Genomic DNA, 112367 nt, shown 5'->3' on the forward strand with positions numbered 1-112367 from the left:
CTCAAGCCAAGCGCGTTCTGGCCCGGCCTCAAGCCCGGCGGCGTCGTTGAGATGCGCGACGGCATCGGGCACGGCGTCCGGGCGCAGGATCAGGCGCCCAGATGGCAGCTGCGAAGGGTCCAGCTGATCGATCCAGCGCTGGAAACCAGGCGCGCGCCGCCGCCGCCAAATGACCGCCGCACAGCCCGGTTTGCGGATCGTGGCAAGCCCCTCGGCGCTGTCGGTGATGCCAACGCCGATGGCGGCCCCGTGCAAGACCTGTTGCTGGGATCCCTGCGGATTTCGTTCCTTTACGAGATCGTCATTCGTTTGATCAGTCGTCACAGTCGGCCACCTCAAGCGGTTGGACAAAGTCTGGAAACAGAAGCGATTGATGGCATCCCGTGCCCGCCGCCGCGCCTTGTCCCAAGGCCAACGTCACGCTGTGGGCAATCCCACCACAGTCGCCCGCCGCAAAGACGCCAGTGACCGAGGTTTGACCCATCGCACCGACCTCGACAAAGGGGCCAAGGGGGCCGTCGCCAAGATGGCAGCCGAGTTGTGCAGCGGGAGTGTCGTCCAGGCTGACGCGCGGCGCTGTAAAGATCGCGGCGAAGGTGGCCGTGCTACCATCCTCGAACGTCACCGTGACGCTATCGCCCGCGTCCTGAAGGGTCTGGATGACCCGTGCGTCCACACCGATCCCCGGCAGGTCTTCCGGCACAATCCCCGCGCCCGTGCCTGTCAAAAGCGTCACCTCATCGCTCCAATCCGCGCGAAGCATCTGGGCCTGATGGCCGGACATCGGGTGTACGGCGAGAACGGCCAAGGGGCGGTGGCGCACCTCGTATCCATGGCAATAGGGGCAGTGGATCAGGCTTTTGCCCCAGGCCTCGGCCGCGCCGGGGATCTCTGGCAGCATGTCCTTCACCCCGTGGGCGAGGATAACTCGGTGGGCGTCAAGCGTTGCGCCAGAGGCAAGGCGCAAGGTGAATCCCGCGCCTGTCTTTTCGGCCGCGGTCACCGTATCGATTTGGACCGAAACGGTGGGATACGCCGTTGCGTCGCCGCGGAAGCGAGAGAGGATATCAGAGGGCAAAGCGCCGTCCCACCCCGGCACGCCATGGGCCGCCGGTGACATCCGGTTGCGCGGGGCACCGGCGTCAACCACAACCACCGAGCGACTGGCCCGGCCAAGCTGGAGGGCGGCAGTCAGGCCTGCGAAGCTGCCACCGATAATGGCCACATCAATCATCGTCGTCTCCTTTTCGCGCTTTCAGGTGGCGTGCGTCGGCTGTTCGAGTCGCGGGGCTTCACATCAGCGCCAAGCCTCATCATAAAATGTAATCACATAACAATTGTCGCTCGGAACGCGCCGTCCCACACCGCCAACAAATGTCAGTCTCCTCGCACGACAACCCAGCCACCCAGGCCCGGTAGGCCGCGCATCTAGGGTGGATCGCCCGGCACGAATGGCACGGGCGATCCGGTCGCTGTGTTACAGGCAATCAGCCAGTGTCGTCGCCATGTTGCGCAGAAGTTGCGGGTAAAGATCCGGTCCCGGCTCTAGTTCCGCGCCAAGCGGGTCGATCACACCAGTATTAGCTTCGGTGCCATCAAGGACCACCTCAACGATGCCGGGGTTGAACTGGGGCTCGGCCAGAACGCAATCCACACCCTCCTCCTGAATACGCCCCTGGATCTCGGCGATCCGTGCCGGGCTTGGGTCCGTGGCATCGCTGAGCGAGATCGCGCCCGAGGCGGGGAAATCGAAGTCCGTCTCAAAATACTGATAGGCGTCGTGGAACACGATGAAACTGCCGCCGCGCACCGGGTCGAGGGTTGCGTTGATCTCGGCAGACAGCGCCGCCATTTCCTCGCGCGCCGCGGCTGCGTTGGCGAAGTAGGTGCCCGCGTTTTCGGGATCAGCCGAGGAAAGCTCCGCCGCGATCAGATTAAGCCAGGTGCTGGCGTTCTCGATCGACAGCCAGGCATGGGGATCATGCGCGCCGTGGCCGTGGTCATCATGGGCATGTTCGTCGTGATCGTGTTCGTCGTGCCCGTGCTCATCATGGTCGTGCTCGTCATGCCCATGCTCATCGGCTTCCGCATGCTCTTCATGCTCATGCTCTTCGTGATCATGGTCATGGTCTTCGTGCCCATGCTCTTCGTCCTCGGAGTGTTCCTCATGGTCATGCTCTTCATGATCATGATCCTCACCCTCGGCATGTTCCTCGTGGTCATGCTCTTCCTCATCCCCATGCCCGTGGTCATCATGGTCATCATGGTCGCCATGGTCATGGTCGTGGGCCTCAAACAGCGCCCCTTCCCGGAAATCCAGCAGCAGCGTCCCGTCTGCCTCAAGAAGCGTGGTCACGTCGGCATCTTCGGCCAGCGTTTCAACGGCGTCTTCCATCCAGGGTGTCAGCCCCTCGCCCATCCAGAACACCAGATCCGCGTCTTGCAGGGCGGCGGCCTCCGACGGGCGCAGGCTGTATTCGTGGGGCGACGCGCCGGGCTGGATGACCAGGTTCGGCGTTCCGACCCCGTCCATGACACGGGCGACCAGCGAATGGACCGGCGTGATGTCGACGGCCACGCTCGGCACGTCGGCGATCGCGGTGCCGCCCATCAAACTCGCCATGGCGGACAGGGAAAGAAGCTTTCTGGACATTGGATCCTCCGTGTGATCTTATAACATTAAGAGCGGCATAAACGATATGGAATAACATGACAAGTGACCCGAAGACCCAAGAGGCGGAAAACGCCGCCGCACTCGGGTTCGAGCATCACGACCATGGCGTGTGCGTCGCCGACGCCCTGGCGTCAGCGGAAGAGCGGTGCAAGGAAGAAGGCCTGCGGCTCACCCCGGTGCGGCGCAAGGTGTTGGAGCTGCTGTTGCAGGAACACCGGGCCCTGGGCGCCTACGCGATCCTTGACCTCTTGCGCGCGGCAGGCTTCGGGTCACAGCCACCGGTTGCCTACCGGGCGCTAGATTTCCTTGTCCAGAACGGCTTCGTCCACAAGATCGAGCGGCTGAACGCCTTCGTGGCCTGCGCCCATCCCGGCCGCACCCATGCCCCGGCCTTCCTGATCTGTCGTCTCTGCGACGCGGTGGCCGAGGCACAATCGGCACCGTCCAAAGGCGCGCTCGGGGCTGCGGCCCGCGCCGCAGGGTTCCAGATCGAGCGGACCGTGGTGGAGGCCGAAGGGGTATGCCCCACCTGTGCCGACAAGGACCGCGCATGAGCCTGATTGCCGTCGACAACCTCAGCGTGAGCTATGGCGCGAACACCGTGCTGCGCGATGTCTCGCTTTGCGTGGAGCCCAATGAAATCGTCACCATCGTGGGCCCCAACGGCTCGGGCAAGACGAGCCTTCTCAAGGCCATCATCGGCGCGACAGCCCCCGCCAAGGGCCACGTCAGCTTGAAGCCCGGTCTGCGCATCGGATACGTGCCGCAGCGGCTGCACATTGATGCAACCCTTCCGATCACCGTCGAGCGTTTCCTGCGCCTCTCCGGCAAGGTCAGCCGCCACGATTGCGCCGTGGCGCTGGAGACCGCCGGCGTGCCGGATCTTATGAAACGGCAGATGTCGCAGCTTTCCGGCGGGCAGTTCCAGCGGGTGCTTTTGGCGGGCGCGCTGGTCAATCGGCCCGAGGTTCTGTTGCTGGACGAGGCCACGCAAGGCCTCGATCAACCGGGCTCGGCGGCCTTCTACCGCCAGATCGAGGACGTGCGGCGCGACACCGGATGCGCGGTTCTGATGATCAGCCACGAGTTGCATGTGGTGATGAGCGCGTCGGACCGCGTCGTTTGCCTGAACGGCCATGTATGCTGCGCCGGAACGCCTGCTGTCGTGGCCTCAGCACCGGAATATCGTGCGCTCTTCGGCACGGGCACCGGGGGCGCCTTGGCGCTTTACCGCCATGACCACGACCATGATCACGATCATAACCATGACGGGCACGATCATTCCCACAGCCACGAGGCCGCTGAGTAATGTTCGATGACTTCATGACGCGTGCCACCCTTGCGGGTGTTGGCGTGGCGATTGCCGCCGCCCCCTTGGGTTGTTTCGTCGTCTGGCGGCGGATGGCTTATTTCGGCGACGCCACGGCCCATGCGGCGATCCTGGGCGTGGCGCTGGCGCTGGCCTTTCAGACATCGATTTTTCTGGGCACCGTTGCGGTCGCGTTGATGATGGCCCTGACCGTCACGGCGCTGGCGGGGCGAGGCTACGCGATGGATACGCTCTTGGGCGTTCTGGCCCATTCCGCCCTCGCCTTCGGGCTCGTCGCTGTCTCCTTCCTGTCGGGCATCCGCATCGATCTGATGGCCTACCTCTTTGGCGATATCCTCGCTGTTTCCCATTGTGACTATGCTGATTTTGCCGCGCTTGGCTGGCAGGCGTTGGACCGCTGCGATTTGGGCGTCATCTGGGGCGGTGCGGCGCTGGTAGTGGCCCTGATCGCCTGGCGCTGGTCGCCGCTTTTGACGGCTACCCTGAACGAAGAGCTGGCCTACGCCAGCGGCATCGACCCGAGGCGCGAGCAATTGATGCTGACCCTCGCCCTCGCGATCACCGTGGCTGTCGCGATCAAGGTCGTGGGCGTGCTGTTGATCGCCGCAATGCTGATTATCCCGGCGGCCGCCGCGCGCAGCCTGGCCCGCACGCCCGAGGCGATGGCGCTGATCGCCGCCGCCATCGGCGCGGTCTCTGCTGTAGCAGGCCTGCGGGCCGCCTATATCTTCGACACGCCCGCCGGCCCCTCCATCGTTTGCGTGGCGGCGGTGCTGTTTGCCGGGCTGAGCCTTTTGGGCTGGCGCAGCCGGGGCGGTGCCTGAACGCCATTCGCTCCGCCGCAAGGAACGGGCAGCGCGCCGGGCAGTTGATCTCAACCAGAATATCGGCCAGCGTTAAAGGCGAACGAGCGCCTCACATTCGGTCAACCACTTGTGACCAACACGTTTGTGATTGGCTTGTTAGGGTGGCGTCAGGACATATGACGCGCAGTTGCAGCACGCTCGCGGCAACGGTCCAAAGACCCAGCCAACCAACTCAAGGGAGACCCGAACAAATGAACACTGCCACCAAATCCTTCGCCGTCCTCGGCGCCGCCACCGCCGCCGTCACCGCCTATGCCGTGGAGCCCGTTCAGGCGCAGGCACAGGAAAAGTGCTACGGCGTCAGCCTGGCCGCCGAGAATGACTGCGCCGCCGGACCCGGCACGACCTGCGCCGGCACGTCGACCGTCGACTACCAGGGCAACGCCTGGACCTTCGTGGCCGTTGGCACCTGCGCCGACATCGAGCTTCCCGCCATGGCAGACGGCACGCCGCGCACCGGCATGACGCTTGACGCCGTTGAGGCGGCGGGCTTTGAGGGTCTGAACCGTGACCTGCCCGAAGGCACCGACACCTCGGTCCTGATGCCCGTCTAAGGGTTCCTTCCTACGCGGCGCGCCCGGCCCTGACACGAACCGGGCGCACCGCACACAGATACTCGTGGATGCCAAGATGCGCGACCTGCCCGCCACATTGACCGAGCTTCCCCAAAGCGTCGGCATTGGATACAAGGCCAGGCACTTCAGCGGCCTGATGGACGCCCCAGGTCCCGTCAGCTGGCTTGAGATCCACGCCGAGAATTACATGGGCGACGGCGGGCGTCCCTTGGCGCAGCTGCGCGCCCTGGCCGAGCGGTTTCCGATTTCGGCCCACGGCGTCGGTCTTTCCATCGGCGGCGACGGCCCGCTGAACCGAGACCACCTGGCGCGGCTCAAACACCTGTGCGACTGGCTGCAACCGGCCAGCTTCTCCGAACATCTTGCCTGGTCCACCCACGACACCGCCTTTTTGAACGACCTGCTCCCCCTGCCCTATACGCAAGCCACACTGGCCCGCGTCGCCGATCACATCGACGAGGTGCAAGATACCGTCGGCAGGCGCATGCTGCTCGAAAACCCCTCCACCTACCTGGCCTTCACGGATCAGGACTACTCGGAGGTCGAGTTCCTGAAGGAACTCGCCGCGCGCACCGGCTGTGGCCTGCTGCTCGACGTCAACAACGTCTTCGTCTCAGCCACCAATCAGGGCTATGATCCCACCGCCTACATCAATGCCTTCCCGCTGGAAGGCGTGGGCGAGATCCATCTGGGGGGCCATGATGAGGATGCGGACGACGAGGGCCGTCCCCTGTTAATCGACAATCACGCCGCCCCCGTCGTGGACCCGGTCTGGGATCTCTACGCCCATACTATCGCCGCCGCAGGCCCGCGCCCCACGTTGATCGAATGGGACACCGACGTGCCGCCGCTGGATGTCTTGCAAGCCGAAGCCGCCCGCGCCGCCGCGATCCTGTCGCCAGAGCCGGTCCGCCTGTGATGGATCACGCCGCTTTCGTCACCGCGCTGGCTGATGCCAAAAGCCCGCCACCCGACGGCCTCTGCAATCCCTTTGGCGGACCAGCGGGCAAGCGGTTTGACGTCTACCGCAACAACGTCGCCGTCAGCCTGACCGAAGCGTTGGAGACCGGGTTTCCGACGGTGTGCAAGCTGGTCGGCCCTGACTTTTTCCGCGCCACGGCCGGGATCTTCCTGCGCGCGCACCCGCCGGAGGATCCGCGCCTTGTCCTATACGGCGGACGGTTCCCGGGCTTCCTCGCGCGTTTTGAGCATACCCAACCCTTCCCCTACCTGCCCGACATTGCGCGGTTCGATCTGGGGATGCGCCAATCCTACCACGCCGCCGACGCCCCGCCTTTGAACGTGGGCACCCTCTCGTCGAATGACGTGATGGACCTGCGCCCCCGCCTCGCGCCCGCCACACTGATCCTGCAGTCCCGTTTTGCCATCCTCGATATCTGGCGCTTCAATCACGTCGAAGGGGCGCCCAAGCCCGGCACGGCAGCCCAGGACGTGATCCTGACCCGACCCGAGTTCGACCCTGAACCCCACCTGCTGCCCAAGGGCGGCCATACCCTGGCGCGGCACCTCAAGGGCAAGATGACCCTGTCCGAGGCGCTCGTCGCCACCCTTGCGATAGAGCCTGATGCCGACGCGAGCGCCCTGATTTCTGTCTTCCTCTCCACCGGCGCCTTGACGCTGACTTCCCCCTGAAAGGTGCCGCCATGACTGCCCTCCTCACCCTCCACAACCGTGTCTTTCAAGGGCTAGAGACCCATGTCGCGCCGGTGCTGATCCCGACGCTGGCCCGGTTCCTTTTCGCGGCGATCCTATTCTTCTACTTCTGGAATTCCGCCGTCACCAAGGTGGGCGACGGCTTCCTTGGCCTGTTCCAGCCGGGCTTCGGCGCCTATGGCCAGATCCTGCCCCGTGTGTTCGAGGCGTCGGGCTATGACCTCAGCCAGATCGGCTTTCTGCCGCGCGCTTTGGTTCTGGTTGCGACCTGGGGCGAGTTCATCCTGCCCGTTCTGATCGTGATCGGCCTTGCCACGCGGATCGCGGCTATCGGCATGATCATCTTCGTGGCCGCGCAATCCTGGGTCGACATTTTCGGCCACGGCTTGCGCACCGAGGACATCGGCGCCTGGTTTGATGGCATCCCCTCAGCGATCATCATGGACCAACGGGGATTCTGGGTGTTCATGCTGCTCGTCCTGGTGTTCCGGGGGGCAGGTCCATTGTCTTTGGACGCGCTCCTTGGCCGACGGCGCGCCGATACCGCCTGATTGGGGCGGAAGCTGCGTTACAGCACGCGCTCCTGATCGGTCTTGCTGGCCTTCAAACACGCCAGGAACGCCTGCACCTTGGCCGTCCGATGCAGATCGACGTGGGTCACCACCCAAAGCGCGGTCGACCAAGCGTCATTGGGCGCGATAACCTCCACCAGGTTTCGACGCACGCAGGCATCATGCTCGGCCAGAAACCCCAGCCCCAGCCCCTCGCAGACAGCGCCGTGGAGGACCTGCTGATCGACGGCATGGAGCGCCAGCGCATCGGGCGACACGTTCGAAGTCATCCAGTCCGCAAAAGGAAGCCGGGACGATAGATTGACCGAGCCGACGAAGCGATGCCCGTCCAGGTTGTCAGGATCGGGCAGCCCGGCGCGGTCGATGTAGGCCTTGCTCGCGTAAAGACCAAAGCGCACGCGCTGGAACAGGCTTACCACGTAATCGGGCACGTCCGGCTTTGCGCCCGCACGAATGGCGACATGGGCCTCGCCATGTTCCAACCGGGCCAATTCCTCCCCGGCGAGGAATTCAATCGCGATCTGGGGATGCGAGAGGTGAAAGTCACGGATCGCGGGCATCACCTGCGGAGCCACGACACTCATCGCCGTCACGATCAACGATCCCGAAAGCTGCCCCGCCTTGCCCCGCGAGCGGCCCGCCAGATCTGCAAACATCTCGTCCGCACGGCCAGCCACCTCCAGCATGTCGCGGCCCGCATCGGTCAGGGCATAGCCCCGCGCATGGCGCTGGAAGAGCGGCGCTTTGAACGCCCCCTCCAACGTTTCCACATGGCGATTGACGGTCGCGCGATGCACACCCAACCGCTCTGCCGCGGCGCTCACGGTGCCCAGCCGCGCAACCATCAGCGCGGTGCGAAGTTCGGTCCAATATTCCATGGACGTGTTTAGCATGGGCCTTTTGTTGCTTCAACGCGCAGGAGATGGGCCGGTAGCTAAGAAATGCGCGTCCTATCACTAGTACAACCTCCCGTAATCTTGCGCCCAGAGTCACGCCCACAGAGGTGACCGAAATTCAGGTGATGAATATGCCGGTCAAAGCCGCAGGCTACGCACTGACCATCGTAAGAAAGACGGATTCCGACCTGGCTTCCCCAGCAGAACATCGCGCTCTCACGGATTTCGCAGACCCATCAACGCCCCCGACATCGATCGCGCACCCAGATCCTTCAGTTACCCCTGTCAGCCCTGCATCGGAACAGAGATCCATGTCGCATCATTGCGCATATTCCGCGCATTTGGGGCACTGGTGTGCAGACTGCCCGTCGCGCACACTCTCCTCAAACCACCTCTGAAAAGGCGCTTGCGACCATGCAACGGTATCATCCCCTCCTCGTGGCGCTCCATTGGCTGATGGCGCCGATGATCCTCATGGCGCTGACCGCAGGTGGCCTGTTTCTGGCCAACATGCCGTCTGACAGCCCCGACAAAATCGCGGGGCTCGGCGGCCATATGATCTTCGGCATGGCCATCGGCGTATTGCTGATCCTGCGCCTGATCACCCGCACCAAAACCGCCCATCCGCCCCAAGCGGCCACCGGAAACGCGCTCCTCGACCGTTTGGGCGCCTGGATCCACTGGGGCTTCTACATTCTGATCGCGGGCATGGTCCTGACCGGCCTCGGGTCGGCCATCGGCGCGGGCCTTTTCCCGATCGTTTATGGCGGGGCGGCGGACAGCTTGCCCCCGGAACTGGCCGACCTGCCGCCGCGCATCGCCCATGGGGTCATTGCGCTCCTCCTGACGGCCCTCATCGTTTTGCACCTTCTGGCCGCGACCTATCATCAGGTCATCCTCAAGGATGGGCTCTTGCGCCGGATGTGGTTCGGCAAGCGCTCCGGTTAACTCGTCATAAGGACACCCCCATGAAGCTTCTCGCCTTCGCGGCCTCCAACAGCCGCGCTTCCATCAACCGTGCGCTGGTCGAACATGCCATCACCCGACTGCACGCCGGTATCGCGCCAGAGGTCGCCGTCACGACCCTGGATCTCAACGATTATGAGATGCCGATTTATTCACCCGAGCGTGAGGCCGAAGGCGGCATCCCGGCCGTTGCACAGGACTTCTTCGCCCAGATCGGCGCAGCCGACGCGGTGCTTGTCTCCTTTGCCGAGCACAACGGCTTTGTCACCGCCGCCTGGAAGAACATCTTCGACTGGATGAGCCGGATCGACGGGCAGCTATGGCAGAGCAAGCCGGTGGTGTTTCTGGCCGCCAGCCCCGGGGGCCGTGCCGGTGCCAATGTGCTGGCCAGCCAAGAGAAACTGGCCCCCTTCTTCGGCGCCGACCTGCGGGGCACGCTTGGCATCGGGAAGTGGGCCGAGGCCTGGGACGGCGAAACCCTCACAAGGCCCGAGGATTTCGCCGCGCTGGATGCGGTGCTGACACGCCTCCTGCACTCCTCGGATACCGCCACGAATTAACGACATCACGAAAACCCTTATCGGAGACTCCGCTCATGACCCCCACGCAAACTACTCTTCTCAAGATCGCCGCCGTGCTGTGGGTGATCTGGGGCGCCGTCCACGTTTTTGCGGGCGTGATGACCCTCTCGCTCGCGCCTGCAGAGGGGTTCGCGGGCATCGCCGATGCGGTCGATCCCACGCTTCTTGTGGCGGATTACCACGCGGCAGTGGGCGGCATTCTGAACCAACATGGGTTCAACCTGGCCTGGATCGGCCTTGTGACCATGGTCGGCGCCGTCTTCATCTGGCGTGCCAACATGACGGCAATCTGGGTCACGGCCCTGGTCGGCGGCTTGACAGATACGGGCTACTTGCTGTTCGTGGATTTTCCCGGCTACGTGAACTTCGTGCCCGGCACCGTGATGACGATGATCTGCGCCAGCGCTATTGTGCTCAGCTTCCTCGTCTGGCTGCCTAACCGCGCGCGCATCAAGGCCTGACGCCCGCCCCCAACCGAAAGGTTCCGCCCGATGACTGACCTGCCCAAGATCACCCCGGCACCGAATGGCCCGCTGATTGTCGAGAACCCGCCGCGCCTGACCGGCGCGGACGGGACGGACATCGAGACGCCGCCGAAGTTTGGGCTGTGCCGCTGCGGGGCCTCGGCCAGGAAGCCGTTTTGCGACGGCTCCCACGCCAAGATCGGGTTTGAAAGCGCGCCAGACCACACCCGTTTGCGCAACAAGGCGCTGGACTACGCTGGTGAGGTCAACGGCGTCCCCGTCACCATCAGCTACACGCCCGTCCTCTGCACCCATGCGGCAGAGTGCCAGAAGCGCGCAGCGCGCGTGTTTAACCCCAAGGCCAAGCCCTGGATCCAACCCGAAAATGGCTCCGCCGCCGAGATCATGGACGTCATCGCCGCCTGCCCCTCAGGCGCGCTGCGGGTCTCGGTCGGCGATCAAACCGCACAGCATCTGACCACGGGCGATATGGGCATCGCGGTTGAGAAGAACGGGCCGTTCCACGTGACCAATGTGCCGCTTGACGCTGAGTTCAACGGGGTTGGCGCCAGCCGCGCCAAGTATTCGCTGTGCCGCTGCGGGTTGTCCAAGAACAAGCCGTTCTGCGACGGCTCGCACTACGATGCGAAGTGGTCCGATGACGGGGCGCGCGCCGAGGATTGACGATGCCGCCCATGGTGTTGTCGGATGCTCAGAAGCGGGGCCGGACCGGCGCGTAACGCTTTTGAACGACCTGCAAAGCAGAGGCACACCCATGTGGGACAAACGATACGGGACGTCCGATTACCTCTTTGGCACGGCGCCGAGCGGCTTTCTGGTGCAGCACGCCGCTTTGCTGACCGCAGGCGCAACGGCCCTGGCCGTGGCCGATGGCGAGGGGCGCAACTCAGTCTTCATGGCAGAGCGCGGGTTGCATGTTACCGCGATGGACAGCTCCACCGTGGGGCTGGATAAGGCCCGGCGGCTGGCAACATCTCGGGGCGTCACGGTGAATTTCCAGCTTGCCGATCTGGCGAGTTGGGATTGGGCACCCGCGCAATACGACATTGTCGCCGCGATCTTCATCCAGTTTGCCGATCCCGCCTTCCGCGCCACGATTTTCGACGGGATCGAGAAGACCTTGAAGCCCGGCGGGCTGCTTTTGCTGCACGGCTATACGCCGCGTCAGTTGGCCCATGGCACGGGCGGGCCGGGAATTGCCGAGAACCTCTACGAGCCCGAGATGCTGGCCGAGCGGTTCGCCGCCTGGGACATTCAGAGGCTGGCGGAATACGAAGCCGAGCTGGATGAGGGCACAGGCCATTCCGGCACCTCCGCGCTGATCGACCTGATTGCTCGCCGCCCGTCGGCCTGATTGCGCAGGCTACAGGCGTTTTTCGGGACCAATGTAGGCCGTCGCCTCGATCTCCAGCAGCGCCGCATCCTCCACCAATCCGGCGACGATCAGCATCGACATCGCAGGAAAGTGGCGACCCAGGACGCGGCGGTAGACCTCACCCACTTCGCGTTGGCGGGCGACGTATTCCTTCTTGTCGATCACGAACCACGTCAGCCGGGTGATGTCCGTGACGCGGCCACCGGCTGCCTCCACCACGGCCACGATATTGCGCAGGGCCTGTTCCATCTGACCGATGAAATCATGGCTTTCGAACACCTGATCCGCCGTCCAGCCGATCTGTCCGCCGATGTAAAGCGTGCCGTCTGCGGCGAGCATGCCGTTGGCGTAGCCTTTGGCGGGGGACCAGCCGTCGGGCTGGATCGTTGTGGCAGTCATGGCGGGCTCCGAAGTCTTCGTCAGGATTGTTTCAGCAAAAAGCGTTGGATCTTGCCGGTTTGCGTTTTTGGCAAGGCATCACAGAATTTCACGCTGCGGGGGTATTTGTAGGGCGCGATGGTCGCTTTGACATGGTCCTGCAACAGCTTGGCCGTCTCGGGCGTTGGCGCGCCCTGGGCCAGCACCACATGGGCCTCCACGATCATGCCGCGCTCCTCGTCGGTCACCCCGATAACGGCGCATTCCGCGACGTGGGAATGGGCCAGCAAGGCGGCCTCTACCTCGGGTCCGGCGATGTTGTAGCCCGCGCTGACGATCATGTCGTCGTTGCGCGCGGCGAAATGCAGGTAGCCGTCGGCGTCCATGGTGAACGCGTCCCCGGTCACGTTCCAGCCGTCCAGCACATAGCCCGCCTGCCGATCATCGCTGAGGTAGCGGCACCCCGTGGGCCCGCGCACGGCCAGACGGCCGACCTGCCCGCGCGGCAGCTCGGCGTCATCTTCGCCAATGATCTTCGCCTCATAGCCCGTCACCGGCCGCCCCGTGCAGGCAGGCCGATGATCGTCAAAGCGGTTTGAGATGAAGATGTGCAGCATCTCCGTTGCGCCGATCCCGTCGAGCATCGGTTTGCCCGTTTTCGCAATCCAGTCGTCGTAAACCGGCGCGGGCAAGGTCTCTCCGGCGGAAACGGCGGCACGTAAACTGCTCAGGTCCGCGCCCTGCTCCATCGCCGACAGCATCGCGCGGTAGGCCGTGGGCGCGGTGAAGCAGACCGTTGCTTTGTACTTCTGGATGATCTCGATCATGTTGGGCGGCGAGGCTGTTTCCAGCAGCGTCGCCGTGGCCCCGAACCGCAGCGGGAACACGGCCAACCCGCCAAGCCCGAAGGTGAAGGCCAGCGGTGGCGAGCCCACGAAGACATCCTCTGGTGTGACGCCCAGAACCTCCTTGGCGTAGCCGTCGGCGATGATCAGCAGATCCCGGTGGAAATGCATCGTGGCCTTGGGCGCGCCTGTCGTGCCCGAGGTGAAGCCCAGAAGCGCCACGTCATCACGCCCCGTCTCCACCGCGTCAAACCGCACCGGCTTTTCCAGCGCCAGCCGGTCCAGTTCCGCGTCGTGGTTTGAGGTGCCGTCAAAGAGCGTTACGTGTTTGAGAAAGGCGCTCGTGGCGGCGCAGGCCTCCATCTCCTCACTGAGGCGGCTATCGCAAAGCGCGTGGGTGATCTGCGCCTTGTTGACGATCTGCCCCAACTCCATCGCGCGCAGCATGGGCATGGTGTTGACCACCACCGCCCCCGCCTTCGTCGCCGCAAGCCAACAGGCGACCATCGCCGGGTTATTCGCCGACCGGATCAGCACCCGGTTGCCGGGATTCACGCCAAGATCATCGACCAGCACATGGGCGAGGCGGTTGGTCCAATCGCTCAGCTCCTTGTATGTGCGCCTGCGCCCGTTGCCGATCAGCGCGTCATGGTCCCCGAAGCCCTTGGCGACCATCGCGTCCGTCAACTCCACCCCGACGTTGAGCCGTTCTGGGTAGTCAAACCCGTCCAGCAGGAAATCCGGCATCTGATCCTGGGGCGGCAGGTTGTCCCGGGCAAAGGTATCGGTGTGGGCGCTGGCGCCTAGCATGACTCAGACCTCCTTTGACGGGCTTGGCATCTGCCCCAGCGTCTGGCGCGCGATGATCACGCGCTGCACGTCCGAGGCGCCCTCATAGATGCGCAACGCCCTGATTTCGCGGTAAAGTCTTTCCACCGTCTCTCCCGCGCGCACGCCGTCACCGCCGTGGAGTTGTACCGCCTTGTCGATCACCTTCTGCGCCTGATCGGTCGAGAACAGCTTGGCCATCGCCGCCTCTCGGGTAATACGCGGCGCGCCGCTGTCCTTGGTCCAGGCGGCGCGGTAGATCAGCAACGCGCTGGCGTCGATGTCGACGGCCATGTCGGCGATGTGACCCTGCACCATCTGCAAATCGAACAGCGGCGCGCCCTGGAGTTGCCGCATGGTGACACGCTCCAAGGCTTCGTCCAGGGCCCGCCGCGCAAACCCCAAGGCCGCCGCCGCGACGGTCGAGCGGAAGACATCGAGGACCGACATGGCGATCTTGAAGCCCCAGCCGCTTTCGCCGATCAGGGCGCTGGCGGGCACGCGGCAGTCGTCAAACCGCAGCGTCGCCAGCGGATGCGGCGCGATGGTCTCCAGCCGCTCCGTCACGCTCAGGCCGGGCGTGTCGGCGGGCACGATGAACGCCGACAGCCCCTTGGCGCCAGGCGCGTCCCCGGTGCGCGCGAAGACGGTATAGACATCCGCAATGCCGCCATTGCTGATCCAGGTCTTCTCCCCGTTCAACACGTAGGCATCGCCCTCGCGCGTCGCAGTCATGGTGGAGTTTGCGACGTCCGATCCGGATTGAGGTTCCGTCAGGGCGAAGGCCGCAAGCGCCGTGCCCGCGCGGACCTTGGGCAGCCATTCCCGCTTCTGCACGTCGGTGCCAAACAGCGAAATCGCCCCGGTGCCCAGGCCCTGCATGGCGAAAGCGAAATCCGCCAGACCGTCGTGGAGCGCCAGGGTCTCGCGGATCAAACAGAGGCTGCGCACGTCCAGTGGCGTGTCGCCCTCCGGGTCAACGGTGGCGTGGTTCAGCCAGCCGCCCTGCCCCAGCGCGCCGACGATCTGGCGACAGGCCGCATCGGTATCGGCATGGTTTACGCCGCTTAACGCGTCGCCCGCCCAAGCCTCCAGCCGCGGGGCCAGATCGCGGTGCGCGGCGTCGAAGAACGGCCATTCCAGGAAGCTACGATCCGCCATCAATCGCCCTCGAACACAGGTTTTTCCTTCGCGACGAACGCTTTGTAGGCGCGCTCAAAATCCGCGGTCTGCATGCAGATCGCTTGCGCCTGCGCCTCTGCCTCAATCGCCTGTTCAATCGACATCGACCATTCCTGGGCCAGCATGGTCTTGGTCATCATGTGCCCAAAGTTCGGCCCCGCCGCGATGCGGGTGGCCAGCGCCTGCGCCTCGGCGTCCAAATCCTCCGCCGGGACCACCTTGTTGTGAAACCCCCAGGCGTGTCCTTCGTCCGCCGTCATCGCGCGGCCGGTATAAAGCAGCTCAGCCGCGCGGCCCTGTCCGATGATCCGCGGCAGGATCGCGCAGGCGCCCATATCGCACCCCGCAAGGCCGACGCGGGTGAACAGGAACGCGGTCCGCGCCTCGGGCGTGGCGATGCGTAGGTCCGAGGCCATGGCGATGATCGCGCCGGCTCCCACGCAGACCCCGTCGATGGCCGCGATCACCGGCTTGCCGCAGTTGATGATGGCCTTGACCAGATCGCCGGTCATCCGGGTGAAGGCCAACAGCTCCTTCATCGACATGCGTGTCAAAGGTCCAATGATATCATGGACATCGCCGCCAGAGCTAAAGTTGCCCCCGTTCGACGCAAAGATCACCGCGTCCACGTCATCGGCATAGGCCAGATCACGGAACCAGTCCCGCAACTCGGCGTAGCTGTCGAACGTCAGCGGGTTTTTGCGGTCAGGCCGGTCCAGCGCCACGGTGGCAATGCCGTCTGCGATCTCGCATCTGAAATGGCTCACATCCCTGCGCATCACGCGTCATCCTTGCTGAGGGAGGCTTCCAGAACTTCAAGCCGCGCGCTGATATCGCGGGCCTCGGGTGGGCTGAACTCTCCCAGGATCTCGTCAATCCACCCCTCATGGGCGGCGGCCTGTTCGGCGAAAACCTCATGGCCCCGCTGGGTCAAACGCACCAGCGACGCGCGCCTGTCGCCTGGCACCGGGACGCGCACCAGGATGCCGTCCTCGGCCAACCGGTCCACGATGCCCGTGACGTTGCCGTTGGACACGCGCAACACGCCCGACAGCTCGCTCATTTTCAACCCGTCCTCATAGCGCGACAGGGCGGCCATCACGTCAAATCGGGGCAGCGTGGTGCCGAAATCCTCGCGCAGGTGCTCGCGTAGCGTGGCTTCAATCGCCCGACTGGCCTTGAGGAACCGCAGCCAGAGCCGTAGCCGCTCTTTCGAGGCACTTTCCAAAGGTTCCATCGCATGTTCTGCCATCAAATCTCTCCTCCCGACAGGCTCAGCGCCTGCCCATTGACCGAGCGTGCCGCGTCCGAGCAGAGCCACAAGGCCATCCCCGCGACCTCATCGGTCTGAATGAACCGCCGTTGCGGGTTGCCCTTGGTCAGCGACTTTGCGGCGTCCTCGGCGGTCATTCCCGTTTTCTCCACGATATTGGCGATGGATCGCTCCAACATCGGCGTCTCGATGAAGCCCGGGCAGATCGCGTTGACGGTGATCCCCGTCGCCGCCAGCTCCTGCGCCAGCGCCCGGGTCAGGCCGACGACGCCGTGTTTTGCGGCGCAATAGCCGGCGACGTAAGGGTAGCCCTTTAGGCCCGCGGTCGAGGCAATGGCGATCATCCGCCCCCCGCCTGCCGCCTTCATGTCCGCCAATCCCGCTTGCCAGACGTTGAACACGCCGCCCAGGTTCACCTCGACCATCGCCGTCAGGTCTTCGGCGGTCATCTTGGCAAAGGGCACGCTCGTGGCAGCACCCGCATTGGCCACAACCACGGTCACGGGGCCCCGTTCCGCGCGCGCGGCCTCGAATGCTCGGGCGACCGAGGCCGCATCGGTCACGTCGCACAGCTGATACGGCAGGCCCTGCGCTGCCAGCGTCTCTGCCGTGCGGCCCATGATCGTCACGGCGTATCCGGCGCGCGCGAACTGCTGCGCCACCTCCGCCCCCACGCCCGTGCCGCCGCCGGTGATCACCACATGGGCCGTCATACCTTACCCGCCATTTCCGCCTCTCGGTCCGCCAAACGCCACGCCTGGTCCCGCCCGGCCTCATAGGGTTTTGGCCAAACCTCTTGTCTGTCGCCAAGCTCCGTTGCCGCGTGCAATGTCCAATAGGGATCGGCCAGATGCGGCCGCGCGAGGCAGACGAGATCAGCCCTTCCCGCCATCAGGATCGAGTTCACGTGATCCGCTTCAAAAATGTTGCCGACTGCCATGGTCTTGATCCCGGCCTCATTGCGGATCCGGTCCGAGAACGGGGTCTGGAACATGCGGCCATAGACGGGCTTGGCTTCGGTGGAGGTCTGCCCGGCAGAAACATCGATGATGTCCGCACCCGCCGCCTCAAACATCGCCGCGATCTGCACCGCCTCATCCGGCGTCACCCCATCCTCACCCGCCCAGTCATTGGCCGAGATGCGCACCGACATCGGCTTGCCCTCGGGCCACGCCGCGCGCATCGCGGCGAAGACCTCCAGCGGGTAGCGCATCCGGTTCTCTAGGCTGCCGCCGTAATCGTCCGTGCGCAGGTTCGAGAGCGGCGAGATGAAGGACGAGATCAGGTAGCCGTGGGCCGCGTGCAGCTCGATCATGTCGAACCCCGCCGCGTCGGCCATCTCCGTGGCCGCCACGAACTCGCCCCGCACCCGCTCCATATCCGCGCGGTCCATGGCCTTTGGCACCGCATTGGCGTCAGACCAGGCAATCGCCGAGGCGGACAGCAACGGCCAGTTGCCGTCGCTCAACGGCATGTCCATCCCCTCCCACCCCACACGGGTGGAGCCCTTTCGCCCGGAATGGCCGATCTGGCAGCAGGTTTTCGCCTCTGTCTCCGCGTGGATGAAGGTGTTCAACCGCGCCCACGCATCCAAATGTTCCGGCGCATAAAGCCCGGGGCAGCCCGGCGTGATCCGGCCCTCCGCCGACACGCAGGTCATCTCGGTATAGACCAGCCCCGCGCCGCCCTTGGCGCGCTCGCCGTAGTGGATCAGGTGCCAATCGGTCGGGCAGCCGTCCACCGCCTTGTATTGCGCCATCGGCGAGACGACGATGCGGTTCTTCAACGTCATATCCCGCAAGCGGAACGGCGCGAACATCGGCGCGCGTGCGGGACCGTTGTGGCCCCCGCCCGCCTGCGCCATGAACCAGCTTTCTGCCGAGGCGAGCCAGTCGGGGTCCCGCGCGCGCAGGTTCTCGTGGCTGATCCGCTGGGACCGTGTGAGCATGGAGTAGTTCAGCTGCACCGGGTCCAGGTGCAGATACCGCTCCACATCCTCGAACCATTCGACAGAGTTGCGCGCCGCCGATTGCAGGCGCAATACCTCCAGCCGCCGCGTTGCCTCATACTTGGCAAACGCCTCTTCCAGATCCGGCGTGCGCTGGATTTCGTCGGACAGCGCAATAGCGCTTTCCAGCGCCAGCTTGGTCCCCGACCCGATAGAGAAATGCGCCGTGGCCGAGGCGTCACCCAGAAGCACCACGTTCTTGTGGCTCCACTTTTCGCACAGCACCCGGGGGAACCTGATCCAGGCCGAGCCTCGGATATGGTTGGCGTTGGTCATCAGCGCGTGCCCACCCAGATGACCCTTAAAGATCTCCTGGCAAACCTCAATGCTCTCCTGCTGGCTCATCTCGCTGAAGCCGTAGGCGTCAAACGTCTCCTGCCCGCATTCGACGATGAACGTCGCGGTGTCTTCGTCAAACTGGTAGGCATGGGCCCAGACCCAGCCCTTGTCGGTGTCCTCGAAGATGAAGGTGAAGGCGTCGTCGAACTTCTGATGCGTGCCCATCCAGACGAACTGGCACAGGCGCATATCGATGTCGGGCTGGAAGGTCTCGGAAAACTCCATCCGCGTTTTGGAGTTCAACCCGTCCGAGGCCACGACCACGTCGAAATCATCCATATATTCAGACGCGGCGCCCACCTGCGTCTCGAACCGCAGATCAACACCCAGGTCCACGGCGCGCCCATGCAGGATCTGCAACAGCTTCTTGCGCCCGATGCCGCAGAACCCGTGCCCGGACGAGACCAGCTTTTGTCCCTTGTGATGCAGGGCAATGTCATCCCAATAGGCAAAATGCGCGCGGATTTCCTGGGCGCTGACGGGGTCATTCCGCTCCAGATTGTCCAGCGTCTCGTCGGACAGAACCACGCCCCATCCGAAAGTATCATCGGGCCGGTTGCGCTCGAACACGACCACCTCGGCGTCGGGCTGGCGCAGCTTGGTCGAGATCGCGAAGTACAGCCCCGCAGGCCCCCCGCCCAAACACGCTATGCGCATGATGCACCCCCACTTGTTCCTGTCAGAAGAACGCTATGGAGGGCGCGCGCCTTTTTCAAGTCTAAATATTTTAAGCTTGAAGTAAATGATGGGCTACCTCGCCTCAGGCCCCGATACTCCGTGGTCGCCGCCTAGACGACGACCACGTTCCCGCGTTTGTGTCCGGTCTGCACATGCCGATGCGCTTCAACCAAATCCGCAAGCGGATAGACCCGGTCGAGCACCGGAGCCAGCGTGCCGGTCGCCAACATCTCCAAAAGCCGCGCCAAGTGGGCGCGCAGGGTTTCTGGGGGCAAGAGACCCGCCGCGGCAAAGAGCGCGCGTCGCCCGCCCGACAGGCGGCTTGTCATCATCGCGCCCAGAAGCGGCAGAGTCAGCACCGGGCAGATGTAGCGGCCCCGCGCCGTCAGCGCCGCCTTGACCTGCCGGAAAGAGCTGACCCCGATCGTGTCGAAGATCACGTCGTAACGCTCTGAAAGAACGGTGAAATCCTCCCTACCGTAGTCAATGATCCGCTCGGCACCCAAGTCAGACACGAGGCTGGCATTCCGGGCGCTGCAGGTGGCCGTGACACGCGCCCCGGCGGCCTTGGCGATTTGAACCGCCGCCGTCCCGAGGCTGCCTGAACCGCCCAGAACAAGCACCTTATGCCCCGGCTGGACCCTGGCAATTTCATGGAGGAAATGGAACGACGTCAGGGGCCCGTCGCACATGACCGCCGCGTCCTCATGGGACAGCGCGGCGGGCTTTTTCACCAAGACGCCACTTTCATCAAGGCAGATGTGGCTGGCGTTGGCCCCGAAGGTCAGCCCCGCCTCGCCGAAGACATCATCGCCCACGGCAAACCGGCTCACCCCATCTCCCACCGCGATCACCTCGCCCGACAGGCAAGTGCCCACAAGATCGTGACGCGGGCGGCGCAGGCCCAGAAACAGCCGGGCAAATCGCGGTGTGCCGGCGCGCATCATCCCATCGGCGCGGGTCACGGCAGAGGCGCGGATGCGGATCAGCACCTCTTGCGGACCGGGGGTGGGGATTGGTCGCTGGACGGGCGCCAGCATATGGGGCGGGCCGTAGCGTTGCACGCTGAACGCGGTCAAAGTCGCAGTCATGATCATCTCCTTCGGGTTGAATTTCCCTTCTGCTAGAGGATCAATACCTCACCGCATATTGCCAAAAATACACCGCTGTGGTTCATAATCGTTCCAAATGATCGATTGGAAATCTCTTCCGGCCTTTCTGGCCGTCGCCCGCGCGGGGTCGCTGCGCAGCGCCGCCGAACACTCCGACAGCACCCATGCCACGGTGCGGCGGCAGATCGAAGGGCTGGAGGCTCAGCTGGGGGTCCAGTTGTTTCGGCGCAGCGCCGGTGGGCTGGAATTGTCGGCGGCCGGCCGCAAACTGTTGCCCCAGGCGTTGGAGGCTGAAGCGTCGCTTCGCCAAGGCTTCAACGCAGTGCGGGGCCTTGACGGGGAGGCCGCGGGCCGCATCCGGCTATCGGCTGATCCGATGACCGCGCACTTCCTGTTGGCGCCTGTGCTGGCAGAATTCTTGACCCTCTACCCCGACATTCAGATCGATGTGAACCTGTCCTACACCCTTGATTCCATTGACAAGCTGGAAACCGACGTCTCGATCCGCCATGTCCGGGAGGTCACGGGCGACGCCGTGGGGCGCAAGTTATTTCCGCTCTCCATCGGGGTCTTCGCCTCGCGCCCTTATCTCGACAGGCATCTGCACGACGCCGGGCCGCGCGGCGAGGGGCTGACCTGGCTCGGCTACGGGGAGGTGCCGGAGTTACAGGCGATGATCGCTGCCTCACCGTTTCCCCGCGCGACCGTGCGCCACGCGATTGCGGACCCTGCGATGCACCTGCACATGGCCCGCGCAGGGGCGGGCATGACGTTTTTGGCGGCCTGGGTGGAAAGCGTGTTCCCCGAATTGCAGCGCGTGCCAGGGTCCGCGCTAGACCAGAGCCGGGCCACCTGGGTGCTGATGCACGGCGACCTGCGCCGGGTGCGGCGGGTCCGGCTGTTCGTCGACTACCTCTATGAAAGCCTGTTGGAGCGGCGCTCGGATTTCATTGGACGCTAATGCGCCGCGTTATCCGCCGCTCAAAAGCCCTGTCGCGGCGCGCAGGTCGTCCAAGGTGGCCCCCATGGCGCTCAGGAAATCACCCTCCGTCGGACGATTGGCCAGAGGCGGGATGACCACGCTGACAAGGCCCAGGTCCTCGACCGCGGCGCGGGACGCGGCATCGGGCTCGGCCTCCCAAATGAACAGGCGCGCGCCATTGTCGGACATTATCCCTTCCAAATCAGACAGTTGCGCGGCGGTTACGGGTTCTCTCGGGTCCCATTCCACCGCGTCGATGTCCATGCCGTAGGCCCGGGCGAAATACTGATAGCGCGGGTGTGCGGCGATCATTGCGATGCCTTGGGCCGCCTCGCCTGCGTCCTGTGCGGCCACGTCCAGCGCCTCCAGATCCGCCACGAGGGCCGCGAGATTACGCGCGATCTCGGCCTCGGCCTCCGGCGCGCGCCGTGTCAGGGCCGCGGCAATCGCGGCAGCCTGCATCTGCGCCTGGGCGAAGTCGAGCCACAGGTAATTGGCCACGCCCGTATGCGAATGCTGCCCGCCCTCGCCGTGGGAATGCGTGATTGTCTCGGTCGCGATGAAGGCGTCTTCAAAGGCGGCAGAGGTCATCACGCTGCGCGAACGGGGCAAGGTCGTGCGCGCGGTCCAATCGGCAAAGCCCGCGCCGTTCAGAAGGATCAGATCCGCCGCCTGAATGGCCGAGATATCGGCGATGCCGGGCCGCCAGAACGACGGGTCGACGTTGTTGGGCACGGTGAAGCTTACGTCCGCCAGGTCCCCCGCAATCCGCTCGGCGAAATAGGCCAGCGGGTAGTTCACCGCAGCGATGGACAGACGGTCCTGGGCCGTGGCGCGCCCGGCAAAGGTTACCAAGCCAGCAAGGGTCAGGCTGCCCATCGTGCGGCGGGTCAGGCGGGGGGTGGTCATGGTGCTAACTCCCTGATCCCCGAGCAATATCCTCGGGCGTCAGTATCCAGTAATTGTCGTGACCCTCGCCGGTCCTGACCTCGATCAGCAGGCCGTCGTCGGCGTGGGCCGGGTCCAGCGGGAAGCGCACCGTGCCGTCAGCTTCAAGGGGCAGCAGCAGCAACGGCTCCCCCTGCCCGTCCAGCACGCTGACCTCGCCCACTTGCGGCAGGTTGCCGTTGGAAAAACGGCTTTCGACCACGACGACACCCTCTTCGACGAAGGCGAAGACATTCAACTGATGCGCCCAGGCGGCGGTGGCAAAAACCACCCCCGCCAAGCCCGCGAGAAGCGTTCTCATTGCCCCGTCCATTCCTCGAAGTGGACCCAGATCACGGCGCCCAACTCAACGGCCCGGGGCGTGCCGTCGAAGTCCAGCGTTTCCGGCGCGGTGTTGAGCGCGGCAAAGCCCCACCATCCGGCGTTGGGGGTGGAGTAGCTGAACACGCCGTCCGCGTCGGCGACGATGGTCTGGGTGATCATCAGATCCGAGGGCACCGTGGCCGACAGATCTTCATTGTAGTATTCCACCTCGACCTCGGCGAAGGGCACAGGCTCGCCCTCCAGCAGCACGCGGCCCTGGAACACGTTGCCTTCCCAGATGCCGAACGGGCGGGTCAATGGCTCAATCTCGGTGCGCAGACCCAGCATCGCGTCCCAGCCCTCGTCGTCGCCGTAAGCGCTCACGTAGGTCTTGGTGTAATGGACGATGAAGCTGTCTTCGGCGGGCTCCCAATAGGGCTGCGGCTCCATAGCGAAAACATATGTGCCGGGCCGCGCCAGGTCATATTCCATGGTGTAGCCCGCGGCTTCCATGATCGTCGCAGGCTGCAACTCGCCCATCAGGTCCGTGGTCTCCCCTTCATGGGTGACCGTGAAAGAGACCGGCGAGACCAGCTCCATCCCCGCCAGCTCAAACGGGTGCGAGAACGACACATCTAGCGTGACCGAACGGCCATCCTCCTGGCTTACCATCGGGTCGGACGGGATGATCATCCCGTAGTGCGCAAGCGCCGCCCCGGTGCCAAGGGCGGTCGTTGCCAAAATCGCGGCCAATGTCTTCTTCATGGTCTTCTCCCCGTGTCAGGTTTTGATCTTGTTTGTCTTATGTGGCCAGAAGCCACGCCACGATGGTATCGCCCGATGATTGCACGCCCATGACGATGGCCGCTGCAATCAGGCCCGCGCAGGCCAGCAATATCACCGTTTCCGAGGCCAGCAGCCGCAGGATCATGCCCGGGCGTGCGCCCAGCTTGAAGGCGGTCTGCATCTCCCTCGCACGCAAACGGTAGCTCAGGAACACCGCGAGGCCAACCGCCGCCAGCGCCGCCGCGCCCACGATCAAGGTGACCGCGTCCAGCAAGGACTTAATGCGGAAGATCCGGTCGACCAACTCGCCCACGACATCTTGCGGGACGATGATCTGAAGCGGGTTGGCCGCATCCAGGTAGCGCCCGCGCAGGATCGTGCCCGCCCGAGCGTCGTCGGGCACCACCAGAATGCCCGAAACGGGATAGGTCGCCGGATCACCGTGGAAGTGGAAGCTGTCGATGTTCTCGGGCGTGATACGGTTGAACTCCACAATGGCCGCATTGGCCACAACCTCGTCCGTGTCTGCATCAGCGGCCACCACGCCGTCATGGCCGTGCCCGATGCCGGAAATCACCCAAGTCGTTGCGATATCGACGAAAATCGCCTCATCATCCGGGGTGCCCCGGGGCGCCAACACGCCCACGATGTTCAACTCCAGCGGATAGACCCCGTCCAGATCGAACAGGTTCTGCGGTGCCGAGACGACGGTATCGCCCGGCCCAAGGTCGAGCCTTTCGGCCACGGCGGCCCCCAGCAGGGCCTCCCCCAGCACCGCCAGTTGGCGGCCCTCGGCCACATCCAATGCGCGGAAGTCGAAATAATCCAGCGTCGTGCCCACAATCCGCGCGCCGTTGCTTTCAAACGCGGTGTTGAGCGGGATCGGAATGGCCATCGCGCTGTCCCAGATCTCCTCGGATGCCGCCATGGTCACGGGCTCTGCCCGGTCGTCCGAGAAATAAAGCGCGTTCATCACCAAGTCGAGCTGGCTGCCACGATTGCCCAACACCAGCGGCGTCGCCTCGGCGCGGTCCGTCAGGGACGTGCGCGCGCCGTCCAGAAGCACCTGGCTGACCAGCGGCACCGACAGGATCATCGCCGCCACCAGCACCAGAATGGCCGAGCGCAAGCGATGAAACCGCAAATAGGCGAAGGCCAGGAACAGCGTGTTCATCCCGTGGCCACCTCAGCCACGCGGAAGGCGGCAAAATCGATCACCCGATCAAACCGCGGCAGCAGGTCGTGATCATGGGTTACTGCTAGAAGCGCGGCCCCGGCCTCGCGCGTGCGCGAAAACAGCAGGTCCAGAATGGCTGACTTGTTGTCGGGATCAAGGTTCCCCGTCGCCTCATCGGCCAGGATCAATTTCGGCTCACGCACCAACGCCCGGCAGAGCGCAACGCGCTGCTGCTCCCCCTGGCTCAACGCGCCGGGACGGCGGCCCAGCTTGCCCGCCAGGCCGCACGCCTCGGCCAGTTGATTGGCGCGCGCACGGGCCGCCGCATCCAATGGCGCGCCAGACGTGATGCGGTACGGATAAAGGATGTTCTCACGCGCCGTCAGGTAATCGAGCAGCGCGAAATCCTGGAACACAAAGCCGATGTTGCTGGCCCGAAACGTGCGCCGCGCCGCGTCGGGCAGGCCGGTGACCGCCTGGCCATCCACCGTGATCTCGCCCGCTTGCGGCACCGTGATCCCGGCAATCAGGTTCAGAAGCGTCGTCTTGCCGGTCCCGCTTGGCCCCACAACGGCCACACGCTCTCCATCCTCCAAATGCAACTCGGGCACGGACAGGCGGAAGTCTCCGCCCGGATAGGAAAAGGCGATATCTTTCAACGCGATCATGGCTCGGCCAGGACCATTTCACCGGCCCCCTCCCGGTCCACATCGGTCAACTCGAACCCCGTGAGGCGCCAGGCGCCGTCGACGGGCTCGACCGTCAGCTCGGCGGCATAGGTGTTGCCGCGCACGTGCATGTGGGTCGCGTGGCCGACGGTGCCCACGACGCGCCAGCGCGCGCTCCAGGTAAAGCGCTCTCCCTCGCGGGCCTGATCGATGCGCAGCATCTCCATCGTGTGGATTTCCTGGTCCGCCTCTTCCGAGGGATCGAGCCCGCCGCCCACCATCGCGCCGACCCGCTCCAGGTACAATTCCTCCAATGCATCGCCCGCGGCGACCGTGGCGAGGCTGTCGTAGATCTCGGCCTCGCCGGTCTCGTTGAAGGCCTGGTAGACGGCGGTCAAAAGCTCGGGCGCGACCAGGAAAAAACTCTCGCCCAGCGCCTCTGCGGTCATCGGCTCGAACCCCGTCATCTCGTAGGGCACCGGCGTGCGCTCCATGTTCGTGTAGGCGACCCAGCCGCCCGCCACCGCGCACAACAGCACCACGCCCGTCACAGAGGCGGCCAGCTTGCCAGAGACGGCGTGCCGGGGATGTGGTTCAGATTCTTCCATCGCCCGCGACAAGATAATGAAAACGCCCGGACTTCCAGATCAGATCGCATGAAATTGAAAAGCCCCTGTCCTGCCCTCCCCCATGCATTGCCCCCGCCAAGTGCCTGTTTTTTGACCAGATGGCGCATCTTTCGCCATGGCGCGCGATTAGGCGGATGACAGGTTAGAATTTTACCATATGGTAAGGAAACCGGGGGACGACATGCTGGACTTGATTTTACGACAGGCGCGGTTGCCGGACGGATCGGCGCCGCAAGACATCGGGATCGCGGGCGACAAGATCGCCGCAATCGCCCCCCGCATCGACGCCGAGGCGCAGACGGAAATTGACGCAACGGGCCGTCTGGTCGCGCCGCCGTTCGTCGATCCGCACTTCCACATGGACGCCACGCTCAGCCTTGGCCAACCCCGGATGAACGTCTCGGGCACGCTGCTGGAGGGCATCGCGCTCTGGGGCGAGCTGAAGCCGCTGCTGACGCCCGAGGCCGTCATCGACCGCGCCCTGCGCTACTGTGATCTGGCCGTGTCGCAAGGTCTTTTGTCGATCCGCAGCCATGTCGATGTCTGCGATGACAGCCTCACCGCGGTTGAAGCCTTGGTCGAGGTGCGCAGGATCGTCGCCCCCTACATCGATCTGCAACTGGTGGCCTTCCCGCAAGACGGCCTCTACCGCTCCCCCACCGCCGAGGCGAACCTGCTGCGCGCCCTGGACATGGGCGTCGATGTCGTCGGCGGCATCCCGCACTTTGAGAGGACCATGGCCGATGGCGCCCGCTCCGTCGTGCGCCTGTGCGAGATTGCGGCAGATCGTGGCCTGATGCTGGATCTGCATTGCGACGAAAGCGATGATCCGATGTCGCGCCATGTGGAGACCTTGGCGGCGGAAACGACGCGCCTGGGCCTTGGCGGTCGCGTCACCGCCAGCCACGTCACCGCCATGCATTCTTACGACAATTACTATGCCTCCAAGCTGATCCCGCTGATCGCGGAAAGTGGCATGAACATCATCCCCAACCCGCTGATCAACATCACACTGCAAGGCCGGTCCGATACCTACCCCCGCCGTCGTGGTCTCACCCGGGTGCCGGAGCTGCGCGCGGCAGGCGTCAACGTCTCCTTCGGGCAGGATTGCACCATGGACCCGTGGTACTCCCTCGGCTCGGGTGACATGCTGGACGTCGCCCACATGGGCGTCCACGCCGTGCCGATGACCTCGCGCGAGGCGATGGAATGGGCGTTTTCCTCCGTCACCCGGAACGGCGCCCGCACCATGGGCCTGCCGGATCCGACGCTCCGCGAAGGCGGCCCCGCCAACATGGTCGTCCTGCAAGCCCAGGACCCGATCGAGGCCGTGCGCCTGCGCGCCACGCGCCTTGCCGTCATCAAGCACGGCAAGGTCATCTCCCGCACCCCGCCGCGCCTGGCGCAGTTGGACCTGCCGGGTCGCCCCGACACGCTCGACCCCGCCAGCTACGCGCCCAAAACCCCATAACAAACTGCCACCAACACAAGAGGATTTCCCATGACCTTCACCTCCAACCGCCGCCAGCTTCTGATCGGCGCCGCCGCCACCCTCGCCCTGCCCGCCTACATCCGCCGCGCCAATGCACAGGCTGCCGTGCGCATCGCGGGCGTTCATAACTCTCCGGTCGAAAACGCTTGGAACAGCCGCATTCACCTCGCGTTCCAGGAAGCCGCCGCCTCGGGCCTGATCGAGTATGAATTCTCCGAAGGCGTGGACCCCACCGACTACCCCCGCGCCATGCGCGAATACGCCGAAAGCGGCGTGCAACTGGTCTGGGGCGAGTCCTACGCGGTGGAGCGTGAGGCCCGCGAAGTGGCCGAGGACTACCCCGACACCGCCTTCCTCATGGGCTCGTCCGGCGGGCCCCAGGGCGACAACTTCGGCGTCTTCGGCACCCGCAACCACGAGGCCGCGTACCTCGCAGGCATGTTGGCCGGTCAGATGTCCGAGACGAACGTCTTCGGCTCCGTCGGCGGCTTCCCGATCCCCGAGGTCAACCTGGTGATCAACGCTTTCCGCGCGGGCGTCAGTGAAGTGAACCCCGACGCCACCTTCCTCAACGCCTTCCTCGGCGCCTGGTTCGACCCCGCCCGCGCCAAGGAGGCCGGGCTGGCCCAGATCGACGCAGGCGCCGACATCCTCTTTGGCGAGCGGATCGGTACGGCGGATGCCGCCGAGGAACGCGGCGTGCGCGCCATCGGCTCGCTCATCGACTATACGCCACGCTACCCCGGCACGGTCTTCGCCAACGCGATCTGGAACTATGGCCCCACGATCGAGGCCATCGTCGCCGACATCCAGGCCGGCACCCCCGTGGGCCGCGACTACACCGAGTATTCGTTCATGGCCCACGGCGGCAATGAGTTGATCTATGTGGCCGACGAAGTCCCTGCCGAGGCCATCGGCCCGATGGAGGCGCGCCAGGCCCAGATCCAGTCCGGCGAATGGGACGTGCCGATCAACAACGACGAGCCGGCCTGACACTTGGACGCCACGGCCCTCGCCCAATCCATCGCCCAGGGGCGAACCTCCGCCCCTGCGGTGATGGAAGCCACCCTCGCCCGCGTCCAGGCGCAGGCGGGGCTGGGGGCCGTGGCGCGCCTTCTGCCCCCGGATGCGCTCCCCGCGCCCGCCTCCGGGCCCTTCTCCGGCGTGCCGATGCTCGCCAAGGATCTCGGCTCCCACGCACGCGGCCTCGCGCCCGCCGCCGGGTCCGGCGCCTTGCGGGCCCGTGTCACGGACCCCGACGACGATAGCGATTTCTTCAAAGCCCTCCGCGCGTTAGGCCTCGTGCCCATCGGCCTCTCGACCACGCCCGAATTCGGCTTCGCGCTCAGCGCCGAGCCGCCCGGCCAGCCCCCGGCCCGGAACCCCTTTGACACCGCGCTTTCCCCCGGCGGCTCGTCCGGTGGTGCGGCGGCAGCAGTGGCCGCAGGCCTCGTGGCGCTGGCCCATGCCACCGATGCCGCAGGCTCCATTCGTGTGCCCGCCGCCTGCTGCGGCCTCTGGGGTTTGAAACCCTCCCGCGACGCGACGCCCATGGGCCCGGACCACAGCAACTACCTGATGGGCATCGTCGGCGAGGGGCTTCTGGCGCGCTCCCTGCGCGACCTCACCACAGCCCTCACCCCCTTCCTGCCGCGCGGAAAAGCCTCTGAGGCTCCCTGCATCGCCCTGATGATCCCGAAGCGCTGCGATCCCGTCCAGGCCGAGGCCACGCGCCAGGCCGCCCGCCTCTTTGAGCGCGCGGGCGCCTTGGTCATCCCCACCGCCGCACCTGACACCCTCGGCGCGGAAGCCCATGAGATCGCGGGAAAAATCCTTGCCGTCTCCCTCGCCGAATGGCTCGACGCCTTCGCCATCCCAGATGCCGAGGTCTCCCCCCTCGCCGCCGCCAACGCCACCCTGGGCCGTGCCATCACCGGCACTCAGGTCTTCTCCCTCACCCGTCGGATCCAGCAGATCACCCACACCGCAGCCGCGCTGTTCACCAAGGCAGACGCCCTGCTCATGCCAATCCTCTCCGGCCCGCCGCCCCCCATAGGCGCCTTCCCGACGGACCACACAGACGTCCAAACCCACCTTGCCAAGATGGAAAGCTTGGCCCCCAACGCCGCGCTCGCCAATATCGCGGGCCTGCCCGCCTTGGCCATCCCACTACCCACCGCCACAACGCCCACCGCCGTTCAACTCATCGGCCCGCGCGGCGCGGATGCCATGCTTCTCGCCCTTGCCGCCACCATCGCGCCGCCTCCCATCGCCTACCCCGCCCCCCTCGCCGGGATGCCACAATGACGGACGTGCTGGCGCTCAACAAGATCACCAAACGCTTCGGCGCGCTCACCGCCAATGACGCCGTCACGCTGACCCTCGGCCAGGGCGAAATCCTCGCCCTTCTGGGTGAAAACGGCGCGGGCAAAACGACGCTGATGAACATCCTTTTCGGCCATTACGCCGCCGACGCAGGCACAGTACAGGTCTTCGGCCAAGAGGTGCCCCCCGGCAAACCCCGCGCCGCCATCGATGCGGGCGTGGGCATGGTCCACCAGCATTTCACCCTCGCGGGCAATCTGACGGTGCTTGAAAACATCATGCTCGGCTCCGAGTCCCTGCTGCGCGCCACCTCTTCCCGCGCCGCAGCCCGAAAGAAACTCTTGCAGATCGCAGAGCGCTTCGGCCTGCCTGTCTCGCCCGATGAGAAGGTCAGCAAACTCTCGGTGGGCGAGCGTCAGCGGGTCGAAATCCTCAAGGCGCTTTACCGCGACGCCCGCATCCTGATCCTCGATGAGCCCACGGCGGTGCTCGCCCGCCCCGAGGCCGAGCGTCTGTTCGAAACGCTCAAAGACATGACCCGCGAGGGCCTGTCGCTCATCTTCATCAGCCACAAATTACACGAGGTCATGGCGGCCTCGGACCGGGTCGCCGTCCTGCGCGGCGGCAAGATGGTGGCGGAGCGGACGACGTCTGAAACCAGCGCCGAAGAGCTGGCCGAACTGATGGTGGGCCGCAAGGTCGAACGCCCCGTGCGCCAGGATCACAAGATCGGTGCGCCGGTTCTGATCGCCAAGGATGTCCGCGTTGGGGAAGGCGGAGAGACCAAGCTCGATGACATCTCCTTCAGCATCAGCGCAGGCGAAATCCTCGGCATCGTCGGCGTCTCGGGCAACGGTCAGGCGAGCCTCGGCGCGCTGGTCTCGGGCCTCACACGTCCACAGTCCGGCACGCTGACGCTCGACGGCGAAGAGGTCGCCCCCCTCGGGCCCCGTGGCATGATCCGCGCGGGCGTGGGCCGCGTGCCCGAGGATCGTCACAGCGAAGGCGCGGTGGGTGAGCTGTCGGTCTGGGAAAACGCCGTGCTCGAACGCCTGCGCACGCCCGAATTCTCCACCCGGGGCTTCGTGCGCCAGGCCGCCTGCAAAGCCTATGCCGCCGATCTAATCGAACGGTTCGACATTCGCGGCGCTACCCCCGACACCCGCACGCGGCTTCTGTCGGGCGGCAATATGCAGAAGCTGATCCTGGGCCGTTGCCTGTCGATTGGCCCCAAGTTCCTGCTGGCAAATCAACCCACGCGGGGCCTGGATGAGGGCGCCATCGCCGCCGTCCACGCCGAGCTTCTGGCCGCCCGCGCCGAGGGCGCGGCGATCCTGCTGATTTCCGAGGAATTGGAAGAGGCCGTAGCGCTGTCGGACCGGATCCAGGCCATGGTCAAGGGCCGCCTGTCGCGGCCGATCCCGGCGGCGGAAGCCGATCCCCAGCGCCTCGGGTTGATGATGGCGGGCGTCTGGCAGGAGGGCGAAGATGCGGCTTGAACGGCGCACGGAAGTCCCCGTCACCCTGATCATCGTGGCGCCGCTCATTGCGGTCGCCGTGGCCCTGACGCTGGCCGCAGGCCTGATCGCGGCGGCGGGCGTGAACCCCCTCGCGGCCTATGGCGAGATGCTGCGCGGGGCGTTTGGGTCGCGCCTGTCGATCACCGAGACGCTCACCCGCGCCACGCCACTGATCCTCACCGGGCTGGCCGCCGCCATAGCCTTCCGCGCGCGGCTCTGGAACATCGGCGGCGAGGGACAGTTCTTCATGGGCGCGCTGATCACCGCCTGGGTCGGCCATTCCCTCGGCCTGCCGCCGGCCCTCGGCATCGCGGTGCTGCTGGTCTTCGGCATGGCCGCGGGTGCCACGCTTCTGGCGGGCCCCGCCTACCTGCGCCTGCGCTTCGGGGTGGACGAGGTCGTCACCACGCTGCTTCTCAACTTCATCGTCATCCTCTTTGTGGGCCTTATGGTCGAAGGCCCCCTGCGCGACCCGCTGGCCTTCGGCTGGCCCTCCTCCGTGCCCGTGGACGGCGACTACCGTCTGCCAGACCTTGTGGCGCGCACCCGCCTGCACGTGGGCTTCCTCATCGCCATCGCCGCCGCGGGCGCCGTCTGGCTGATCCTGTCGCGCACCGTCTTCGGGGCCGAGACCCGCGCCGTGGGCCTCAGCGCCTCCGCCGCGTCCTTCGCGGGCATCTCCCTGCCCAAGAACCTGATGGCCGTGGCGCTCTTCTCCGGCGCGCTCGCGGGCCTTGCGGGCTCCATGGAGGTCCTGGGCGTCACGGCCAGCGTCACCACCACCATGTCGCCGGGCTTTGGCTATGCGGGCATCGTCGTGGCCATGCTCGCCGCCCTGCACCCCGCAGGCGTCGTGGTCGCCGCGATCTTCGTGGCCACCGTTTTCGTCGGCGCCGACGCCATGAGCCGCGCCACCGGCGTGCCCAGCTTCATCGCCGACGTCATCGTCGCGCTCTGCCTTCTGACCATGCTGGTGGCGTTACTCTTCACAACCTACCGGGTGCGGACATGATCGAAGCGCTGGACATCCTCACCTCCACCAGCCTCTGGGCGGCGGTTCTGCGCATCGCCACGCCGCTGATCTTCGGTGTCCTCGGCGCACTTCTGTGCGAACGCGCGGGCGTGCTGAACCTGGGGATCGAGGGGATCATGACGATGGGCGCGATGACCGGCTGGCTGACCGTCTACATGGGCGGCGACCTGATGACCGGCCTTCTGGTCGCGGCCCTGTGCGGCGCCATCATGGGCCTTTTGCACGCGATGCTGACCGTGCCCCTTGGCCTGTCACAACACGTCTCGGGCCTCGGCATCACGCTTTTTGCCTCCGCGCTCGCCTACTACCTCTACCGCCTGCTGGTCGAGGTCGGCGACCTGCCCCCCACGATCGAGCCGTTTCGCCCGCTCGACGTGCCATTCCTCTCGGATATCCCCATCCTTGGCCCGATCCTGTTCCAGCAAACCCTGCCCACGTACCTCGCCCTTCTGGCCGTCGCGGCGCTGGCCTACCTGCTCACCCGCACTCCCCTCGGCCTCGCCATCCGCATGACCGGCGAGAACCCCCACGCGGTGGAGGCCCAAGGCCTCAACCCCATCGCCATCCGCATCGGCGCGGTCGTCGCGGGATCGGCCCTCATGGCCGTCGGCGGCTCGTTCCTAACCACAGCGGCCTTCAACTCGTTTTTCCCCGAGATGGTCCAGGGCCGCGGCTGGATCTGCATCGCGCTGGTGGTTTTCGCCTCCTGGCGGCCCGGCAAGGCGCTGGTGGGCGCGCTGCTGTTTGCCTTCTTCGATGCCTACCAACTGCGCCTGCAAACCGTGGTCGAAGGCGTGCCCTACCAGCTGTTCCTGATGGCGCCCTACGTCCTGTCGATCCTCGCCCTCGTCCTCGTCGCGCGCCGCGCCGAAGTGCCCGAGGCGCTGATGGCCCCCTTCCGACGCGGAGAGCGTTAGAGCTTTAACCGAAGCGTCACAATCTCACAGGGGCTCAGGTCCAGCGTCACGCCGCCGTCCACGATCTCCAGCGCTGCGCCGCCGTCCTCCAGCAAACCAACCCGGTCGACACGGGCCACCCGCGCATCCAACGCCACCCGGATCTTGCCCCGCGTGTTATGGGCCTCAAAGAGCCTCAGGATAACGCCATCGCCGTCCTCGGCAGGCTTCACCGTCTCGATCACCGTGCGCGGGCTCTCGATCACCGCCAGCGGCCCACAAGACGCCGCGCCGCCGCCCTTGAACACGCGCGGCGGGTAATTCAGCGCATAGGCCTCCGCCCGCACATCGACGCGCGTGTCGCCCAGATGCGGCAGCAGCGCATAGGTGAACCGATGCGCGCCCTGATCCGCCACCCGGTCGGGCATCGTCGCGGATTTGATCAGCGACAGGCGCAGCACGTTGCCCCGCACGTCATAGCCGTATTTGCAGTCGTTCAGCAGCGCGACGCCGTAATCGCCCTCGCTCAGATCCGCCCATTTCTGCGCCGGCACCTCGAATTGCGCCGCGTCCCAGCTGGTGTTGCGGTGCGTGGGCCGATCAATCTGGCCCCATTGGATTTCGAAATTCGCGCGGCTGGCGCGGATGTCCACGGGGAAGGCCACCTTCAGCAGCAGATGCGTCTCGTGCCAGTCGACGTCGGTGTCGAAATCGAGCCGAGCCGAGCCGCGGGTCAGGCTGATCCGCTGCACGATGCTCGATTTGCGGAACGCCCGCTCGATCTCGACCGTCGCCCGCAGGGGGCCGTCTTCAACGATGTCGATGCGGGTCAACCCGCCCACAAGCTCTCCGCGATCTTCAAAGAAGATGTCGATGTCCCAAGCGTCCCAGCTGACGGGGCGATCTTCGAACAATTCCAACCGGTTCCCAAGCGTGCCCGGGGCCAGAACCGCGCGGTCCGCGCGTTTGTCGTGGATCTCGCTCAGCATCCCGTTGGCCCCGATGACAACGCGCAACAGCGCGTTTTCCAGCACCGTGTCCGCGCCGCGCCTGCGGGCCGAGACCGGGTCGTCAACCGTTGCCGAGCCCTCTGCCGCCGCCAGCCCGCGCACCGCCAGCGGCGCGCCGGGCGGCAGTTCGACCAAGGTGCCCCCCGCCACGGGCTGCGCGGCCAGCGGCGCGCCATGTTCCGCCACAGCGCCCACGCCCTCGGGCAAACTCACCAGCCGCGCGCCGGACAGGGGGGCGCCATCCAGCACCAGCCAATCGGCGCCCTCGGGCGCCAGCACCTTCGCCGCGCGTGTCAGCGCGGCCTCGGCCTCCGCTTCGATAAACGCGAAATCGCGGCGCGCGTCATCGAACACCTCGGTGATCGAGGTGCCGGTCAGAATGTCATGGAACTGCGTCATGCACAGGCGCTGCCAGGCGGCGGTCAAATCGCTTGGCCCCTGCCCTTCGGCCATCGCCAGCGCCATCGCCAGTTCCGTGTCGTGCAGCAGCACCTCCGCCTTGCGGTTGGCGCGTTTGATCCAGCCCTGGCTGGTCAACACGCCCCGGTGGCCTTCCAGGTAGAACTCCCCCCGCCAGACCGGCAGATCGGGCGCATCGGCCTCCAGCGTCTCGAAATAGTCGCGCACCGTGGCCATGCGCACCTCGGGCACGCCGGGCATTTGCCGCCAGGCCTCAGCCTTGCGGATCAGATCATCCGTCGGCCCGCCACCGCCATCGCCATAGCCAAAGCAGATCAGCAGATCCTGCACCCGGTCCTTGACCGTGTTGCGCGTCCAGGTGCCCAGAACCTCTCCGGCGGTCAGGTCAGACTTGTAGTTGGTGGGAAACGGCAGGTGCTGCACCTCGCGCGGCGTCGTCAGGAACTGCGCCATCACGCGGGAGCCATCGAGGCCTTCCCACCAGGTCGTCGATGCGGGCATCTGGTTGTACTGGTTCCAGTTGACCTTGTTGGTCACGAACCATTTCAGCCCCGCCTGCACCATCAGTTGTGGCAGACAGGCCGGGAAGCCGAAGGTGTCGGGCAGCCACAGGACAGGCGCCTCATGGCCCGGCCCGAAGGTCTTGTCACAATAGCGCCGCGCCAGCATGATCTGGCGCACCAGCGCTTCAGACCCCGGCATATTGGCGTCGGGTTCCACCCACATCCCGCCCAGGATCTCCCAGCGGCCTTCCGCGACGCGGGCCTTGATGCCCTCGAAGATCTCCGGGTGATCCTGCTCGGTCCATTGGTAAAGCTGCGGCTGGCTGTGCGAGAAGGCAAACCCCTCGTGCCGCTCCATCAGGCGCAACACGTTGGAATAGGTCCGCGCGTTCTTCTGCCGGATCTGCGCCACGGGCCACAGGTAGGCGACGTCCATATGCGCGTGCCCGGCAGCGAACAGGCGCACGTCCTGCTTGGGTCCCGCCTTGGCCAGCCCCTCGCGCAGCCGCGCCATCGCGGGCCCGACCGAGCGTCTGAAATCCGCATCCATCGGGTCGCGCGTGTCCAGCGCCAGAAACGCCGCGTCGAGGGCTGAGAGAAGCCCATGCTTCTCGGTCCGGTTGTCATCCAGCGCTTTGCACAGGTCCAGCGCCACGCCCGCCAGCACGGTGAACTCCTGCAATGCCCGGTCGATGTCGATGACACTGCATTCCTTGAGGAACAGTTGAGAGCGGTCGGTAGGATCGGGCGGCCAGCCCGTCAGCCCGGTCCAGCCATGGAGCAGCAGATCATGGGGCATCCCGTCCACGAACCGTTCGGGCACCTCGACGGTGTGGTGATACCTGTCGGCCGAGGCGATGGCCTCCCCGTCGATATGCAGCAGCGCCTCGGGGTGGGTGAAGATATCGCCCGCCACCCCCAGCGGCAGATGCAGCGCCGGGTGCTTCCAGCCCTTGGGCACCACGAAGCGCGAGCGCAGCACGAAATGATGATCCTGCCCGCCCCAATAGCTGTTCCACTCCAACCGCGGGCCATCGGCCTCACAGGCCGGCAGGCCGAGGTTGGGCAGGGCCACGGCATCTTGCAGCAGCTCCAGCTTGAAGCGGTCAATCGGGCTGCGCGCCAGCGCCAGCTTCGGCGCGATCAGGCCAAGGCGCTGTGCGACCTTTTCCGCCGTCAGGCGCAAGCTGTGTGACATGTCCTACCCTTGCCTCAGCTCGAACCCCGGAATGTCGCCGCGGTACACGGTTTCCGGCGTCCCGCCAATGCGCCCCAGATCCTCCAGCGCCGCGCGGGCATCATCCGCAGACCCCCAATCGCGGTCCATATCCGGCCAGGGAATGGACGAGATCAACAGCCGCGTATAGGCGTGCTGCGGATCACCGATCACCTCTTTCGGCGGCCCGGCCTCCACCACATGGCCCTTGTAAAGGACCATGACGTAATCACTCACGTGATACGCCGTCGCCAGATCGTGGGTGATGTAGATGATTGAAATCCCGTGCTTTTCCTTGAGGTCGTGGATATTGGCCAGGATCGTCGCGCGCAAGGACGCATCGACCATCGACACCGGCTCATCCGCGATCAACAGCTGGGGCGACAGCATCAGGGCGCGGGCCACGATCAACCGCTGCCGCTGCCCGCCTGACAACTGGTGCGGATAGCGCCCCAGCACCAGCGCCGGATCAAGGCCCACCGACCGGCAGGCGCTTTCCATCTCGGCCTGAACATCGCCCTGCATCCCGAAATTCTCGAACGGGAACCGCAGGGCGTGATCGACGCGGTAGAACGGGTTGAAACAGGCGTAGGGGTCCTGGAACACCGCCTGCACCTGCTTGCGGAAATCCAGCTTGGCCGCCGCCCCCATCGCGTTGATGTCCTGCCCCTTGAACGACACCTGGCCCGCGGTCGGCTGCGCAAAGCCCAACATCAGACTGCCCATGGTCGATTTGCCGCTGCCCGATTGCCCGACGATGGAGATGATCTTGGGCGCCGCCCCATCAAGCCGGAATGACATCGGATGCAGCGCCGTCACCGCGCCGTATTTCTTGGTCACACCGCTCAAATCCAGCAGAGCCTCGGCCTCGGGCGCGGCCTCAGGCACCGCCTCGTGGGTGTTGAGGAAACTGGGGCCGCCCACCAGCGGCACGCTGGAGATCAACTCCCGCGTATATTCATGCTTGGGCGCTTCCAGCACCTGGCGCACCGGCCCATGTTCCACCAGCACGCCCTTGCGCAGCACGGCGATTTCATCGACGGATTGGGCCATCAGCCCCATGTCGTGACCGATCAGGATCAGCCCCGCGCCGATGCGCCCCTGCACCTCGCGCAGGGTCTGCATGACGTGGCGCTGGGTAATCACATCGAGCGCGCTTGTCGGTTCATCCGCGATGATCAGGTCCGGGTTCAGGGCCACGCCAATGGCGATACAGACCCGCTGCTTCATGCCACCGGATAGCTCATGCGGGTAAAGCCGCCCGACAATCCCAGGATCCAACCCCACGCCCTCTAGCGCCGCGTTGGACCGCTCTTGCAATTCGGGCTGCTTCAACGCGCCTTCATGGGCGACGATGCCGTCCCAGATCTGGTTCTCGACCCGCATCACGGGGTTGAGCGAGTTCATCGCGCCTTGGGGAATGTAGCTGATCTTGCTCAACCGCACTTGCCGCATTTCCTCATCGCTCAGCGCCAGCACGTCCGGCTTGTCGAGCGAGTGCAACAGGATCTCGCCGTCGGCCACATATCCAGGAGCGGCCAGCATCCGCATCGCCGCCAGCGCCGTCGTGGTCTTGCCCGAGCCGCTCTCGCCAATGAAGCCGATGCGCCGCCCCTTCTCGATGCTGAGCGAGACATTGGTGACCGCATGGACCACGCCCTTGGTCGTGGGGAAATCGATGTGGATGTTGCGGATGTCGAGGACGCTCATGGTTTGCTACTCCTCGCCGATACCAACGTTTTATGTTCCGCCCGGCTGCAGGCCGGGCAGCCCCCGACCGCCCCGTTGCACTGAAAGTGCACTCCATAGGAGCGACGCGGGGGCTTCACCCCCACCCGCGGCCGGGGGCTGCCTTCAGTGATCTTCGCCCGTTCCATCTAAAGCCTCCTCAACCGCGGATTGGACACTTCGTCCAACCCCAGGTTCACCAACAACAACCCCACAAACATCACCGCCAGCAGGATCGTCGGGAAGCCCCACCACCACCACATGTTCTGGATCAACGCGCCCGAGTTGATCGCGTCATAGATCACCCGGCCCAGCGTCGGCACCCGTTGCGGGCCCAGACCCAGCACCTCCAAGCCCACCGCCGTCACAATCGACGTGGTGACATTGGCAATGAACGAGCCGAACAGATACGGCACCAGGTTCGGCAACATCTCCCGAAACATGATGTGCATGGTCGACGCACCCGACAGTCGCGCCATCTGCACGTATCCCGCCTCTCGCATCGACAGCACTTGCGCCCGGATCAGGCGCGTGGGTGATTGCCAGACAAAGCCCGCGATCAGCAGCGCCATGATCGTCAGGCTGATGTCGCCGAACGCCGCCTGCACCACCACCAGGATCAACAGCGGCGGGATGGTGATCATCACGTCCGAGCCGACGCGGATCACATCGTCCGTGCGCCCGCCGAGGAAACCGGCGGAAAAGCCCAGGAAAATCCCCAGCGACATCCCGATCAGGGACGCCAACACGCCCACGTAAAGCGAGTTTGGCGCGCCCACGATGATCAGCGCCAGAATATCCTTGCCCGACACATCGGTGCCCAGCGGATGCGCCCAGGTCCCCACCTGCCCGCGTATGTTCTCGACCCCCACGGGGCCCTGACGCGGCATCCCCGCCCCGGTAAACACCAGGTCCGTGTCCCAGAAGAACCGGCCCAGAATGCCCAACGCGATGATGCCCAGAAGCAGCCCCGCGCCCCAAATCAGTTTCGGGTTCAGCCAGGGGTTGTCGAAGCGCCGCATCCTGCGCTTCTGGCGGCGTGACAGGGTATCTGTATCACTCATGCCTCTACTCCCCATGCCGAATGCGCGGATCGATCAGCGGATAAAGCAGATCGACGAAGAACACCGCCAGCGCGGTCATCAGGATGATGACGAAACTGACGCCTTGGATCACCGGAAAATCCTGCAGCAGGATGGCGTCATACAGAAGCTTACCCATCCCGTTGTAGCTGAAGATCCGCTCCACCAGCACCTGCCCCGCGATCAGCATCCCGATCTTCAGGGCAAAGGCGGTGATCTGCGGCAGGATCGCGTTGCGGATCATGTATTGGTAGAGAATATAGCGTTTTTTCAGGCCCTTGGCCTTGGCGAGCGTCGTGTAATCCTCGCCCTGCACGGTGATCATCAGCCCCCGCATCCCCAGCGCCCAGAAGCCGAAGGTAACGATCACGATGGACATCGCCGGCAGGAACCCGTGGTAGAGGACGGAGCCTGCGAACTCGAAACTCCACCCCGGCACCACGTTCAGCCCATAAGCGCCCGTCAGCGGGAACCACGGCAATTGGCTGGAGAAAAAATACATCAGCAAAAGTCCCGACAAAATTGGCGGGATTGAGGTGAAGATCATCACCGCCGGGATCGCGACTTTCAGAAGGCCGGGCGAATGCTCCCACACCATCAGAGCGCCCAGAAGGTTGCCGATGACAAAGGTGATGATCAGGCTGACCAGCATCAGCCCCACGGTCCAGGGCAGCGCCGTGGCGATCATCGATGAGACTTCTGTGGGGAAGCTGGAGGTCGAGAGGCCAAAGTCGAACGTCAGCGTGTTCCAGAGGTAGTAGAGGTATTGCACAAACAGCGGCTGATCGAGGCCGAAGCTCTCGCGCAATTGCTGCATGATCGCCTCGGAATTGTCGACGGTGCCACCCCCCGCCGCCATCCGCCCCAGCATCACATCGACGGGGTCCACGGGGCTTAGCCTTGGGATGATCCAGATCAGCGTGGCCGCAATGAACACGGTCAGAACCAGCGTGAACACGCGGTTGCCGATGTAGCTTAGGGGGATGCGCGACATGGGGTCTCCTTTCCAGCCGTTCAGGCGGCCTGACCCGCGGCATCGCGCGAGATCGTGTGGTTCCACCCGCGCAGGACCATGCGCTCATCGGGGTGTTTGCAGCCGTCCTCGACCCGGTCACTGCCCGCGTAAAGCTGGCACAAAACGGTCTTTCGGGTCGCCTCGGAGCGGTTCGGCATCGAGCCGTGGAGCGTGAAGTAGTGGAAGAACACCACATCGCCCGCCTTGGATTCCACCGGCATCGCCTCGGTGATCGGGTAGCTGTCGAGCACATCGTTCTGCCGCCGCCCGTCCGCGCCCTCGATCCGGCCCAGGCGGTGGCTGCCGGGCACCACCCGCAGACAGCCCATCGCGTCCGTCGCGTCCGAGACATGGATGATCCCCGCGATCATGCTGTCGTGCACCGTGGGGAAATACGGCCAGTCCTGGTGCATCGGAAAGGGCGAGCCATTCTCCGACGGTTTCTGGAATAGCTTGGAATGGTGCAGCACGATATCGGGGCCCAGGATCGCCTCGGCCACATCCAGAAAACGCGGGTTCAGGAACGCGTTCAGCCAGGTGCGGGAATACTTCTGGACATTATGCGTATGCAAAATGCTGTCGCCCTTGCGGGCAATCTTGTCGGTCTCTCCGCCGTCCCACGTGGCGTCGATGACCTCTCCACTGTCGGTCAATTGCCGCACGATGCCGTCAAAATCGGCCTCCAGGGCGGCGATCTCGGCGGGCTGGAACACGGCCCGCGCGTGGTAGTATCCGTTCTCTTTGAAAAATGCGCTGATGTCAGACATCTGCTTGAACCTTGGCGTTGGGTGAGGCGGGGCGCGGTATTGCGCCCCGTCTGAGGGTCCTCATAAGGGCCAGATAAGCCGCGCCGCTATTCGGCCGCCGTCAGATTGTGGATGATCTGATGCGCAGACCCCCACCAGTGGAACGGATGGTTGAACGCGTTCTCCGCCGACGGCCAGCCCTCCCAATAGGTCGTGTTGAATGGCAGCAACTTGGCCGATTGCACCAGCGGCACAAACGGCATCCCCTCGGACAGATGCCCGTAAGCCTCCGCCACCATCGCCGGGATCGCCGGATCACCCAGGGGCATCGTCGCCATCTCGTTCACGATGGCCGAGTAGGCCTCTGCGTCAGGGCCGGTCCAGCGTGCCGTGTTGTTGAACCCGGGGCTGCGCTCGCCCACCGGGACCACATCGGCCACGGTATACCGCGCCATCGAGGTCCAGGGCTCATTGACCGAGCCGCACGACAGCCACGAATAGGTCATCTCGTAGGCACCAAACGGCAGCACCTCGCCCCAGAAGACGCTGTTCTCGACCGGCACGGACCGCGCGTCGATGCCTGCCCGCTGCATCTGCTCCACCACCATGTCGATGGTGCGCGTGTACTCGGTAGAGGCCGAGTTCACGTGGATCGCGACCGACAGCGTCTCGCCGTCCTTCTCGTAGTAATCGCCGTTGCGCACCCAGCCCTCGGCCTCGATCAGCGCCTGGGCGCCCTCGACATCGGCGGTGGCCGGCAACGCGTGGCCCGCTTCCGTGATCGCATCGACAAACGGCGCCATGGAGCCGTAGTTGGCAAACATCGTCGGGCTCGCCGTCGTGGCCCCTTCCACGGCAATGTTCACGATCTGCGTGCGGTCGATGATCATCGCCACCGCGCGGCGCATCGCGGCGTTGTCCCACGGCGCAACGGTCGTGTTGATCTCCATCTGACGCGCACAGGGGTCGGCGGCGGCAAAGGGATAGCCCTCGTGCCAGGCAATAATCGCCGGGTTGCGCGCCTGAATGGCCTCAAACGTGCCGACGCTGACGTTCTGGCCCGCGTCCATCTCATTGGCGGCGATCAACTGCGCGCGGCTCTCTTCGCCGCCCGATTCCAGGAACACCACGCGCTGGGGCTCGGGCATGTCCATGAAGCCCGTTTCGGCCCCCCACCAGTCATCGCGCAGCGACCAGATCGCGCGGTTGGTGGCGATGCTTTCCAACTCATAGGGACCCGTGCCAATCGGCGGGTTGAAGGTGAACGTCGCGGGGTTTTCCGCCGCCGACCACACATGCTCGGGCATCACCAGGAAAGAGCCGAAGATGCGCGTGCCGAAGTTCTCCACCACAAAGCGCGGGTTGGCCGCGTTCAGCGTAAAGCGCACGGTCAGCGGGTCCACCGCCTCTACGGCGGCCACCTGGGCGCGCACCGTGGCGACTTCGCGCGCGGTCAGCTCTTCATTGCCCATCGCCATCTCGACGCTGAACACCACGTCATCGGCGTCAAAGGCCTCTCCATCGGACCAGGTCACGCCCTCGCGCAGGCTTACGGTGAACTCGGTCTGGTCCGCGTTGGCCTCAAAGCCGGTCGCCAGCCAGGGGTCCAGTTCGCCGGTCTCATAGTTGAGGATGAACAGCGGCTCCCACATCGTCTGGTGCGCGCCCTGCATCCGTCGAATGCCGGACCCGTCCGTCATCCAGTTGAAGTTCTCGGGGTCCTGAATGGTGCGGTCGAGGTCGAAGATCACGGTATCCTCGCGCGCGACGTCCTGAGCATAGGCGGGCACGGCCAGCGCCAGGGCCAGCGCGGCACTTCCCAGAAGCAGAGTTGTGTTGCGGATCATATTTTGGTCTCCCTTTTGGTGGTGGTGTCCCCCGCGTTAACCGCGAGGAATGTCGTTATCCGGTGTCGTTATCTTCTGTCGTTATCTGAGGTAGTCCATGACCAGCACGCGGGTGCGGTCGGTCAGGGCGGCGGGGGTGATGTCGATGGTATGGTCGCAGGCGAAATCCACCTGTTCGTCCCTGAAATGGCTCAGGAAGCTTTCGATCCACATGGTGTTGCGCGGCCGGTAGGTAAGCGTGCGGAAGTGCATCGGGATCACCAGTTTCGGCTTGGTGCGGTGGATCATCTCCATCAGGTCCGGCAGCTCGATGGTCAGGTAGCCCCCCGCCAGCGCCAGCAGCACGTCGACGTCTTCAAAGAAGTCCTGTTGCTCGTCAGTCAGCGGGTTTCCCACGTCGCCCATATGGGCGATCTTCAGCCCGTCCATCTCGAAGCGGTACATGCCGTTTTGCCCCGGCACGGCATGTTCGGGGTGATGGTCCCATTCCGCCGCCTCGATGGCCCGAATAAGCAGACCATTGGCCATGGTCTCGCCGCCGTTCTGGGCCACTTGAAGCGCGTTGACGACCTCAAGCGTGCCGCCCTCACAGTTGGGGGCAATCAGATCTGCCCGGCAATGGGCGCTGTCATCATCGGACGAGATGATCACCACATCCGCGCCCTCGCGGATCGGCGGATAGCCCACGCCCTCGGGCGTATAGGGATCCGTGATGACCGAGCGCCCGGAGGCGTCGGTCAGCTTGAAAGCGGCATGTCCAAACCAGGTCAATTCCATGGGCGGGCGGTAACCTTTCGTTCAGACGTGTACGGGGTTGATGTTGGCGGGCGCGGGCATTGGCGCCGCGAAGGGGCCTCGGCTAGCGGACTTTGGGCGCGTCTTTGGGCGCTGTCCGGGGCAAATTGATATACCATTGATATACTTTCGCCCTGATTTTGGGGTATCATGGCACCGCCCTGAACCGTCGCGCGCGGCTCGGATTCGGGCCGAAATGGCGATTGATATACCATTGATATACCCCAACCGGCCCCCGTCGCTAAGATTTCGCCCTCACCTTGCATCAATTATTGCCCACAACATGGGGGCTGGAAGTCGCGGTGATGTCGTCATTCTCGGGCCTCGGATGGTGGGTCCAATGGCCGTTTTTGTCCTCGCCCCGGCACAGGATCGCCTCAACGCCGCGCGCCCATTTCGGGTCGGTGATGCGCACCGAGGCCGGGCAATAGCGTAGGGTCAGCCCGCACCGCCGCCGGTCCGAGGCATTGGGCTCGGATCCATGGACAAGCATGTCCGCATGGAGCGACGCCTCGCCCGCTTTCAGAGCGTTTACAAAGGGTTGCCCGTAGCGCTCGGCATCGTGGATGCCCTTGTGAAACACCGATTCCGCGCCCATCGCCCCGGTCTCGATACAGCCCTTGTCGTGGGTGCCGGGGATGAAGCGCATCGCCGAATTATCGGCGTCCGCATCGTCGATGGCGAGCCAGACCGTCACCGTCCGCGCCGGGCTCAGGCTCCAGAACGAGGCATCCTGGTGCCAGGGTACACGCTTGGGATCATTGGGTTTTTTCGACAGGATGGCGCTGGCCCAACAGATGATGTCGGGCCCGGTGATGTCCTCCACCAGGTCCAGAATGCGCGGGTCCGTGGCGATATCCCAGATCCCCGCCAGCCGCGCTTGGTAGCAATTGATGCCATAGGCCCCCGCCTCGCCCATATCGGCCATGAGACCGTCGAAATAGGTGCGGATACGGGTGATCTCGGGCTCGGGGAACACCGCAAACGGCCGCACGAACCCCAACCGATTGTACTGCTCAAGCTGCCCCCGCGATAACCGCCGCCCCGCCCCCTCCGGCACCGGCGCAAACCCCAAATCCCGCGTCTCAACCGCCATTCCACCCATCCCGCAACCTCCCAATCGCGCCCCAGAATTGCGCAACTTCCCGCCCCAGCGCAGACCCGGCGTTGACAATAACATGTACTGTGTTGACTTTTGTTGAGCCAAAACCGCCTGAAGAAAGGCCTATGACGCATGAGATTACCTCAAAAGGTGCTCAGAATTGATACGTATATCGGGCCCGATGATGCGTTTCATTTCGCTCGCAAGGATCTGCCCGAGGCCCCGCCGCTGGTTGAACACAGCCATGATTACTATGAGCTGTTTCTGGTCGAACATGGCCGTTTGCACCATTGGATCAACGGATTGGAAGAGCGTCTGGACGTGGGCCAATTGGTGTTCATGCGCCCCGGCGACCGTCACGCGCTGCAAGCCGTGCCCGGCAGTGGGGGCCGGATCCTCAACGTGATGTTTCGCCAGTCCACCGCCGACCACCTTAGGCAGCGGTATGGTGACGATATGGCGGGCCGGTTCTTCTGGTCCCAAAGCGAGTTTCCCGACAGCATTCGGCTGGCCGGGCCCCAGCGCGAGCGGGCCGTCAACGCGATGCTGACGCTGCAGACCAGCCACCGCAGCCTCGCCAAGATCGAGCATTTTCTGCTGTCGATCATGACCCATGTGCTCGACGCCACAGCGCTTGCCGAGGCGCGCGCGCCCGGATGGCTGATCCGCGCTGCCCATGCCGCGCGCGACCCTCGGGTGTTTCGGCGTGGCTCCATCGGCTTCATCGAGGTGGCAGGCCGCAGTCATGAGCATGTTTGCCGCGCCGCGCGCCATCATCTGGGCCTATCGCCGACGCAATACGTCAATCGCATCCGCATCCAGCACGCGGCGATGCTGCTGGCAGGCACCTCGCGGCCCGTATCCTCCGTGGCCGAGGAAGTCGGCATTGATAACCTCAGCTACTTCCACCGCCTGTTCCGCCAGCAATACGGCACCACCCCGCGCAGCTACCGCGCGCGCCATGCGCGCGGCGCACCCATCGCGGTGTAAGACACGGTCTTTCTGCGCCGTCCTATTCGATGCTACGCCTTCGTCGATGAACGCCGCGCCGCAAACGATCCTGTCCACCGTCTCCAGCCAGTTCATTGACGACTGGTTGGCGGCGCTACGCAGCCTGTGCTCAGACGCACAGATGGCGTCACTGATGGCGCGTTCTGGCCTGATCGCAGAGCCCAACAGCCGCGTCACGCTGGACCAGATCGTGGGGCTCTATCAACTCGCGGCTGTGGAGACGGGCGATGAGATGATGGGGCTGTGGAGCAGACCGATCAGGCCGCGCGCCCTGCAGCATCTGCTGACCTCGGTGCGCGAGGCGACGAGCCTGCCGTCGGCGCTCTATCGGTTTTCGACCTTCTGGAACCTGCTGCTTGATGAGTATCAGTTTGAGCTGTCGGAGACCGAAAGCGCCCTGGTGCTGACGCTGGCCCCGCGGGGGGACGCGCCGGTGCGGCCGTTCGGGCATATGCTGATCCTCAAGCTGGCCCACGGCCTGTTGTCCTGGCTTGCGGGCCATGAGGTGCCGGTGAGGGCCGTGGACTTCGCCTTTGCGCGACCCGCCTATGATCAGGATTACGCCGTCATTTTCCCGGCCCCGCTGCAGTTTGGCGCGCCCGCGACGGCCATCGCGTTCGATCCGCGCTCTCTGGGGCCGGTGGAGGCGCGCAGCACCGCAGACCTCGACCATTTCCTGCAGAATGCCCCGCGAGACTGGATCTTCACCCGCTCGCGCGAACACACCCAATCGCTGCGCCTGCGCACCTACCTTGGCCAAACGGACTGGGACAAGGCGACACTGACGGAGGCTGCGCGCGCGATGAACATGACGCCGCGCACGTTGATCCGACGGCTGGAGGCCGACGGCACGTCGTTTCAGGCAATCAAGGATGCGCTGCGCCGCGATATCGCGATCCGTGATCTGCAAGCGGGGCGCAAAAGCGTGGAGGCCATCGCGCTGGACGTGGGCTTTTCATCAGCTGCCAATTTCCACCGCGCCTTCACCCGCTGGACCGGCAGCACGCCGCGGTCGTACCGGCGCGCGCAGACGTGACGTTTGTCACTTTCGGACAATCTATTGTCATGCCCTGAGATGGAGCGCCTCGCGCTGTTTCTTTATTTCCTTGGCTAAACGTGTACCCACGACGACAGAGACCCCTGCGGTTTTCATCCGCCACCGCCGCGTCGTGGCGCTTTCTGATAGTATTTGTCCCGAAAGGACCCTTCGATGACCGATAAGCTCGCCACCCTCCTGCAAGCCGCCCGCGATCACGCCGAACAGGTGATCACCCCCAACATCGATGCCTGGAACGCGGCGCGCAGCTGGCCCCGCGCGGCGTCTGATCAGGCGGGCGCGGCGGGCCTCATGGGCCTTTATGCGCCAGAGGAATTCGGCGGTCAGGGCTTGCCCCTGTCGGAAGGCATTCAGGTCTATGAGCAATTGGGCACGGGCGATGGCGCCTACGCCTTCGCGCTGTCGATGCACAACATCTGCACCTTTGCGGGCTGCGGCTACGGCACGGAGGCGTTCAAGGAAACTTGGGCGCGGGACCTGACCTCGGGCCGCAAACTGGCGAACTTCGCCCTGACCGAGCCGCAGTCGGGCTCGGACGCGACCAACATGTATTCGCGCGCCACGATCAACGGCGACGGCACCTGGACGATCAGCGGTGCCAAGGCCTGGGTCAGCCTGGCAGGCGAGGCAGACGTCTACTTCACCGTGGTGAAAACCACCGACGCGCCCGGCCACAAGGACATGGCGATGATCGCCATTCCCGCCGACGCGCCGGGCCTCAGCTTTGGTCCGATGTATGACACGCCTTCCTACAATTTCCTGCCGATGTCCGAGATGTATATGGACGGCGTCGTGGTCAGCGAGGACAACATCATCCTGCCCGTGGGCCAGGGCCTGCAAGGCTCGCTCATGGCGATTGATATCGCGCGGGTTTCCATCGCATCGGGCTGCTGCGGGTTGATGCAATCGGCGTTGGATACGGCGCTTGCCTACGCCAAGAACCGCAAGATGTTTGGCGGGCGGAACCTGGATCTGGACGGCATCCAGTGGATGCTGGGGGACGTGGCAACGGATCTGGAAGTGTCTCGGTTGTTGTACAAGAAGGCTGCCGCGGCCCTGGGAACGCCGGAGGGGCCGCTGATGGCGGCCCACGCCAAGCGCTTCGTTCCTGATGCTGCCGTGAAGGCCGCAAACACCTGCACGCAAGTGTTGGGCGGCATGGGGCTGTTGAAGCCCTACGGGCTCGACCGCCTGTCGCGGCTGGCGCAGATGCTACGGATCGTTGACGGCACGACCGAGATCAGCCGCGTCGTCATCGGGCGCGCCTTGAAAAAGCGCGCGGCGGGCTTGCCGGATTTGCCTGTGCCGCTTGGGTTTGGCGAGGAAGACCCGAAGGCGGCGGCTGTGGCCGCGCAGTAAAGGGCTGTTGGGAACGGGCGCGCGGTCGCGATGGCGTTGATCGCCTGTCTCGGACGCGCACCGTTCCCCGGCTAATTCTGCGCCGATACCTGATACCCCGGGGCCGCCACGGATTGCACGGTGGTGATCGGGTCGTCGCCGTTCCAGGTCGTCCGCTCGATCACCAGAAGCGCGCTGCCGGGGGGTGTGGCCAAATGCTCGGCGCTCTCACCCTTCGCATTGACCGCGTAGAAGCGCACGTCGACGCGGCTGTAGGGCTTGTTGTGGACCAGCCATTCGTTGGCGCTTTGAATGCTGAGATCAACGTCTAGGACGTCGGGGTTGGACGTCGTGTCGACCCAACGATCCTCGAAGATATAGGGTCGGTTGTCGGCTAGATGCAGCGCCTTGACGTGCAGCATCTGCGCGGGGTGTTGCAGGCCGAACCGCGCCAGGATCGGCGGCGGCGCATCGGCTATTTTCCTGCGGATCAACTGGTAGCCATACCGCGCGCCGCGCGCTTCGACCTCCAGCCGGGTCACCGGGATCTCGAACGTGGCGCGGGTGACGGGGTTTGCCCGCACCTGGGTGCCGCCTTTGCGCTTGCGCTCCACCAGCCCGGCCTGCGCCAGTTCCTGCATGGCGCGGTGAACTGTCGCGCGCGCACAGCCCAGATCCGCTGCGATGTCTTCATCGCGCGGCAGCTTGTCGCCGGGCGCGTAGGTGCGGTCGAGGATGCGCGCGCGCATCTGGTCGCGCACATCGGTCCAGGAAAGGCGGGTTTGCGTGGTCAAATACGGGTCTCCAACTGCTGCAGGGTCGCGATGAAATTGCGGGTAATCTCGTCGTGGCGAATATGGCGTCCCTCGGTAACCACATGGCGCCCCGCACTCCAGACATCGCGGACGCAGGCCTGCCCGTGGCCCCCGAAGATAAGACTATCGAGCAATGCGTCGCCGTCACGGTTGCAGAGCCATGGGTTGTCGTCGTCGAGCCCGATCAGATCGGCCCAGGCCCCACCCTCAATCCGCCCGTCCGCGCGCCCGCCCGCCTGCGCGCCGCCCATTGTCGCCGCGTCGAAGAGCACCCGCCCGGTCGAGCGGCTTTGGCTCGCCAAAGCGGCACGCGACAGATCGCGCAGACGTTGCGAGTATTCCAGCGTCTTCAACTCCTCGAAGAGGGAGATATGGACGTTGGAGTCCGAGCCGAAACCGAGGGTGCCGCCATGCTCCAGAAACCGCGTGGCGTTGAATATGCCATCGCCCAGGTTCGCCTCTGTCAGGGGGCAAAGGCCCGCCACAGCGCCGGTCGCGGCGAGCGCCATGGTCTCATCCGCCGTCATCTGAGTGCAGTGGATCAGGCACCAGCGCGCGTCCACGGCGTGGTTGGCCAAGAGCCACTCCGCCGGGCGCGCGCCCAAATGGGCCTGCACTTCGTCCACTTCTGCTACCTGCTCGGCCAGGTGCATGTGGATCGGGCCGGACGTGGCCTGTGCCAGCACCGCGCTCAACCCCGCCGGGTCAACGGCGCGCAAGGAATGCGGCGCGAGGCCCGCGGCGTAGTCCTCGGGGCCTGCGGCGATCAATGCGGTCGCATCGGCGTGGAGCCTCAGAAACCGATCCACGTCGTTGCCAAAGCGCGCCTGCCCGCCCCTCAAAGGCCGCAGATCGCAACCGCCGAGCTGGTAGTGCACCGGCAGCAACGTCAGCCCAATGCCCGCCTGCCCCGCCGCCGAGACGATCCGCTCGGACATCTCGGCCAAAGTGTCATAAGGCGCGCCGCCCATGCCGTGGTGCAGGTAGTGGAACTCGGCGACCGCGCCGTATCCCGCCTCCAGCATCTCCATGAAGACCTGTGCGGCAATCGCCTCCACCTGCTCGGGCGTGAGTTGGTCGAGGAATTTGTACATCAGCCGCCGCCAGCTCCAGAAACTGTCGCGGGGATCGGGGCCGCGTGCCTCGGTCAACCCGGCCATGGCGCGCTGAAACGCGTGGCTGTGCAGATTGAGCGGTGCGGGCAGAAGCAGCGGAACCACCTGCGTCGGCGTCTGGCGCGGCACACCGGCGCTGGCGATTCGACCCGAGGCGTCAATCACGACCTCCAGATCGCGTTGCCAGCCCGCAGGGGTAAGCGCCTGTTTTGCATGGATGACCTGCACCAGAACGACTCCGTTGACCTTTATTAAGTATCTACATATTCATTTTATGTAGGCCTATTGCAAGGAACCTTGATGAGCGCGCCCGAAGTCCTCACCGATCTCCATGTTGCGACGATGGTGCAAGATGCCGGCGATTACGGGCTGACGCGCGATGCCGCGATTGTCGTGGCCGACGGGGTGATCGAATGGGTCGGCCCGGCCCTCGCCCTGCCGCCCGCCTATGCCCGGCAGAAGCGCACATCCTATGGCGGTCGTCTTGTGACCCCGGCGCTGATCGATTGTCACACGCATATCGTCCACGGCGGCAACCGCGCGCGCGAATTTGAGATGCGGCTGAACGGCGCCAGCTACGAAGAGGTCGCGCGCGCAGGCGGCGGGATCGTGTCGACCGTTGCCGCAACGCGCGGCGCAAGTGAGGCCGCGCTGATGGAAAGCGCCCTGCCCCGCGTCGATGCGCTGATCGCCCAGGGCGTTGGGGTGATAGAGGTGAAATCGGGCTACGGCCTGGACCTGGAGACCGAGTTGAAGATGCTGCGCACCGCCCGTGGGCTTGGCCGCGCGCGCCCCGTTCGCATTGTCACCAGCTTTCTCGGTGCCCATGCGGTGCCTGATGGCATGGACCCCGACACCTACATCGACACCATTTGCCTGCCCACGCTTGAGGCCGCCCATGGCGAGGGCCTCGTCGATGCCGTTGATGGCTTCTGCGAAGGGATCGCCTTTGACACCGCGCAGATCGCCCGCGTCTTTGACAAGGCCCAAGCCCTGGGCCTGCCCGTCAAACTCCATGCCGAGCAGCTTAGCCACATCGGCGGCACGGCGCTCGCCGCGCGCTACAACGCCCTCTCGGCTGACCACGTCGAATACGCGAATGAGGCAGACGCCGCCGCCCTTGCCGCCGCAAACACCGTTGCGGTGTTGCTGCCCGGCGCATTCTACACGATCCACGAGACCCAGGCGCCCCCGGTCCAGCCGTTCCGCGACCACGGCGTTGCGATGGCCGTGGGCACGGATTGGAACCCCGGGTCCTCCCCGCTTGGCTCGCTGCTTCTGGCGATGAACATGGCCTGCACGCTGTTCCGCTTGACCCCGGCAGAGGCGCTGGCAGGCACCACGCGCAACGCCGCGCGTGCCTTGGGCCTGAGCGATTGCGGCGTGATCGCCCCGGGGATGCGCGCCGATCTTGCCGTCTGGAACGTCCATGATCCGGCGGAGCTGTCTTACGGTATCGCCATCAACCCCCTGCACGCGCGCATCTTCAAAGGCACCCCATGACCCAGATCCTGCGCCCCGGCACCACCACACTGGCCGAGTTGGAAACCCTCTGGCGCGGGGACGGCCCGGTTCAGCTGGACCCTGCCGCCCATAGCTCGGTTCAGGCCTCTGCCGCGATCATCGCGGCGGCCTCGCGCGGGGCGGATCCGGTTTACGGCGTGAACACGGGCTTCGGCAAACTCGCCTCAGTGCGCATCGCGCCCCATGACACGGCAACCCTTCAGCGCAACTTGATCCTGTCCCATTGCTGCGGCGTGGGTGAACCGTTGGAGGCCCCAACCGTCCGCCTAATGATGGCATTGAAACTGCTGTCGCTGGGGCGCGGTGCCTCGGGCGTGCGGTGGGAGATTTGCGCGTTGATCGAGGCGATGCTGACGCGCGGTATCATGCCAGTGATCCCGGTGCAGGGATCTGTCGGGGCCTCGGGCGATCTGGCGCCGCTTGCCCATATGGCCGCAGTGATGATCGGCGCAGGCGAGGCGACCTTGGGCGGCGTGGTCATGGGGGGCGGTGCCGCGTTGGAAAAGGCCGGGCTGGCTCCGGTTGTGCTGGGACCCAAGGAAGGCCTGGCGCTGATCAATGGCACGCAATTCTCCACCGCCTGCGCATTGGAAGGGCTTTTTGAGGGCTGGCGCGCGGCACGGGCGGCGGTGGTGACCTCGGCGATGTCGACGGACGCGATCATGGGATCGACCGCGCCGCTCAACCCCGCCATTCATGCCTTGCGCGGGCACGGCGGGCAGATTGAGGTCGCCGCGCAGATGTCCCGCTTGCTGGACGGCAGCGTGATCCGCGAAAGCCATCGTGACGGCGACACGCGGGTGCAGGACCCCTATTGCATCCGCTGTCAGCCCCAGGTCACGGGCGCCGCGCTGGACCTGTTGCGTTTCGCCGGCAAGACGCTGGAGGTTGAGGCCAACGCCGTGACGGACAACCCCCTAGTAATCACCGAGACCGCCGAAATCCTGTCGGGCGGCAATTTTCACGCCGAGCCTGTCGCCTTCGCCGCCGATCAGATCGCCCTCGCGCTGGCCGAGATCGGCGCCATCGCGCAGCGCCGCGTGGCGCTGATGGTCGACCCGACGTTGTCGTTCGATCTGCCGCCGTTCCTGACACCCGATCCGGGCCTGAACTCGGGCCTGATGATCGCCGAGGTCACGACGGCCGCGCTAATGAGCGAGAACAAGCATCTGGCCAACCCGTGCTCCACTGACAGCACGCCGACCTCGGCCAATCAGGAAGACCACGTCAGCATGGCCGCCCACGGCGCGCGGCGGTTGCGGCGGATGACGGCGAACCTGTCGGTGATCCTCGGGGTGGAGGCGATGTGCGCCGCCCAGGGCGTGCAACAACGCGCGCCGCTCTTGACCTCCGCCCCGTTGCAAGCCGCCATAGCGACCCTGCGCGCGGTGGTGCCAACGTTACAGCAAGATCGCTACCTGGCGCCAGATATCCAGGCGGCAGCGGGCTGCATTGTCGATGATAGTCTCGCCCGGGCAGCGGGCGTGGAGATGTCTTTATGAGCCTGATCGAGGTTATCCGGGGCGATAGCCCGCTGGTTTTGGGCCTGCCCCATACCGGCACGCATATCCCTGACGATTGCCTCGCGCGCCTGAACGACACGGGCCGGGCGATGGCCGACACCGATTGGCATATCCATGACCTCTACGCGGGACTTGTGGACGGTGTCAGCACCGTGCGCACGACGGTCCATCGCTATGTGATCGACGTCAATCGCGACCCTGCGGGGCACAGCCTTTATCCCGGCCAGAACACCACAGGGCTCTGCCCGCTGACGGATTTCGATGGCGTGCCGATCTACCGGGAGGGCGAAGCGCCTGACACCGCCGAGATCGCGCGGCGCAGCGCCACCTACCACGCGCCCTATCACGCGGCGCTGAGCGCTGAACTGGCGCGCGTCAAAGCCCGCTACGGCTTTGCGATCTTGTACGATTGTCACTCGATCCGCTCGCAGATCCCGTTCCTCTTTGACGGCACCCTGCCCGATTTCAACATCGGCACCAACAAGGGCACAACCTGCGCGCCAGAAATCACGGAGGCCGTTCACCGCATCTGCCAAGGTACCCAGGGCTACACCAGCGTGCTGAACGGACGTTTCAAGGGCGGCTGGACCACGCGCCACTACGGCCAGCCCGCCCAAGGCGTCCACGCGATCCAGATGGAGCTGGCGCAATCCACCTACATGCAAGAGGCCTCGCCCTGGACCTATGCAAAGGACCGCGCCCGCGCCCTGCGCGCTCCCCTGAAAACCATCCTCACAACGCTGTCTGACTGGAGGCCCCATTGACCGATCCGCGCAAGAACACCCGCGATATTTATCCGCCCACCGGCCCCGAGTTGACCGCGAAAAGCTGGCAGACCGAGGCCGCGATGCGGATGCTGATGAACAACCTGCACCCCGATGTTGCCGAGAACCCGCACGAGCTGGTCGTCTACGGCGGCATCGGGCGGGCGGCGCGCACCTGGGCGGATTTCGACAGCATCGTCGCCAGCCTCAAGGATCTGGAAGGGGACGAGACGCTGGTGGTGCAATCGGGCAAGCCCATCGCCATTGTGCGCACCCATGCCGACGCGCCCCGCGTGCTGATCGCAAACTCGAACCTCGTGCCCCATTGGGCGACCTGGGATCACTTCAACGAGCTCGATAAAAAAGGCCTCGCCATGTACGGGCAGATGACGGCGGGCTCGTGGATCTACATCGGGACGCAGGGCATCGTGCAGGGCACCTATGAGACCTTTGCCGAGGCGGGCCGACAGCATTATGGCGGCGACCTGACGGGCAAGTGGATCCTGACCGGCGGGCTTGGCGGCATGGGCGGTGCGCAGCCCTTGGCCGCTGTCATGGCCGGCGCCTGTTGTCTAGCGGTGGAGTGCAACCCTGACAGCATCGATTTCCGCCTGCGCACCCGGTATCTGGACGAGCGCGCCGAGACCCTCGATGAAGCGCTGGAGATGATCGCGCAATGGACCGCGGCCGGAGAGGCGAAGTCCGTGGGTCTTTTGGGCAATGCGGCGGATGTGTTTCCGGAGCTTTACCGCCGAGGCGTCCGCCCTGATATGGTCACCGACCAGACCAGCGCCCACGATCCGCTGCACGGGTATCTGCCCCAGGGCTGGAGCCTGGCGGAGTGGAAGTCAAAACAGGAAAGCGACCCTAAAGCGGTGGAAGCGGCTGCGCGCGCCTCGATGAAAGTGCATGTCGCCGCCATGGTGGACTTCTGGAACGCGGGTGTGCCGACCCTGGATTATGGCAACAATATCAGGCAGTTAGCCCTGGATGAAGGGCTGGAAAACGCCTTCGCTTTCCCCGGCTTCGTGCCCGCCTACATCCGCCCGTTGTTCTGTCGTGGCGTGGGTCCGTTCCGCTGGTGCGCGCTGTCGGGCGACCCGGAGGATATCTACAAGACCGACGCGAAGATGAAGGAATTGTTCCCCGAGAACGCGCATCTGCACAATTGGCTCGACATGGCGCGCGAGCGGATCGCGTTTCAGGGCCTGCCCGCCCGGATCTGCTGGATCGGCCTGGGCGACAGACATCGCGCGGGCCTTGCGTTCAACGAGATGGTCGCCAGCGGAGAGCTGAAAGCCCCAGTTGTCATCGGGCGCGATCACCTCGACAGCGGCTCCGTCGCCTCGCCCAACCGCGAGACGGAGGCGATGAAAGACGGCTCGGACGCGGTGTCCGATTGGCCGCTGCTCAACGCGCTGGTGAACACGGCGTCCGGGGCCACTTGGGTCAGCCTTCACCACGGCGGTGGCGTCGGCATGGGGTTTAGCCAACATTCCGGCATCGTGATCTGCGCCGACGGCACGCCCGAGGCCGCCGCGCGATTGGAACGCGTGTTGTGGAACGACCCTGCCAGTGGCGTCTGGCGTCACGCCGACGCGGGCTACGAGGACGCCGTGGCGTGCGCACGCGAGCACGGGCTGCGCTTGCCGCGTATCCTCGGGACCTAAGCCTCTGCTTTCCAGCCCATCGCCCGGCTGATTATATTAGCCGTTTTCAGCACCTCCCGCTCGACGCGGGCGGGCACGCTTTCGGTCTGTTTCGTGGCGCTGACGGCGGCGATGATATCGCCGGACATATCGAATATCGGCGCGGCGACGCTGCAAAGGCCCGTCTCAAAACTGCCGTTGTGAATGACGCAAGCGCGCAGGCGGTCCTTCTGCCAGGCGGCAATCGCCTTCTCCACGGCGGCTTTGGGCTGGCCTTCCAGCAATCGGCGGATCTGCGGCTCGGACTTCTGGGTCAGCAGCACGCGGCCCATGGCCGTCAGGGTCGCGGGCAAGCGGCTGCCGACATGGACCAGCGAGGACAAGCCGTCCGAGGCAGGCAGGCGGATCAGATACAGGATGTGCCGCCCGTCCAGCACCCCCAGATGCCCCGACCAATCCTGCCCGTCGCGCAGCGCCTCCAACGGTTTCTGGGCGACTTCCAACAGCTCCCGACTGGCCAGATAGCCGTAGCTGACCCGCAGGACCGCCGGGCCAAGGCGGAAATAATTGCCGTCGCGCACGGGCAGCAGGAATCCCTCCTGCACCAGCGTATGCACGGTGCGAAACACGGCAGACCGCGTGATGCCAAGCGCTTTTGCCAGTTGCGCCATCGTCTGTTCGGGCCGCTCGGGCGTGAAGCTCTGCAACAGCGCCAGCCCGCGCACCAGCGCCGGGACGGCATAGGGGTCTTTCTCGCTCATGGGTCCTCGGCCTGCGTTTCACCGGTAAAACGAAATCTTCCAAACGAAACGATCTGACCTACTCTCGGGTCAAGCAAAATCATACCGGGAGCCTCGCCATGAACATCGCCGCCAATCCCCAAGCCAGCCTTGCCGACCAGATGAAAGCCCACACCGGGCGCTTCGTCGACAAGACCTTCGACTGGAAAGCGTTTCCCTCAAACGTCGGTTTTGAAGAGCTGTCGCGCGCCCAGATGCGCTACATCGGGGCGGGCGGCTCGCCCAAGGTGGGCGATCCCTCGACGCTGAAGGCCGACAACTTCACCCTGTCGCTGATCTACAAGGAACCGGGCCATTACGCCGCCTGCCACAGCCATGAAATCGAGGAAAGCTTCCTGATCCTGTCGGGCGCGCTGATCGTCGGCTGGGAGAAGCACGGCGAAGTGGTGGAGGTGAACCTGGGCCCCAAGGACATGATCCTGAACGCCCGAGAGATCGGCCACGGCTTCCGCGTCGACGGCGTAGAGCCGGTGATGATGTCGATCTCGGTCGACGTGGGCAAACCCCTGCCGCCGGTCTATCATTATCACCCCAAGGAGCATCCGGCAGAACTCGCGCGCACCTTTGGGGCCAAGCCCGGCGACACGATGCCGTTTGACCGCAGTGGCACCCATGAAATCCAGAAGCTGATGGCCGATTACGTCGTGCGCTACACGGAATTGCCGACGATCTGGGAAGACGCGGGCTTTACCCGCAAGGTCTACGTCGGTGACGCGCCGGGCGCCGTGAAGCACGACAGCACCCGCAAGGAAATGTGGGGCCTGCCGATGGGTGCCAAACTCGCGCCGTTCACCCGGACCGTGGAAGACGCGTACCTCTGCCTTGAGGGCAGCATCGAGGTCGTTTGGGTCGGCGAAGATGGCGCGGAAACAAGTGTGGAGCTTGGCCCCCGCGATCTGGTCAAAACCCCCGCCGGTCAGGCCCATTACCTGCGCAACCCCGGCCACGGCCCCGCGACCGTCTGGACCGTCATCGGCACGTCGGGCGACGATGGCGCCGTCTACAAGAAGGGGTGAGCGGTATGAGCAATGCAGCACGCCCTGACGCGTTCAAGGAAATGATGGCCGCCGCCCGCGCTGCGGGTCGGCCAGAGCTGGCAAATCAAGGCCGGGGTCGTCCGCTGACCGAGGCCGAAGACGCCCTCGCCGACGCACTCATGGCGATCTACGCCGAGGGGGTTGTGGGCGAAGCCGCGCTGGCCGAGGCTTTGGCCGCGCGCGGCGTCATCCGCCCCTCCAGCGGCAAGGCGGATTGGACGGCGGAGACGCTGGCGGCCGAGTTAAAGGCGCTCAACGCCGATCTGGACGCGGCGTATCAGGAAAACGGCTTCGGGGCCTGAAGGGAGGATACCATGGCAACAACACCTGAAATGAGAGCCCGGATCGAGGCCCGCGTGAACGAGGGCGTCCGCGATCAATGGTATCCGGTCGCCAAATCGGTGGAGGTCCGGGGCGACCGCCCCTTCGGCGTCGTGGCCCTGGGCAAGAAGCTCGTCATGTGGCGCACGTCGGACGGCAGCATCAAGTGTATCGAGGATTTCTGTCCGCACCGCGGCGCGCCGCTGAGCTACGGCGAGATCCATGGCGAGCACATTGGTTGCCGCTATCACGGCGTGGTCGTGGACGGCACCGGCACCGTGCAGCAGGTCCCCGCGATGCCCGATTGCCCGATGGAAGGCCGCAAGGCCCTGCGCGCGTTCCATGTGGCCGAACACAGCGACGCGGTCTTTGTCTTTATGTCCACCGATGAGGCGACGGAGCCCCCGGAACTGCCCCTGTCGCCGGAACTGAGCGATTCAGAATGGGAGGGCTTCCTCTGTACCGCCGTGTGGGACGTGAACTACCGCTATGCGCTCGACAACCTCGCCGATCCGATGCACGGCTGCTACCTGCACGCCGAAAGCTTCACCCTCGCGTTCGGCTCCAAACAGGACCTGCTGGAGTTGGACCGCCGCGACGACGGCTTCCGCGTCGCCCGTGTGGGCCAGACCGGCGAGAATTTCGATTGGGTGGAGTTCGAGACGCCGGAAGGCGGCATGTATTGCCACCTCGACATCCCCTACCCGCCCGCCGCTGGCCCGGGCGGCAACATGCGGATCGTGGGCTACGTCCTGCCGATGGGGCCACAGCGCTGCAAGGTGTTCTTCTGGCGCATGCGCAAGGTGCAGGGGTTCGAGCGCGACAGCTGGCGCTTCCTGTTCCGCGCCCGGCTGGAGGAACGGCACTGGAACGTGTTGGAGCAAGACCGGGTGATGCTGGAAGGCATGGACGACGACGCCCGCAAGCGCGAGATGCTGTATCAGCATGACATCGGGCTGGCGCATCTGCGCCGCGCCTTGAACCGGCTGGCGAAAGCTCAGATCGAGGCCGAGGATGCCCGCGCGAATGTGGCCGCCGAATGAGCCATATCAGTCTTGAGGGACGCCACATCCTGCTGACCGGGGCCGCCCGCGGCCTCGGCGCCGTCATCGCACGACATCTGGCAGAGGCGGGCGCACGCCTGAGCCTGGCCGATATCTTGGAAGAGGAAGGCCGCGCCGTCGCAGACGCGCTTTCGGCGCATTTCATCCCCCTTGACCTGCGAGATCCCGAAAGCGTCGCCTCCCTTGGTGCGGCGCTCGACGGCCCGCTCCATGGCCTCTTCAACAATGGCGCGATTGCCACGGGCATTGGCGGTATCGGGTTCGAGGATGTCGATATCGAGACCTGGGACCGGGTGATGGAGGTCAACGTGCGCGGCACCTGGTTGATGACCAAGGCCTGCGCCCCAGCCCTGCGCGCCTCGGGCTCAGGCCGGATCGTCAATGTCGCCTCGGACACCGCATTATGGGGCGCGCCGAACCTGATGAGCTACGTCGCGTCCAAAGGCGCGGTGATCTCGATGACCCGCTCGCTGGCGCGTGAGTTGGGTCCGGACGGCATCGGCGTGACGGCCATCGCGCCGGGTATCCTGACAACCGAAAGCACGGAATACGTCCCACAAGCCCGCCACGATCAATACGGTCAAGGCCGCGCCGTGCCCGGCCCGCAACCGCCCGAGGATGTGGCGGGCACCGTTGCGTTTCTGTTGAGCGAGGCGGCCCTGACCCTCGCGGGTCAGGTCCTGCCGGTGAACCGGGGCTTCGTGTTCACATGACCCCGGACGCGCTTCTGGACGACCTAAAGCGCCCCTGGCGGCACGGCGAGCACGTGGACGCGCGCAGTGTCGTGCTGGATGACCCGCTGGTCCTCGACGGGCTGGAGGTGCGCGGCTTTGACCTCTCCGCTGCCCGGTTGAATGGTGGGCTCAGCGCGCGCGGCACGCTGTTTCGCGGGTTGGCCTGGCTGCGCGGGGCGCGGATTGAAGGGCCTTGCGATCTGAGCCGCGCGCGCTTTCGCACGGATCTGCGCGCGGACGGGTTGATCGCCGGCGACGTGCGCCTTGACGGGTGTCATCTGGAGGGCGTGCTGTCCTTGGCCGGGGCGCGTGTCGCGTCGCTGTCGCTGGCGCGCGCGTTGATCATGGCGAATGTGACGCTGCAGGAGGCTCGGGTTGACCGGTCGGTTGATTTGGCGGGGGCCGAGATCATGGGCGGGCTCTGGACCGCTGGCGCCACGATGGGCGTGATGGACCGCGAGGACGCCGAAGTCTCCGGACGGTTGCGGCTGCCTCAGTAAGTGCGGTCCGTCAGCTCTGCCAGCCTGTTGTAGAACCCATCGACCTTACCTTGAGCCGTGCGCCGCATCTCGGCGTTGCGCGCGGATGCGTCGCCCGACGTCTCTGCGGCTCCGGCCTCGCCAACGGCGCGCGAGACGTTTTGCACGAATTCACAGGCCGGGAACCGCGCGGTGCCGAAAGCGGTCAGCGCCGCATCCAGCGTGTCGTGGGCGTCCAAGGCCTGGGCCAGCACCACGGCGTCCTGCATCGCCATCGCCCCACCTTGGCCCATGAACGGGGTCGAGGCATGGGCGGCATCGCCGATCAATTGCACCCGGCCCCGGTGCCAGGGCAGCGGCAAGACAACCTCTTCCACCGCCGTATAGAGCACCTCGGAGACTGGGTTCAGCTCGTCCAGAAACGGCGCGGCGGGGCCTTTGAATTCCGCGAAACGCGCGGCCATCAAGTTGGGCCAATCGGCTGGCGGATAAAAGGCATCCGCAGGTTCCGCCACAGTGCCGAAGGTATAGAGCAGATCATCGCTGATCGGCATGATGCCGAAGCGTTTGGCGGGTCCCATTACCATGATCTTTTCGGTCAGGTCCTTGGGTCTTTTGTGCACCGCGCGCCACACGCCGACGCCCGTGTAGCGCGGGGTGACATTGATGTCGATCATCGCGCGGGTGGCAGAGCGCAAGCCATCGGCGGCCACCACCAGATCGACGTTTTCCGTGCGGCCGTCCGATAGTGTCGCGGCAATGGTCTTCGGCCCGTCGTCCAGCCCCGTGACCGTCGTGCCCAAGTGCACCGCCACCCCAAGGCGCGCCACGCGCGCGGCCATGACGCGGTGCATCTCGGCCCGTTTAATGCCGAGAATGGCGGGGATCTTCCCGGCGGCGGCGGTGGGGTAGAAGGTTTCCACGATTGGATGGCCCGTGTGGTCGAAATAGGCGTTGCGCCCGCCGGGCACGGTGAAGCCTGCCGCCAGAATGTCGTCCAGTAGGCCCAGTTTACTCAGGCTGACCAATCCGTTGGCGTAAACGAAGATGCCCGAGCTTTGGAACCGCCAGGCCTCCTGCTTCTCGACCACGCGGACGCGGTGGCCGCCTTGGGTCAACGCGATGGCGGCGCAGCATCCGGCAATGCCGCCGCCGATGATCAGGATGTTCAAAGGCTTGCCCATCGCCTCACGCCTGATGGGTGGACAAAAGCGAGGTGTCGCGCAGCGCGATCATCCGCAGCGCGAGGTGGTGCATCATCTCGGCCTTGCTCGCGGCGGCAGTGGGATCCGCCCAGAGGTTGGTCAGCTCATGGGGATCTGCCTCCAGGTCAAACAGCTCGCCCAGGTCAGAGCCCTCGAACACGCTCATCCGCCAGCCCTCATGGACCAGTGTGCGGGTGGCGGTCTGGCCGTCCTCACTGGCGAAGGCGAGCCCGGAATCCTCGATCAGGACCGGCAGCTCAGGGGTATTCGCATCCAGCAGATCCCGCCCCTGCATGCCGATGGGGTATTTGATCCCGGCGGCTGAGAGAAGCGTCGGCGCGAAATCAATGGCGCTGCCTTGGCGCGCTGACACGGCTGCCGGGCACCGAGAGTCTGCCCAGATCAGCGGCACCCGGATCAGCCCATGGCTGTGCAACCCATGCTTCAGAACCGTGCCGTGATCGCCCATATAATCGCCGTGGTCCGACATGAAGACAACGATGGTGTTGTCGGCCTTACCCGAAGCCTCCAATGCGGCCAAGATGCGCCCGACCCAATCGTCGACCATGGTGATCGCGCCATAGTTCAGCGCGATCATCCGACGGGTTGCCTCGGCGTCGGTGTGGAACGGCCAGTACGCGTCGGGCTTCTCGGCGCCTATCTCATAGACGCGTTGCAAGTGGCGCGGCAGGTCGGTGCGGGCGGATGTCGGGTGGGCGAAACTTTTGGGGAGCGGGATGTCCGCCGGGTCATACATGTCGAAGTAGCGGCCCGGCGGCGTGAAAGGGTGGTGCGGGTCTGGAAAGGAGGCGACGAGCAGGAACGGGTCTTCGCTGGGATCTTGCAGGAAGGCGCAGGCCTCTTCGCCGACGAAGGCCGTTGGGTAGAGATCCTCTGGCACGGCGGTGCGCTAGACCTGCGGCGCGTCCGGGTCATTGCCAAGCGACGCCGCGCGGCCCCGGGGGTCCGGCGCGTCGCCCAGGCGGTCCCGCAGCCAGGCCGAATAATGTCCCTCCACCTGGTCGCCGTGGCCGATACACAGGCGCAGATAGTCGAAGCCGTAGTAGGGGCGCGGGACTTCGTGGGCGGGGTCATCGATCCAGGTTTTGCGGATCTCATGTTCGTAATCCGGCCCGCGCCGCTGTGACCGGCGCGCCACGGTGAACGGATCCGGCGGGCTATCGCCCTGCCCGCGCGCCATGGGCGGTTTCGCGGGCACGGGCGAGACATTCTGGAAGTGCGCCTTGCCGACCAGACCCGTGCGATAGCCTGCCGCCCGCAGAACGTCGGCGTAGGTGGTGCAATCGAGCCCCAGGGGGATGCCGTTCTGACGGCTGCCGTTCACCGACGTCAGCTGCCCGGTCGCCAGCGCGGCGCGATTGGGCTGGCAGATGGGATTGGCGACGTAGAACTTGTCAAACCGCGTGCCGTTCGCGGCCAGCCCGTCGATGTGGGGCGTTTTCACGATGGCGTTGCCATAGCATCCCAGGTGATCGGCCCGCTGCTGATCCGTCATGATGACCAGGAAATTCGGGCAGCTCATCGGAACATCAGGTCCACCGGATAGGTCACCAGCTCAGGGATGAAGAAAATCAGCAGGATCGCCAGCAGATCGAGCAGGATGAACGGGATCGCCGCGCGGTAGATGTCGCCCATCGTCGTGCCCCGCGGTGCCACGGCCTTCATGACGAACAGCGCCGCGCCAAAAGGCGGCGAGGTCGCCCCGGTCTCGATCGCCACCAGAAAGAGTGCGGCAAACCAGATCAGGTCCATGTTGAACTGCTGCACCACGGGCACGAAAATCGGCAGCGTGATCAGCATGATCGGCAGCGGCCCCATGAACATGCCCATGAAGGTCACCAGCATGATCATCATGAACACAATCGCCTCGTTCGAGAAATCGAGGCTGAGCACCGCATCGACCATCCCGTAGGTAGCGCCGGTGAAGGCCAGAAGCTGCGAGAACGTCACCGCGCCGGACACGATCAACAGGACCATGACCGAGATATTGGCGCTGGAGAACATGGTCTCGCCGAAGACCTTCGGGGTCAGGCGGCGACGCACAGCGGCGAGCGCGAGGGTGGCGAATGCGCCTGTCGCGGCGGCCTCGCTGGGGGTGGCGATGCCGAGGAAGATAACCCCGACGACAGAGAAGACGATGACCGAAAGGGGCAGGATGTTAAGGGCCGTGGCGCTCAGCTTCTCGCCCATGCTGACGGTGGGCACGTCAAAGGACGGCGCCAGATGCGGCTGCAGGTGACAACGCCCCAGGATGTACATGACGTAGAGCAGCGCCATCAGAAGGCCGGGCACGATAATGCCGATGAGGATGCGCCCGATGGAGATATCGCCGATCACGCCCAACACCACTGCCAGCGAGGACGGCGGGATCATGATCGCGAGGCCCGAAGAGCCGAGGATCGGCCCCAAAGACATGGATTTGGCGTAGCCGCGCTTCTCCATCTCGGGCGTCAGGGATGAGCCCAGAAGTGCAATGGAGCCCATGGAGTTTCCGGTCAGGGTCGAGAACAAGACGCCCCCGCCCACGGCCATCAGCGCCAGACGCCCGCGCAGTTTGCCGAACCATTTGTCCAGCGTGTCCATCAGGTCGATGGCAATGCCGGATCGGAACATCGCCTCGCCCATGATCATGAACAGCGCGATGGGGATCAGAGTGAAGCTGGTGATCGAGCCCACGGTGTTGAGGACCAATTGCTCGATCCCTGAAAAGCCGCCCATCAGGATGTAGGCGCCTACGAGATTCACCGTCAGGAACGAGAACGCGACCGGCAGGCCCATGATCATCAGGATAAACAGCGGGACCAGAATGATGGTGAGCGTGACGTACCATTCCATCGCTCAGACAACCTCGCCGCGCAGCGAGCGGATGATGCGATCCAGGAACTGGACCGCCATCAGCCCCATGCCCAGGGGCAGCGCGGCGGTGATCCACCAGCTTTGCGGGCGCATCACGGTCACTTGCCGCACCCCGAGCTCAAATTGCTCGATCACGACGCTGATGCCCACGACGGTCAGCACCGCGCAAAGCGCAAATCCGATGGTGGCGTTGATGATCTGCAGAAGCACGCGGGGCCGACCCATCAGGGTGTCGTAGACCAGGTCGAGGACCACATGGAGGTTCTTTTCCAGAAGGTACGGCGCGCCCAGGAAGGTGATGAACAGCAGGGAATACTCGCTGACCTCGATCACCCAAAGCTGCGAGGGGTACCCGAGCGAGCGGACGATAACCTCGAAGCAGATGATCACGGCGATCATGAACAACAGCGCCGCGCCCAGGATCGCGCAGGCCAGGTTCAGGGCGCTGAACACACGTCTTAGCTGGGTTAGGGCTCGGTCCACCTGCTGCCTTCCGCGCTGGTTTTTGGGCGAAGCCGAGAGGCTCCCGGCTCCGCCGTTGGAGGGGTCGTGTTACTGGCGGTCGAGCATCCCGCGCAGCTCAGCCGCGATCTCCTCGCCCGCGTTCTCAGCCGTCACGGCCCAGGCTGCGTCCATGGCCATGGCCTCATAGGCGGCGGCCTCATCCTCGGGCAGGACAAGGAAGCCAAACCCCGCAGCCTCCTGGGCGGCACGCTCGGTCGCGATGTCCTCTTCCCAGATGTTGTCCATCCGCGGGGCGAAGTCTTCGCGCAGGAAGGTGGTGAAGCGCTCTTGCAGATCGGGCGACATCTCGTTGAACAGATCCATGTTCATCAGGACGGGGAAGCCCGCGCGGTAGACGCCGGGCTGGATCACGGTCGACACCAGCCCTTCGAACTGTGCCGCCTGACCCAGGGGGCCTTGCATGAAGCCGTCAATGGTGCCGCGCTCCAGCGCCGTGTAGATCTCTTGCATCGGCAGCACGATGGGCTCGGCGCCAAGCGCCTGGACCAGCGGCAGAAGCGCCGGGAACACGCGAATACGCTTGCCTTCAAGATCGGCCAAGCTGGTGACCTCTTCGCCCATGTAGATCTGGAAATCCAACTGCGTGGCGGGGATTTCACCAATGAACGCAAGGTCTTGCTCTGCATGCAGCTCGGTCATCCGCTCGTGGTAATCCGTCGCGGCGATCTCCTCGTAGTTCATGAACGAGAAGTTCATGGTGCCGGACGTCGGCACCAGGCCCTGATAGTAGCTGGGGCTTGTATACGTCATCCCCATGGCCCCGTTGCGCACGCCCTCAGGCTGACCGAAGGGTGGCATGACCTCGGGCCCGCCACGCCAGGTGATCTCGATCTCACCGGCAAACATCTCGTTCACTTCCTCGACGAATTGCGCGAAGGGCTGGGTGATATAGACTTGCCGAGGCGCGAGGGTGACGGCGTTGATCTCTACCGGGTCGGCAAAGGCAGGGGCGGCGGCGGCAACGCCCGCCGCAAGCAAGGCGGTGCTAAACACGTGTTTCATGGGAACTCCCGTTAGGTATGATGTCATCAAGCGGCGTGGTCCAGGCGTTGTAGCCATAGACCCAATCCGCGTTGCCGGCCTTCTTGAGCCAGTCATTGGCAAGCGAGCTTTCCTGGACCCGCGCAGTGCGGGGCTTGCGTTCCGTCTCGTACCGCGCGAGCGCGGCGGTCATGTCGTCGGTGGCGAGGCTGCGGGCGAGCACCACGGCATCCTCAATGGCCATGCAGGCGCCCTGGGCCATGAACGGCACCATCGGATGCGCCGCATCGCCCAGAAGCGTGACACGGCCCTTGGCCCATTGCGGCATCGGATCGCGCACATGCAGCGCCGAGCGTGTGACATCGTCCAACGCGTCAAGCAGTTTGCGGGCATCGGCGTGGAAATCGGCATAGGCATGGCGCAGGTCGTCGACATCGCCCGGCAGGGTCCAGCCCTCCTCGGACCAATCGTCCTGGGGCAAGGTGGCGAAAACGAAGATCTCTTTTCCTTGCGTCAGCGGGAACGTCACGATCTGCTTCTCGGACACGTCGCCCCACCATTTGGTGAAGGCATCGCCGTCGCGCAGATCAGGTGCCTTTTCCTTCGGGAACGTGCCGCGGTAGGAGACCATCCCGGTGTAGCGCGGATGATCCTCGCCCCAAAGCGCCTCGCGCACCACCGAATGGATACCATCGGCACCGATCACCAGATCGAACGCGGCGCTCGTGCCGTCAGCAAAGGTCAGCGTGGCTTGGCATCCGTCCTGATCCAGCGCGACCGCTGACATGCCAAGGCGCAACGCCCCTTCCGGCAGCTGCGCCCGAAGCGCGTCCAGCAGATCCGCGCGGTGGATGGTCAGCTGCGGGGCGCCGTACTTCTCTTCCGCCGCCGTGCTCATCGGCAGACGAGAGGTCTCTTCCCCGCTGATCCCATCTCGGCTGATGCGAAACGTCGGACGCGCCGCGCTTTCGCGCAGGTACGGCCCCACCCCAAGCTGGTCGAGGGCGAAGACCGCGTTGGGCGTCAGGTTGATATCGGCCCCAACCCGGTTAATGGCGCGGGCCTTTTCGAACACCTGCACCTTGTGACCGGCACCGTGCAGCGCGATGGCTGCGCACAGACCGCCAATTCCGCCCCCACATATGCCGATTGAAAGTGCCACGTTCTTCCCTTTGGACTTGCCAAGTGTTCTATTGTGAACTATCTGTTCAAAGATAGGTTATCACGACCTGCCCGGTCAATAGTTTTCCGCCACACGCCCGGGGATTGCAGTGATCCCTTCCGCCTTGATCGACAGGAACGATCCCCATGGACGACACGCCTTCCCAGACCAGCTATTCCGTCCCGCCGGTGGTGCGCGCGCTGAAGCTGCTGCACTACATCGGCGCGGGGGAGCGGGCGCGGAACCTGTCCATTGTCTCGCGCGATCTGGGCATCAACCGCACGACCTTGATCCGGCTGATCCACACGCTGGTCGATCACCGGATGATCGAGGAACTGCCCGACGGCGGCGGGTATCGCCTGGGCGCGGGGCTGGTGAGCCTGGGTGCGCAGGCCATTCAGGGCCGCGATATCGTGCAGTTGTGCCAGCCGATCCTGCGCGGCCTGTGCACACAGACCGGCATGTCGGCGCATCTGGGTGTGCTTGATGGGCGCGAGATCATCTATCTGGGGCGCGAGGCGCCGAACTCGCATCTGGTCAGCAATGTGCGCACCGGCTCGCGACTCTTGGCCCATGCCTCGTCGATTGGCCGCGCGATCCTGGCGGAACTGTCGGACGTGCAATTGCGGCAAGTGTTCAGCGGCGATCTGCCCGAGCAGGCGACCGAGAAGACGCCGCAGACGATTGACGCGATCATCGCTCAGGCCCACGCCGACAAGGCCGAGGGCTACGCTTGGAGCCAGGGGAATTTCGAGGCCGGCATCGGCTCCTGCGCGGCGGCGGTCTTTGATCACACGGGCCAGGTCGTGGGCGGGATCAACGTCTCTGGCCCCGAGGCGCGGTTCACCCACCGCGACCCGGCCCTGACCGAGGCCGTGACCTCCGCCGCACAAGACGCCTCGCGCGCCCTGGGATATACCCCGAGCTAGGGCCATCTTGCCCAGGGATGCGGGCGGCCCGACATTTCCTCATAGATCGACTTTTGCCGCTGATAGGCGCGCAGGCCCGCACGCCCCTTCTCGCGCCCCATGCCGCTATCGCCGTCCCCGCCAAAGGGCGTGGAGATGGAGAATTGCTTGTAGGTGTTGACCCAGACCGTTCCGGCCCGAATGGCCTTGGCAACGCGTTGGCAGCGGCGATGATCGTTGGACCAGATCCCGCAGGCTAGCCCGTAGTCATTGTCATTGCCCTGGGCGATGACATCGGCCTCATCCTCAAACGGCATCACGACAAGCACGGGGCCGAAGATCTCTTCCCGGCAGGTCTGCGCCGTGTTGGGCAGGCCCGCGATGATCGTGGGCAGGTAGTAGGCACCCGCTTTCAGGGCCGCATCCTCGGGCGCTTGGCCGCCGCACAAGATCTCTCCGCCCTCCGCCCGCGCGATGTCCACATAGCGCGCAACGCTGTCGCGATGATCGGGGTGGACCAACGAGGACACCTGCGTGGCCGCGTCGAATGGATGGCCCACGCTCAGCGCCTTTGTCGCGGTGACAAGCCTTTCCACGAAACTGCCGTAGAGGCTGCGCTGCACGAACAGGCGCGAGCCCGCGATGCAGCTTTGGCCGGACGATGAGAAGATGCCAAAGAGCACCCCCGCAATCGCCAGATCCACATCGCAATCATCGAACACGATGGTGGGCGACTTACCCCCCAGCTCCAGGGACACCGGCATCAGCTTTTCCGCAGCCGAATGGGCCAGCCTGCGTCCCGTTTCAGTGCCGCCGGTGAAGGATACTTTGGCGATGTCGGGATGTTCGACCAAGAGACTACCGACTTCCCGCCCTGACCCGGGCAGCACCGATAGCAGGCCCGACGGCAGCCCCGCCTCCTCCGCGATCCGCGCAAGCTCCAGCGCCACCAAGGGCGACCAACTGGCAGGCTTCAACAGCACCGCATTGCCTGCTGCCAGCGCTGGCGCGACCTTCTGGGCGTCCGAGGCGATGGGCGAATTCCACGGGGTGATTGCGGCGACGAGGCCGAGCGGTTCGTGGATGGACGCGGTGGTGTAGTCGCCACGCGGCACGGTCAGCAACTCGTCCGAGGTCTCGGCGACGGCGGCGAAATAGCGGAACGTGCCTGCCGCCGAGGTCGCCAGGGCCCGCGTTTCGGCCAGGGACTTGGAGGTGTCGCGGCTTTGCACCCAGGCGATGCGCTCGATATTGGCGGTGAGGCCTTCGGAGATGCGGTGTAGCACCGCCGCCCGCTCATGCGCCATCAAGGCGTCCCAGGCCGGTTGCGCGGCGCGGGCGCGCGCGATGGCCACTTCCACATCGTCGGAAGAGGCCCCGGTGATCGTCGTGTTCTCAACCCCTTCCGCCGCGAAGACAGAGGTGATCGGCGCGCCCTGCCCCTGTTGCCACTGGCCGCCCACAAAGATCAGATCATCGCGAAAGGTTTGGTCCATAGGGCCCTCAGATCGCAATCGCGGCGCGTCGGTTCAGAACGGCGCGCGCGATGCTGTAAACGGTGGAACGGGAGGTTTTGGGGTTCAGCGGCGACGGCTTGCCGACGAGTTGCACGCTGAATTCAATAGCTTGCGAGGCGACCTCAAAAGCGTGCGTGTTCTCGGACGTGCCGGGGTCCGCGACCAGGCGGACCTTCGTGGCATCCATCCCCAGGCCCGCCAACGCCAGGGTGGCGGCGACATTGGCGTTCTTGGGAAACCGCTGCGCCGCCTCCCGCGCCGAGCCTTCGAAAAAGGTGCAGGGTGTGGTCAGGCTCGCGAGATCACAGACCTCCTCAGCGGGTGTCCCCGCCCAGGCAGCGGGGGGCTTGGTGCCGGTGTAATAGACTGATTTCAGGCCCGAAAGCCGCGCCGCGCCAAGGGCATCGATCCCGCCAATCGCGCCCGAGGGCACAAGGCATTGCGCGCCTGATGCGCGCGCCGCCGCCGCCAGGTTGGCCGCAAGATCGGCCTCTGCCAGCGCGCCGACGGAGGCCACGATCAGGTCCGTTCCAGTGCTCAGCACCGTTGCGCCGTAAGACGCCACCGCGTCGTGCCCGGCGCATTCGACCACCACGTCCGGGTGCGTCGCCAAGAGGGCCGAAAGCTCTGACGTGACCGAGCCCGTCGCCCCCAACGCCTCCTGCACCGCGGCCTCGCGCCCCGGGCGCACCAGAACGGTGATCAGCTCCGGCGGGTCTTCGGCGCGCAGGATATCGATCAGGTCGCGGGCAATCGCGCCAAAGCCGATGATCGCCACATGGCCCAGGCTCATGTCTTCCCCCCCGCCGCCCCGGCGGGCGGCCCGGCAAAGGACTCGGCGAAGGGACCGATGGCGATCATGTCGACCTCCACCACCACGGGGCCGGTCTGGCCCAGGGTCGCGTCGAGGGCTCCCGGGAAATCCTCTATCTCAGAGACCTTCACGTGGGGCATGTCGATGGATTGGCAGAGCAGCCCGAAGTCCGGCGTTTTCAGCTTCGAGTAGTGCCGCCGCCCGTCGTATTGGGCGTCCTGAATGTTCTCGATCACGCCGTAGGCCGCGTCGTTCATCAGCACGAAGGTAATCGGCAGGTCCGCGTCGACCGCCGTGATCAGCTCGGCAATGCCAAGCTGCGCGCCGCCGTCGCCGACAAGCGCGATGGTCCGCGCCTCAGACCCCGCCGCCGCGCCGATGGCCATGGCAATGCCCTGCCCGATGCCGCCGCCAAGCGCGTGGACACCCAAATGCGGCGCCGCGACCTGAACATAACGGTTGCCGAAAGTGGAATTCGAGATCGTCACATCGCGCACCCAGGGGTGCTTACCCTCGGGCACGCGGGCTAGCAAATGATCGGCCACGACCTGGTACGGCCCGAGGCGCGAGCGCAACGCGCCCTCGGATTTCGCGCGGGCCACGGCGATGTCGTAGTGCAGTTGCGGATCGGTGTTGAGCGTTTCCGGCAAACGGTCGAGCAGGCCGCGCAGGCTTGTCGCCGCGTCGCCGCAGATGAAGCCATCCACCGGATAGTTGCGCCCGCCCTGGGTCGGCTCCACATCGATCTGGAACAGCGGACGCGGCAGGGGCATCTTGTTGTTGCGCGTCTCGTTGCCCCGCAGGCGGGAGCCCACCACAAGCATCAGGTCACAGCTTTGGTAAAGGGCCTCGGCCTCAGGCGTCATGTTGAAGGCACCCAACGTGCCCTTGTGGCTTTCCGGCACGACCGCGCGACCTTGGGTCGAGCTGACCGCCCCAAAGCCACGCTCCACCAGTTCCAGCGCCTCGGCCCCTGGCCCGCGCGCCCCGCCGCCGAGCCAGATCATCGGGCGTTTGGCGGCTTTCACCTTTTCGGCCAGCGCCTCCAGCGCCGCGTCTTCAACCGGCGGCAAGGCGGGTTTTGGGGGCGTCAGGGCCATGCCCGGCACGGCAGGCACGCGTTGCACGTCAACGGGGATCTCTAGGGAGACAGGCCCTGTGGGCGGGGTCATCGCAACGCGGATGGCTGCGGACAACGTGCCCAGAACCCCCATCTCATCCCAGATGCGGAACACGGCCTTGGAGACGCCGCGCAACATCTCGGGCTGTTTGGGCACATCGTGGATGGCCGCGCGGTCGCGGTCCATGTAGGGGCGGTCGATCTGCGTCGTCAAATGCAGCACGCGGCTACCCGCCGTCAGCGCCTCGGCCTGGGCACCTGCCGCATTGCCCGCCGCTGTGCCGGTGGAGGTCAGCGCTACGCCCAACTGCCCGGACACGCGGCTGAAAGCGTCAGCCATATTCATCGCCCCCGCCTCACCGCGGGCCGGGATGAAGCGGATGCGCCCCTGTTCAGCCACCGCGTCCAGGATCGGCATATTGTGGATCGAGATCACCCCGAACATCGTGGTGACGCCCGCATCGGCGAGGGCTTCCGCGATCTGATGGCCTACAGTTTGGGACATGGCGTGGTCTTTCTGTAATCAGGCAAAGCGCGACACCCCGCCCGAGATTTCAAGCTTGGCCCCGGTGATGTAGCCGGCAGCGGGGGAGGCCAGGAAGGCGATGGCGCGGGCGGGCTCATCCGGGGTGCCAAGGCGCCCGAGCGGGATCTTTTTGGTTTTCGCCAGGGCCGCAAACCAGTCTTCGCGGCTTTGCGAGCGGTCTTCGCGCGCCTCGAACCGGCGCTGCCATTGGGCGCTGTCCACCAGACCCAGAAGGATCGAGTTCACCCGGATATCCGGCGCCAGTTCCGTGGCCAGCGATTTCAGCAGGTTCTGCACACCCGCCCTTGCGGCAGAGGTGCAGACCATATGCGGCTCGGGCTGAAGCGCCAGAAGCGAGTTGACGGCAACGACGGCGCCCCGGCTTTTGCGCAACATCGCCTCGAACGCGCGGATCGGGTGCAATTGACTGAAGAACTTCAACTCCAACTCATCGCGCCAATCACTGTCGCTGGTGTTGGCATAGGTCGAGACGCGGCCCTGCCCCGCGTTGGTCACAAGCGCGTCGCAGCCGCCGAAGACGTCTTGCACCTCTGCCGCGAAGCGCTGAACAGCGTCTGGATCAAGGACGGAAAACGCGCCGCCCAGAACGCGGTCCGCGCCAAACTCGGCGGATTGCTCGGCCAACACGGCGTCCAACCGCTCCGCCCCCCGCGCACAAAACGCAACCCGCGCGCCGTCCGCCAGCAACAGGCGCACCGTCGCCAATCCGATGCCAGAGGTGCCACCGGTCACGACGACTACGCGATCTGCCAGGCCCAGATCCATCCCCTCACCCCGCCTTCGGAAAGCCGGGATCGGGCCGCCCGGCCATGACCGCGCGCTGCGCGGGTGTGGGCGGGCCAGCCGTCATCCACTGGTCCATCGCCTCGGGGTCCGTACGCGACCAGACCTTGGGCTCGTGGGTTTCCTCATCGATCTGCTGCACCTCGGACGTGAACTCGATCACGAACCCCGACGGCGAGACGAAATAGGCGAACGGGTTGTTCCCCGGCCCATGCCGCCCCGGCCCCCAGCTTGGCACCTGGCCTTTCTGCTTCATCCGGCCAATCCCGCGCATGAAACTGTCGATGCCCGGCATCTCGAACGCGACATGGTTGATGGAGGGGTACTGCGCGCGCACCAGGGCAATGGCGTGGTGATCACTGCCGATGCGCAGGAACACCATCTGGTCGGCGGAATAGTCACTGGTGCGGAACCCGAGCATCTCCTCGTACCACTTCTGCACGCCGTCCATGTCGGGTGAGTTCAGCACTACGTGGCTGATCTTGCGCGGATAGGCGTGGGTGTCATCGGCCGCGCGCAAGGGCACATCGGCGGTGATGCGCAGGCGGCGGGCGTCTGGGTCGACCACCTCGAACCCGTAGCCGCCGAAGGGGCCGTCATATTCGCAAGGCGCGCCGCGCAGGTCCGCGCCTTTGGCCGCTAGCTGCTGGTAGAGCGTATCGACGCCCGCGCGGTCCGGCATGCCGAAATGGATGTACTCGATGCCGTATGTGGCATCGTCCTTCAGGCCGTAGATGAACGGCTGATCGCCGGTGCCCCGCAGATAGGTGACGCCGTCAGCCTCTTCGGCCACATGCAGCCCCCATTGATCGGTGTAGAACGGCGTGGTCGCCGTGATGCCGGGCGCGCGCATCACGATCCCGCGCAGGTGGTTCAGGCGGAGGTCTTCGGTCATCTCAAACTCCCTTCAGGGCTGCGGGCTGCTGCTGTCGCCATGTGGTCCATTAAGGCGGTGCAGAAAGCGTCGGGGCGTTGCAGGTAGACGGCATGGCCCGCCTGCTCGATTTCAGTGATCGTCGGGCGCGTGCCATGGGCGGCTTCCCAGGCGCGAGCGGCGCTCAGCGTCTGTGGCATCGGTGTCACGCGGTCCATCATGCCGATGATGAAGCCGGGCCGATGGGGCACATGGGCCAAATCGCCGGGCAGATCGCCCGAGGCCAGCATGCGAACCGCCTGTTTGTAGCCATCGGGGTTCACCTGCTCCATCGCCGCCTCGACCCTTGCCACGATTTTCGGGTTCTGCGCCGGGTCGTGGACCAGATTGGCCGCGCGGGCCTTGGCAAATTCGGTCGGGCCAAGTCGTGCCAGATCCTCCAACCGCGCCGCAACGCCGGTCGGCAGCTCCCCGTCGCGCGGCACGCCATAGCCGTTGGCAGCAGCGGCCAGGGTGAGGCTGTGCAAGCGATCCGGGTGTTGACGCGCAAAGGCGGCGGCGATCAGCGTGCCGAGGGAATGGCCAACAAGGTGCACCGCGCCATGGGTCTGGCGATCAAGAAACCGCGCAAGTACGACGGCGTAATCGGCGGCGAGCGGCCAATCCTTATCCAGGGGTTTTGATCCGCCATACCCCGGCGCGTTCCACGCCAGCAGGTTCCAATCGCCAGGCAGGATTTTGAACAGAGGCTCGAACGAGGCCGCGTTGGAGCCGATGCCGTGAAGGAACACCACCACAGGCCCCGGCCCGGGGCGCGCGAGGTAAGAGATCTCGCCAGATGACTGGAGCATCGGCTCTGTCATCGCAGCATCGGCCTTAGCGGAGATCGGCACATTGACGTGTTCCTACAGCTCGTGTCTCAGGGGTCGTTCGAACAGCGTATAGTTCAATAATGAACATCTTGTTCAAAAAGACTGCAGCCATTGTGCGTCCCTGTCAAGGCTCTAGCCTGATTGCCCACGCCCCGGCTTGGCGGGAGGCACGCGCACCGATCGAAACTACCGCTAGGCAGTTAACGCAGTTAACCTTCTGCCAGGGACGCAAGAATGGGGCAGTCCGGCCGGGCGTCACCGGTGCAGGTCTCCACCAAATGAGACAGGGTCGCGCGCATGTCCGTGAGCGCGTCGATCTTGGCGTCGATCTCGGCCAAATGCGTTTGCGCCACCGCCTTCACCTCAGCGCTGGAGCGGCCCACATCCTCATAAAGTGCCAACAGCACGCGGCAATCGGCAATCGAAAACCCCAGCGCCCGCGCCCGGCCCAGAAACGCCAGCTTGTGCAGGTCCTGAGCACTGAAATCGCGATAGCCATTGGCACCGCGCGCGGGATGGATCAACCCGATTTCCTCGTAATACCGAATGGTCTTGGCGGGCAGTCCGGCGGCCTTCGCGACATCCTTGATGTTCATCAGGTGCCCATCCGCTTCAGACGCAACGCATTGCCAAGGACCGAAACGCTCGACAGCGCCATCGCGCCTGCCGCAAACGCTGGCGACAACAAAAGGCCCGTCGCCGGAAACAGCACCCCCGCTGCCACGGGGATCAGCGCGGTGTTGTAGGCAAACGCCCACCCCAGGTTTTGGCGGATGTTGGTCATCGTCGCGCGCGAGGCCTCGACCGCCGTCGCCACTCCGTTCAGATCGCCGGACATCAGCACCACATCGGCGTTTTCAATCGCCACATCCGTGCCCGTGCCAATCGCGATGCCAACGTCCGCCTGCGCCAGCGCGGGCGCGTCGTTGATCCCGTCGCCGACAAAGGCCACCGCGCCGTGACGGCGCAAGTCGTTAACGGCGTTAACCTTCCCGTCGGGCAAGACTTCGGCCACGACCTCATCGATCCCAACCTGCGCCGCAATGGCCTTGGCCGAGGCGTCTTTGTCACCGGTGATCATCGCCACCCGCAACCCCTGGGCGCGCAACGCCGCGACCGCTGCCGCGCTCGACGGTTTCACCCGGTCCGCGACCGCAATCATCGCCGCCAGCGCGCCGTCGACGGCGACAAACACCACCGACTCCCCGCGCGCCGTATGCTGCGCTTCCGCCTCGGCGAAGGGCGCCGTATCGATCCCTTCCTCCGCCAGGAACCTGTCCGAGCCGACGGCCACGCGCGCCAGGCCCACCTGCGCCCGAATGCCCTTGCCCGGCAGCACCTCCACCTCATTGGCGCTGAAAACGCCCTTCGCCGCGCGCACGATGGCGCTGGCAATCGGATGCTCGGACGAAGCCTCTGCCGCTGCTGCCAGGGCCAGCACCGCCTCGCGCGTGAAGCCTTCGGTCAGCACCACATCCACGACGTCGGGTCGCCCCTCCGTCACCGTGCCGGTCTTGTCCAAGGCGACGACAGCCACAGAGCTAAGCCCCTGCAACGCATCGCCTTTTCGGAACAGAACACCCAGTTCCGCCGCCCGCCCCGTGCCCACCATGATCGAGGTCGGCGTCGCCAGACCCATCGCGCAGGGACAGGCGATGATCAGAACGCTGACCCCCGCAACCAGCGCATAAGTCACCACGGGGTCGGGGCCGAAAATCAGCCAAATCACCACGGTCAGCGCCGCCACGGCCATCACGGCGGGGACGAAATACATCGTCACCCGGTCCACCAGCGCCTGGATCGGCAGCTTCGCACCCTGGGCCTCCTGCACCATACGGATGATCTGCGACAACGTTGTGTCCGCGCCCACGCGAGCGACGCGGATCTGCAACGCGCCCGCCCCGTTAACCGTGCCGCCGGTGACCTTGTCCCCCTCTGATTTCTCAACAGGAACAGGCTCGCCCGTGATCATCGCCTCATCCACGAAGGACGTGCCCTGGGTCACCTCTCCATCCACCGGCACCCGCTCGCCGGGGCGCAGAACGACGATGTCTCCGACCTGCAGCGCATCGATGTCGACGTCCTGCGTCGCGCCGTCGCGCAACACCCGCGCCTCTCGCACCTGCAAGCCCACAAGCGCCCGGATCGCCGCGCCGGTGCGGCCCTTGGCGCGGGCCTCTAACGCGCGGCCCAAGAGGATGAGCGTGACGATGACGGCGGCGGCCTCAAAGTAGACGGCGCGCGAAGCGGCGGGCAGCAACGACGGCGCGAATGTCGCGACGGTGGAGTACCCGAACGCCGCCCCCGTCCCCAGCGCCACCAGGCTGTTCATGTCCGGCGCGCCTTTCAGCAGCGCAGGCACGCCCAGGCGGTAGAACACGTTTCCCGGCCCCACCAGCACCAGCGCCGTCAAGGTAAACTGTGTTAACCAAGAGCCCTGCTGGCCGATGCTCGTGGCAATCGCGTGGTGGATCGCGGGCACCATATGGGCGCCCATTTCCAACACGAACACCGGCAGGGTAAGCGCGAGCGCAATCCACATCGCCTTGAATGCCTGGTGTGCTTCCTCTGTCTTGTCCGGCAGCGGCGCGGCGGCATCGACGATCACCTGCGCCGGATAGCCCGCGTCGGTCGAGGCACTTGCCAAGGCCTCCGCGCTTACATCGGCCGCATCAAAGGTCACCTGCGCCGTCTCGGACGCGAGATTGACCGCAACCGCGCCGACGCCCGGCACGGCGGCCAAGGCACGCTCCACCCGCCCCACGCAGGACGCGCAGTTGAGGCCTTGGACGGACAAGCTGACAGAAGTGGCGGACATGGCAGAATCCTTAACGCGGTTAAGTCTTCTTACACCTTCCAGTGACTGGAAGCTCAAGCCCCTTTCGGTCGCCAGCGGCGCGGCAAGAATTCGCAGATCCGCATGGGTGCCCACGGCCCGCGCCGAACTGGCAATCGCGGTGCGGGCCGCGTACTTCGGCGTGCCGTGACGCACATCGAAGGCGTTAGGCACCGCCTCAACCTTCGGCCCTCAATCCAGTAGGGAATGACGCCCGATAAAAGCGCCTGTAGGCGAAGCTCTGCGCAAGTCTTGCGCGGTCGAAACGCCTTCAACCGCGGCGCTGGCGCCATGGGCTACTGCGCCCGCGCGCGCCATTCCTGCCAACGGATCAGAGCGTCAACGCTGAAATCTCGAACAGGTTGCGGCGGCACCCGAGCGGGCGCCGCTTCCGCCGCGAAATGGCCGGTTGTGTCCCAGGTTTGACCAAAAGCCATCTCTGCCGCCGCGATCCCGGTCAGCGTCCCGTGCGTAGTGCCGCGCAAAGGCCTGTGAAACCGGCACCTAATCATACAATATCTGCAATTAAATCAAGTCCTAAGTCGCCACACTTAAAGTGATGGTTTAAGAGCTTAAGTCACGCCCCCGAACCCCGGTATCGCGGCAATCTCAGTGCAGCAAGGCGCGTCAATACAAGACGTCACTTTGCGCGGCAGCGGCAGTTACAGCAGTTTCGAAACAGGTCCGTTTAACGAGTCCATCCTTCGCCTTGCGGTCGACATTGAAAACTACCGTAATCACTCCCCTGTCTTGCGACGTTCACGAAACGATCAATCAAGTTCCCTACGAAACCTAAGTGACCCGCTGACGGGTCGTGTATTCAGGTCGGTCCCAGAGACGATCGCGCAATATTTCCGACATGATCGCAACCGCTTGCGAGATATCCGCTGAATCCAGATAGAGCGGCGTGAACCCAAATCGCATGATGTCAGGGGCGCGGAAATCACCGATGACACCGCGAGCGATCAGGGCCTGCATGGCGGCATAGCCATGCTCGAAGTGAAACGAAACCTGGCTGCCGCGCGCCGCCGCGTCGCGGGGGCTGGCGAGGGCCAGTTGGGGACAGGTCGCCTCCACCTCGGTGATGAACTGCTCAGACAGCGCGATCGAGGCCGCGCGGATGTCTTGCATGTCAACGCCGTCCCACACGCGCAGGGCATGTTCCAAGGCGGTCAGCTGAATGACCGGCGGCGTGCCCACGCGCATCCGCTCAATGCCCGCACCGGGACGATAGTCGAGGTCAAACGCGAAGGGCGCTTCGTGCCCCAACCATCCCGCCAGCGCCGGGTTAACGGCGTTAACGATATCGGGACGGACATAGATGAACGCGGGCGCCCCTGGCCCGCCGTTGAGATACTTATAGGTACAACCCACCGCGAACTCGGCACCCGAACCGGCGATATCCACGGGAATGGCCCCGGCGGAATGGGCGAGATCCCAGATCATCACGGCACCCGCCGCCTGCGCCTCGGCGGTGATCGCGTCCATGTCGTGGACGCGACCGGTGCGGTAATCGACTTGCGTAATCATGACGGCCGCGACGGTGTCGTCAATCGCCCCGGCCACATCCTCTGGCGCAACGACCCGTAGCTCGTGTCCCTGGGACAGCTGCCGGATCAAACCGTCGGCCATATAAAGATCCGTGGGGAAATTACCGCTGTCCGACAGAACAACCTTGCGCTCCGGACGCATCTGAAGCGCTGCCGACAACGCCTGATACACCTTCAACGACAGGGTATCGCCCATCACGACCGAGCCCGCCGGCGCCCCGATCAGCCGCCCGACCCTATCGCCCACACGCGACGGCTGCGCCATCCAGCCATCGACGTTCCAACCCTTGATCAGATGCGCGCCCCATTGGTCGCGCATCATGCCCGATACCACCTCTGTCACGCCCACCGGCAACGGCCCCAGCGAGTTGCCGTCGAGGTAAATTACCCCCTCGGGCAACACGAATTTCTCCTTCATCGGCAAAACCGCCCCGGCCAATTCGTTAACAGCGTTCATAATTGCCCCCTTACGTTCCACAACTCCGGGAACAGTTCCACTTCCAGCATCCGGCGCAAGTAGGCCACGCCTGAAGTACCGCCAGTGCCGCGCTTGAAGCCGATCACGCGCTCTACCGTGGTGACGTGGTTGAAGCGCCAACGGCGAAAGTAATCCTCCAGATCGACCAGCTTTTCGGCCAATTCATAAAGCGTCCAATAGGCCTCTGGCGCGCGGTAGACCTGCGCCCAGGCGTCCTCAATCTCGGCCCGCGCCGCATGGGGCGCGTCCAAGGCACTCGGTGGTAAATCAACACCCAACGCATCCCCCAACCGCACAATCGCCACGTCATAGAGCGAGGGCTGCGTCAGCTCATGCGACAGCATCTTGTGCAGGTCCTCGCGGTGTTCATGAACCCTCATCATCGCCGTGTTGCGGTTGCCCAGGATGTATTCGATCAACCGATACTGGTGCGATTGAAAGCCACTGGACTGGCCCAGATCCTCACGAAACTCGGTGTATTCCGACGGCGTCATCGTACGCAGCACGTCCCAAGCGTTGTTAAGCTGCTCAAAAATCCGCGCCACGCGGGTCAACATCTTGAAAACGGGTGGAAAATCACCGTCTGAAAGCGCTGTACGTGCCGCGTCCAGCTCGTGCAGGGCCAGGCGCATCCATAACTCGGACGTCTGGTGCTGGATGATGAACAGCATCTCGTCATGGGCAGTGGACAGCGGCTTGGAGGCGCCCAGGATCGGATCCAAAGCCAGGTAATCGCCGTAGCTCATCGCGTCCTTGAACGACATCCGCGCGCCGTCCTGTTCCGGGTTTTCAGCCATCCCGACCGGCTTCCACAACGGCGACCCTCACCATTTTCAGCGCTCCCCCTGCTTCATCTTGCCAAATACAACTCAATCCAACGCCCGCCCCGCGCGCAACCGCAAAAAAGGGGGCACACAGAGAGATCAGCCGCCTGCCGCCACGCCAATGCGGCCCCGGGCGGGACCAAAGAGGCAGGCGAGCCCGAGGATCACGCCCGAAAAAACGGCCACCATCCCGGCGGCCGAAACCGAGCTCTCTGCGCCGATCCAAAGCGGCCCGTAGCCCGCCAGCACATAGCCCAGGATGGCGGAAAGCACCGCGAAAACAAGGCTCCACAGCACTTGGGCGCCAAGACGGTTGGTCATCAGCCGGGCGCTCGCGGGCGGGCAGATGAACATCGCGATCACGATGATGGAGCCCACCGCATCGAACGCCGCGACGGCGGCGGCGGCGGCGGATGTCACGAGGCCCAGACCGATGAGGGTGACCGGCAGGCCGAGGGCGCGGGCGAAGCCTTCATCGAACGACGCGAGCTTCAGGGGCCGCCAGAACACCGCCGTCAACACCCCAATGATCGCCGCGACAATCGCCATGCGCGGCAGCTCCGGCGGAAGGTGGGAAAGCGCCACGGGATCGACAAGCGATCCCCAACCCTCAGCTCGCAGCCAGATCAACTGCTCTAGATTGCCCATCAGCGCGTGCTCGACATCAAGGTGGACAGACGAGGTATCCGATTGCTCCAGCAGCAGCACGCCGCCTGCAAAAAGCGAAGTGAAGACCACGCCCATCGCCGCACCGGGTTCGATCTTTCCAAGGCGGCGCACCGCCTCGATCAGAACCACAGCGACAAGCGCCGCGCCCGCCGCCCCCAAAAGCATCGGCCAGGTCGAGACGGCGCCGGTGATCAGGAACGCCACCACGATGCCGGGCAATACGACATGGCTGATCGCATCGCCGATCAGCGCTTGGCGGCGCAGGATCAGGAAGTTGCCTGGCAACGCGCAGGCCATGGCCGCGAAGACCCCGATCAGGATCGGCGTGAGGGAAAACTGAACGAATTCTGCCCCCATTTTTCAGCCCCTCGCAACCGCGGCATCGAAGTGCGCGATCTCATCGGCGGTGAAGACATCCTCGATCGGCGTGAGCCCGTCGTAGCGGCCCGTCAGGGCGGTATCGAGGTGCTGCCTGCGGGCGATGGACCAGCGCCGTTCGTCCTGTGAAATCTTGGCGCCTGCCGCCCGGCCCGCGTCGGTAGCGACGCCGTCGGCGCGCATAAGCCCCTCACGGCGCAGGATTTTCAGGGTTAACGGGTCATGGATCGGCTCCGCCCGGCTCAGGGCCAGAAGGCCTTGGCGGCGGTGGACGCGGGTTTGAAAGGCTCGGCGCGACAGGAGTGAGGCGAGCACCCCGCGCGCGGGCGCAAACAGGAGCGACAGTGCAAAGAGCGCCGCCGAGATCAGCACGATGATCGGCCCTGTCGGCAGCGCGGGCGCCGAGGCTGAGAGGGCCGCGCCGACGTAGCCCGACACGGCGCCAATCACGCCCGCCGCCCAGACCACCGCCTCTGCCCGTTCCGACCAAAACCGCGCCGTTACCGGCGGGATGATCAGGAGTGCCACGATCAGGATCAGGCCCACAAGCTTCAGGCCGATGACCGTGACCGCGAGGACCAGGCCCATCATCGCCAGATCCACGCGACGCACGTCCACGCCCCTTGCCGCTGCGAAACCCGGATCAAAAGCAACCATCGTCATCGGACGGCGCAGCAGCCAGATCAACGCAACGACCGCCGCGCCACCGGCGGCGATCAGGACCGCGTCCTGGAACAGCATTCCGGCGGTTGAGCCCAAAAGGAACCCCTCCAACCCCGCTTGGCGTCCCTGGCTCATGGATTGGATAATGGTCAACAAAACAATGCCGAGGCCGAAGAAAACCGACAGCACGGCACCGATCGCCGCGTCCTCGGACAACCGCGTGCGGCGCACCATCCATTCGACGGCCAGAAGCCCGAGCCAGGCCGAGATGGCCGACCCGATGAGCAGGCCCGGCAGGCTGCGGCCATCGCCCCCCAGCGCGACCATCGCGATGAAGGCAAGGCCCACACCCGGCAGCGTCGCATGGGCCACGGCGTCGGAGACCAGCGCGCGTTTGCGCAGGAACAGGAAGCTGCCCCCGGCGCCTGCCGCAAAGCCCAGAAGGGCTGCGCCGATGGCGACGAGCGCCGCGTTGTAGCCCGCTTGCAGGAACAGTGCTTGCAGGAATGCTGACATCAAGCCCCCGCCAGTGCCAGGCTGTCGATCTGCACCGCGCCGAGGCGGCCGCCATAGGTCTCGGTCAAGGTCTGGGCGGTGAAGGCGCGGGCCACGGGACCCTCGGCAATGCGGCGCAGATTGATCAGCAAAACGTGGTCGAAATAGGCCGTGACGGTCGACAGGTCATGGTGCACGGCGACAACGCTGCGGCCCTCGGCGCGCAGGGATTTCAGCACATCGATGATCGCGGCCTCCGTGGCGGCGTCGACGCCCGCGAAAGGCTCATCAAGCAGGAACAGATCGGCCTCTTGCGCGAGGGCGCGGGCGAGGAAGACGCGCTGTTGCTGGCCGCCGGACAGTTGCCCGATCTGGCGGTCGGCGAAATCGGCCATGCCGACACGGTCCAGACAGGCGCGGGCACGGGCCTTGTGGGCCCCGCTGATGCGCTTCCACAGGCCCAATTGCCCGTACAAACCCATCAGGACCACATCGATGGCGGTGGTGGGGAAATCCCAATCGACCGACGCGCGTTGGGGCACGTAGGCGATGCGATCCCGGGCGCGGTTGACCTCACGGCCGAACACCGTGACCTCGCCGGAAACCCTTGGAATCAAACCCAAAGCGGCCTTGAGGAAGGTGGATTTTCCGGCTCCGTTCGGCCCCACAATGGCCGACATTGCGCCTGCCGGGAACGTGGCATCCAGCGAAAACAGCGCCGGTTTTTCGCCGTAGGACACGGTCAAACCCCGCACAGCCAAGGGGCTGGCGGGGTCGAGGTCTGAGGGCGTCGGCACCACTTTCAGGTCAGTCATTCAAGCAGCCCTTGCATTCCACCCTCCGGTGCCTCGCCACCCAGGGCGCGGGCGATGGTGGTGACGTTGTGGTCAATCATGCCGATCCAGGTGCCGGTATAAGTGCCGTCGGGCCCCATCGCGTCGGAGAAAAGCTCGCCGCCGATGATGACCTCATGGCCGCGCGCGGCGGCGCCTTCGATCAGCGCGCGGATGTTGCGATCCGAAACGGAGGACTCGACGAAGACCGCGCCGATCTCTCGTGTGACCAGCATATCGACAAGCTCTCCAATCCGCTGCAGACCGGCCTCAGACTCCGTCGAAATTCCTTGGATACCAATGACTTCAAAGCCGTAGGCCGCGCCAAAGTAATTGAACGCATCATGGGCCGTGAGCAGGACCCGAGAGGCCTCGGGAACCGTGGCCAGCACCTCTTGCGAATACGCGGCGAGGGCATCGATTTCAGCGGAGTAGTCCGCAAGGCCCGCCGTGAGCACCGGTGCTGCGTCCGGCTGCACCTCCTCGATCGCGAAGGCCACATGGGTCACCACATCAACCCAGATTTCCGGGTCCATCCAGACGTGGGGGTCGAACCGGCCCTCGTAATCCTCGGACCCCAGCAGGCGCTCTGGGTCGAGGGCTTCGGCGACGGGCACGACCGTGTTGGTCTCGGCCAGTTCCAACAGGAACTCTTCCATCTGCGCTTCGAGGTAAAGGCTGTGCCACAGGACCAGGTCGGCGCGGGCCGTGGCCACGATGTCAGAGCGGGTCTGGCGATAGGCGTGCGGGTCCACCCCTGCCCCCATAAGCGATTGAACTTCAACGAGATCTCCGCCCACCTGGCGGGCGGCGTCGGCGATCATGCCGGTGGTGGTGACAATGGTGATCGGCTCCTGCGCCTGCACCGGCGCGGCCAGCGACACGGCGAGGGAAGCGGGCAGGAGGAAGGTCGAAAGCGTACGTATCATGCCAGGTAGACTCCGGGTTTGTGATGCCGTCGCTTGTGTATATGCGACTTAGTCGCAATTAAGCAAGTCACTTGCGAGTGATTTGCAAAAACAACCCTTCAGGTGATGTAGTGCAGATCCTTGAACCGTCGCCGAAAGCGTTGGGTATCGCTCCGGACGCTCCGAATATCGTCACTGCGCAGCGCCCGCGCGATGAGGCTGCCAAGGGTGGCGATATCATCGGGGTTTTGGCCCACGCCGAACCGCACAATCTCGGGCGTGCCAAAGCGTATCGCGTTCATATCATTGGGAATTTCCGGTGCTGGAATGCCGATGCCGCAGGTCAGAAACCCGGCCTTGAAGAGGTGCTTGGCGGCCACCTGCCCGCCGCCGAATTCATGGGCGGGCACGGCAAAGGCGTGCGAGGTGGTGGGGCCTTGCTCTGTCTCGAACACCGGGATGCCGTCGTCTTTCAGCGCCTCTGCCAAGGCCGCCGCCGTGCGCACCATCTCGGCCGCATAGGCCGCGCCGTGGTCGCGCCAATCCAGAAGGCTGCGGGCAAGGGCGGCGGATTTGGCAGCGTCGAAATTCGCGGTCATGCCCGGAAAAGCGATGGAATCCAGGCGCTTGGCGATATCCACATCGTTGGTGACGATCAAGCCGCCCGCAGGTCCGCCCAGGGATTTATAGGTGCTCATCGTCATCAGATGCGCGCCTTCGGCCAGCGGATCAGGCCAGACACCGCCCGCGAAAAGGCCGCATTGGTGGGCGGCGTCCATCAGGACCTTGGCCCCGACGCTATCGGCAATCGCGCGCACCTCGGCCACCGGATGCGGCATCAGGTTGAGAGAGCCGCCCAAGGTGATCAACGCCGGGCGTTCTTTTTCGGCCAGTTCGGCGAGGCCAGGTATATCAATGGTATAACAATCCGCGTTGATCGGAGCCTCCACAATCCGCAGACCGAACAGCCCCGCGCAGCCCGCGTCGTGGTGGGTGACGTGGCCACCGATGCTGGCGGGCGGCACGATGATCGTGTCCCCGGCTTTGCAGGTGGCGATGAAGGCATAGAGGTTGGCCATCGCCCCGGAGGCCACGCGGATTTCGGCATAATCGGCATGGAAGATCTCGCCTGCCATTTGCGCGGCGATTACTTCGACCACTTCCAGCGCCTCCAGCCCCATCTCGTATTTGTCGCCGGGATAGCCGAGCGAGGCGCGCGTGCTCATCCCGTTGGACAGAAGCGCCTCTGCGGCGGGGTTCATGACATTGGTCGCGGGGTTGAGGTTGAAGCACTCTTGCTCATGGATGCGGCGGTTTATCTCGCCAAGGGCCGCGATGCGCTTCGACACGTCGGAGCTTTTTGAGGAACGCGTCCGCATGGCGATGGCTTGCACCCGCTCTTCACAGGCTTCCGGCACCCAATCTCGTTTCGCTAGCCACATTGCCACGCTCCTTTCCGTTGCTGACGCAATGGAAAGGGCACGCGTACGGGCGATGCAACGCCTTTCTGGCGGCAAGGCGCGGGGGGCAGGAGAAATGACGGGCGTGGGTTAGAGCCTGCGCCCTTTGTCCGCGTCGAACAGATGCACCGCGCCGGGTTTGACGGACAGCTGCATGGTGCCCAGGCCCGCTTCCTTATCCTTGGGCACGGCGACGGAAAACGCCTGGCCCGCCACGTGGCCATGGAGCAGACGCTGCGCGCCCAACTCTTCGATGATGTCCACGTCAAACGCCAGATCGCCTGCGGGATCGGGCCAGCAATCCTCGGGCCTTATGCCGACCTGGATCGCGCCATCGTGCCCCTCGGCGCGCGCCTGGGGGACGTCGACACCGCCTTCGAGCGTGACCGCGCCGCCCTTGGCCACGCCGCGCAGAAGGTTCATCGGCGGGGCGCCCATGAAGGAGGCGACGAAGGTGGAGGCGGGGTGTTCATAGATCTCGTTTGGCGTCCCGATCTGCTCGATCGTGCCGTTGTTAAGCACGATGATCCGGTCGGCCATGGTCATGGCCTCGACCTGATCGTGGGTCACATACATGGCCGTCGTGCCGAGGCGGCGCTGCAACGCGCGGATCTCGATCCGCATCTGGTTGCGCAGTTTGGCGTCGAGGTTGGACAGCGGCTCATCAAACAGGAACAGGTCCGGGTCGCGCACAATCGCGCGGCCCATGGCGACGCGCTGACGCTGGCCGCCCGACAGCTGCGAGGGGCGACGGTCCAGAAACTCGTTGAGGTGCAGCATCTCCGAGGCTTCGCGCACCTTGGCGGCAATTGCAGCCTTGTCCATGCCTCGGTTCTTCAACCCGTAGCCCATGTTCTGGGCGACGGACATATGCGGATAAAGAGCGTAGTTCTGAAACACCATGGCGATGTTACGGTCTGCCGGGTCGATGTCGTTGACGACGCGGTCGCCGATCTCCAACTCCCCTTCGGTGATCTCTTCGAGGCCCGCGACCATGCGCAGAAGGGTGGACTTGCCGCAGCCCGACGGGCCGACGAGCACGGTCAATTCGCCGTCGGGGATGGTGAAAGAGGACGGCTCCAACGCTTCGGCCCCGTTGGGGTAGACCTTGCGGACAGCGTTCAGGGTAACTTGTGCCATGTTCTATGGTTCTTTCTCAGATTTGCCCGCCATTTAAGGCGCTTATTTATCGGACTCGGTCAGGCCCTTGACGAACCAGTTCTGGAAGAAGACGACGATCAGGACCGGCGGCGTCATGGCGATGATCGCGAGCGCTGCCGCCTGGCCATAATCCGGCGTCTCGGACCCGTCGGCGTAGGATTGGATGATCTGGCGGATGCCGCGCACCAGCGTGAACAGGCTCTCGTCCGTGGTGATCAGCGTGGGCCAGAGGTATTGGTTCCAGCCGAAGACGAACATGATGATGAACATCGCGGCGATCATGGTGCGCGAGAGCGGCACGAGGATGTCGATGAAGAACTTCACCGGGCCCGCGCCGTCGATACGGGCGGCCTCGATCAGCTCTTCAGGGACCGAGCGGAAGTATTGCCGGAAGAAGAACGTCGCCGTGGCCGAGGCGATCAGCGGCACGATCAAACCGGTGTAGGTGTTGCCCAGGCCCATCCAGGTTATGACCTCATAGGAGGGCAGAATGCGCACCTCCAGCGGCAGAAGCAGCGTGGTGAAGATCATCCAGAAGGCCAGCGTAGCGAATTTCAGGCGGAAGTAGACGATGGCGTAGGCGGCCATCATGCCGACGATGATCTTGCCGATAGCAAAGCCCAGGCCCAGGATCAGCGAGTTCACAAGCATCGTCACGCCGTTCACCGCATCGGTGAAGCCACCGTATTCAAAGAGTGCGGCGTTGTAATTGGTGCCAAAGTCCGAGCCGAAGCCGAACTGCATCCCCTCGCGGTGAACAGTGATCGCGTCCCAGCTGGAGGTCGCGAAAACCATCCAGACCGGCACCAGCATCAGAAGCGCGCCCGCGATCAGGATCGCGTGGTCGCCCACCAAATTCCACTTGATGCGCTTGGCGGGGCGGGTTGGCGACCTGGTCGCCACGGATGTCTGGGTGATGTCAGCCATGTCCCTGCCCCCTCACGTGTAATGAATGCGCCGTTCCAGGAAGCGGAACTGCACGATTGTTAATATGAGCACGAGGATCATCAGGACGACCGATTGCGCCGAGGAGCCGCCAAGATCGCCGCCCCGGAAGCCGTCAACGAAGACCCGATAGACGAGTGTCATCGGGTTATTGCCCGGCTCGCCCTTCACGATGGTGTCGATGATGCCGAAGGTATCGAACAGCGAGTAGGTGATGTTGATGATCAGCAGGAAGAAGCCCGTGGGCGCGAGGAGCGGGAAGGTGATGTCCCAGAACCGCCGGGTGCCGGAGCGGTTGTCGATCATCGCCGCCTCCCGCACCGATTGCGGGATGGCTTGCAGGCCCGAGAGAAAGAAGATGAAATTGACGGGGATCTGTTTCCAGATCGAGACAGAGATCATCGCCGCCGCCGTGTCCCAATAGTTCACGCCCAAGCGGTACTCGATCCCCATCATGCCCAGAAGCTGGGTGATGTTGCCGCGCGATTGGTCAAACAGCATGACGCCGATCAGGCCCGCGACGGGTGGCGCGATGGCATAGACCCACATCAGAAGCGTGCGGTAGGTCCGTGCGCCGCGGATCACCTTGTCGGCCTTCACGGCCAGCAAGAGGGCGATGGCGAGCGCGAAGAAGGTGACGAGCGCGGTGAAGATGAGGGTGAACCAGGCGGCGTCCATGTAGTTGGAGGAACTTGCCAGCCGGGTGTAATTGTCCAGCCCCACATAGGTGGAGGAAAAGCCGAAGGGGTCTTCGAGATAGAGGGAGGATTGGATCGCGTAGCCCGCGGGCCAGTAGAAGAAGATCGCGATGATGGCGAGCTGCGGCAGCAGCAGCAGGATCGGAAAACTGATATGCCCGAATGCGGCGCGTTTCACTTGGCACATCCCCCTGAGATGTCATTTGGTCGTGTTTTGATTGGCAACTGGCCGAGCGTTTGCCCGGCCAGTGCGTTGATATCAGGTGCGTTTAGCCCTGGGTCTGGGCGAAGCGGGCCAAAAGCTCGTTGGCTTCGGTTTCGATGATCTCGAAGGCTTCGTCGACGGAGGTTTCACCGGTCAGGATGCGGCCATACTCGCGGTTCATCACGTCGCGGATCTGGACGTAGAAGCCCATGCGGTAGCCACGCGTGAACTCACCCGAGGGCAGCTGCAGCTGCTGAACACCCACTTCGGCGGCGGGGAATTCCTCGTAGTGGCCCTGCTCGGCCGCGGCCTCATAGGCGGCGGTGGTGATCGGAACGTAACCCGTTGCGACGTGCCAGAAGACCTGGTTGTCGGTGGAGGCGAGGTAGTCGAAGAACGCGGCGGTGGCCTCATTTTCGGCGTCGTCAAAGCCGGACATCGCGAACAGGGCCGCGCCGCCGATGAAGGTCTGCGTGGGCTCTGTCGTCACGGCTTCCCAGTAGGGCAGCATGGCGGCGGAGAAGTTGAATTCCACGCGGTCGGCGATACCCCCGAAGGAGCCGGAAGACCCCAGCCACATGGCGACTTCGCCGGCCTCAAACGGGGTCTGGTTGTCGCCCCAGCCGGTGCCGTACCACTCGAAGTAGCCCGCTTCCTGCCATTCCACCAGCGCCTCGAAATGCGCGCGGATGGCGGGGTGGTTCACCATGATCTCGGTGTCAACGCCGGTATAGCCGTTGTCGTTGGAGGCGAACTGCAGGTTGTGGCGCGAGAAGAAGTTCTCGGTGAAGATCCACGGCAGGTGGCTTTGCGCCAGCGGGATGTAGCCCGCTTCCAGCAGCGCGGGCGCTGTGGTTTCGGCAAACTCTTCCCAGGTGGCGGGGGCTTCAACACCTGCGGCCTCGAGGGCATCGGCGTTGTAATACATGATCGGCGTGGACGAGTTGAACGGCATCCCGATCATCTGGCCATCGGCGTCGGCATAGAAGTTGCGCACGCCCGAGATGTAATCCTCGATGTCGAAGTCCACGCCGTTGTCGGCCAGCAGCTGCTCCACCGGCACGGTCGCGCCCTGGGCGCCGATCACGGTGGCGGCACCGGCGTCGAAGACCTGCACGATGTTAGGCTGCTCGCCCGCGCGGAAGGCGGCGATGGCAGAGGTCAGCGTTTCCTCATAGGTGCCTTTGAAGACGGGCGTCAGCACGTAGTCGGTCTGGCTGGCGTTGAAGTTCTCGGCCATCTCGTTGACGGTTTCGCCCAATTGGCCGCCCATGGCGTGCCAGAATTCGATCTCGGTCTGGGCGGATGCGGCGCCGGCCATCAGGCCGAGTGCAAGGCCAAGGCCGACTGTGTTCTTGAGGTTCATATGATCTCTCCCTTCGTGGCGCGGCCCCATTTGGGCCGCAAGGATGCGCATTGCTCCCCCCCGGTCTGACGGGGCGGCTTGATCTCATTGCCGGGTCACGAAAAGACGCGTCCCCCCGGATCATCGCGCGAGAGGTAGCCTACACGCGAACGGAGAGAGTGCAAACGATTACGGAGCCGATTACTGCCCCGCATATCCCCTGCCCCCCGGCACGCTCCAGCTATTGTGAGTCGATGACGGACGTATGACGATTGCGCCGGGCGGTGTCACAGCCCTGTCACAAAGGCCCTCAGGCCGCGGGCAGAGAGGCGATCACGGCGCTGGCGGTTTCCTCATTCACCGCCAACAGCGTGTCGTACAAAATCGCCAGCCGGATCAGGGATTTCACATCGACATCGTGGGGCATGGCCGAGAGCGGGTCGATGAAGAACACCAGGACCGGCAGTTTCCCCTCGGCGATCATCGCCCCAAGCTGCGCGTCGCCCCCCAAGGGCCCGGATTTCAGCGGCGTCACGTTCAGCGACGTCTCGGCCTGCAACCGCCCGCCCGTTGTGCCTGTGGCAAAAAGCCTGTGGCCCTCAAGGTCTGCCTCATGGGCCTTGGCCCAGGCCACAAGCGCATCTTTCTTCTGATCGTGGGCCACGAGGGCAATGGTGGTCATGGGTCTCTCCGCTATGGCTGAGGATGCCATAGCCGAAGGCGCCTAAGGCGTACAGGTCCCGCGCGGCGCGCTGACCACGCCGGGCAGCGTCCACATGGTGTCGGGGGTGTGGACCTGAAAGCTTTGGCGCTGGTCGAACTGCGCCCAATCCTCAGACGTGGCGGGCAGCTCGAAGTCCTGCAGCGCGCCGCGTTCGGCGTAGAAGGTGATCAGCATGGGATCCTCATAATCCGTTACGCCGCCCAGATCGCCGCTGACATCCACCATATCGAACGAGATGTAATCGGCCCAATGGGGCGCGCGGACGACATGGATGAACCCCAGCCGCGCGGTCAGAGAGGTGTCATCGGGCCCGGTGATCAGGGCGGTGCCCTCTGTGCGGTAGGCCCGCGCCTCGGACCCCATGCGCATCTGCTCGGTCACAGTATAGGTGATCTCCGCCGTGAGCGGCGCATCTTGCGCAAGCGTGCCATGGGCCGCGCCGGTCTGGATCTCGACCGTTAAGGTGCAGGTGGCATGGGCGGGCGCGGCCAGCAGCAGCGCCAGGGCGGTCGCTTTCATTGCGGGATCCTTCTGAGGATGAACGTGGCGTCTGCGAATGTTCCGGCGGCGGTGGTCGCCCCGGCGTGGCAGCCGATGCAGGTGCCATCGCGATCGGTCTGGATGTAGGTTTCCAGCGTGGTGTTCGACAGGAAGCGCGGCAGCTCTCCATGCTCGATATAGGGCGAGGCGTTTGCCCCGCGCCATTGGGTGGAGATGAGCATGTAGTTGGCCAGCGGCGTGCCCTGCAAAAGGCCCTGCCAGCGGGCGTTTGTGGCCTGCGTCGGCGCGAAGATGTCCCAACAGCGCACGACCCGGGTGGGCGGCGCGGGGCCTGTTTCGGTCACGGCGTGGGGCGGCGCGGGGGACCACAGCACAGGCCCCGGGGGCGTGTTGGCGGGGCCTTGGCCGGTGTTGAGAAGGTAGGTTTGGAGCGCATCATGGGGCGCGACACAGCCCTCTGGGAACAAGTCATTGCCGTAGATCGCGTTGATGTCGCGCGCGTCCGCCGCGACGGGGGCGTTGTTGCGATGCTCAAACGTCGCCCAGATCCATTCATCCCCGTTGCCGCTATCGACCTTGGTGACGATATGCATCCCAACGAGGCCTAGGGGGACCTCGATACAGAGCGGCGTGCCGGTGATGCTGTCTTCAGGCGCCACGACGATCAGGCCGCGCGCGGTGATGTAATCGTCTGAAGGGGCATCCAGGATTTGCCAGGCGGTCTTCAGCGTGACCGAGGCGGGCACGGCGGCGCTTTCCCCCCGGGGGAAGTCGACGTCGGTCCTCCGCTGGCCCTCGATCGTCAGCAGCCCGCTCTCGGTGATGTAGCGGGCGGCGGTGGGGTTCATCCGCGTCTCGTAGACGATGAAATTACCTGCCCGGTCGATCAACGCGTGGCCGTCGGATTGGCGAAAATCGGTGATGATCACCTCGGCCTGCGTTGCTGCCGCGCCACATTGGGCGGCACTGTCGATGCCAAGGACGTCATCGCGGCGCGGGAAGTCCCGCCAGGTCACCTGCGCCCCCTGCCCCACGCCGTCCCAGTTCAACGCCACGAAAGCCTGCCAACCGTGACGGTCAAAGGGCCGCTGTGCCGCGCCTGAGATCACCATATACTCAAAAAACTCAGAGAATTCAGGCACGTCATGGGGGAAATCGGCGCAGAGCCTGTTATGGGGGGCGACGTGGCACAAGGGGTCCGCGTCCTGGGCAAAGGCGCTTTCCGGAAGGGAGCAAAGGGTAAGAGCCAGAAGCATTCGGATACACATACCCATAATTGGATACAATTAGGGGGATATGTCAACAAAGGCCCCAGTGCTATGGTCTGCGACATGAAGCCCACCACGCCCCTTGGCCGGTCCGTCGCCGATCTTGCCCCGCTGTCGCTGCCCAAGGGGCGCGTCGCGGATCTTGTGCAGGATCTGCGCGCGCAGATCGTCTCGGGTGCCATCGCGCCGGGGGAAACCTTGGTGCAGGAAGATCTGGCCGAGCGGTTTGGCGTCAGTCGGATGCCCGTGCGCGAGGCGATCAAGCATCTGCAAATGCTGGGGTTTGTCACGGTCGAGGCCAACAAGCGGGCCCGCGTGGCGGAAGTCAGCCGCGCCGATTTCCTGGAGATCTACGACATGCGCGAGGCGGCAGAGGCGCTCGCCCTGACCTCTGCCATGGCGCACCTCAGCAACGCCCACATCGCAGCGGCGGAGGCGGTCCAGGACCGGATCGAGGGCGTGGACCCCTTGGGGTTTGGGGTGTTAAACATGGAATTCCACATGATCCTCTACCGCCCCTCCGGCCGCGCGCGGCTGCTGTCCCATGTGGAGATGCTCTACAACGCCACCGATCGCTACGTCTCGATGCTCAAGGCCGGGCCCGATCTGCGCGACAAATCCAACGCCGAGCATCGCGAGCTTCTGACCCATTGCCTGGCGCGCGACACCGACGCGGCGGAGGCCTGCATCCGCCGCCACATCACCGACGCGCGGGACGCTTTGGTGCAGTTCTTCTAGGCGCCAAGGTGGACGTCCACGCCCCATTCCGCACATTTGGCGGCCAGGTCCGGCTGCAACGCGCGGTCTGTGAAGAAGCCGTCGATCTGCGCCAATGAACAGATTCGCGCGGGCGCACTACGCTCGAACTTCGAATGATCCGCCACCAGGAACGTCTTGCGCGACCGTGCGACGATGGCCTGGCTGACGCCCACTTCCTGCACGTCGAAATCCAGCACTTCGCCGTCCTGATCCAGCGCCGAGCAGCCGATGACGGCGTAGTCGAACTTGAACTTGTTGATCGTATCGACAGCCAGTGACCCGATCAGCCCGTTATCGGCACGCCGCAGGGTGCCGCCGGTCACGAAAATCTCGACCCCCGGGCTTTGGGACAGGATGTGCGCGACGTTGAGGTTGTTGGTGACGACCAGCAGGTTCTCATGCTGGGTCAACCGCTCGGCCACGGCCTCGGTGCTGGTGCCGATGTTGAGGAAGATGGAACAGGCGTCGGGAATGGCGGCGGCGCAGGCGCGCGCGATCTGGTCCTTGGCTTCGGTCTGGAGCGCGCGGCGGTCCTCGTAGGCGAAGTTGCGGCTGCCAAAGGCCGGCATCGCGCCGCCGTGTACGCGTTTGAGAAGCCCCGCCTGATCCAGCTCGGACAGGTCGCGGCGGATGGTTTGCAGCGTCACGGAGAAATGCTCGGCCAGCCCGTCGACGGTCACCTTGCCGTCGCGCGCGGCGATGTCGAGTATCTCGGCCTGCCTGAACCCCTGTGGCACGGATGTCTTGCCCCCACCGTCCGGCCCCCGCCGGGGCGCGTCCCAAATAACGTTGCACATCAGGTCCCTATCACGAAGGGCGCGGTGCGGCAAAGACACCGCCCCCGCCCCCTGCCCCAGAATTTTCTTGATTTTGCGCGGGACTCACTCTCAGCTACCGAGACGCCTTCTCGGAATGTGAGAGCCACCGCCACGATGCACCTAGAGCGCCTTGTCCATCTGCTTGAAATCATTGCCGTCGTGGGACGGCCTGTTTCGGTGGCAGAGGTGCAGACGGCCAGCGGATTGCCCAAACCCACCTGTTATCGCCTGGTGCAGTCGCTTGTGGATCAGGGCTTGATCGAGGACCCCCACGACGACGGGCGATATGTCATCGGCGAGCGGATGATCCGCATCGCGCTTCTGGGCAAGTCGGACGTGGACGTCCGCCGGGTCTCGGCGCCGCTGCTGAAAGGCGCCGCAAACTCTTATAACGAAACGGTTTTCCTGTCGCGCTTCCGCGACAGCAAGGTCGAGATCATCCATGTGGAAACGCCCGAGGATCCGGGCCGCGCCTTCATCCACCCCGGGTTGGGAGAGCGCCCGCTGCACGCGTGTTCCTGCTCCAAGGCCATCGCCGCTTTCGCCGAGGAAAGCTTTCAGGAGGCGATCATGGACGGCACCCTGCGCGCCTTCACCGAACACACAAAGACAACCCGCGCGGCCTTGATCGCGGAGTTTCAATCGATCCGCCAAGCGGGTTTCGCCGATTGCGATCAGGAGATTGACGTCGGCATTTCCAGCGTCGCGGCACCGGTGACCATCGGCAACATCGGCGCGACGTTCAGCGTTGGCGCGGTGGGCCCGGTGCGGCGCTTCGGGGCCGAATACAGACAGAACATTGGCCGCCAGCTGATCCAGCTTGCCACACAGATCAGCGGCGCCATCCAGCTATGCAACGTCGCCGAGGTCTAGGGAGGCCAAGGCGGTGATGTGAATGACCTCGCGGGAGGCGGGGTAACCAGTAAGGGAGGAAAGACCATGAACAAACCGATGAAACCGGATCCCACGTTTCACGCATCTGCCAAGCTGGCGATGGAGGCACCGCCGGAGAACTTCGCCTTTACGGTGATGTTGGGTAAGGATTCCAGCCAGCATGACGGCATCGCGGTGATTGACCTGCGCCCGGGCTCGGACACCTACGGCGAGATCGTGCGCACAGTCATGACCGAGACGACGGGCGATGAGTTCCACCACTTCGGCTGGAACGCCTGTTCCTCGTCCCTGTCGCCGATGTCGGGCCACGCGTTTCTGGAACGCCGCTACCTGATCGTGCCGGGCATCCGCTCCAGCCGCATCTTCATCTTCGACGTGAAGGACCCGCTGGAGGCGAAGATCCACAAGATCATCGAGCCCGAAGAGCTTTTCGCCAAGACCGGCTATTCCCGCCCCCACACGATCCATTGCGGGCCTGAAGGCATCTACGTCAGCACCCTGGGCGGCGGCGGCGAGGACGGGACCGATGGCCCCCCCGGCATCTTCATCATGGATTGCGAGACCTTCGAGATCATCGGCCAATACGAGATGGACCGCGGCCCCCAGGACAAGCACTACGATTTCTGGTGGAACCTGCCCCAGGACTACATGGTGTCCTCTGAATGGGGCCTGCCGCCGCAGTTCGAAAACGGCGTCGTGCCCGAGGATCTTCTGTCCAACAAATACGGCCACTCGATCCACTTTTGGGACCTGCGCGCGCGCAAGAACATCCAGACGATTGATCTGGGCGAGAATTACCAGATGGCGCTGGAGATCCGGCCCGCCCATGACCCCACCAAGTCCTACGGCTTCTGCGGTGTCGTGGTCGACACCACCAACCTGCAAGGCGCAATCTTCACCTGGTGGCGCGACGAGGATGGCAAGTGGCAGGCCAAGAAGACCATCACGATTGATCCTCGCCCCGAGGACCCGGAAAACCTGCCGGACCTGCTGAAGGGTTTTGCCGCCGTGCCGCCACTGGTCACCGACATCGACCTGAGCATGGACGACAAGTACCTGTACGTGGCCTGCTGGGGCCTGGGGGAGATGCATCAATACGACGTCTCGGACCCGATGAACCCGGTCCTCAACGGCAAGGTCCAGCTTGGCGGCATCGCCACCGAGCATAAGCACCCCAACGGGAAGGAATTCCTTTACGGTCCGCAGATGGTCGAGATCAGCCGCGATGGCAAACGGGTCTATTGGACCAACTCGCTCTATTCCACCTGGGACGATCAGTTCTACCCGCACCACGAAGGCGGGCAGATGGTGATGGCGAATGTGGGCGAAGACGGCAGCTTTGCGCTCGACCCGGATTTCTACATCAACTTCCCCGAGAACATGCGCTCGCACCAGATCCGGCTGGAGGGGGGCGATTGTTCCACCGACAGCTTCTGCTATCCGTCCGTTTAATGGGTGGGGTCTAGACTCGCATGGAAGATATGAGCTTGGCGGCCCTTTGGTGGGCCGTCATTTTCTCGGGCGTCTACCATGGCGTGAACCCCGGCATGGGCTGGCCCCTGGCCGTGTCAGCGGCGCTGTTCGAGCGTAAGCCATCGGCCATGGCCAAGGCGCTGGCGATGCTGGCGACCGGGCACTTTCTGGCGATGATCGTGATCCTGCTGCCGTTCTCGATGCTGTTTTTCCTTTTGGATTACGACCGAGAGATCCGCGTGGGCGCAGGCGCTTTGGTGATCGCGATGGGCATCTACCTGGTGATCAACCAACGCCATCCCCGCATCCTGGCGCGCGTGCATCCGGCGAAACTGGGCCTGTGGTCCTTCCTGGCCGCCACCGCCCACGGCGCGGGGCTAATGCTGGTGCCGATCTACCTTGGGATTTGTGGGCTCTTGGAGCCGGGAGAGAGCGTCTCCAGCGCCGGTCACGCCGCAGCGCAAACGCTGATGAACACTAACATCGTCATGGCCTTCGCCGTCGCCGCCGCCCACACGCTCGCCATGACCGCCGCAGGCGCGGCCCTGGCAGTGTTCGTCTACCTTTGGTTCGGCCTGAAATTCATCTCAAAAAGCTGGTTCAACCTGGACCTGGTCTGGGCATTGAGCCTGATCCTCGTGGGCGCCTTCGGCATCTACTCGGCCTACGCCGGGCACGGCTGAGTGCAAGGTGCCAAACGGGCGGCGGCGCAACCCCGCGCTAAAGTAGCCCGAAGGGCGGTAGCGCAATCCGCGCTCAAGTAGCCCGAAGGGCGGTAGCGCAATAAAATGAGTTAATGGCGGACAGACAGGGATTCGAACCCTGGAGACGGTCTCCCGCCTACACACTTTCCAGGCGTGCGCCTTCGACCACTCGGCCACCTGTCCGTGGGGGTGCGTTTAAATGCAACGGGGCCTGTTTTGCAAGAGGCCCCGGACAAAAACGGAGAGAAAGGGGCAGAAAGTTCGGCGTCGTCCCGCCGCCGCATCAGGGCGTGCCTCAGGGGGCAAACTCGATGGTCACGCGGCGGTTTTGCTTGCCCTTGTTCTCGACCTTGGTGATGGCCAGCTTGCCGATCTCTCCGGTGCGCGCGACGTGGGTGCCGCCGCAGGGTTGCAGGTCCACCTGGTCCTTTTCATCGCCGATCCGCACGAGGCGGATCTTGCCCGCGCCGCGCGGGGGTTGGACGGACAGGGTCTTCACCAGCGTCGGGTTGGCGTCCAGCTCCTCCTCCGAGATCCACTGTACGCTGACCGGCAGATCGCGCGTCACCAGCGCGTTCAACTGCCCTTCCAGGATCTTCTTGTCCTCGGGCGGGTGCGGCATGTGGAAATCGAGGCGGCCCTTATCGGCGGCAATCGCGCCGCCGGTCACGGGCAGCGGGATCACCACCGACAACAGATGCAGCGCGGTGTGGATGCGCATGTGGCCGAGGCGGCGGTCCCAGTCGAGGCGCTGCGCGACCTCGGCGCCCACGGGCGGCAGGGCGGCAGGCTCTGCCGGGACCAGAACGATGGCGCCCTCCTGCCCCTTCACCGCCGTGGCGATGGGAATGCGCGTGCCGTCCCAGATCAACGTGCCGCTGTCACCGGGCTGCCCACCGCCGCGCGCATAGAAGATCGTGCGATCCAGGATCACGCCGCCCTCCTCCGATTGGCCGATCACGCGGGCGGGCGCAGAGGTGCGGTAAGGATCCTCCAGAAACAGGGTCTCGGTCGTCATTCTTGGGTATCCTTTGCGGGGATTGGCTGCGGCCCCGGCTGCGGAAGAGCCTCGGGGTTGCGCAGCCAGATGTCGCGCTGTGCGAAGGGGATCTCGATGCCTTCCTTCACGAAGGTCTCGGAAATGCGGTGATAAAGCTCGGTCTGGACGGTCACGAAAAGGTTGATGTCGCGCAGGATCACCCGAACCCGGAAATCGAGGCTGTCCGCGCCAAAGCCCAGGAAATCAACGCCCGGCGCGGGGAACGTGGCGACATCGGGGTGGCCCTCGGCGATCTCCATCAACAGGTCCGACACGCGGCGCGTGTCGGTGCCGTAGGCTACGCCCACGGTCAGCACGACCCGGCCCACGGTGTTGCCGCGGGTCCAGTTGGTGACGGTGCCGCTGATGAAATCAGCATTGGGCACGATGACGTCGGTCTTGTCGAAGGTCTCGATCGTGGTGGAGCGGACGGAGATGTCTTTCACGATCCCCATATTGCCCGCGACCTCGATCCAATCGCCTTCGCTGATGGGCCGCTCGATCAACAAGATGATGCCCGAGACGAAATTCGAGACCACGTTCTGCAGGCCAAAGCCGATGCCCACCGACAGGGCGCCGACGACAAACCCAAGCGCGGTCAGATCGATGCCAGCGCTGGTCACGGCGATCACGCAAGCCAGCGCGATGCCGACATAGCCCACCCCGGCCGTCACGGCATTGCGGGCGCCGACGTCAAGCTTGGTGCGCGGTAAAACAGTCGACTTCAGCGCGCCCTGCAACAGGCGCGTGACCAGAAGGCCCGCCGCGAAGACCAGGATCACCGCCAGAACGACGCCGGGGGTGATGCGCGTGTCGCCGACCGTAAAGCCCTCGATCACGCGGGTGTAGAACTCTCCCAACCGTTCCGCGCGCACCCCCCAGCCTAGGGCCACAAGGGGCGCTGCGGCCAAGAGCAGGACGAAGTTGACGAGGACCGGCAAAAGCGCCTCGGACGCGGCCTCGGGCGTGGCGCGGAAGATGACGGCGTAGAGGTCACGCACGACGGCCTGCAAGACCTGCAAAACACCCAGCACGAAGAGGGTGATCGCCGTGGGCACCATAAGCGCCTCGGCTGCATTGAGGTAGCCGATGGCGGCCAGGACCGGGCCGACGATGGCCACCAGCGACAGGGCGCGCCCCATCAGGTTCATCACGCCAAGGGCGAAGATCGAGACCTCGCGGTCAATCAACTCGCTTCGGATACGCTGCATCAGACTGGCGTAACGCCAATACATCCAGGCCAGGCCCAGGTAGGCCGGAAGCACCAGGACGCCCCGCGCGGCGGGCGGCACGATGTCGAGGGCGGCGACGACCTCCATCGCGTTGGCGAGCCCCGTGAACACGCCGATGAACAGGATCGTGCGGCGCACGGGCCGGCGCAGCGACATCCGCGTGTCAAAGGCGGCGGCGCGCTCTTCATGGTTGGGGAACAACCGGCCCGCCAGCCAAAGGGCCGCGTAAATCGCCAGGATCAAGCTGAGCGCGGCATCGGCCAGGCTTTGACCATCCTCTGTCAGCAGGCGCGAGACTTCGAGCGCGCCGACCACCAGGACAAAACCCGCCACCGGCAGCAGAAGCTGCCCCAGCGAGACGACAAACCCCAACGCCACCCTGCCCCGGCGCCGATCTGTGTCGAGGAACCGATCCCCAAGGCGCGCGACCAGGGGACGGCCGCGCAGGATCAGGGCGATGCCGATCAGAAACAGCCCCAGGATCACCGGTGCGCGGTCGACGATTTCCGTGCGAACCTCCGGATCCTGCAAGCGCGCACTGGTTTCCACCCGTTGCTCGCCCGTCAGGTCGACCAGCGCGGAAAGGGCCGTGGCCCAGTTGACCGGGTTGGCAGGCGTCGGCTCCAGCTCCAGCAATTCCTGGGTCTGACGTTCCACCACAATCGCATCGATCTCGGAAATCAATCCGTTGGCGCGGTTGAACGCTTCATTGGCGCGCACGCTGGGGGCCTGGGCTTCTGCGAGGGTTTGGGTCAGGGCGCTGCGGCGATTGGCGATCGCGTCAGGCTCGGTCTCGCCTTCAGCGGGTGCGGGGCCCAACGCCTCAATCTGGCTTTGGATGGTGGCGATGCGTTCGGCGTTGCTGGTGTCTTCGGCCAGAAAACGCGCGCGCCACAGCACCAGATCCGCCCGTCGCGACTCCAGAAGGGATGTGGATGCGCGGCCCGCGGCGACCAGCGCCTCGGTCGAGGTGGCCACGCGTTCCCAGACCTCATAGTCCAGCTCTTCCGTCGGTGCCATCGACTGCGCATGCCCAGGGCCTGGCACCGCAACAAGCGGCGCCAGTGCCAGAAACAGCGTCAGGAGTAGGCGAAAAAGCGCGGTCATTCTTCGGCGAAAACCGCAGGCACATCGCGGCCCGGCCCGTCCATCCAGGGCGGCACAGGCAGGCCCTTCCCACGCAGAAACTCAGGATTGAACAGCTTGGACTGATAACGCGTGCCGTAGTCGCACAGGATCGTCACGATGGTATGGCCCGGCCCCATTTCCTTTGCCATACGGATCGCGCCCGCCACGTTGATGCCGGAAGATCCGCCCAGACACAGACCCTCATCGGCGAGGATGTCATAGACAATCGGCAGCGCCTCGGCATCGGGGATCTTGTAGCAGGCGTCTGGCGTAAAGCCTTCGAGGTTGGCGGTGATGCGCCCCTGCCCGATGCCTTCGGTGATGGAATTCCCGCCCGCCTCTTGCCCGGTATAAAGCTTGTAAAGGCCCGAGCCTTCCGGGTCCGACAGCGCCACTTTGACGCCCTTGGGCTGCAGTGCCGCGCCGACGCCCGCCAACGTCCCGCCAGAGCCCACGGCGCAGGTGAAGCCGTTCACGCGACCTTCGGTCTGCTCCCAAATCTCTGGCCCGGTCATGTCGATATGGGCCTGACGGTTGGCGACATTGTCAAACTGGTTGGCCCAGATCGCACCGTTGGGATCGGACTGCGCCAGACGCTCGGCCAGACGGCCCGAGTATTTCACGTAGTTGTTGGGGTTCGAATAGGGCACCGCGGGCACTTCGATCAGCTCTGCGCCTGCGATGCGGATCATGTCCTTCTTTTCCTGGCTCTGGGTGTCGGGGATCACGATCACCGTCTTGAACCCCAGCGACGCGCCGACCAGCGCCAGGCCGATGCCAGTGTTGCCAGCCGTGCCTTCCACAATCGTGCCGCCGGGGCGCAGCTGGCCGCTTTCGACGGCAGCGCGGATGATGAACAGCGCCGCGCGGTCCTTGACCGACTGGCCGGGGTTCAGGAACTCGGCCTTACCAAGGATCTCACACCCCGTCGCCTCGGACGCGGCACGCAGGCGGATCAGGGGCGTGTTGCCGATGGCAGAGGCAAGGTCGGAATGGATCGTCATGGGCCAAGGGTCCTTCTTGAATGGTTCCGCATGGATAGGCCCGACGGGGGGCGAACTCAACCTAATCTCACGGTCGCGCGCAGACGGTCCCGGTGCATCATCAGGAATTGCATCGTCACCAACAGCGCCGCATTGGCCATGTCGCCCTCGGCCAGCATTCGGCGGGCCAGATCATAGGGCACAAGGTGGCTCAGGATATCCTCCCCCTCGCCCGGATGGCCGCCAACGCCCGCCGCCCCATCGGGCAGATCCGCAATCGCAAGATACGAGAAGAACACCTGCGCGATGCCACCGGGGCTGGGGTAATAGCGCCCAACGAAGTGGAGCTGGCCGAGGGTCAAGTTCGCCTCTTCCCGGGCCTCGCGGCGGGCGGTGCCCTCGGGCGTATCGCCTGCGTCCATGATCCCGGCGATGGGCTCCAGCAACCAGGGCGCGGCGTCGCCGTGGGCGTAGGGGCCCATGCGGAACTGTTCGACCAGCAGGATCCTGTCGCGCACCGGATCATAGGGCAGCACCGTCACCGCATCGGCAACCCGGAAGACCGAGCGGTTGAGCGGCCCCTGGGTGGCGCCATCGAAACGGGTATGGCTGAGGTTTTGTTCCTCGGTATTGAAAAAGCCGTCGTGGACATGGGTGGTGCCGTGGTCCGTCACATCGGCCCGCGTCATGCCTGCGCCGACATGGGTGGGCCTGCGCCAACGCCCGGCGCGCACCGTGGCATCGGCGCGGGCGTGGATGATCGGGAAGCGCGCGCCAACGTCAAGCGGCTCTTGCCGGCCCATCTGGCGCATCACTTCGGAGGCCGCGTGCAGTTGCACCTCCCCCCACTGGCGCGCCCAGGTGGCGAGCGACCAATCGGTGCCGGGGGTGCCCTTCTGCTCGGCGGGAAACCAGGCCTCGGCATCGATCTCGGTCTGGTCCCAGACCACCTTCACCGCGCGGCGCTTGTAGCCGAAACAGGCCTCGTAGAAATCCAGGCGCAGAAGCGACTGCGGCTCAGGAATGATCAGCGCGCCCTCGGTCGCGGCACTGTCGCGCTTTTCCAGCATCGGCCAGGGCTTTCCCGTGACCCAGGCCGCGCGGTATCCGGCCAGCGCGGCAGGCTCCATCCGCACCTCCATGCCCGCGACCAGATCCAGCAGAGGTTGATGACACAGGGTGCCGAACAGGAAAATCGGCGTCATCTAGCGCCACGCCCGCCCGGCAAGCTCCGTCAGAAGCCCCCCGATGATGCCGCCAATCAGCAAAACGCTCCAGATCTCGACCGTGAGTGATTGCAGGAAATACTGCAGGAAAAGCTCCATCGCTTCTGTCGCAGCCTCGCCGGGGGCGGAGTAGCGCAGGTCCATGGAACGCAGGAACATCGTGCGCAGCGCAAACAGCACCAGGCCGAAAAACGCGATCTGCGCGCCTGCCCGCAACCCGTTGGAGGCCGCGAACACGAACCCTTCGCCCGCGCGGCGGCCCACGACCATCCAGCCCTGCAACAGCCCAATCATCGCGATGGTGATGTTGAAATACGTGGCAGGCGTGCCCTCTTCAAAGGTCAGTTTCGCCTGCATCGCGCCGACATAGCCGATGGCAAAGAAAATGATCGCGCCTGCAAGTTTCGCGCCCGTGGGCATGTGCCTGTCCCTTACCGTATCGGCGCGGGACCGATTTATATCGGCTTGCGCACCGTGATCTGCGTCACGTCACAGTTTCCGAAATGAAACGTGGCCGCGCAAGAGGTCAGGTAAAAATTCCACATCCGCCGGAACCTGTCATCAAAGCCCATGGCGGCGATCTGGTCCCATTTGGCGTTAAACGTCTCGTGCCAGCGGCGGCAGGTCTGGGAATAGCTTTCGCCGAATTCCACCGAATGCGCGATGTCGAGGCCCGCGCGCTCGATTTGCTGTTTCAGCACCGTGGGGGCGGGCAACATGCCGCCCGGGAAGATGTATTTTTGAATGAAATCAACGCCCTTGCGGTAAACCTCCCAGCGTTTGTCCTGCACCGTGATGATCTGCAGCGTGGCCTGCTTGCCGGGCTTGAGCCGGTCACGCAGGGTGTCGAAGTAGACGGGCCAATACTTCTCTCCGACGGCCTCGAACATCTCGATCGAGGCGACGCCGTCATATGTGCCCTGTTCGTCACGGTAGTCCTGCAGTTTGATGTCGACCATGTCGGAAAGGCCCGCATCGGCGATGCGTTTGACCGCAAAGTCGTGCTGTTCCTGGCTGATCGTCAGGCCCGTGACCTTCAGGCCACGTTCCTTCGCGGCGTATTCCGCAAAGCCACCCCAGCCGCAGCCGATCTCCAGCACATGGTCGCCCTCCTCGGCGCCCATCTGATCGACCATGGAGGCATATTTGGCGATCTGCGCCGCCTCCAGGCTTTCCTGACCCGTCTCGAACAGCGCGCTGGAGTAGGTCATCGTATCGTCGAGCCAGAGGCCGTAGAAATCATTGCCCAGGTCATAATGGGCCGAGATGTTCTTCTTGGCCTGCTTCTTGGTGTTGCGGATCAGCCAGAAGCGGAAGTTCTCGAACGCGCGGATCAGGCCCATGCCCAGGAAGCCGTCATAGACCTCGTCGTTGTCGGCGTGGACCACGTCGAGGAAGGCCTGCAGATCGGGCGTCGACCACCATTCATCGAGGTAGGCATCACAAAAGCCCAGATCGCCCTCGCGGATCAGGCGGGCGAAGATGTCGACGTTGTGGATATCCAACTCGCCGACCGGGCCGGGCTTGGCGCCCTCAACCCGAAACACGCGGCCATCGGGGAGGCGAAAATCGATGCGGCCATGCTCCAGCCCCTTCGCCTTTTCAAACACCGCCTTGAAATACCGTGGGAGGTCTTTTTGCCCCTCAACAGATGTCAGTACATTCATTTTCTTGCCCTTATCCCAGTCGCATACATGTAAGCCGCCCCGGAATTGGGCAAGTCTCTTTTGTGCGTCCTGTAAACTTTTGCAGACACTTTTTGGTCAGAAGCCCCGATTTGCGTAGGTATCAAGCGCGCGCTTGCGCCCGTCCGCGGCACTGACGATGGGCTGGCTGGGGTAGCCCATCGTCGGGCTCAGGTCCCAGCTGCGCGGGACCGCGTCGAAGTAGGCCAGCGCAGTGTCTGGGGGCTGGCGGGTGATCTCGGCCAGCCAGCGCATCCGGTAGCGGCCCGCCTTATCGAACTTCTCGGCCTGGGTTTCGGGGTTGAACACGCGGAAGTACGGCGTCGCATCGGGGCCCGAGCCCGCCGACCACTGCCACCCCATTGCGTTCGACGCCGGGTCCCAATCCACCAGGCATTCCTCGAACCAATCCATCCCGATTTTCCAGTGCGTCATCAGGTGCTTGGTCAGGTAGCTGGCGACCAGCATCCGGGCGCGGTTGTGCATCCGGCCCGTCACATACATCTCGCGCATTGCGGCATCGACAATCGCCATGCCGGTCCGGCCCTGCTTCCAGGCGATGACCTCGGGCGCCTCCGCGTCTGTGTTCCAGGGAAACGCCTCCCACTCCTCACGCCAGTTCGAGGTGGTGATATGGGGTGTGTGGTAGACCAGATGGTAGGCAAAATCACGCCAGACGACCTCTTTCAGAAAGGTCTCTGCCCCCGGTTTGCCTTGCCGCAACGCGCCTTGGCCCGCGTGCCAACAGGTCCGCGCGCTGATCTCACCGTAGGCGAGGTTTTCAGACAGCAGCGACGTGCCGTTCTTTGCCAGATTGTCCCGCGCATCGCTGTAATCATCGATGCCATCGTCAATGAACCCGTCCAGCCGGGCGCGCGCGGCGGCTTCGCCCACATTGAGGTGCGGGGCCACGACATCCGCCCCCCGGTTCATCGCGGCACCCAGCTGCCAATCGCCCAGATCATCGGAGGCGGGCCAAGCCTCAGGCGCCTTGATCACCGGCTCGGCCAGCACATCCCCGGGCGCGCGGTCGCGCACCATTTTCCAGAACGGCGTGTAGACCTTGTAGAACCCGCCCGTCTTGGTCTCGACCGTCCAGGGCTCGAACAGGACATGGCCGTTGTGGCTGACGGCTTGGACCCCATCCGCCTTCAACGCCGCTTTGACCGCCTCATCGCGGCGACGCGCGTCAGGATCGTAGAGCCTGTTCCAATGAACCGCCTTGGCATCGACCTCCGCGATAAGGGTCCGCAGGACCCGCAGAGGGTCCCCGCGCCGCAGGATCAACCGTGATCCCACAGCGCGCAGCGCGTCCGAGAACGCCTCCACCCCCAGGCCCAGGCGCCATTTTGGCGCCGCACCGTGGCCTTCCACCACCGCGTCGCAGATGAACACCGGCACGACGGCGCCCTCCGCACAGGCCGCCACCAGCGCAGGATTATCGCTCAGGCGGAAATCCCGCCGCACCCAGTAAATCGTCGTCATACGCGCCCCGTCTTGCTTACCCGAAAGCTAGGCCGCAGCGCGGCGCGTCAAGGCCTCTACGAGCCCTCAACCAGCACCAGATCCCGCTCTGACGCGCCGGTGGCGTGGGTCATCGCTTGCTTGTAGCCGTCGGATTCGTAGCAGGCATTCGCCGCCTCAAGGCTCGGGAAGACGGCAACCACATTGCGCGGATGGGCGCGGCCCTCTTTCTGGATCGCAGGCCCGCCGCGCGCTAGAAAGCACCCGCCATGGGCGGTGATCACCTCCAACGCCAGCGCCGCATAGCGGGCGTAGGCCTCATCATCGGTGACGGTCACATGGGCAATCCAATAGGCTTGGGGCATCTTCTTATCCTTCCAGTACGGCCTTGGCCGCTGTAACGGCGGCGTCCGCATTCTCGGCGCTGGCCCCGCCCCCTTGCGCAAAGTCAGGCCTGCCGCCGCCGCCCTTGCCGCCCAGTTCCGCCACCGCCGCACGCACCAGATCAACGGAGTTGATTCTGTCTTTCAGGTCGTCTGTCACGCCAGCGGCCACCGCCGCCTTACCGCCGGTATCCGCGATCAGCACCACCGCGCCTGATCCCAGACGCGCCTTATGCTCGTCCACAATCCCGGCCAGATCCTTGCCGGTGACCCCACTGAGCACCTGGCCATGGAAGTTAACGCCGTTAACGCTTTCAGCCTCCGCCGTCTGCGCGCCGCCCGCCATTGCAAGCTCTTTTCGCAACTGCTTGATTTCGTTGTCCATTTTACGCTGCTCAAGCTTGAGCAACTTGACACGCTCCAACACATCGCCGGGCTGCGCGTTCAGCTCCAGCGCCAGGGCACCCATGCGGTGGTCCTGGGCGCTGAGGTATTCAAACGCGGCGGGACCCGTCAGGGCCTCGATCCGCCGCACCCCCGCGCTGGAGGCACTGTCACCGAGCGTCACGAACACGCCGATATCGCCCGTGCGCCGCACATGGGTGCCGCCGCAGAGCTCCAGCGAATAGGTGTTGCCGTCCGTCCCTTTGCCCGAGCCGTCCTGCACCCCCATCGAGACCACGCGCACCTCGTCGCCGTATTTCTCGCCAAAGAGCGCCTGCGCGCCGAGGCCGCGCGCGTCGTCCGGCGTCATGATCCGCGTCTCAACCGGCGCATTCTGGCGGATGTAGGCGTTCACCTCGTCTTCCACCTGCGCAAGCTCGTCCAGCGACAGCGCCTTGCCGTGGCTGAAGTCAAACCGCAGCCGATCCGGCGCGTTGAGCGAGCCGCGCTGTGCCACGTGATCGCCCAAGGCGCGGCGCAAAGCCTCGTGCAGCAGGTGCGTGGCGGAATGATTGGCGCGGATCGTCGTGCGCCGCGTTGGATCAACCGTCAGCTCCGCGCCCTGCCCCAGCTTGACCTCGCCCTCGCTCACGGTGCCGATGTGCAGGAACACATCCGCCACCTTGCGCGTGTCGGTCACGGTCACGACGCCGCTTTCTGTCCGGATCGTGCCTGTATCACCCACCTGACCGCCGGATTCCGCATAGAACGGCGTCTGGTTCACGACGACCGTAACATCGCCCGTTGCCACATCGACCTGCGCGCCGTCCTGGACCAGCGCAAGGATCTGACCCTCGGCCACTTCGGTGTCGTAGCCCAGAAATTCCGTCACACCGTTCTTTTCCGCCACGTCAAACCAGATCGTCGCATCCGCCGCATCGCCCGAGCCGCTCCACGCCGCGCGGGCCTTGGCCTTTTGCTCGGCCATGGCCGTGTCAAACCCGTCGGTGTCCACCGCGCGGCCCTGCTCGCGCAGCGCATCCTGGGTCAGATCGAGGGGAAAACCGTAGGTGTCATAAAGCTTGAACGCCGCCTCGCCGGGCAGATTGCCGCCCTCGGGCAGCTTCGCTACTTCCTCGTCCAGCAGTTTCAAGCCACGGTCGAGCGTCTGGCGGAAGCGCTCTTCCTCCAGCTTCAGCGTCTCTGTGATCAGCGCCTGAGCCTGACCAAGCTCCGCATAAGCCTGCCCCATCTGGCTGACCAGCGCGGGCACCAGACGGTACATCAGCGGGTCTTTCGCGCCCAACAGATGCGCATGGCGCATCGCGCGGCGCATGATCCGGCGCAGCACATAGCCGCGCCCGTCGTTGGACGGCATCACCCCATCTGCAATCAGGAAAGAGGTCGAGCGCAGGTGATCCGCGATCACCCGGTGGTGCACGTTCTGATCCCCGTCGATATCCGTGGAGGACGCGTTGGCCGAGGCCTCCATCAGCGCCCGCATCGTGTCGGTATCGTAATTGTCGTGGGAGCCTTGCAGCAGCGCCCCGATCCGCTCCAACCCCATGCCGGTGTCGATGCTCTGCATATCCAAAGGCACCAGGGAGCCATCGGCGAACTGCTCGTTCTGCATGAAAACGATGTTCCAGATCTCGATGAACCGGTCACCGTCCTCCTCCGCCGAGCCGGGAGGGCCGCCCCAGATGTGATCGCCGTGGTCATAGAAGATCTCGGTGCACGGCCCGCAAGGCCCCGTCGGCCCCATGCGCCAGAAGTTGTCATCGGTGGCGATGCGGATGATCCGGTCCTCCGCGACGCCGACCTTCTTCCAGATCTCGAACGCCTCGTCGTCGGTATGGTAGACGGTCACGTAAAGCCGGTCCTTAGCCAGACCGAAATCCTTGGTGATCAGCTCCCAGGCATAGCGGATGGCGTCGTCCTTGAAGTAATCGCCAAAGCTGAAATTCCCAAGCATCTCGAAGAACGTATGATGGCGCGCGGTATAGCCGACGTTGTCCAGATCGTTGTGCTTGCCGCCTGCGCGCACGCATTTCTGGGACGTCGTGGCGCGCACGTAGTCGCGCCGCTCCACACCGGTGAACAGGTTCTTGAACTGCACCATGCCCGAGTTGACGAACATCAGCGTCGGGTCATTGCGCGGCACCAGCGGGCTGGAGGGCACAATCGCGTGCCCCTGCCGCCCGAAATAATCAAGGAAGGTCGAGCGGATATCGTTGAGGCTGGTCATGGCGCGGCGGTCCCAAAGCTTTATGTGCGGCCCGTGATGTAACCCTGCGCTTTGGCGCTGTCCACGGTGCGCACACGAAAAAGGGCGGCCCATGGACCGCCCTCTTGACCCTTGCGGCGCGTCCACCAGGACGCAGCCACCACTTGGGCTGAATTATTCGTCGTCGTCCTGGATCATGTCCGGATCGTCCTTGGCCATGTCGAAGTCGAGGCCATGGGCCGCGCGGATCTTGTCTTCGATCTCCAGCGCCGTCTCGGGATTGTCGCGCATGAAGGACTTGGCGTTCTCGCGCCCCTGCCCGATCCGCTCATCCCCATACGAGAACCAGCTGCCGGATTTCTCGATGATGCCCGCCTTCACGCCCATGTCGATCAGCTCACCATTCTTGGAGATGCCCTCGCCATACATGATGTCGAATTCCACCTGCTTGAACGGCGGCGCAACCTTGTTCTTGACGACCTTCACGCGGGTCGAGTTGCCGACGATTTCGTCGCGGTCCTTGATCGCGCCGATGCGGCGGATGTCGAGGCGAACGGAGGAGTAGAATTTCAGCGCGTTGCCACCCGTCGTCGTCTCGGGCGAGCCGAACATGACGCCGATCTTCATCCGGATCTGGTTAATGAAGATCACCATGCAGCCCGAACGGTTAATGGAGCCGGTCAGCTTGCGCATGGCCTGGGACATCAGGCGGGCGTGCACGCCCACGCTGCTGTCCCCCATATCGCCCTCAAGCTCGGACTTCGGCGTCAGCGCGGCAACGGAGTCCACGACCACAACATTCACGGCGCCAGAGCGCACGAGCGTGTCGACGATTTCCAGGGCTTGCTCACCGGTGTCGGGCTGCGAAATCAGCAGCTCGTCCAGATCCACACCCAGTTTGCGGGCATATTGCGGGTCCAGCGCGTGTTCGGCGTCGACGAAGGCACAGACGCCGCCCTTCTTCTGCTCTTCCGCGATGGCGTGCAGCGTCAGCGTGGTCTTGCCCGAAGACTCCGGCCCGTAGATCTCGATCACCCGGCCCTTCGGCAGACCGCCGATCCCCAGCGCGATGTCCAACCCGAGCGAACCCGTGGACGTCGCCTCAATGTCTTTCAAGACATTGTCGCCGCCCAGTTTCATGATGGAGCCCTTGCCGAACTGGCGTTCAATCTGCGCCAATGCGCTGTCGAGGGCCTTTTGCTTATCTGCAGATTTACGATCAGTCATGTCGAGGAGGTTCGCCGTTGCCATGGAATTCAAATCCTTATGTCATGCCGCAGGGTCTGGCGGCAATGGGGCCGGCGCGGGGTTTTCCCGTTTCTCCGGCGATGCTATGTTCTTGCCTTGTTCTCACATTCGTTAACAAACAAAACGAGAACAATTCAAGTTAATTCTTCTGTGCTGTGATCTTTCACGGGGAGGCGTTAACAATCGGTTACTCGAATGCGGAAATGTGAGGGCTTTGGCGCATGTTGGTGTTTTGGAAGGCGCGATTGGTGCTTTTGGCCGTGCCCAAAACGGGCACGACGGCATTGGAGCAGGCGCTTTTGCCCCACGCGGATTCGGCGATTCTGAACCCGCCGCAGCAAAAGCATTGCACTGTGCGGCGCTATCGCAACCAGCTTCAGAAGTTCTTCGAGCAGCGCGGCCAGCGCAAATTGGAGCTGATGGCGGTCGTGCGCGAGCCCGTATCCTGGCTGTCGAGCTGGTATCGCTACCGCGCCCGCGACGAGATCCGAGGGACGCCCAATTCCACCGCCGAGGTCACCTTCGATGAATTCGTCGCCGCCTGGCTGCAGGACGCGCCGCCCGAATTTGCCAAGGTCGGGCGCCAATCGCGGTTTGTCTCGGAAGAAGATGGCACGCTTGGTGTCGACCACCTGTTTCGCCATGACCAGTTGGATAGGGCTGTCACGTTCCTGGAAGAGCGCGTGAAGGCGCGCCTTGATCTCGGGCGGAGCAACGTCTCGCCGTCTCGCGACGTGGGGCTGAGCGACGCGATGGATGCGCGCCTGCGCGCGGAGGCACCCGAGGAATTTGCGCTTTGGAGCCGGTTGGGCGGCTGAGCCTGATGCGTTTCGCTCTTCAGCTAGCTCAAAGCCTTTGACAGGACGCGTCAGTGCAGTTGTTGCCGGACCGTCTCTGTCAGGTCGGTGAGGGAAAAGGGCTTGGGCAGGAAGATCGATCCGGGCACGCCAATTGACCCCTCTTCCATCGCGTCCTCGGCATAGCCCGAGACGAAAACCACTTTCGTGTCGGGACGGTCCTTGAGGGCCTCGCGCACCCAGGTCGGGCCGTCCATCCCGGGCATGATGACGTCGGTGACGAAAAGGTCGATCTCTAGCGTCTCGTCTGACAGCGTCTCCAGCGCCTCTTCCGCGCAGCCCGCCTCCAGCACGGTGTAGCCCCGCAATCGCAGCGCGCGTGAGGCGAAGGCGCGCACCGGGGCTTCATCTTCCACCAACAAGACCACGCCGGGGCGATCGTTCGACAGCGGGTCCTTGATTTCCGTGCTCTTGCCTTCGATCAGATCGGGTGCTGCGTCCGCGCTCGCCACCTCGTGGGCCGGGATATAGATGGTGAAAGTGGTGCCTGAGCCGACGACGCTGTCCACAAAGATGTAGCCGCCCGTCTGCTTGACGATGCCGTAGGCCATCGACAGACCCAGGCCCGTCCCTTCCCCAGTGCGTTTGGTGGTGAAGAACGGCTCAAAAATACGGTGCAGCTTGTCCGGCGGGATCCCGTGGCCGTGGTCGCGCACGCGGATCGTCACGTAGGAGCCCGGAGGCACGATGGCCTGATCGCGCGCCATTGGCTCGGCCAGGTGCACCATGCGCGTCTCCACCCGCACCTCGCCACCGTCGGCCATGGCGTCGCGCGCATTCACGACAAGGTTCATGATCACCTGGTCAAGCTGCCGCCGATCGGCCCGGATCGGCGCGAGGTCTGGGTCGTTTGACAGCGAAAGCGTGATCCGCTCACCCACCAAACGGTTGAGAAGATGGGTCAATTCGCCAATCGAGTCGCGCAGGTCCAGAACCTCGGGCTCCAGCGTCTGCTTGCGTGAAAACGCCAGAAGCTGGCCCACAAGGCTGGCCGCGCGGTTGGCGTTCTGGTTGATCTGCACCAGATCGGCGTAGTCCTGATCGCCCTGATCATGGCGGAGCAACAGCAAATCACAATGGCCGGTGATCGCGGTCAAAAGGTTGTTGAAATCATGGGCCACGCCGCCGGCAAGCTCGCCGATGGCCTGCATCTTCTGGCTCTGGACGAACTGCTGCTCCAGCGTCTTCAGCTCTGTCGCGTCGTGCAAAACCGCCAAGAGCGAAGGCCCGGTTCCATCCACGATCCGGCTGAGAGAAATCTGAAGAAACGTCTCGTCCTTGCGCTGTTTGGCGCGGGCCACTTCAGAGCGGTTCGGCACCCGCTCGGCCAGGGTGTCGGCCACCCAATCGCCCACCGGACGGCCCAGGTTTTCAACGAACCGCGACATCGGCCCGGTGACAGAGGCGTCGACCCCCAGCAGCGTTTGGGCATGGTGGTTGGAGGCCAGCACTTCGCCGTCCGCGCTGATGTGCAGCAGGGCGACAGGCAGCGACTCGAAAGCCCGCGCGGCCACGGAAGCCGCGGGCGGCTCCGACAGGCCCGGCACGGCATAGACCTCACGCCGACCATCCTTGGAGGGGACGACGATGGGAATGACCTCGATCTTGCCGTCGGTTCCCAACAGGCTGGAGCGTCTTCCGGCCAC

The 112367-nt window shown here is 64.7% G+C and carries 109 protein-coding genes and 1 tRNA gene (2 of these 110 only partly in view); 38 read left to right on the forward strand and 72 right to left on the reverse strand.

Annotated features, from left to right (window positions below):
* From AC6I9R_RS13075 to AC6I9R_RS13085, 3 genes are all read right to left on the reverse strand, one after another.
* Positions 1 to 324 carry the 5' end (the start) of a DUF1826 domain-containing protein gene (locus AC6I9R_RS13075; protein ID WP_461426004.1) on the reverse strand. 360 nt of this gene lie to the left of the window's left edge, so the window shows 324 of its 684 coding nt (coding positions 1-324); the start codon lies at positions 322 to 324; its stop codon lies off the left edge, out of view.
* Positions 314 to 1234 (reverse strand): NAD(P)/FAD-dependent oxidoreductase, encoded by a 921-nt coding sequence (locus tag AC6I9R_RS13080; RefSeq protein ID WP_461426005.1) that lies wholly within the window; start codon positions 1232 to 1234, stop codon positions 314 to 316. The genes AC6I9R_RS13075 and AC6I9R_RS13080 overlap by 11 nt, the downstream gene beginning before the upstream one ends.
* 243 nt (positions 1235 to 1477) lie before the next feature.
* Positions 1478 to 2653: a zinc ABC transporter substrate-binding protein gene (locus AC6I9R_RS13085; protein ID WP_461426006.1), complete on the reverse strand. Its 1176-nt coding sequence runs from the start codon at positions 2651 to 2653 to the stop codon at positions 1478 to 1480.
* A 56-nt stretch (positions 2654 to 2709) separates the two neighbouring features.
* Here AC6I9R_RS13085 and AC6I9R_RS13090 point away from each other — a divergent pair, with 56 nt between their 5' ends.
* The 7 genes from AC6I9R_RS13090 (at position 2710) to AC6I9R_RS13120 (ending at position 7670) form a co-directional block, all read left to right on the forward strand.
* A complete protein-coding gene (locus AC6I9R_RS13090) occupies positions 2710 to 3228 on the forward strand; it encodes a transcriptional repressor (protein ID WP_461426007.1) in 519 nt (172 codons plus the stop codon).
* A complete protein-coding gene (locus AC6I9R_RS13095) occupies positions 3225 to 3983 on the forward strand; it encodes a metal ABC transporter ATP-binding protein (protein ID WP_461426008.1) in 759 nt (252 codons plus the stop codon). The genes AC6I9R_RS13090 and AC6I9R_RS13095 overlap by 4 nt, the downstream gene beginning before the upstream one ends.
* The gene (locus AC6I9R_RS13100; protein WP_461426009.1) at positions 3983 to 4828 is read left to right on the forward strand and encodes a metal ABC transporter permease; all 846 of its coding nucleotides are present in this window, start codon (positions 3983 to 3985) and stop codon (positions 4826 to 4828) included. Before AC6I9R_RS13095 ends, AC6I9R_RS13100 begins: the two co-directional genes overlap by 1 nt.
* Positions 4829 to 5061: 233 nt before the next feature.
* Positions 5062 to 5424 carry a BufA1 family periplasmic bufferin-type metallophore gene (locus tag AC6I9R_RS13105; RefSeq protein ID WP_461426010.1) on the forward strand — a complete coding sequence of 121 codons (363 nt, stop codon included), beginning with the start codon at positions 5062 to 5064 and terminating at the stop codon, positions 5422 to 5424.
* Positions 5425 to 5500: 76 nt separating this feature from the next.
* Entirely contained in the window at positions 5501 to 6364 is an 864-nt protein-coding gene (bufB, locus tag AC6I9R_RS13110) for an MNIO family bufferin maturase (RefSeq protein WP_461426618.1), read from the forward strand.
* Complete coding sequence (locus AC6I9R_RS13115; protein ID WP_461426011.1) at positions 6364 to 7098, forward strand: HvfC/BufC family peptide modification chaperone; 735 nt, start codon at positions 6364 to 6366, stop codon at positions 7096 to 7098. The genes bufB and AC6I9R_RS13115 overlap by 1 nt, the downstream gene beginning before the upstream one ends.
* Positions 7099 to 7109: 11 nt before the next feature.
* Complete coding sequence (locus AC6I9R_RS13120) at positions 7110 to 7670, forward strand: DoxX family protein (RefSeq protein ID WP_461426012.1); 561 nt, start codon at positions 7110 to 7112, stop codon at positions 7668 to 7670.
* Between the two features lie 17 nt (positions 7671 to 7687).
* Here the strand turns inward: AC6I9R_RS13120 and AC6I9R_RS13125 are convergent, their stop codons facing one another.
* Positions 7688 to 8569 (reverse strand): LysR family transcriptional regulator, encoded by an 882-nt coding sequence (locus AC6I9R_RS13125; protein ID WP_461426013.1) that lies wholly within the window; start codon positions 8567 to 8569, stop codon positions 7688 to 7690.
* Between the two features lie 432 nt (positions 8570 to 9001).
* On the opposite strand from AC6I9R_RS13125, the gene AC6I9R_RS13130 reads away from it, so the two are divergent.
* The 5 genes from AC6I9R_RS13130 to AC6I9R_RS13150 all read left to right on the forward strand — a co-directional run bounded on the left by AC6I9R_RS13130 (position 9002) and on the right by AC6I9R_RS13150 (position 11973).
* On the forward strand, positions 9002 to 9535 hold the full coding sequence (locus AC6I9R_RS13130) for a cytochrome b (protein ID WP_461426014.1): 534 nt from the start codon (positions 9002 to 9004) through the stop codon (positions 9533 to 9535).
* Between the two features lie 20 nt (positions 9536 to 9555).
* Complete coding sequence (locus AC6I9R_RS13135; RefSeq protein WP_461426015.1) at positions 9556 to 10113, forward strand: NADPH-dependent FMN reductase; 558 nt, start codon at positions 9556 to 9558, stop codon at positions 10111 to 10113.
* A gap of 35 nt (positions 10114 to 10148) precedes the next feature.
* Positions 10149 to 10595, forward strand: a complete 447-nt coding sequence (locus AC6I9R_RS13140; protein WP_461426016.1) for a hypothetical protein — start codon at positions 10149 to 10151, stop codon at positions 10593 to 10595.
* 30 nt (positions 10596 to 10625) lie between these two features.
* A complete protein-coding gene (locus AC6I9R_RS13145; RefSeq protein WP_461426017.1) occupies positions 10626 to 11282 on the forward strand; it encodes a CDGSH iron-sulfur domain-containing protein in 657 nt (218 codons plus the stop codon).
* A 91-nt stretch (positions 11283 to 11373) separates the two neighbouring features.
* Positions 11374 to 11973, forward strand: a complete 600-nt coding sequence (locus tag AC6I9R_RS13150; protein ID WP_461426018.1) for an SAM-dependent methyltransferase — start codon at positions 11374 to 11376, stop codon at positions 11971 to 11973.
* Between the two features lie 9 nt (positions 11974 to 11982).
* Here the strand turns inward: AC6I9R_RS13150 and AC6I9R_RS13155 are convergent, their stop codons facing one another.
* From AC6I9R_RS13155 to AC6I9R_RS13190, 8 genes are all read right to left on the reverse strand, one after another.
* Positions 11983 to 12393, reverse strand: a complete 411-nt coding sequence (locus AC6I9R_RS13155; protein ID WP_461426019.1) for a RidA family protein — start codon at positions 12391 to 12393, stop codon at positions 11983 to 11985.
* A gap of 20 nt (positions 12394 to 12413) precedes the next feature.
* Entirely contained in the window at positions 12414 to 14027 is a 1614-nt protein-coding gene (locus AC6I9R_RS13160; RefSeq protein WP_461426020.1) for an AMP-binding protein, read from the reverse strand.
* A gap of 3 nt (positions 14028 to 14030) precedes the next feature.
* The gene (locus AC6I9R_RS13165; protein ID WP_461426021.1) at positions 14031 to 15206 is read right to left on the reverse strand and encodes an acyl-CoA dehydrogenase family protein; all 1176 of its coding nucleotides are present in this window, start codon (positions 15204 to 15206) and stop codon (positions 14031 to 14033) included.
* Positions 15206 to 16006: an enoyl-CoA hydratase family protein gene (locus AC6I9R_RS13170; protein WP_461426022.1), complete on the reverse strand. Its 801-nt coding sequence runs from the start codon at positions 16004 to 16006 to the stop codon at positions 15206 to 15208. Before AC6I9R_RS13170 ends, AC6I9R_RS13165 begins: the two co-directional genes overlap by 1 nt.
* Positions 16006 to 16479 carry a MarR family winged helix-turn-helix transcriptional regulator gene (locus AC6I9R_RS13175; RefSeq protein WP_461426023.1) on the reverse strand — a complete coding sequence of 158 codons (474 nt, stop codon included), beginning with the start codon at positions 16477 to 16479 and terminating at the stop codon, positions 16006 to 16008. The genes AC6I9R_RS13170 and AC6I9R_RS13175 overlap by 1 nt, the downstream gene beginning before the upstream one ends.
* A complete protein-coding gene (locus AC6I9R_RS13180; protein WP_461426024.1) occupies positions 16479 to 17213 on the reverse strand; it encodes an SDR family NAD(P)-dependent oxidoreductase in 735 nt (244 codons plus the stop codon). The genes AC6I9R_RS13175 and AC6I9R_RS13180 overlap by 1 nt, the downstream gene beginning before the upstream one ends.
* Positions 17210 to 19504, reverse strand: a complete 2295-nt coding sequence (locus AC6I9R_RS13185) for a bifunctional salicylyl-CoA 5-hydroxylase/oxidoreductase (RefSeq protein ID WP_461426025.1) — start codon at positions 19502 to 19504, stop codon at positions 17210 to 17212. Before AC6I9R_RS13185 ends, AC6I9R_RS13180 begins: the two co-directional genes overlap by 4 nt.
* Positions 19505 to 19635: 131 nt before the next feature.
* Positions 19636 to 20616 carry an NAD(P)-dependent alcohol dehydrogenase gene (locus AC6I9R_RS13190; RefSeq protein ID WP_461426026.1) on the reverse strand — a complete coding sequence of 327 codons (981 nt, stop codon included), beginning with the start codon at positions 20614 to 20616 and terminating at the stop codon, positions 19636 to 19638.
* 97 nt (positions 20617 to 20713) lie between these two features.
* Here AC6I9R_RS13190 and AC6I9R_RS13195 point away from each other — a divergent pair, with 97 nt between their 5' ends.
* Positions 20714 to 21598 (forward strand): LysR family transcriptional regulator, encoded by an 885-nt coding sequence (locus AC6I9R_RS13195; RefSeq protein ID WP_461426027.1) that lies wholly within the window; start codon positions 20714 to 20716, stop codon positions 21596 to 21598.
* A gap of 9 nt (positions 21599 to 21607) precedes the next feature.
* On the opposite strand, the gene AC6I9R_RS13200 is transcribed toward AC6I9R_RS13195, so the two are convergent.
* From AC6I9R_RS13200 to AC6I9R_RS13225, 6 genes are read right to left on the reverse strand one after another with little or no spacing between them, the layout of a single operon-like run.
* Positions 21608 to 22528, reverse strand: coding sequence for a metal ABC transporter substrate-binding protein (locus AC6I9R_RS13200; RefSeq protein WP_461426028.1), 921 nt, complete (start codon positions 22526 to 22528; stop codon positions 21608 to 21610).
* A gap of 4 nt (positions 22529 to 22532) precedes the next feature.
* Entirely contained in the window at positions 22533 to 22868 is a 336-nt protein-coding gene (locus AC6I9R_RS13205; RefSeq protein ID WP_461426029.1) for a hypothetical protein, read from the reverse strand.
* The gene (locus tag AC6I9R_RS13210; protein ID WP_461426030.1) at positions 22865 to 23635 is read right to left on the reverse strand and encodes a DUF4198 domain-containing protein; all 771 of its coding nucleotides are present in this window, start codon (positions 23633 to 23635) and stop codon (positions 22865 to 22867) included. The genes AC6I9R_RS13205 and AC6I9R_RS13210 overlap by 4 nt, the downstream gene beginning before the upstream one ends.
* A 37-nt stretch (positions 23636 to 23672) precedes the next feature.
* The gene (locus AC6I9R_RS13215; protein ID WP_461426031.1) at positions 23673 to 24830 is read right to left on the reverse strand and encodes an ABC transporter permease; all 1158 of its coding nucleotides are present in this window, start codon (positions 24828 to 24830) and stop codon (positions 23673 to 23675) included.
* A complete protein-coding gene (locus tag AC6I9R_RS13220) occupies positions 24827 to 25501 on the reverse strand; it encodes an ABC transporter ATP-binding protein (protein ID WP_461426032.1) in 675 nt (224 codons plus the stop codon). Before AC6I9R_RS13220 ends, AC6I9R_RS13215 begins: the two co-directional genes overlap by 4 nt.
* Entirely contained in the window at positions 25498 to 26109 is a 612-nt protein-coding gene (locus AC6I9R_RS13225) for a hypothetical protein (RefSeq protein WP_461426033.1), read from the reverse strand. Before AC6I9R_RS13225 ends, AC6I9R_RS13220 begins: the two co-directional genes overlap by 4 nt.
* A gap of 202 nt (positions 26110 to 26311) precedes the next feature.
* Here AC6I9R_RS13225 and AC6I9R_RS13230 point away from each other — a divergent pair, with 202 nt between their 5' ends.
* The 6 genes from AC6I9R_RS13230 to AC6I9R_RS13255 are packed head-to-tail and all read left to right on the forward strand — an operon-like array spanning position 26312 to position 33417.
* Positions 26312 to 27601, forward strand: coding sequence for an amidohydrolase family protein (locus AC6I9R_RS13230; RefSeq protein ID WP_461426034.1), 1290 nt, complete (start codon positions 26312 to 26314; stop codon positions 27599 to 27601).
* Between the two features lie 30 nt (positions 27602 to 27631).
* Positions 27632 to 28615 (forward strand): BMP family protein, encoded by a 984-nt coding sequence (locus tag AC6I9R_RS13235; protein ID WP_461426035.1) that lies wholly within the window; start codon positions 27632 to 27634, stop codon positions 28613 to 28615.
* A gap of 3 nt (positions 28616 to 28618) precedes the next feature.
* Positions 28619 to 29929 (forward strand): amidase, encoded by a 1311-nt coding sequence (locus tag AC6I9R_RS13240; RefSeq protein WP_461426036.1) that lies wholly within the window; start codon positions 28619 to 28621, stop codon positions 29927 to 29929.
* Positions 29926 to 31446, forward strand: coding sequence for an ABC transporter ATP-binding protein (locus tag AC6I9R_RS13245; protein WP_461426037.1), 1521 nt, complete (start codon positions 29926 to 29928; stop codon positions 31444 to 31446). Before AC6I9R_RS13240 ends, AC6I9R_RS13245 begins: the two co-directional genes overlap by 4 nt.
* On the forward strand, positions 31436 to 32479 hold the full coding sequence (locus tag AC6I9R_RS13250; protein WP_461426038.1) for an ABC transporter permease: 1044 nt from the start codon (positions 31436 to 31438) through the stop codon (positions 32477 to 32479). The genes AC6I9R_RS13245 and AC6I9R_RS13250 overlap by 11 nt, the downstream gene beginning before the upstream one ends.
* Positions 32476 to 33417: an ABC transporter permease gene (locus AC6I9R_RS13255; protein WP_461426039.1), complete on the forward strand. Its 942-nt coding sequence runs from the start codon at positions 32476 to 32478 to the stop codon at positions 33415 to 33417. The genes AC6I9R_RS13250 and AC6I9R_RS13255 overlap by 4 nt, the downstream gene beginning before the upstream one ends.
* Here the strand turns inward: AC6I9R_RS13255 and AC6I9R_RS13260 are convergent.
* The 8 genes from AC6I9R_RS13260 to AC6I9R_RS13295 all read right to left on the reverse strand — a co-directional run bounded on the left by AC6I9R_RS13260 (position 33414) and on the right by AC6I9R_RS13295 (position 44863).
* Positions 33414 to 36527, reverse strand: a complete 3114-nt coding sequence (locus tag AC6I9R_RS13260; protein WP_461426040.1) for an alpha-mannosidase — start codon at positions 36525 to 36527, stop codon at positions 33414 to 33416. The genes AC6I9R_RS13255 and AC6I9R_RS13260 overlap by 4 nt on opposite strands.
* Positions 36528 to 36530: 3 nt before the next feature.
* Positions 36531 to 38255: an ABC transporter ATP-binding protein gene (locus tag AC6I9R_RS13265; RefSeq protein ID WP_461426041.1), complete on the reverse strand. Its 1725-nt coding sequence runs from the start codon at positions 38253 to 38255 to the stop codon at positions 36531 to 36533.
* A 167-nt stretch (positions 38256 to 38422) separates the two neighbouring features.
* Entirely contained in the window at positions 38423 to 39337 is a 915-nt protein-coding gene (locus AC6I9R_RS13270; protein WP_461426042.1) for an ABC transporter permease, read from the reverse strand.
* Between the two features lie 4 nt (positions 39338 to 39341).
* A complete protein-coding gene (locus AC6I9R_RS13275; protein ID WP_461426043.1) occupies positions 39342 to 40349 on the reverse strand; it encodes an ABC transporter permease in 1008 nt (335 codons plus the stop codon).
* 20 nt (positions 40350 to 40369) lie between these two features.
* A complete protein-coding gene (locus AC6I9R_RS13280) occupies positions 40370 to 41137 on the reverse strand; it encodes a phytanoyl-CoA dioxygenase family protein (protein WP_461426044.1) in 768 nt (255 codons plus the stop codon).
* A gap of 86 nt (positions 41138 to 41223) precedes the next feature.
* Entirely contained in the window at positions 41224 to 42963 is a 1740-nt protein-coding gene (locus AC6I9R_RS13285; RefSeq protein WP_461426045.1) for an ABC transporter substrate-binding protein, read from the reverse strand.
* An 81-nt stretch (positions 42964 to 43044) separates the two neighbouring features.
* Positions 43045 to 43740 (reverse strand): MBL fold metallo-hydrolase, encoded by a 696-nt coding sequence (locus tag AC6I9R_RS13290; protein ID WP_461426046.1) that lies wholly within the window; start codon positions 43738 to 43740, stop codon positions 43045 to 43047.
* 283 nt (positions 43741 to 44023) lie between these two features.
* Entirely contained in the window at positions 44024 to 44863 is an 840-nt protein-coding gene (locus tag AC6I9R_RS13295; RefSeq protein ID WP_497862953.1) for a phytanoyl-CoA dioxygenase family protein, read from the reverse strand.
* 129 nt (positions 44864 to 44992) lie between these two features.
* Here AC6I9R_RS13295 and AC6I9R_RS13300 point away from each other — a divergent pair, with 129 nt between their 5' ends.
* The 3 genes from AC6I9R_RS13300 (at position 44993) to AC6I9R_RS13310 (ending at position 48287) form a co-directional block, all read left to right on the forward strand.
* A complete protein-coding gene (locus AC6I9R_RS13300; protein ID WP_461426048.1) occupies positions 44993 to 45850 on the forward strand; it encodes a helix-turn-helix transcriptional regulator in 858 nt (285 codons plus the stop codon).
* 46 nt (positions 45851 to 45896) lie between these two features.
* Complete coding sequence (locus AC6I9R_RS13305; protein WP_461426049.1) at positions 45897 to 46907, forward strand: AraC family transcriptional regulator; 1011 nt, start codon at positions 45897 to 45899, stop codon at positions 46905 to 46907.
* Positions 46908 to 47081: 174 nt separating this feature from the next.
* Positions 47082 to 48287 carry an acyl-CoA dehydrogenase family protein gene (locus AC6I9R_RS13310; RefSeq protein ID WP_461426050.1) on the forward strand — a complete coding sequence of 402 codons (1206 nt, stop codon included), beginning with the start codon at positions 47082 to 47084 and terminating at the stop codon, positions 48285 to 48287.
* A 71-nt stretch (positions 48288 to 48358) separates the two neighbouring features.
* Here the strand turns inward: AC6I9R_RS13310 and hutC are convergent, their stop codons facing one another.
* Together hutC and AC6I9R_RS13320 are read right to left on the reverse strand one after the other, a co-directional pair.
* Complete coding sequence (hutC, locus tag AC6I9R_RS13315; RefSeq protein WP_461426051.1) at positions 48359 to 49060, reverse strand: histidine utilization transcriptional repressor HutC; 702 nt, start codon at positions 49058 to 49060, stop codon at positions 48359 to 48361.
* Positions 49057 to 50424, reverse strand: a complete 1368-nt coding sequence (locus AC6I9R_RS13320) for a formimidoylglutamate deiminase (protein WP_461426052.1) — start codon at positions 50422 to 50424, stop codon at positions 49057 to 49059. The genes hutC and AC6I9R_RS13320 overlap by 4 nt, the downstream gene beginning before the upstream one ends.
* A gap of 72 nt (positions 50425 to 50496) precedes the next feature.
* Here AC6I9R_RS13320 and hutI point away from each other — a divergent pair, with 72 nt between their 5' ends.
* From hutI to hutU, 4 genes are read left to right on the forward strand one after another with little or no spacing between them, the layout of a single operon-like run.
* Positions 50497 to 51699 (forward strand): imidazolonepropionase, encoded by a 1203-nt coding sequence (hutI, locus tag AC6I9R_RS13325; protein WP_461426053.1) that lies wholly within the window; start codon positions 50497 to 50499, stop codon positions 51697 to 51699.
* Positions 51696 to 53222 carry a histidine ammonia-lyase gene (gene hutH / locus AC6I9R_RS13330; protein WP_461426054.1) on the forward strand — a complete coding sequence of 509 codons (1527 nt, stop codon included), beginning with the start codon at positions 51696 to 51698 and terminating at the stop codon, positions 53220 to 53222. The genes hutI and hutH overlap by 4 nt, the downstream gene beginning before the upstream one ends.
* Positions 53223 to 53224: 2 nt before the next feature.
* Entirely contained in the window at positions 53225 to 54007 is a 783-nt protein-coding gene (gene hutG, locus AC6I9R_RS13335) for an N-formylglutamate deformylase (RefSeq protein WP_461426619.1), read from the forward strand.
* A complete protein-coding gene (gene hutU / locus AC6I9R_RS13340; protein WP_461426055.1) occupies positions 54004 to 55677 on the forward strand; it encodes a urocanate hydratase in 1674 nt (557 codons plus the stop codon). Before hutG ends, hutU begins: the two co-directional genes overlap by 4 nt.
* Here the strand turns inward: hutU and AC6I9R_RS13345 are convergent.
* A complete protein-coding gene (locus AC6I9R_RS13345) occupies positions 55674 to 56417 on the reverse strand; it encodes an IclR family transcriptional regulator (protein WP_461426056.1) in 744 nt (247 codons plus the stop codon). The two genes, hutU and AC6I9R_RS13345, sit on opposite strands and share 4 nt — an antisense overlap.
* A 98-nt stretch (positions 56418 to 56515) precedes the next feature.
* Here AC6I9R_RS13345 and AC6I9R_RS13350 point away from each other — a divergent pair, with 98 nt between their 5' ends.
* From AC6I9R_RS13350 to AC6I9R_RS13370, 5 genes are read left to right on the forward strand one after another with little or no spacing between them, the layout of a single operon-like run.
* Complete coding sequence (locus tag AC6I9R_RS13350) at positions 56516 to 57472, forward strand: cupin domain-containing protein (protein WP_461426057.1); 957 nt, start codon at positions 56516 to 56518, stop codon at positions 57470 to 57472.
* A gap of 5 nt (positions 57473 to 57477) precedes the next feature.
* A complete protein-coding gene (locus tag AC6I9R_RS13355) occupies positions 57478 to 57795 on the forward strand; it encodes a recombinase-like helix-turn-helix domain-containing protein (RefSeq protein ID WP_461426058.1) in 318 nt (105 codons plus the stop codon).
* Between the two features lie 30 nt (positions 57796 to 57825).
* Positions 57826 to 58857 carry a Rieske 2Fe-2S domain-containing protein gene (locus AC6I9R_RS13360; protein ID WP_497862954.1) on the forward strand — a complete coding sequence of 344 codons (1032 nt, stop codon included), beginning with the start codon at positions 57826 to 57828 and terminating at the stop codon, positions 58855 to 58857.
* Positions 58854 to 59591 (forward strand): SDR family oxidoreductase, encoded by a 738-nt coding sequence (locus tag AC6I9R_RS13365; protein WP_461426060.1) that lies wholly within the window; start codon positions 58854 to 58856, stop codon positions 59589 to 59591. Before AC6I9R_RS13360 ends, AC6I9R_RS13365 begins: the two co-directional genes overlap by 4 nt.
* Positions 59588 to 60112 (forward strand): pentapeptide repeat-containing protein, encoded by a 525-nt coding sequence (locus AC6I9R_RS13370; protein ID WP_461426061.1) that lies wholly within the window; start codon positions 59588 to 59590, stop codon positions 60110 to 60112. Before AC6I9R_RS13365 ends, AC6I9R_RS13370 begins: the two co-directional genes overlap by 4 nt.
* On the opposite strand, the gene AC6I9R_RS13375 is transcribed toward AC6I9R_RS13370, so the two are convergent.
* The 7 genes from AC6I9R_RS13375 to AC6I9R_RS13405 form a co-directional block, all read right to left on the reverse strand.
* Positions 60106 to 61275: an FAD-dependent oxidoreductase gene (locus tag AC6I9R_RS13375; protein WP_461426062.1), complete on the reverse strand. Its 1170-nt coding sequence runs from the start codon at positions 61273 to 61275 to the stop codon at positions 60106 to 60108. The genes AC6I9R_RS13370 and AC6I9R_RS13375 overlap by 7 nt on opposite strands.
* Before the next feature lie 4 nt (positions 61276 to 61279).
* Positions 61280 to 62197 (reverse strand): sulfatase family protein, encoded by a 918-nt coding sequence (locus AC6I9R_RS13380; RefSeq protein ID WP_461426063.1) that lies wholly within the window; start codon positions 62195 to 62197, stop codon positions 61280 to 61282.
* Between the two features lie 9 nt (positions 62198 to 62206).
* Positions 62207 to 62839 (reverse strand): sulfatase-like hydrolase/transferase, encoded by a 633-nt coding sequence (locus tag AC6I9R_RS13385; protein ID WP_461426064.1) that lies wholly within the window; start codon positions 62837 to 62839, stop codon positions 62207 to 62209.
* A complete protein-coding gene (locus tag AC6I9R_RS13390) occupies positions 62836 to 64152 on the reverse strand; it encodes a TRAP transporter large permease (protein WP_461426065.1) in 1317 nt (438 codons plus the stop codon). The genes AC6I9R_RS13385 and AC6I9R_RS13390 overlap by 4 nt, the downstream gene beginning before the upstream one ends.
* Before the next feature lie 3 nt (positions 64153 to 64155).
* Positions 64156 to 64656, reverse strand: a complete 501-nt coding sequence (locus tag AC6I9R_RS13395; protein WP_461426066.1) for a TRAP transporter small permease — start codon at positions 64654 to 64656, stop codon at positions 64156 to 64158.
* A 69-nt stretch (positions 64657 to 64725) separates the two neighbouring features.
* A complete protein-coding gene (gene dctP, locus AC6I9R_RS13400) occupies positions 64726 to 65700 on the reverse strand; it encodes a TRAP transporter substrate-binding protein DctP (RefSeq protein WP_461426067.1) in 975 nt (324 codons plus the stop codon).
* Entirely contained in the window at positions 65684 to 66841 is a 1158-nt protein-coding gene (locus AC6I9R_RS13405) for an FAD-dependent monooxygenase (protein WP_461426068.1), read from the reverse strand. The genes dctP and AC6I9R_RS13405 overlap by 17 nt, the downstream gene beginning before the upstream one ends.
* A gap of 146 nt (positions 66842 to 66987) precedes the next feature.
* On the opposite strand from AC6I9R_RS13405, the gene AC6I9R_RS13410 reads away from it, so the two are divergent.
* A complete protein-coding gene (locus tag AC6I9R_RS13410) occupies positions 66988 to 67770 on the forward strand; it encodes an IclR family transcriptional regulator (RefSeq protein ID WP_461426069.1) in 783 nt (260 codons plus the stop codon).
* Here the strand turns inward: AC6I9R_RS13410 and AC6I9R_RS13415 are convergent.
* From AC6I9R_RS13415 to AC6I9R_RS13450, 8 genes are all read right to left on the reverse strand, one after another.
* Positions 67767 to 69245, reverse strand: a complete 1479-nt coding sequence (locus tag AC6I9R_RS13415) for an aldehyde dehydrogenase (protein ID WP_461426070.1) — start codon at positions 69243 to 69245, stop codon at positions 67767 to 67769. The two genes, AC6I9R_RS13410 and AC6I9R_RS13415, sit on opposite strands and share 4 nt — an antisense overlap.
* Positions 69246 to 69252: 7 nt before the next feature.
* Positions 69253 to 70059, reverse strand: a complete 807-nt coding sequence (locus AC6I9R_RS13420) for an aspartate dehydrogenase (protein ID WP_461426071.1) — start codon at positions 70057 to 70059, stop codon at positions 69253 to 69255.
* On the reverse strand, positions 70056 to 71705 hold the full coding sequence (locus AC6I9R_RS13425) for a thiamine pyrophosphate-binding protein (RefSeq protein WP_461426072.1): 1650 nt from the start codon (positions 71703 to 71705) through the stop codon (positions 70056 to 70058). The genes AC6I9R_RS13420 and AC6I9R_RS13425 overlap by 4 nt, the downstream gene beginning before the upstream one ends.
* 18 nt (positions 71706 to 71723) lie before the next feature.
* On the reverse strand, positions 71724 to 72512 hold the full coding sequence (locus tag AC6I9R_RS13430) for an SDR family oxidoreductase (RefSeq protein ID WP_461426073.1): 789 nt from the start codon (positions 72510 to 72512) through the stop codon (positions 71724 to 71726).
* A gap of 4 nt (positions 72513 to 72516) precedes the next feature.
* A complete protein-coding gene (locus AC6I9R_RS13435; RefSeq protein WP_461426074.1) occupies positions 72517 to 73425 on the reverse strand; it encodes a VOC family protein in 909 nt (302 codons plus the stop codon).
* Entirely contained in the window at positions 73422 to 74297 is an 876-nt protein-coding gene (locus tag AC6I9R_RS13440) for an alpha/beta fold hydrolase (protein WP_461426075.1), read from the reverse strand. Before AC6I9R_RS13440 ends, AC6I9R_RS13435 begins: the two co-directional genes overlap by 4 nt.
* Before the next feature lie 188 nt (positions 74298 to 74485).
* Positions 74486 to 74872, reverse strand: coding sequence for a Cu(I)-responsive transcriptional regulator (cueR, locus tag AC6I9R_RS13445; RefSeq protein WP_461426076.1), 387 nt, complete (start codon positions 74870 to 74872; stop codon positions 74486 to 74488).
* Positions 74872 to 77094, reverse strand: a complete 2223-nt coding sequence (locus tag AC6I9R_RS13450) for a heavy metal translocating P-type ATPase (protein ID WP_497862955.1) — start codon at positions 77092 to 77094, stop codon at positions 74872 to 74874. Before AC6I9R_RS13450 ends, cueR begins: the two co-directional genes overlap by 1 nt.
* Between AC6I9R_RS13450 and AC6I9R_RS13455 the strand changes: the two genes are divergently transcribed.
* On the forward strand, positions 77093 to 77263 hold the full coding sequence (locus tag AC6I9R_RS13455; protein ID WP_497862956.1) for a hypothetical protein: 171 nt from the start codon (positions 77093 to 77095) through the stop codon (positions 77261 to 77263). The two genes, AC6I9R_RS13450 and AC6I9R_RS13455, sit on opposite strands and share 2 nt — an antisense overlap.
* A 145-nt stretch (positions 77264 to 77408) precedes the next feature.
* Here AC6I9R_RS13455 and AC6I9R_RS13460 read toward each other — a convergent pair whose 3' ends face one another.
* From AC6I9R_RS13460 to AC6I9R_RS13530, 15 genes are all read right to left on the reverse strand, one after another.
* The gene (locus AC6I9R_RS13460) at positions 77409 to 77597 is read right to left on the reverse strand and encodes a hypothetical protein (protein WP_461426077.1); all 189 of its coding nucleotides are present in this window, start codon (positions 77595 to 77597) and stop codon (positions 77409 to 77411) included.
* Between the two features lie 307 nt (positions 77598 to 77904).
* Entirely contained in the window at positions 77905 to 79119 is a 1215-nt protein-coding gene (gene kynU / locus AC6I9R_RS13465; RefSeq protein ID WP_461426078.1) for a kynureninase, read from the reverse strand.
* Positions 79116 to 79937: a tryptophan 2,3-dioxygenase gene (locus AC6I9R_RS13470; protein ID WP_461426079.1), complete on the reverse strand. Its 822-nt coding sequence runs from the start codon at positions 79935 to 79937 to the stop codon at positions 79116 to 79118. The genes kynU and AC6I9R_RS13470 overlap by 4 nt, the downstream gene beginning before the upstream one ends.
* A 126-nt stretch (positions 79938 to 80063) precedes the next feature.
* Complete coding sequence (locus tag AC6I9R_RS13475) at positions 80064 to 80990, reverse strand: metal ABC transporter permease (protein WP_461426080.1); 927 nt, start codon at positions 80988 to 80990, stop codon at positions 80064 to 80066.
* A gap of 3 nt (positions 80991 to 80993) precedes the next feature.
* Positions 80994 to 82190 (reverse strand): metal ABC transporter permease, encoded by a 1197-nt coding sequence (locus AC6I9R_RS13480; protein ID WP_461426081.1) that lies wholly within the window; start codon positions 82188 to 82190, stop codon positions 80994 to 80996.
* The gene (locus AC6I9R_RS13485) at positions 82190 to 82984 is read right to left on the reverse strand and encodes a metal ABC transporter ATP-binding protein (RefSeq protein ID WP_461426082.1); all 795 of its coding nucleotides are present in this window, start codon (positions 82982 to 82984) and stop codon (positions 82190 to 82192) included. Before AC6I9R_RS13485 ends, AC6I9R_RS13480 begins: the two co-directional genes overlap by 1 nt.
* Positions 82981 to 83931 (reverse strand): metal ABC transporter solute-binding protein, Zn/Mn family, encoded by a 951-nt coding sequence (locus tag AC6I9R_RS13490; RefSeq protein ID WP_461426083.1) that lies wholly within the window; start codon positions 83929 to 83931, stop codon positions 82981 to 82983. The genes AC6I9R_RS13485 and AC6I9R_RS13490 overlap by 4 nt, the downstream gene beginning before the upstream one ends.
* A 98-nt stretch (positions 83932 to 84029) precedes the next feature.
* Positions 84030 to 85352, reverse strand: a complete 1323-nt coding sequence (glyA, locus tag AC6I9R_RS13495; RefSeq protein ID WP_461426084.1) for a serine hydroxymethyltransferase — start codon at positions 85350 to 85352, stop codon at positions 84030 to 84032.
* Between the two features lie 108 nt (positions 85353 to 85460).
* The gene (gene ugpC / locus AC6I9R_RS13500; RefSeq protein WP_461426085.1) at positions 85461 to 86510 is read right to left on the reverse strand and encodes a sn-glycerol-3-phosphate ABC transporter ATP-binding protein UgpC; all 1050 of its coding nucleotides are present in this window, start codon (positions 86508 to 86510) and stop codon (positions 85461 to 85463) included.
* Between the two features lie 42 nt (positions 86511 to 86552).
* Positions 86553 to 87458 carry an ABC transporter permease subunit gene (locus tag AC6I9R_RS13505; protein ID WP_461426086.1) on the reverse strand — a complete coding sequence of 302 codons (906 nt, stop codon included), beginning with the start codon at positions 87456 to 87458 and terminating at the stop codon, positions 86553 to 86555.
* Positions 87459 to 87470: 12 nt separating this feature from the next.
* The gene (locus AC6I9R_RS13510; protein WP_461426087.1) at positions 87471 to 88352 is read right to left on the reverse strand and encodes an ABC transporter permease subunit; all 882 of its coding nucleotides are present in this window, start codon (positions 88350 to 88352) and stop codon (positions 87471 to 87473) included.
* Between the two features lie 91 nt (positions 88353 to 88443).
* Positions 88444 to 89745 carry an extracellular solute-binding protein gene (locus tag AC6I9R_RS13515; RefSeq protein WP_461426088.1) on the reverse strand — a complete coding sequence of 434 codons (1302 nt, stop codon included), beginning with the start codon at positions 89743 to 89745 and terminating at the stop codon, positions 88444 to 88446.
* A gap of 289 nt (positions 89746 to 90034) precedes the next feature.
* Positions 90035 to 90406 (reverse strand): methylglyoxal synthase, encoded by a 372-nt coding sequence (locus AC6I9R_RS13520; protein ID WP_461426089.1) that lies wholly within the window; start codon positions 90404 to 90406, stop codon positions 90035 to 90037.
* A gap of 42 nt (positions 90407 to 90448) precedes the next feature.
* Complete coding sequence (locus AC6I9R_RS13525; protein WP_461426090.1) at positions 90449 to 90967, reverse strand: hypothetical protein; 519 nt, start codon at positions 90965 to 90967, stop codon at positions 90449 to 90451.
* Positions 90964 to 92217, reverse strand: a complete 1254-nt coding sequence (locus AC6I9R_RS13530; RefSeq protein ID WP_461426091.1) for a hypothetical protein — start codon at positions 92215 to 92217, stop codon at positions 90964 to 90966. Before AC6I9R_RS13530 ends, AC6I9R_RS13525 begins: the two co-directional genes overlap by 4 nt.
* Positions 92218 to 92280: 63 nt before the next feature.
* Between AC6I9R_RS13530 and AC6I9R_RS13535 the strand changes: the two genes are divergently transcribed.
* Positions 92281 to 92955: a GntR family transcriptional regulator gene (locus tag AC6I9R_RS13535; protein WP_461426092.1), complete on the forward strand. Its 675-nt coding sequence runs from the start codon at positions 92281 to 92283 to the stop codon at positions 92953 to 92955.
* On the opposite strand, the gene AC6I9R_RS13540 is transcribed toward AC6I9R_RS13535, so the two are convergent.
* Positions 92952 to 93713, reverse strand: a complete 762-nt coding sequence (locus AC6I9R_RS13540) for a DeoR/GlpR family DNA-binding transcription regulator (RefSeq protein ID WP_461426621.1) — start codon at positions 93711 to 93713, stop codon at positions 92952 to 92954. The two genes, AC6I9R_RS13535 and AC6I9R_RS13540, sit on opposite strands and share 4 nt — an antisense overlap.
* Positions 93714 to 93908: 195 nt before the next feature.
* On the opposite strand from AC6I9R_RS13540, the gene AC6I9R_RS13545 reads away from it, so the two are divergent.
* From AC6I9R_RS13545 to AC6I9R_RS13555, 3 genes are all read left to right on the forward strand, one after another.
* Entirely contained in the window at positions 93909 to 94667 is a 759-nt protein-coding gene (locus tag AC6I9R_RS13545) for an IclR family transcriptional regulator (protein ID WP_461426093.1), read from the forward strand.
* Between the two features lie 66 nt (positions 94668 to 94733).
* The gene (locus AC6I9R_RS13550) at positions 94734 to 96140 is read left to right on the forward strand and encodes a selenium-binding protein SBP56-related protein (protein WP_461426094.1); all 1407 of its coding nucleotides are present in this window, start codon (positions 94734 to 94736) and stop codon (positions 96138 to 96140) included.
* A 29-nt stretch (positions 96141 to 96169) separates the two neighbouring features.
* Entirely contained in the window at positions 96170 to 96844 is a 675-nt protein-coding gene (locus AC6I9R_RS13555; protein ID WP_461426622.1) for a hypothetical protein, read from the forward strand.
* A gap of 114 nt (positions 96845 to 96958) precedes the next feature.
* On the opposite strand, the gene AC6I9R_RS13560 is transcribed toward AC6I9R_RS13555, so the two are convergent.
* The 11 genes from AC6I9R_RS13560 to recA form a co-directional block, all read right to left on the reverse strand.
* A tRNA-Ser gene (locus tag AC6I9R_RS13560) sits at positions 96959 to 97048 on the reverse strand.
* Between the two features lie 112 nt (positions 97049 to 97160).
* Entirely contained in the window at positions 97161 to 97883 is a 723-nt protein-coding gene (locus tag AC6I9R_RS13565) for an alanyl-tRNA editing protein (protein WP_461426095.1), read from the reverse strand.
* Positions 97880 to 100243, reverse strand: a complete 2364-nt coding sequence (locus AC6I9R_RS13570; RefSeq protein WP_461426096.1) for a DUF3772 domain-containing protein — start codon at positions 100241 to 100243, stop codon at positions 97880 to 97882. Before AC6I9R_RS13570 ends, AC6I9R_RS13565 begins: the two co-directional genes overlap by 4 nt.
* The gene (locus tag AC6I9R_RS13575; protein ID WP_461426097.1) at positions 100240 to 101268 is read right to left on the reverse strand and encodes a cysteine synthase A; all 1029 of its coding nucleotides are present in this window, start codon (positions 101266 to 101268) and stop codon (positions 100240 to 100242) included. Before AC6I9R_RS13575 ends, AC6I9R_RS13570 begins: the two co-directional genes overlap by 4 nt.
* A 56-nt stretch (positions 101269 to 101324) precedes the next feature.
* The gene (locus AC6I9R_RS13580; RefSeq protein WP_461426098.1) at positions 101325 to 102452 is read right to left on the reverse strand and encodes an NUDIX domain-containing protein; all 1128 of its coding nucleotides are present in this window, start codon (positions 102450 to 102452) and stop codon (positions 101325 to 101327) included.
* Positions 102453 to 102893, reverse strand: coding sequence for a TrgA family protein (locus tag AC6I9R_RS13585; protein WP_461426099.1), 441 nt, complete (start codon positions 102891 to 102893; stop codon positions 102453 to 102455).
* A gap of 35 nt (positions 102894 to 102928) precedes the next feature.
* On the reverse strand, positions 102929 to 104140 hold the full coding sequence (locus tag AC6I9R_RS13590; RefSeq protein WP_461426100.1) for a class I SAM-dependent methyltransferase: 1212 nt from the start codon (positions 104138 to 104140) through the stop codon (positions 102929 to 102931).
* Positions 104141 to 104236: 96 nt separating this feature from the next.
* Positions 104237 to 105643, reverse strand: a complete 1407-nt coding sequence (locus AC6I9R_RS13595) for a cryptochrome/photolyase family protein (RefSeq protein ID WP_461426101.1) — start codon at positions 105641 to 105643, stop codon at positions 104237 to 104239.
* A gap of 56 nt (positions 105644 to 105699) precedes the next feature.
* Positions 105700 to 105987 carry a DUF1330 domain-containing protein gene (locus AC6I9R_RS13600; protein ID WP_461426102.1) on the reverse strand — a complete coding sequence of 96 codons (288 nt, stop codon included), beginning with the start codon at positions 105985 to 105987 and terminating at the stop codon, positions 105700 to 105702.
* 4 nt (positions 105988 to 105991) lie between these two features.
* Entirely contained in the window at positions 105992 to 108637 is a 2646-nt protein-coding gene (gene alaS / locus AC6I9R_RS13605) for an alanine--tRNA ligase (RefSeq protein WP_461426103.1), read from the reverse strand.
* A gap of 153 nt (positions 108638 to 108790) precedes the next feature.
* Positions 108791 to 109867: a recombinase RecA gene (gene recA / locus AC6I9R_RS13610; RefSeq protein WP_461426104.1), complete on the reverse strand. Its 1077-nt coding sequence runs from the start codon at positions 109865 to 109867 to the stop codon at positions 108791 to 108793.
* A 218-nt stretch (positions 109868 to 110085) separates the two neighbouring features.
* Here recA and AC6I9R_RS13615 point away from each other — a divergent pair, with 218 nt between their 5' ends.
* Positions 110086 to 110682 carry a gamma-glutamyl kinase gene (locus AC6I9R_RS13615; protein ID WP_461426105.1) on the forward strand — a complete coding sequence of 199 codons (597 nt, stop codon included), beginning with the start codon at positions 110086 to 110088 and terminating at the stop codon, positions 110680 to 110682.
* Positions 110683 to 110732: 50 nt separating this feature from the next.
* Here the strand turns inward: AC6I9R_RS13615 and AC6I9R_RS13620 are convergent, their stop codons facing one another.
* Positions 110733 to 112367: the 3' portion of an ATP-binding protein gene (locus AC6I9R_RS13620; RefSeq protein ID WP_461426106.1), read on the reverse strand. The gene runs 681 nt beyond the window's last position; the window shows 1635 of its 2316 coding nt (coding positions 682-2316); the start codon falls outside the window, past its right edge; the stop codon is at positions 110733 to 110735.

The sequence above is a fragment of the Gymnodinialimonas sp. genome (assembly GCF_059726805.1).

What these genes read in the sequence shown, in the direction of transcription:
- AC6I9R_RS13545 (WP_461426093.1), top strand. Translation starts at nt 93,909, where the DNA reads ATGCACCTAGAGCGCCTTGTCCATCTGCTTGAAATCATTGCCGTCGTG.
- AC6I9R_RS13275 (WP_461426043.1), bottom strand. Translation starts at nt 40,349, where the DNA reads ATGTCGCGCATCCCCCTAAGCTACATCGGCAACCGCGTGTTCACGCTG.
- AC6I9R_RS13410 (WP_461426069.1), top strand. Translation starts at nt 66,988, where the DNA reads ATGGACGACACGCCTTCCCAGACCAGCTATTCCGTCCCGCCGGTGGTG.
- AC6I9R_RS13590 (WP_461426100.1), bottom strand. Translation starts at nt 104,140, where the DNA reads ATGAATGTACTGACATCTGTTGAGGGGCAAAAAGACCTCCCACGGTAT.
- AC6I9R_RS13100 (WP_461426009.1), top strand. Translation starts at nt 3,983, where the DNA reads ATGTTCGATGACTTCATGACGCGTGCCACCCTTGCGGGTGTTGGCGTG.
- AC6I9R_RS13205 (WP_461426029.1), bottom strand. Translation starts at nt 22,868, where the DNA reads ATGAGAACGCTTCTCGCGGGCTTGGCGGGGGTGGTTTTTGCCACCGCC.
- AC6I9R_RS13615 (WP_461426105.1), top strand. Translation starts at nt 110,086, where the DNA reads ATGTTGGTGTTTTGGAAGGCGCGATTGGTGCTTTTGGCCGTGCCCAAA.
- AC6I9R_RS13230 (WP_461426034.1), top strand. Translation starts at nt 26,312, where the DNA reads ATGCTGGACTTGATTTTACGACAGGCGCGGTTGCCGGACGGATCGGCG.
- AC6I9R_RS13565 (WP_461426095.1), bottom strand. Translation starts at nt 97,883, where the DNA reads ATGACGACCGAGACCCTGTTTCTGGAGGATCCTTACCGCACCTCTGCG.
- AC6I9R_RS13530 (WP_461426091.1), bottom strand. Translation starts at nt 92,217, where the DNA reads ATGTGTATCCGAATGCTTCTGGCTCTTACCCTTTGCTCCCTTCCGGAA.
- AC6I9R_RS13525 (WP_461426090.1), bottom strand. Translation starts at nt 90,967, where the DNA reads ATGAAAGCGACCGCCCTGGCGCTGCTGCTGGCCGCGCCCGCCCATGCC.
- AC6I9R_RS13155 (WP_461426019.1), bottom strand. Translation starts at nt 12,393, where the DNA reads ATGACTGCCACAACGATCCAGCCCGACGGCTGGTCCCCCGCCAAAGGC.
- AC6I9R_RS13085 (WP_461426006.1), bottom strand. Translation starts at nt 2,653, where the DNA reads ATGTCCAGAAAGCTTCTTTCCCTGTCCGCCATGGCGAGTTTGATGGGC.
- AC6I9R_RS13365 (WP_461426060.1), top strand. Translation starts at nt 58,854, where the DNA reads ATGAGCCATATCAGTCTTGAGGGACGCCACATCCTGCTGACCGGGGCC.
- AC6I9R_RS13480 (WP_461426081.1), bottom strand. Translation starts at nt 82,190, where the DNA reads ATGTCAGCATTCCTGCAAGCACTGTTCCTGCAAGCGGGCTACAACGCG.
- AC6I9R_RS13265 (WP_461426041.1), bottom strand. Translation starts at nt 38,255, where the DNA reads ATGAGCGTCCTCGACATCCGCAACATCCACATCGATTTCCCCACGACC.
- AC6I9R_RS13140 (WP_461426016.1), top strand. Translation starts at nt 10,149, where the DNA reads ATGACCCCCACGCAAACTACTCTTCTCAAGATCGCCGCCGTGCTGTGG.
- AC6I9R_RS13125 (WP_461426013.1), bottom strand. Translation starts at nt 8,569, where the DNA reads ATGGAATATTGGACCGAACTTCGCACCGCGCTGATGGTTGCGCGGCTG.
- AC6I9R_RS13360 (WP_497862954.1), top strand. Translation starts at nt 57,826, where the DNA reads ATGAGAGCCCGGATCGAGGCCCGCGTGAACGAGGGCGTCCGCGATCAA.
- recA (WP_461426104.1), bottom strand. Translation starts at nt 109,867, where the DNA reads ATGGCAACGGCGAACCTCCTCGACATGACTGATCGTAAATCTGCAGAT.
- AC6I9R_RS13390 (WP_461426065.1), bottom strand. Translation starts at nt 64,152, where the DNA reads ATGGAATGGTACGTCACGCTCACCATCATTCTGGTCCCGCTGTTTATC.
- AC6I9R_RS13385 (WP_461426064.1), bottom strand. Translation starts at nt 62,839, where the DNA reads ATGAGCTGCCCGAATTTCCTGGTCATCATGACGGATCAGCAGCGGGCC.
- AC6I9R_RS13180 (WP_461426024.1), bottom strand. Translation starts at nt 17,213, where the DNA reads ATGACGGCCCATGTGGTGATCACCGGCGGCGGCACGGGCGTGGGGGCG.
- AC6I9R_RS13210 (WP_461426030.1), bottom strand. Translation starts at nt 23,635, where the DNA reads ATGAAGAAGACATTGGCCGCGATTTTGGCAACGACCGCCCTTGGCACC.
- hutI (WP_461426053.1), top strand. Translation starts at nt 50,497, where the DNA reads ATGAGCGCGCCCGAAGTCCTCACCGATCTCCATGTTGCGACGATGGTG.
- AC6I9R_RS13520 (WP_461426089.1), bottom strand. Translation starts at nt 90,406, where the DNA reads ATGACCACCATTGCCCTCGTGGCCCACGATCAGAAGAAAGATGCGCTT.
- AC6I9R_RS13215 (WP_461426031.1), bottom strand. Translation starts at nt 24,830, where the DNA reads ATGAACACGCTGTTCCTGGCCTTCGCCTATTTGCGGTTTCATCGCTTG.
- AC6I9R_RS13370 (WP_461426061.1), top strand. Translation starts at nt 59,588, where the DNA reads ATGACCCCGGACGCGCTTCTGGACGACCTAAAGCGCCCCTGGCGGCAC.
- AC6I9R_RS13350 (WP_461426057.1), top strand. Translation starts at nt 56,516, where the DNA reads ATGAACATCGCCGCCAATCCCCAAGCCAGCCTTGCCGACCAGATGAAA.
- AC6I9R_RS13235 (WP_461426035.1), top strand. Translation starts at nt 27,632, where the DNA reads ATGACCTTCACCTCCAACCGCCGCCAGCTTCTGATCGGCGCCGCCGCC.
- AC6I9R_RS13175 (WP_461426023.1), bottom strand. Translation starts at nt 16,479, where the DNA reads ATGGCAGAACATGCGATGGAACCTTTGGAAAGTGCCTCGAAAGAGCGG.
- AC6I9R_RS13225 (WP_461426033.1), bottom strand. Translation starts at nt 26,109, where the DNA reads ATGGAAGAATCTGAACCACATCCCCGGCACGCCGTCTCTGGCAAGCTG.
- AC6I9R_RS13455 (WP_497862956.1), top strand. Translation starts at nt 77,093, where the DNA reads ATGGCAGAATCCTTAACGCGGTTAAGTCTTCTTACACCTTCCAGTGAC.
- AC6I9R_RS13260 (WP_461426040.1), bottom strand. Translation starts at nt 36,527, where the DNA reads ATGTCACACAGCTTGCGCCTGACGGCGGAAAAGGTCGCACAGCGCCTT.
- hutH (WP_461426054.1), top strand. Translation starts at nt 51,696, where the DNA reads ATGACCCAGATCCTGCGCCCCGGCACCACCACACTGGCCGAGTTGGAA.
- AC6I9R_RS13095 (WP_461426008.1), top strand. Translation starts at nt 3,225, where the DNA reads ATGAGCCTGATTGCCGTCGACAACCTCAGCGTGAGCTATGGCGCGAAC.
- AC6I9R_RS13200 (WP_461426028.1), bottom strand. Translation starts at nt 22,528, where the DNA reads ATGACCACCCCCCGCCTGACCCGCCGCACGATGGGCAGCCTGACCCTT.
- AC6I9R_RS13355 (WP_461426058.1), top strand. Translation starts at nt 57,478, where the DNA reads ATGAGCAATGCAGCACGCCCTGACGCGTTCAAGGAAATGATGGCCGCC.
- bufB (WP_461426618.1), top strand. Translation starts at nt 5,501, where the DNA reads ATGCGCGACCTGCCCGCCACATTGACCGAGCTTCCCCAAAGCGTCGGC.
- AC6I9R_RS13245 (WP_461426037.1), top strand. Translation starts at nt 29,926, where the DNA reads ATGACGGACGTGCTGGCGCTCAACAAGATCACCAAACGCTTCGGCGCG.
- AC6I9R_RS13505 (WP_461426086.1), bottom strand. Translation starts at nt 87,458, where the DNA reads ATGGCTGACATCACCCAGACATCCGTGGCGACCAGGTCGCCAACCCGC.
- alaS (WP_461426103.1), bottom strand. Translation starts at nt 108,637, where the DNA reads ATGACCAGCCTCAACGATATCCGCTCGACCTTCCTTGATTATTTCGGG.
- AC6I9R_RS13250 (WP_461426038.1), top strand. Translation starts at nt 31,436, where the DNA reads ATGCGGCTTGAACGGCGCACGGAAGTCCCCGTCACCCTGATCATCGTG.
- AC6I9R_RS13285 (WP_461426045.1), bottom strand. Translation starts at nt 42,963, where the DNA reads ATGATCCGCAACACAACTCTGCTTCTGGGAAGTGCCGCGCTGGCCCTG.
- AC6I9R_RS13450 (WP_497862955.1), bottom strand. Translation starts at nt 77,094, where the DNA reads ATGTCCGCCACTTCTGTCAGCTTGTCCGTCCAAGGCCTCAACTGCGCG.
- AC6I9R_RS13570 (WP_461426096.1), bottom strand. Translation starts at nt 100,243, where the DNA reads ATGACCGCGCTTTTTCGCCTACTCCTGACGCTGTTTCTGGCACTGGCG.
- AC6I9R_RS13295 (WP_497862953.1), bottom strand. Translation starts at nt 44,863, where the DNA reads ATGGGTGGAATGGCGGTTGAGACGCGGGATTTGGGGTTTGCGCCGGTG.
- AC6I9R_RS13375 (WP_461426062.1), bottom strand. Translation starts at nt 61,275, where the DNA reads ATGGGCAAGCCTTTGAACATCCTGATCATCGGCGGCGGCATTGCCGGA.
- AC6I9R_RS13485 (WP_461426082.1), bottom strand. Translation starts at nt 82,984, where the DNA reads ATGACTGACCTGAAAGTGGTGCCGACGCCCTCAGACCTCGACCCCGCC.
- AC6I9R_RS13170 (WP_461426022.1), bottom strand. Translation starts at nt 16,006, where the DNA reads ATGCGCAGGGATGTGAGCCATTTCAGATGCGAGATCGCAGACGGCATT.
- AC6I9R_RS13160 (WP_461426020.1), bottom strand. Translation starts at nt 14,027, where the DNA reads ATGCTAGGCGCCAGCGCCCACACCGATACCTTTGCCCGGGACAACCTG.
- AC6I9R_RS13080 (WP_461426005.1), bottom strand. Translation starts at nt 1,234, where the DNA reads ATGATTGATGTGGCCATTATCGGTGGCAGCTTCGCAGGCCTGACTGCC.
- AC6I9R_RS13300 (WP_461426048.1), top strand. Translation starts at nt 44,993, where the DNA reads ATGAGATTACCTCAAAAGGTGCTCAGAATTGATACGTATATCGGGCCC.
- ugpC (WP_461426085.1), bottom strand. Translation starts at nt 86,510, where the DNA reads ATGGCACAAGTTACCCTGAACGCTGTCCGCAAGGTCTACCCCAACGGG.
- AC6I9R_RS13270 (WP_461426042.1), bottom strand. Translation starts at nt 39,337, where the DNA reads ATGAGTGATACAGATACCCTGTCACGCCGCCAGAAGCGCAGGATGCGG.
- AC6I9R_RS13150 (WP_461426018.1), top strand. Translation starts at nt 11,374, where the DNA reads ATGTGGGACAAACGATACGGGACGTCCGATTACCTCTTTGGCACGGCG.
- AC6I9R_RS13220 (WP_461426032.1), bottom strand. Translation starts at nt 25,501, where the DNA reads ATGATCGCGTTGAAAGATATCGCCTTTTCCTATCCGGGCGGAGACTTC.
- AC6I9R_RS13425 (WP_461426072.1), bottom strand. Translation starts at nt 71,705, where the DNA reads ATGTCCCAAACTGTAGGCCATCAGATCGCGGAAGCCCTCGCCGATGCG.
- AC6I9R_RS13310 (WP_461426050.1), top strand. Translation starts at nt 47,082, where the DNA reads ATGACCGATAAGCTCGCCACCCTCCTGCAAGCCGCCCGCGATCACGCC.
- AC6I9R_RS13195 (WP_461426027.1), top strand. Translation starts at nt 20,714, where the DNA reads ATGATCGATTGGAAATCTCTTCCGGCCTTTCTGGCCGTCGCCCGCGCG.
- AC6I9R_RS13555 (WP_461426622.1), top strand. Translation starts at nt 96,170, where the DNA reads ATGAGCTTGGCGGCCCTTTGGTGGGCCGTCATTTTCTCGGGCGTCTAC.
- AC6I9R_RS13575 (WP_461426097.1), bottom strand. Translation starts at nt 101,268, where the DNA reads ATGACGATCCATTCCGACCTTGCCTCTGCCATCGGCAACACGCCCCTG.
- AC6I9R_RS13115 (WP_461426011.1), top strand. Translation starts at nt 6,364, where the DNA reads ATGGATCACGCCGCTTTCGTCACCGCGCTGGCTGATGCCAAAAGCCCG.
- AC6I9R_RS13145 (WP_461426017.1), top strand. Translation starts at nt 10,626, where the DNA reads ATGACTGACCTGCCCAAGATCACCCCGGCACCGAATGGCCCGCTGATT.
- kynU (WP_461426078.1), bottom strand. Translation starts at nt 79,119, where the DNA reads ATGAACGCTGTTAACGAATTGGCCGGGGCGGTTTTGCCGATGAAGGAG.
- AC6I9R_RS13580 (WP_461426098.1), bottom strand. Translation starts at nt 102,452, where the DNA reads ATGACGCCGATTTTCCTGTTCGGCACCCTGTGTCATCAACCTCTGCTG.
- AC6I9R_RS13435 (WP_461426074.1), bottom strand. Translation starts at nt 73,425, where the DNA reads ATGACCGAAGACCTCCGCCTGAACCACCTGCGCGGGATCGTGATGCGC.
- AC6I9R_RS13105 (WP_461426010.1), top strand. Translation starts at nt 5,062, where the DNA reads ATGAACACTGCCACCAAATCCTTCGCCGTCCTCGGCGCCGCCACCGCC.
- AC6I9R_RS13420 (WP_461426071.1), bottom strand. Translation starts at nt 70,059, where the DNA reads ATGAGCCTGGGCCATGTGGCGATCATCGGCTTTGGCGCGATTGCCCGC.
- AC6I9R_RS13585 (WP_461426099.1), bottom strand. Translation starts at nt 102,893, where the DNA reads ATGCCCACGGGCGCGAAACTTGCAGGCGCGATCATTTTCTTTGCCATC.
- AC6I9R_RS13120 (WP_461426012.1), top strand. Translation starts at nt 7,110, where the DNA reads ATGACTGCCCTCCTCACCCTCCACAACCGTGTCTTTCAAGGGCTAGAG.
- AC6I9R_RS13135 (WP_461426015.1), top strand. Translation starts at nt 9,556, where the DNA reads ATGAAGCTTCTCGCCTTCGCGGCCTCCAACAGCCGCGCTTCCATCAAC.
- AC6I9R_RS13255 (WP_461426039.1), top strand. Translation starts at nt 32,476, where the DNA reads ATGATCGAAGCGCTGGACATCCTCACCTCCACCAGCCTCTGGGCGGCG.
- AC6I9R_RS13415 (WP_461426070.1), bottom strand. Translation starts at nt 69,245, where the DNA reads ATGGACCAAACCTTTCGCGATGATCTGATCTTTGTGGGCGGCCAGTGG.
- AC6I9R_RS13535 (WP_461426092.1), top strand. Translation starts at nt 92,281, where the DNA reads ATGAAGCCCACCACGCCCCTTGGCCGGTCCGTCGCCGATCTTGCCCCG.
- AC6I9R_RS13190 (WP_461426026.1), bottom strand. Translation starts at nt 20,616, where the DNA reads ATGACTGCGACTTTGACCGCGTTCAGCGTGCAACGCTACGGCCCGCCC.
- AC6I9R_RS13470 (WP_461426079.1), bottom strand. Translation starts at nt 79,937, where the DNA reads ATGGCTGAAAACCCGGAACAGGACGGCGCGCGGATGTCGTTCAAGGAC.
- dctP (WP_461426067.1), bottom strand. Translation starts at nt 65,700, where the DNA reads ATGAAACACGTGTTTAGCACCGCCTTGCTTGCGGCGGGCGTTGCCGCC.
- AC6I9R_RS13165 (WP_461426021.1), bottom strand. Translation starts at nt 15,206, where the DNA reads ATGGCGGATCGTAGCTTCCTGGAATGGCCGTTCTTCGACGCCGCGCAC.
- AC6I9R_RS13595 (WP_461426101.1), bottom strand. Translation starts at nt 105,643, where the DNA reads ATGACGACGATTTACTGGGTGCGGCGGGATTTCCGCCTGAGCGATAAT.
- AC6I9R_RS13430 (WP_461426073.1), bottom strand. Translation starts at nt 72,512, where the DNA reads ATGGATCTGGGCCTGGCAGATCGCGTAGTCGTCGTGACCGGTGGCACC.
- cueR (WP_461426076.1), bottom strand. Translation starts at nt 74,872, where the DNA reads ATGAACATCAAGGATGTCGCGAAGGCCGCCGGACTGCCCGCCAAGACC.
- AC6I9R_RS13280 (WP_461426044.1), bottom strand. Translation starts at nt 41,137, where the DNA reads ATGTCTGACATCAGCGCATTTTTCAAAGAGAACGGATACTACCACGCG.
- AC6I9R_RS13090 (WP_461426007.1), top strand. Translation starts at nt 2,710, where the DNA reads ATGACAAGTGACCCGAAGACCCAAGAGGCGGAAAACGCCGCCGCACTC.
- AC6I9R_RS13305 (WP_461426049.1), top strand. Translation starts at nt 45,897, where the DNA reads ATGAACGCCGCGCCGCAAACGATCCTGTCCACCGTCTCCAGCCAGTTC.
- AC6I9R_RS13185 (WP_461426025.1), bottom strand. Translation starts at nt 19,504, where the DNA reads ATGCGCATAGCGTGTTTGGGCGGGGGGCCTGCGGGGCTGTACTTCGCG.
- AC6I9R_RS13345 (WP_461426056.1), bottom strand. Translation starts at nt 56,417, where the DNA reads ATGAGCGAGAAAGACCCCTATGCCGTCCCGGCGCTGGTGCGCGGGCTG.
- glyA (WP_461426084.1), bottom strand. Translation starts at nt 85,352, where the DNA reads ATGTGGCTAGCGAAACGAGATTGGGTGCCGGAAGCCTGTGAAGAGCGG.
- AC6I9R_RS13550 (WP_461426094.1), top strand. Translation starts at nt 94,734, where the DNA reads ATGAACAAACCGATGAAACCGGATCCCACGTTTCACGCATCTGCCAAG.
- AC6I9R_RS13515 (WP_461426088.1), bottom strand. Translation starts at nt 89,745, where the DNA reads ATGAACCTCAAGAACACAGTCGGCCTTGGCCTTGCACTCGGCCTGATG.
- AC6I9R_RS13290 (WP_461426046.1), bottom strand. Translation starts at nt 43,740, where the DNA reads ATGGAATTGACCTGGTTTGGACATGCCGCTTTCAAGCTGACCGACGCC.
- AC6I9R_RS13130 (WP_461426014.1), top strand. Translation starts at nt 9,002, where the DNA reads ATGCAACGGTATCATCCCCTCCTCGTGGCGCTCCATTGGCTGATGGCG.
- AC6I9R_RS13600 (WP_461426102.1), bottom strand. Translation starts at nt 105,987, where the DNA reads ATGCCCCAAGCCTATTGGATTGCCCATGTGACCGTCACCGATGATGAG.
- AC6I9R_RS13475 (WP_461426080.1), bottom strand. Translation starts at nt 80,990, where the DNA reads ATGGGGGCAGAATTCGTTCAGTTTTCCCTCACGCCGATCCTGATCGGG.
- AC6I9R_RS13490 (WP_461426083.1), bottom strand. Translation starts at nt 83,931, where the DNA reads ATGATACGTACGCTTTCGACCTTCCTCCTGCCCGCTTCCCTCGCCGTG.